General features: G+C 68.1%; 110 protein-coding genes, 1 tRNA gene and 6 pseudogenes (2 of these 117 running past the window's edge). 56 read left to right on the top strand and 61 right to left on the bottom strand.

Annotation, left to right across the window (positions count from 1 at the left end):
- Together C2R22_RS18905 and C2R22_RS18900 are read right to left on the bottom strand one after the other, a co-directional pair.
- Window positions 1–613 carry the 5' portion of an ABC transporter permease gene (locus tag C2R22_RS18905; protein WP_103427143.1) on the bottom strand. The gene continues 188 nt to the left of window position 1, outside the view, so only the first 613 of its 801 coding nucleotides appear in the window; the start codon lies at window positions 611–613; its stop codon lies beyond the left edge, outside the window.
- Window positions 614–1,563, bottom strand: a pseudogene (locus C2R22_RS18900) (ATP-binding cassette domain-containing protein).
- A 587-nt stretch (window positions 1,564–2,150) separates the two neighbouring features.
- On the opposite strand from C2R22_RS18900, the gene C2R22_RS18895 reads away from it, so the two are divergent.
- From C2R22_RS18895 to C2R22_RS18885, 3 genes are read left to right on the top strand one after another with little or no spacing between them, the layout of a single operon-like run.
- Window positions 2,151–2,342, top strand: a complete 192-nt coding sequence (locus C2R22_RS18895) for a hypothetical protein (RefSeq protein ID WP_103427142.1) — start codon at window positions 2,151–2,153, stop codon at window positions 2,340–2,342.
- Window positions 2,339–3,421 carry an isocitrate lyase gene (gene aceA / locus C2R22_RS18890; RefSeq protein ID WP_103427141.1) on the top strand — a complete coding sequence of 361 codons (1,083 nt, stop codon included), beginning with the start codon at window positions 2,339–2,341 and terminating at the stop codon, window positions 3,419–3,421. The genes C2R22_RS18895 and aceA overlap by 4 nt, the downstream gene beginning before the upstream one ends.
- A complete protein-coding gene (locus C2R22_RS18885) occupies window positions 3,414–4,349 on the top strand; it encodes an HpcH/HpaI aldolase/citrate lyase family protein (RefSeq protein ID WP_103427140.1) in 936 nt (311 codons plus the stop codon). The genes aceA and C2R22_RS18885 overlap by 8 nt, the downstream gene beginning before the upstream one ends.
- A gap of 290 nt (window positions 4,350–4,639) precedes the next feature.
- On the opposite strand, the gene C2R22_RS18880 is transcribed toward C2R22_RS18885, so the two are convergent.
- The 4 genes from C2R22_RS18880 to C2R22_RS18865 all read right to left on the bottom strand — a co-directional run bounded on the left by C2R22_RS18880 (window position 4,640) and on the right by C2R22_RS18865 (window position 9,580).
- The gene (locus C2R22_RS18880; RefSeq protein WP_103427139.1) at window positions 4,640–5,746 is read right to left on the bottom strand and encodes an agmatinase family protein; all 1,107 of its coding nucleotides are present in this window, start codon (window positions 5,744–5,746) and stop codon (window positions 4,640–4,642) included.
- 286 nt (window positions 5,747–6,032) lie between these two features.
- Window positions 6,033–7,055: an AbrB/MazE/SpoVT family DNA-binding domain-containing protein gene (locus C2R22_RS18875; protein ID WP_103427751.1), complete on the bottom strand. Its 1,023-nt coding sequence runs from the start codon at window positions 7,053–7,055 to the stop codon at window positions 6,033–6,035.
- Window positions 7,056–7,295: 240 nt separating this feature from the next.
- Window positions 7,296–8,852 carry a sodium:solute symporter family protein gene (locus tag C2R22_RS18870; RefSeq protein WP_103427138.1) on the bottom strand — a complete coding sequence of 519 codons (1,557 nt, stop codon included), beginning with the start codon at window positions 8,850–8,852 and terminating at the stop codon, window positions 7,296–7,298.
- Window positions 8,853–9,136: 284 nt separating this feature from the next.
- Window positions 9,137–9,580, bottom strand: coding sequence for a Mov34/MPN/PAD-1 family protein (locus tag C2R22_RS18865; RefSeq protein ID WP_103427137.1), 444 nt, complete (start codon window positions 9,578–9,580; stop codon window positions 9,137–9,139).
- Window positions 9,581–9,765: 185 nt separating this feature from the next.
- Here C2R22_RS18865 and C2R22_RS18860 point away from each other — a divergent pair, with 185 nt between their 5' ends.
- The gene (locus C2R22_RS18860) at window positions 9,766–11,610 is read left to right on the top strand and encodes an SLC13 family permease (RefSeq protein ID WP_103427136.1); all 1,845 of its coding nucleotides are present in this window, start codon (window positions 9,766–9,768) and stop codon (window positions 11,608–11,610) included.
- A gap of 313 nt (window positions 11,611–11,923) precedes the next feature.
- Here C2R22_RS18860 and C2R22_RS18855 read toward each other — a convergent pair.
- Window positions 11,924–11,996: transfer RNA gene (locus C2R22_RS18855), tRNA-Pro, on the bottom strand.
- A gap of 108 nt (window positions 11,997–12,104) precedes the next feature.
- On the opposite strand from C2R22_RS18855, the gene C2R22_RS18850 reads away from it, so the two are divergent.
- On the top strand, window positions 12,105–13,112 hold the full coding sequence (locus C2R22_RS18850) for a hypothetical protein (RefSeq protein ID WP_103427135.1): 1,008 nt from the start codon (window positions 12,105–12,107) through the stop codon (window positions 13,110–13,112).
- 50 nt (window positions 13,113–13,162) lie between these two features.
- On the opposite strand, the gene C2R22_RS18845 is transcribed toward C2R22_RS18850, so the two are convergent.
- Together C2R22_RS18845 and C2R22_RS18840 are read right to left on the bottom strand one after the other, a co-directional pair.
- Window positions 13,163–14,308 (bottom strand): Gfo/Idh/MocA family protein, encoded by a 1,146-nt coding sequence (locus C2R22_RS18845; protein WP_103427134.1) that lies wholly within the window; start codon window positions 14,306–14,308, stop codon window positions 13,163–13,165.
- Between the two features lie 87 nt (window positions 14,309–14,395).
- The gene (locus C2R22_RS18840; RefSeq protein WP_103427133.1) at window positions 14,396–15,211 is read right to left on the bottom strand and encodes a glycosyltransferase family 2 protein; all 816 of its coding nucleotides are present in this window, start codon (window positions 15,209–15,211) and stop codon (window positions 14,396–14,398) included.
- 205 nt (window positions 15,212–15,416) lie between these two features.
- On the opposite strand from C2R22_RS18840, the gene C2R22_RS18835 reads away from it, so the two are divergent.
- Complete coding sequence (locus C2R22_RS18835) at window positions 15,417–16,076, top strand: CRISPR-associated protein Cas4 (protein ID WP_103427132.1); 660 nt, start codon at window positions 15,417–15,419, stop codon at window positions 16,074–16,076.
- Between the two features lie 9 nt (window positions 16,077–16,085).
- Here the strand turns inward: C2R22_RS18835 and C2R22_RS18830 are convergent, their stop codons facing one another.
- From C2R22_RS18830 to C2R22_RS18820, 3 genes are read right to left on the bottom strand one after another with little or no spacing between them, the layout of a single operon-like run.
- Complete coding sequence (locus C2R22_RS18830) at window positions 16,086–16,724, bottom strand: L-threonylcarbamoyladenylate synthase (protein ID WP_103427131.1); 639 nt, start codon at window positions 16,722–16,724, stop codon at window positions 16,086–16,088.
- Between the two features lie 20 nt (window positions 16,725–16,744).
- The gene (locus C2R22_RS18825) at window positions 16,745–17,254 is read right to left on the bottom strand and encodes a redoxin domain-containing protein (protein WP_103427130.1); all 510 of its coding nucleotides are present in this window, start codon (window positions 17,252–17,254) and stop codon (window positions 16,745–16,747) included.
- Window positions 17,255–17,512 carry a glutathione S-transferase N-terminal domain-containing protein gene (locus C2R22_RS18820; protein WP_103427129.1) on the bottom strand — a complete coding sequence of 86 codons (258 nt, stop codon included), beginning with the start codon at window positions 17,510–17,512 and terminating at the stop codon, window positions 17,255–17,257.
- A 103-nt stretch (window positions 17,513–17,615) separates the two neighbouring features.
- Between C2R22_RS18820 and C2R22_RS18815 the strand changes: the two genes are divergently transcribed.
- Window positions 17,616–18,995: a hemolysin family protein gene (locus C2R22_RS18815; protein WP_103427128.1), complete on the top strand. Its 1,380-nt coding sequence runs from the start codon at window positions 17,616–17,618 to the stop codon at window positions 18,993–18,995.
- A gap of 100 nt (window positions 18,996–19,095) precedes the next feature.
- On the opposite strand, the gene C2R22_RS18810 is transcribed toward C2R22_RS18815, so the two are convergent.
- Window positions 19,096–19,713 carry an alpha/beta fold hydrolase gene (locus C2R22_RS18810; protein ID WP_343125779.1) on the bottom strand — a complete coding sequence of 206 codons (618 nt, stop codon included), beginning with the start codon at window positions 19,711–19,713 and terminating at the stop codon, window positions 19,096–19,098.
- Window positions 19,714–20,260: 547 nt separating this feature from the next.
- Here C2R22_RS18810 and C2R22_RS25940 point away from each other — a divergent pair.
- Window positions 20,261–20,608, top strand: a complete 348-nt coding sequence (locus C2R22_RS25940; protein WP_216824755.1) for a hypothetical protein — start codon at window positions 20,261–20,263, stop codon at window positions 20,606–20,608.
- Here the strand turns inward: C2R22_RS25940 and C2R22_RS18795 are convergent.
- Window positions 20,540–21,757, bottom strand: a complete 1,218-nt coding sequence (locus tag C2R22_RS18795) for an inorganic phosphate transporter (protein WP_103427125.1) — start codon at window positions 21,755–21,757, stop codon at window positions 20,540–20,542. The genes C2R22_RS25940 and C2R22_RS18795 overlap by 69 nt on opposite strands.
- 5 nt (window positions 21,758–21,762) lie before the next feature.
- On the bottom strand, window positions 21,763–21,933 hold the full coding sequence (locus tag C2R22_RS25690) for a DUF7859 family protein (RefSeq protein WP_173862818.1): 171 nt from the start codon (window positions 21,931–21,933) through the stop codon (window positions 21,763–21,765).
- A 111-nt stretch (window positions 21,934–22,044) separates the two neighbouring features.
- Here C2R22_RS25690 and C2R22_RS18790 point away from each other — a divergent pair, with 111 nt between their 5' ends.
- From C2R22_RS18790 to C2R22_RS18775, 4 genes are all read left to right on the top strand, one after another.
- The gene (locus C2R22_RS18790; RefSeq protein ID WP_103427124.1) at window positions 22,045–23,061 is read left to right on the top strand and encodes an ArsR/SmtB family transcription factor; all 1,017 of its coding nucleotides are present in this window, start codon (window positions 22,045–22,047) and stop codon (window positions 23,059–23,061) included.
- Window positions 23,062–23,315: 254 nt separating this feature from the next.
- Window positions 23,316–23,717, top strand: a complete 402-nt coding sequence (locus C2R22_RS18785) for a hypothetical protein (protein ID WP_103427123.1) — start codon at window positions 23,316–23,318, stop codon at window positions 23,715–23,717.
- Window positions 23,714–24,361 carry a hypothetical protein gene (locus C2R22_RS18780; RefSeq protein ID WP_103427122.1) on the top strand — a complete coding sequence of 216 codons (648 nt, stop codon included), beginning with the start codon at window positions 23,714–23,716 and terminating at the stop codon, window positions 24,359–24,361. Before C2R22_RS18785 ends, C2R22_RS18780 begins: the two co-directional genes overlap by 4 nt.
- A complete protein-coding gene (locus tag C2R22_RS18775; protein WP_245902821.1) occupies window positions 24,358–25,176 on the top strand; it encodes a mechanosensitive ion channel family protein in 819 nt (272 codons plus the stop codon). Before C2R22_RS18780 ends, C2R22_RS18775 begins: the two co-directional genes overlap by 4 nt.
- Window positions 25,177–25,182: 6 nt before the next feature.
- On the opposite strand, the gene C2R22_RS18770 is transcribed toward C2R22_RS18775, so the two are convergent.
- Window positions 25,183–25,698 carry a metallophosphoesterase gene (locus C2R22_RS18770; protein WP_103427121.1) on the bottom strand — a complete coding sequence of 172 codons (516 nt, stop codon included), beginning with the start codon at window positions 25,696–25,698 and terminating at the stop codon, window positions 25,183–25,185.
- A gap of 106 nt (window positions 25,699–25,804) precedes the next feature.
- Here C2R22_RS18770 and C2R22_RS18765 point away from each other — a divergent pair, with 106 nt between their 5' ends.
- On the top strand, window positions 25,805–26,749 hold the full coding sequence (locus C2R22_RS18765; protein ID WP_103427120.1) for a cation diffusion facilitator family transporter: 945 nt from the start codon (window positions 25,805–25,807) through the stop codon (window positions 26,747–26,749).
- Window positions 26,750–26,992: 243 nt separating this feature from the next.
- Window positions 26,993–29,323, top strand: coding sequence for a choice-of-anchor I family protein (locus tag C2R22_RS18760; RefSeq protein WP_216824754.1), 2,331 nt, complete (start codon window positions 26,993–26,995; stop codon window positions 29,321–29,323).
- A 47-nt stretch (window positions 29,324–29,370) separates the two neighbouring features.
- Here the strand turns inward: C2R22_RS18760 and C2R22_RS18755 are convergent, their stop codons facing one another.
- Window positions 29,371–30,399 (bottom strand): threonine aldolase family protein, encoded by a 1,029-nt coding sequence (locus tag C2R22_RS18755; RefSeq protein ID WP_103427119.1) that lies wholly within the window; start codon window positions 30,397–30,399, stop codon window positions 29,371–29,373.
- A 130-nt stretch (window positions 30,400–30,529) separates the two neighbouring features.
- Here C2R22_RS18755 and C2R22_RS18750 point away from each other — a divergent pair, with 130 nt between their 5' ends.
- Complete coding sequence (locus C2R22_RS18750; protein ID WP_245902820.1) at window positions 30,530–31,789, top strand: MFS transporter; 1,260 nt, start codon at window positions 30,530–30,532, stop codon at window positions 31,787–31,789.
- Window positions 31,790–31,866: 77 nt separating this feature from the next.
- Here the strand turns inward: C2R22_RS18750 and C2R22_RS18745 are convergent, their stop codons facing one another.
- Window positions 31,867–32,157: a GYD domain-containing protein gene (locus C2R22_RS18745; RefSeq protein ID WP_103427117.1), complete on the bottom strand. Its 291-nt coding sequence runs from the start codon at window positions 32,155–32,157 to the stop codon at window positions 31,867–31,869.
- Between the two features lie 183 nt (window positions 32,158–32,340).
- Between C2R22_RS18745 and C2R22_RS18740 the strand changes: the two genes are divergently transcribed.
- Window positions 32,341–33,447, top strand: a complete 1,107-nt coding sequence (locus C2R22_RS18740) for an aminopeptidase (protein WP_103427116.1) — start codon at window positions 32,341–32,343, stop codon at window positions 33,445–33,447.
- A gap of 424 nt (window positions 33,448–33,871) precedes the next feature.
- Window positions 33,872–34,561: a ribose-5-phosphate isomerase RpiA gene (gene rpiA, locus C2R22_RS18735; protein WP_103427115.1), complete on the top strand. Its 690-nt coding sequence runs from the start codon at window positions 33,872–33,874 to the stop codon at window positions 34,559–34,561.
- Window positions 34,562–34,670: 109 nt separating this feature from the next.
- Here the strand turns inward: rpiA and C2R22_RS18730 are convergent, their stop codons facing one another.
- On the bottom strand, window positions 34,671–34,838 hold the full coding sequence (locus C2R22_RS18730) for a DUF1931 family protein (protein ID WP_103427114.1): 168 nt from the start codon (window positions 34,836–34,838) through the stop codon (window positions 34,671–34,673).
- Between the two features lie 304 nt (window positions 34,839–35,142).
- On the opposite strand from C2R22_RS18730, the gene larB reads away from it, so the two are divergent.
- The 3 genes from larB (at window position 35,143) to C2R22_RS18720 (ending at window position 36,608) form a co-directional block, all read left to right on the top strand.
- Window positions 35,143–35,913, top strand: a complete 771-nt coding sequence (gene larB, locus C2R22_RS18725) for a nickel pincer cofactor biosynthesis protein LarB (protein ID WP_103427113.1) — start codon at window positions 35,143–35,145, stop codon at window positions 35,911–35,913.
- A gap of 175 nt (window positions 35,914–36,088) precedes the next feature.
- Window positions 36,089–36,238: a DUF7563 family protein gene (locus tag C2R22_RS27685; RefSeq protein ID WP_449329039.1), complete on the top strand. Its 150-nt coding sequence runs from the start codon at window positions 36,089–36,091 to the stop codon at window positions 36,236–36,238.
- Window positions 36,239–36,329: 91 nt separating this feature from the next.
- Complete coding sequence (locus tag C2R22_RS18720; protein WP_103427112.1) at window positions 36,330–36,608, top strand: GIY-YIG nuclease family protein; 279 nt, start codon at window positions 36,330–36,332, stop codon at window positions 36,606–36,608.
- Between the two features lie 6 nt (window positions 36,609–36,614).
- Here the strand turns inward: C2R22_RS18720 and C2R22_RS18715 are convergent, their stop codons facing one another.
- Together C2R22_RS18715 and C2R22_RS18710 are read right to left on the bottom strand one after the other, a co-directional pair.
- On the bottom strand, window positions 36,615–37,226 hold the full coding sequence (locus C2R22_RS18715; RefSeq protein WP_103427111.1) for a hypothetical protein: 612 nt from the start codon (window positions 37,224–37,226) through the stop codon (window positions 36,615–36,617).
- 80 nt (window positions 37,227–37,306) lie between these two features.
- Window positions 37,307–37,846 carry an NADPH-dependent FMN reductase gene (locus C2R22_RS18710; protein ID WP_103427110.1) on the bottom strand — a complete coding sequence of 180 codons (540 nt, stop codon included), beginning with the start codon at window positions 37,844–37,846 and terminating at the stop codon, window positions 37,307–37,309.
- 118 nt (window positions 37,847–37,964) lie between these two features.
- On the opposite strand from C2R22_RS18710, the gene C2R22_RS18705 reads away from it, so the two are divergent.
- A complete protein-coding gene (locus C2R22_RS18705) occupies window positions 37,965–39,338 on the top strand; it encodes a phosphoglucomutase/phosphomannomutase family protein (protein ID WP_103427109.1) in 1,374 nt (457 codons plus the stop codon).
- A gap of 210 nt (window positions 39,339–39,548) precedes the next feature.
- On the opposite strand, the gene C2R22_RS18700 is transcribed toward C2R22_RS18705, so the two are convergent.
- Together C2R22_RS18700 and C2R22_RS18695 are read right to left on the bottom strand one after the other, a co-directional pair.
- Window positions 39,549–39,959, bottom strand: a complete 411-nt coding sequence (locus tag C2R22_RS18700; RefSeq protein WP_103427108.1) for a GNAT family N-acetyltransferase — start codon at window positions 39,957–39,959, stop codon at window positions 39,549–39,551.
- A 107-nt stretch (window positions 39,960–40,066) separates the two neighbouring features.
- Window positions 40,067–41,070: pseudogene (locus C2R22_RS18695) on the bottom strand (alcohol dehydrogenase).
- Between the two features lie 172 nt (window positions 41,071–41,242).
- On the opposite strand from C2R22_RS18695, the gene C2R22_RS18690 reads away from it, so the two are divergent.
- Window positions 41,243–42,409 carry a hypothetical protein gene (locus tag C2R22_RS18690; protein WP_103427107.1) on the top strand — a complete coding sequence of 389 codons (1,167 nt, stop codon included), beginning with the start codon at window positions 41,243–41,245 and terminating at the stop codon, window positions 42,407–42,409.
- Window positions 42,410–42,421: 12 nt separating this feature from the next.
- Here C2R22_RS18690 and C2R22_RS27565 read toward each other — a convergent pair.
- A pseudogene (locus tag C2R22_RS27565) lies at window positions 42,422–42,798 on the bottom strand (CBS domain-containing protein).
- Window positions 42,799–43,019: 221 nt separating this feature from the next.
- Window positions 43,020–43,226: a ubiquitin-like small modifier protein SAMP2 gene (gene samp2 / locus C2R22_RS18680; protein WP_103427106.1), complete on the bottom strand. Its 207-nt coding sequence runs from the start codon at window positions 43,224–43,226 to the stop codon at window positions 43,020–43,022.
- A gap of 101 nt (window positions 43,227–43,327) precedes the next feature.
- On the opposite strand from samp2, the gene C2R22_RS18675 reads away from it, so the two are divergent.
- The gene (locus C2R22_RS18675; protein ID WP_103427105.1) at window positions 43,328–44,311 is read left to right on the top strand and encodes a replication factor C small subunit; all 984 of its coding nucleotides are present in this window, start codon (window positions 43,328–43,330) and stop codon (window positions 44,309–44,311) included.
- 92 nt (window positions 44,312–44,403) lie between these two features.
- Here C2R22_RS18675 and C2R22_RS18670 read toward each other — a convergent pair whose 3' ends face one another.
- The 3 genes from C2R22_RS18670 to C2R22_RS18660 form a co-directional block, all read right to left on the bottom strand.
- Complete coding sequence (locus C2R22_RS18670; protein ID WP_103427104.1) at window positions 44,404–44,964, bottom strand: diadenylate cyclase; 561 nt, start codon at window positions 44,962–44,964, stop codon at window positions 44,404–44,406.
- Window positions 44,965–45,018: 54 nt separating this feature from the next.
- Window positions 45,019–48,231, bottom strand: a complete 3,213-nt coding sequence (locus C2R22_RS18665) for a PAS domain-containing protein (RefSeq protein WP_103427103.1) — start codon at window positions 48,229–48,231, stop codon at window positions 45,019–45,021.
- 434 nt (window positions 48,232–48,665) lie between these two features.
- A complete protein-coding gene (locus C2R22_RS18660; protein WP_162562568.1) occupies window positions 48,666–51,497 on the bottom strand; it encodes a GAF domain-containing sensor histidine kinase in 2,832 nt (943 codons plus the stop codon).
- Between the two features lie 157 nt (window positions 51,498–51,654).
- On the opposite strand from C2R22_RS18660, the gene alaS reads away from it, so the two are divergent.
- The gene (alaS, locus tag C2R22_RS18655; protein WP_103427101.1) at window positions 51,655–54,423 is read left to right on the top strand and encodes an alanine--tRNA ligase; all 2,769 of its coding nucleotides are present in this window, start codon (window positions 51,655–51,657) and stop codon (window positions 54,421–54,423) included.
- 91 nt (window positions 54,424–54,514) lie between these two features.
- Here alaS and C2R22_RS18650 read toward each other — a convergent pair whose 3' ends face one another.
- Complete coding sequence (locus tag C2R22_RS18650) at window positions 54,515–54,868, bottom strand: SHOCT domain-containing protein (RefSeq protein WP_103427100.1); 354 nt, start codon at window positions 54,866–54,868, stop codon at window positions 54,515–54,517.
- Between the two features lie 173 nt (window positions 54,869–55,041).
- Here C2R22_RS18650 and C2R22_RS18645 point away from each other — a divergent pair, with 173 nt between their 5' ends.
- From C2R22_RS18645 to C2R22_RS18635, 3 genes are all read left to right on the top strand, one after another.
- The gene (locus tag C2R22_RS18645; protein WP_103427099.1) at window positions 55,042–55,824 is read left to right on the top strand and encodes an alpha/beta fold hydrolase; all 783 of its coding nucleotides are present in this window, start codon (window positions 55,042–55,044) and stop codon (window positions 55,822–55,824) included.
- Between the two features lie 73 nt (window positions 55,825–55,897).
- Complete coding sequence (locus C2R22_RS18640; protein ID WP_103427098.1) at window positions 55,898–56,605, top strand: type 1 glutamine amidotransferase; 708 nt, start codon at window positions 55,898–55,900, stop codon at window positions 56,603–56,605.
- Window positions 56,606–56,987: 382 nt separating this feature from the next.
- Entirely contained in the window at window positions 56,988–58,151 is a 1,164-nt protein-coding gene (locus C2R22_RS18635; RefSeq protein WP_103427097.1) for an acyl-CoA dehydrogenase family protein, read from the top strand.
- 442 nt (window positions 58,152–58,593) lie between these two features.
- Here C2R22_RS18635 and C2R22_RS18630 read toward each other — a convergent pair whose 3' ends face one another.
- Entirely contained in the window at window positions 58,594–59,118 is a 525-nt protein-coding gene (locus C2R22_RS18630) for a cupin domain-containing protein (protein WP_103427096.1), read from the bottom strand.
- A gap of 217 nt (window positions 59,119–59,335) precedes the next feature.
- Between C2R22_RS18630 and C2R22_RS18625 the strand changes: the two genes are divergently transcribed.
- Entirely contained in the window at window positions 59,336–59,788 is a 453-nt protein-coding gene (locus C2R22_RS18625; RefSeq protein ID WP_103427095.1) for a ferritin-like domain-containing protein, read from the top strand.
- A gap of 52 nt (window positions 59,789–59,840) precedes the next feature.
- Window positions 59,841–60,188, top strand: a pseudogene (locus C2R22_RS18620) (alcohol dehydrogenase); the annotation flags it as partial.
- A 21-nt stretch (window positions 60,189–60,209) separates the two neighbouring features.
- On the opposite strand, the gene C2R22_RS18615 reads toward C2R22_RS18620, so the two are convergent.
- The 10 genes and pseudogenes from C2R22_RS18615 to C2R22_RS18570 all read right to left on the bottom strand — a co-directional run bounded on the left by C2R22_RS18615 (window position 60,210) and on the right by C2R22_RS18570 (window position 68,044).
- On the bottom strand, window positions 60,210–60,905 hold the full coding sequence (locus tag C2R22_RS18615) for a hypothetical protein (RefSeq protein ID WP_103427094.1): 696 nt from the start codon (window positions 60,903–60,905) through the stop codon (window positions 60,210–60,212).
- Window positions 60,906–60,939: 34 nt separating this feature from the next.
- Window positions 60,940–61,482, bottom strand: coding sequence for a hypothetical protein (locus C2R22_RS18610; protein WP_103427093.1), 543 nt, complete (start codon window positions 61,480–61,482; stop codon window positions 60,940–60,942).
- Window positions 61,483–61,619: 137 nt separating this feature from the next.
- Window positions 61,620–61,937 carry a hypothetical protein gene (locus C2R22_RS18605; protein ID WP_103427092.1) on the bottom strand — a complete coding sequence of 106 codons (318 nt, stop codon included), beginning with the start codon at window positions 61,935–61,937 and terminating at the stop codon, window positions 61,620–61,622.
- Complete coding sequence (locus tag C2R22_RS18600) at window positions 61,937–62,779, bottom strand: PASTA domain-containing protein (protein ID WP_103427091.1); 843 nt, start codon at window positions 62,777–62,779, stop codon at window positions 61,937–61,939. The genes C2R22_RS18605 and C2R22_RS18600 overlap by 1 nt, the downstream gene beginning before the upstream one ends.
- Window positions 62,776–63,294 (bottom strand): hypothetical protein, encoded by a 519-nt coding sequence (locus C2R22_RS18595; RefSeq protein WP_103427090.1) that lies wholly within the window; start codon window positions 63,292–63,294, stop codon window positions 62,776–62,778. The genes C2R22_RS18600 and C2R22_RS18595 overlap by 4 nt, the downstream gene beginning before the upstream one ends.
- A gap of 57 nt (window positions 63,295–63,351) precedes the next feature.
- Window positions 63,352–63,756 (bottom strand): VOC family protein, encoded by a 405-nt coding sequence (locus C2R22_RS18590; RefSeq protein ID WP_103427089.1) that lies wholly within the window; start codon window positions 63,754–63,756, stop codon window positions 63,352–63,354.
- Window positions 63,757–63,806: 50 nt separating this feature from the next.
- The gene (locus C2R22_RS18585) at window positions 63,807–65,909 is read right to left on the bottom strand and encodes a (Fe-S)-binding protein (RefSeq protein ID WP_103427088.1); all 2,103 of its coding nucleotides are present in this window, start codon (window positions 65,907–65,909) and stop codon (window positions 63,807–63,809) included.
- A 127-nt stretch (window positions 65,910–66,036) separates the two neighbouring features.
- Complete coding sequence (locus C2R22_RS18580) at window positions 66,037–66,744, bottom strand: energy-coupling factor transporter transmembrane component T family protein (protein WP_103427087.1); 708 nt, start codon at window positions 66,742–66,744, stop codon at window positions 66,037–66,039.
- A gap of 16 nt (window positions 66,745–66,760) precedes the next feature.
- Window positions 66,761–67,455, bottom strand: a pseudogene (locus C2R22_RS18575) (energy-coupling factor ABC transporter ATP-binding protein).
- Between the two features lie 4 nt (window positions 67,456–67,459).
- Window positions 67,460–68,044, bottom strand: a complete 585-nt coding sequence (locus C2R22_RS18570; RefSeq protein WP_103427086.1) for a biotin transporter BioY — start codon at window positions 68,042–68,044, stop codon at window positions 67,460–67,462.
- A gap of 104 nt (window positions 68,045–68,148) precedes the next feature.
- Here C2R22_RS18570 and C2R22_RS18565 point away from each other — a divergent pair, with 104 nt between their 5' ends.
- Window positions 68,149–68,745 (top strand): conditioned medium-induced protein 4, encoded by a 597-nt coding sequence (locus tag C2R22_RS18565; RefSeq protein ID WP_103427085.1) that lies wholly within the window; start codon window positions 68,149–68,151, stop codon window positions 68,743–68,745.
- 16 nt (window positions 68,746–68,761) lie between these two features.
- Here C2R22_RS18565 and C2R22_RS27040 read toward each other — a convergent pair whose 3' ends face one another.
- Entirely contained in the window at window positions 68,762–68,893 is a 132-nt protein-coding gene (locus C2R22_RS27040) for a hypothetical protein (protein ID WP_281259247.1), read from the bottom strand.
- Window positions 68,894–69,246: 353 nt separating this feature from the next.
- Here C2R22_RS27040 and C2R22_RS18560 point away from each other — a divergent pair, with 353 nt between their 5' ends.
- Entirely contained in the window at window positions 69,247–70,437 is a 1,191-nt protein-coding gene (locus C2R22_RS18560; RefSeq protein WP_103427084.1) for an MBL fold metallo-hydrolase, read from the top strand.
- A gap of 24 nt (window positions 70,438–70,461) precedes the next feature.
- Here C2R22_RS18560 and C2R22_RS18555 read toward each other — a convergent pair whose 3' ends face one another.
- A complete protein-coding gene (locus tag C2R22_RS18555; protein ID WP_162562567.1) occupies window positions 70,462–71,754 on the bottom strand; it encodes a patatin-like phospholipase family protein in 1,293 nt (430 codons plus the stop codon).
- A 558-nt stretch (window positions 71,755–72,312) separates the two neighbouring features.
- On the opposite strand from C2R22_RS18555, the gene C2R22_RS25685 reads away from it, so the two are divergent.
- Window positions 72,313–72,462: a DUF7512 family protein gene (locus C2R22_RS25685; protein ID WP_173862817.1), complete on the top strand. Its 150-nt coding sequence runs from the start codon at window positions 72,313–72,315 to the stop codon at window positions 72,460–72,462.
- An 8-nt stretch (window positions 72,463–72,470) separates the two neighbouring features.
- Window positions 72,471–73,505 (top strand): sulfite exporter TauE/SafE family protein, encoded by a 1,035-nt coding sequence (locus C2R22_RS18550; protein WP_103427749.1) that lies wholly within the window; start codon window positions 72,471–72,473, stop codon window positions 73,503–73,505.
- A gap of 572 nt (window positions 73,506–74,077) precedes the next feature.
- On the opposite strand, the gene C2R22_RS18545 is transcribed toward C2R22_RS18550, so the two are convergent.
- Window positions 74,078–74,647, bottom strand: coding sequence for a LysE family translocator (locus C2R22_RS18545; protein WP_216824861.1), 570 nt, complete (start codon window positions 74,645–74,647; stop codon window positions 74,078–74,080).
- 240 nt (window positions 74,648–74,887) lie between these two features.
- Between C2R22_RS18545 and C2R22_RS18540 the strand changes: the two genes are divergently transcribed.
- Complete coding sequence (locus C2R22_RS18540; protein WP_103427081.1) at window positions 74,888–75,739, top strand: universal stress protein; 852 nt, start codon at window positions 74,888–74,890, stop codon at window positions 75,737–75,739.
- Window positions 75,740–75,799: 60 nt separating this feature from the next.
- Window positions 75,800–76,267 carry a pyridoxamine 5'-phosphate oxidase family protein gene (locus tag C2R22_RS18535; RefSeq protein ID WP_103427080.1) on the top strand — a complete coding sequence of 156 codons (468 nt, stop codon included), beginning with the start codon at window positions 75,800–75,802 and terminating at the stop codon, window positions 76,265–76,267.
- A 13-nt stretch (window positions 76,268–76,280) separates the two neighbouring features.
- On the opposite strand, the gene C2R22_RS18530 is transcribed toward C2R22_RS18535, so the two are convergent.
- Together C2R22_RS18530 and C2R22_RS18525 are read right to left on the bottom strand one after the other, a co-directional pair.
- Complete coding sequence (locus tag C2R22_RS18530) at window positions 76,281–76,895, bottom strand: DsrE/DsrF/DrsH-like family protein (protein ID WP_103427079.1); 615 nt, start codon at window positions 76,893–76,895, stop codon at window positions 76,281–76,283.
- A 4-nt stretch (window positions 76,896–76,899) separates the two neighbouring features.
- Window positions 76,900–77,145: a sulfurtransferase TusA family protein gene (locus C2R22_RS18525; RefSeq protein WP_103427078.1), complete on the bottom strand. Its 246-nt coding sequence runs from the start codon at window positions 77,143–77,145 to the stop codon at window positions 76,900–76,902.
- Between the two features lie 303 nt (window positions 77,146–77,448).
- Here C2R22_RS18525 and C2R22_RS18520 point away from each other — a divergent pair, with 303 nt between their 5' ends.
- The 4 genes and pseudogenes from C2R22_RS18520 to C2R22_RS18505 all read left to right on the top strand — a co-directional run bounded on the left by C2R22_RS18520 (window position 77,449) and on the right by C2R22_RS18505 (window position 79,849).
- Window positions 77,449–77,940: a YeeE/YedE family protein gene (locus C2R22_RS18520; RefSeq protein ID WP_103427077.1), complete on the top strand. Its 492-nt coding sequence runs from the start codon at window positions 77,449–77,451 to the stop codon at window positions 77,938–77,940.
- Window positions 77,937–78,409: pseudogene (locus tag C2R22_RS18515) on the top strand (DUF6691 family protein). The gene C2R22_RS18520 and the pseudogene C2R22_RS18515 overlap by 4 nt, the downstream one beginning before the upstream one ends.
- A gap of 75 nt (window positions 78,410–78,484) precedes the next feature.
- A complete protein-coding gene (locus C2R22_RS18510) occupies window positions 78,485–79,222 on the top strand; it encodes a DUF2270 domain-containing protein (RefSeq protein ID WP_394342371.1) in 738 nt (245 codons plus the stop codon).
- A 225-nt stretch (window positions 79,223–79,447) separates the two neighbouring features.
- Window positions 79,448–79,849: a helix-turn-helix domain-containing protein gene (locus C2R22_RS18505; protein ID WP_103427076.1), complete on the top strand. Its 402-nt coding sequence runs from the start codon at window positions 79,448–79,450 to the stop codon at window positions 79,847–79,849.
- A 70-nt stretch (window positions 79,850–79,919) separates the two neighbouring features.
- Here C2R22_RS18505 and C2R22_RS18500 read toward each other — a convergent pair whose 3' ends face one another.
- Together C2R22_RS18500 and C2R22_RS18495 are read right to left on the bottom strand one after the other, a co-directional pair.
- On the bottom strand, window positions 79,920–80,264 hold the full coding sequence (locus tag C2R22_RS18500; RefSeq protein WP_103427075.1) for a carboxymuconolactone decarboxylase family protein: 345 nt from the start codon (window positions 80,262–80,264) through the stop codon (window positions 79,920–79,922).
- Between the two features lie 84 nt (window positions 80,265–80,348).
- A complete protein-coding gene (locus C2R22_RS18495) occupies window positions 80,349–80,921 on the bottom strand; it encodes a DUF1684 domain-containing protein (RefSeq protein ID WP_103427074.1) in 573 nt (190 codons plus the stop codon).
- 103 nt (window positions 80,922–81,024) lie between these two features.
- Here C2R22_RS18495 and pdhA point away from each other — a divergent pair, with 103 nt between their 5' ends.
- Window positions 81,025–82,113, top strand: a complete 1,089-nt coding sequence (gene pdhA, locus C2R22_RS18490; protein ID WP_103427073.1) for a pyruvate dehydrogenase (acetyl-transferring) E1 component subunit alpha — start codon at window positions 81,025–81,027, stop codon at window positions 82,111–82,113.
- Complete coding sequence (locus C2R22_RS18485; protein ID WP_103427072.1) at window positions 82,103–83,071, top strand: alpha-ketoacid dehydrogenase subunit beta; 969 nt, start codon at window positions 82,103–82,105, stop codon at window positions 83,069–83,071. Before pdhA ends, C2R22_RS18485 begins: the two co-directional genes overlap by 11 nt.
- A 25-nt stretch (window positions 83,072–83,096) precedes the next feature.
- On the opposite strand, the gene C2R22_RS18480 is transcribed toward C2R22_RS18485, so the two are convergent.
- Entirely contained in the window at window positions 83,097–84,155 is a 1,059-nt protein-coding gene (locus tag C2R22_RS18480) for a calcium/sodium antiporter (RefSeq protein WP_103427071.1), read from the bottom strand.
- Between the two features lie 119 nt (window positions 84,156–84,274).
- Between C2R22_RS18480 and C2R22_RS18475 the strand changes: the two genes are divergently transcribed.
- Both C2R22_RS18475 and C2R22_RS18470 read left to right on the top strand, forming a co-directional pair.
- Window positions 84,275–84,685 (top strand): hypothetical protein, encoded by a 411-nt coding sequence (locus C2R22_RS18475; RefSeq protein WP_103427747.1) that lies wholly within the window; start codon window positions 84,275–84,277, stop codon window positions 84,683–84,685.
- Between the two features lies 1 nt (window position 84,686).
- On the top strand, window positions 84,687–85,121 hold the full coding sequence (locus tag C2R22_RS18470) for an SRPBCC domain-containing protein (protein WP_103427070.1): 435 nt from the start codon (window positions 84,687–84,689) through the stop codon (window positions 85,119–85,121).
- A gap of 1 nt (window position 85,122) precedes the next feature.
- Here the strand turns inward: C2R22_RS18470 and C2R22_RS18465 are convergent, their stop codons facing one another.
- Window positions 85,123–85,350 (bottom strand): hypothetical protein, encoded by a 228-nt coding sequence (locus tag C2R22_RS18465; RefSeq protein WP_103427069.1) that lies wholly within the window; start codon window positions 85,348–85,350, stop codon window positions 85,123–85,125.
- Window positions 85,351–85,400: 50 nt separating this feature from the next.
- Entirely contained in the window at window positions 85,401–86,816 is a 1,416-nt protein-coding gene (locus C2R22_RS18460; protein ID WP_103427068.1) for an FAD-binding oxidoreductase, read from the bottom strand.
- Window positions 86,817–86,976: 160 nt separating this feature from the next.
- Between C2R22_RS18460 and C2R22_RS18455 the strand changes: the two genes are divergently transcribed.
- Entirely contained in the window at window positions 86,977–87,627 is a 651-nt protein-coding gene (locus tag C2R22_RS18455) for a hypothetical protein (RefSeq protein ID WP_103427067.1), read from the top strand.
- Window positions 87,628–87,646: 19 nt separating this feature from the next.
- Here C2R22_RS18455 and C2R22_RS18450 read toward each other — a convergent pair whose 3' ends face one another.
- A complete protein-coding gene (locus tag C2R22_RS18450) occupies window positions 87,647–88,279 on the bottom strand; it encodes a hypothetical protein (protein ID WP_103427066.1) in 633 nt (210 codons plus the stop codon).
- Between the two features lie 120 nt (window positions 88,280–88,399).
- On the opposite strand from C2R22_RS18450, the gene C2R22_RS18445 reads away from it, so the two are divergent.
- Window positions 88,400–89,944 (top strand): SLC13 family permease, encoded by a 1,545-nt coding sequence (locus C2R22_RS18445; protein ID WP_103427746.1) that lies wholly within the window; start codon window positions 88,400–88,402, stop codon window positions 89,942–89,944.
- Window positions 89,945–89,949: 5 nt separating this feature from the next.
- Here the strand turns inward: C2R22_RS18445 and C2R22_RS18440 are convergent, their stop codons facing one another.
- From C2R22_RS18440 to C2R22_RS18430, 3 genes are all read right to left on the bottom strand, one after another.
- Window positions 89,950–91,296 carry an FAD-dependent oxidoreductase gene (locus C2R22_RS18440; RefSeq protein ID WP_103427065.1) on the bottom strand — a complete coding sequence of 449 codons (1,347 nt, stop codon included), beginning with the start codon at window positions 91,294–91,296 and terminating at the stop codon, window positions 89,950–89,952.
- A gap of 120 nt (window positions 91,297–91,416) precedes the next feature.
- Window positions 91,417–91,761, bottom strand: a complete 345-nt coding sequence (locus C2R22_RS18435; RefSeq protein ID WP_103427064.1) for a thioredoxin family protein — start codon at window positions 91,759–91,761, stop codon at window positions 91,417–91,419.
- 69 nt (window positions 91,762–91,830) lie between these two features.
- Window positions 91,831–92,559: a type 1 glutamine amidotransferase gene (locus C2R22_RS18430; RefSeq protein ID WP_103427063.1), complete on the bottom strand. Its 729-nt coding sequence runs from the start codon at window positions 92,557–92,559 to the stop codon at window positions 91,831–91,833.
- 123 nt (window positions 92,560–92,682) lie between these two features.
- Between C2R22_RS18430 and C2R22_RS18425 the strand changes: the two genes are divergently transcribed.
- From C2R22_RS18425 to C2R22_RS18415, 3 genes are all read left to right on the top strand, one after another.
- A complete protein-coding gene (locus C2R22_RS18425) occupies window positions 92,683–96,378 on the top strand; it encodes an LAGLIDADG family homing endonuclease (RefSeq protein WP_103427062.1) in 3,696 nt (1,231 codons plus the stop codon).
- Between the two features lie 37 nt (window positions 96,379–96,415).
- Window positions 96,416–97,285 (top strand): hypothetical protein, encoded by an 870-nt coding sequence (locus tag C2R22_RS18420; RefSeq protein ID WP_103427061.1) that lies wholly within the window; start codon window positions 96,416–96,418, stop codon window positions 97,283–97,285.
- Between the two features lie 86 nt (window positions 97,286–97,371).
- The gene (locus tag C2R22_RS18415; protein WP_103427745.1) at window positions 97,372–97,581 is read left to right on the top strand and encodes a TOBE domain-containing protein; all 210 of its coding nucleotides are present in this window, start codon (window positions 97,372–97,374) and stop codon (window positions 97,579–97,581) included.
- Between the two features lie 95 nt (window positions 97,582–97,676).
- On the opposite strand, the gene C2R22_RS18410 is transcribed toward C2R22_RS18415, so the two are convergent.
- The 3 genes from C2R22_RS18410 to C2R22_RS18400 are packed head-to-tail and all read right to left on the bottom strand — an operon-like array spanning window position 97,677 to window position 101,457.
- Complete coding sequence (locus C2R22_RS18410; RefSeq protein ID WP_103427060.1) at window positions 97,677–98,558, bottom strand: FAD binding domain-containing protein; 882 nt, start codon at window positions 98,556–98,558, stop codon at window positions 97,677–97,679.
- The gene (locus C2R22_RS18405) at window positions 98,558–100,948 is read right to left on the bottom strand and encodes a xanthine dehydrogenase family protein molybdopterin-binding subunit (RefSeq protein WP_103427059.1); all 2,391 of its coding nucleotides are present in this window, start codon (window positions 100,946–100,948) and stop codon (window positions 98,558–98,560) included. The genes C2R22_RS18410 and C2R22_RS18405 overlap by 1 nt, the downstream gene beginning before the upstream one ends.
- 2 nt (window positions 100,949–100,950) lie before the next feature.
- Window positions 100,951–101,457, bottom strand: coding sequence for a (2Fe-2S)-binding protein (locus tag C2R22_RS18400; protein WP_103427058.1), 507 nt, complete (start codon window positions 101,455–101,457; stop codon window positions 100,951–100,953).
- 448 nt (window positions 101,458–101,905) lie between these two features.
- Here C2R22_RS18400 and C2R22_RS18395 point away from each other — a divergent pair, with 448 nt between their 5' ends.
- The 5 genes from C2R22_RS18395 (at window position 101,906) to C2R22_RS18375 (ending at window position 105,243) form a co-directional block, all read left to right on the top strand.
- A complete protein-coding gene (locus C2R22_RS18395) occupies window positions 101,906–102,190 on the top strand; it encodes a DUF7854 family protein (protein WP_103427057.1) in 285 nt (94 codons plus the stop codon).
- A gap of 64 nt (window positions 102,191–102,254) precedes the next feature.
- Entirely contained in the window at window positions 102,255–102,593 is a 339-nt protein-coding gene (locus C2R22_RS18390; RefSeq protein ID WP_103427056.1) for a DUF7855 family protein, read from the top strand.
- Window positions 102,590–103,498, top strand: coding sequence for a DUF7856 family protein (locus C2R22_RS18385; protein WP_103427055.1), 909 nt, complete (start codon window positions 102,590–102,592; stop codon window positions 103,496–103,498). The genes C2R22_RS18390 and C2R22_RS18385 overlap by 4 nt, the downstream gene beginning before the upstream one ends.
- Window positions 103,499–103,552: 54 nt before the next feature.
- A complete protein-coding gene (locus tag C2R22_RS18380; protein WP_103427054.1) occupies window positions 103,553–104,548 on the top strand; it encodes a DUF7857 domain-containing protein in 996 nt (331 codons plus the stop codon).
- A complete protein-coding gene (locus tag C2R22_RS18375) occupies window positions 104,545–105,243 on the top strand; it encodes a MinD/ParA family ATP-binding protein (RefSeq protein ID WP_103427053.1) in 699 nt (232 codons plus the stop codon). The genes C2R22_RS18380 and C2R22_RS18375 overlap by 4 nt, the downstream gene beginning before the upstream one ends.
- A 75-nt stretch (window positions 105,244–105,318) precedes the next feature.
- Here the strand turns inward: C2R22_RS18375 and C2R22_RS18370 are convergent, their stop codons facing one another.
- Both C2R22_RS18370 and C2R22_RS18365 read right to left on the bottom strand, forming a co-directional pair.
- Window positions 105,319–106,071, bottom strand: a complete 753-nt coding sequence (locus C2R22_RS18370; RefSeq protein WP_103427052.1) for a CPBP family intramembrane glutamic endopeptidase — start codon at window positions 106,069–106,071, stop codon at window positions 105,319–105,321.
- 130 nt (window positions 106,072–106,201) lie between these two features.
- Complete coding sequence (locus C2R22_RS18365) at window positions 106,202–106,759, bottom strand: hypothetical protein (RefSeq protein ID WP_162562566.1); 558 nt, start codon at window positions 106,757–106,759, stop codon at window positions 106,202–106,204.
- A 100-nt stretch (window positions 106,760–106,859) separates the two neighbouring features.
- Here C2R22_RS18365 and C2R22_RS18360 point away from each other — a divergent pair, with 100 nt between their 5' ends.
- Both C2R22_RS18360 and C2R22_RS18355 read left to right on the top strand, forming a co-directional pair.
- Window positions 106,860–107,312 carry a hypothetical protein gene (locus C2R22_RS18360; protein ID WP_103427050.1) on the top strand — a complete coding sequence of 151 codons (453 nt, stop codon included), beginning with the start codon at window positions 106,860–106,862 and terminating at the stop codon, window positions 107,310–107,312.
- On the top strand, window positions 107,309–108,565 hold the full coding sequence (locus C2R22_RS18355; protein WP_103427049.1) for a hypothetical protein: 1,257 nt from the start codon (window positions 107,309–107,311) through the stop codon (window positions 108,563–108,565). The genes C2R22_RS18360 and C2R22_RS18355 overlap by 4 nt, the downstream gene beginning before the upstream one ends.
- Before the next feature lie 3 nt (window positions 108,566–108,568).
- Here C2R22_RS18355 and C2R22_RS18350 read toward each other — a convergent pair whose 3' ends face one another.
- On the bottom strand, window positions 108,569–109,183 hold the full coding sequence (locus tag C2R22_RS18350; protein WP_103427048.1) for an NUDIX hydrolase: 615 nt from the start codon (window positions 109,181–109,183) through the stop codon (window positions 108,569–108,571).
- Window positions 109,184–109,240: 57 nt separating this feature from the next.
- The gene (locus C2R22_RS18345) at window positions 109,241–110,575 is read right to left on the bottom strand and encodes an aryl-sulfate sulfotransferase (protein ID WP_103427047.1); all 1,335 of its coding nucleotides are present in this window, start codon (window positions 110,573–110,575) and stop codon (window positions 109,241–109,243) included.
- A 179-nt stretch (window positions 110,576–110,754) separates the two neighbouring features.
- Between C2R22_RS18345 and C2R22_RS18340 the strand changes: the two genes are divergently transcribed.
- A protein-coding gene (locus tag C2R22_RS18340; RefSeq protein ID WP_449329045.1) for a DUF7139 domain-containing protein crosses the window boundary here: on the top strand, window positions 110,755–111,299 show its 5' portion. Its footprint extends 373 nt past the window's final position; the window shows 545 of its 918 coding nt (coding positions 1–545); the start codon lies at window positions 110,755–110,757; its stop codon lies off the right edge, out of view.

Genomic DNA, 111,299 nt, shown 5'->3' with positions numbered 1-111,299 from the left:
GGAGTTCGGCCAGCGAGTAGAAGACGCCGCCGAAAAAGACCAGCGGGCGGACGATGAACTGGTTCATCATCGTCAGGTCGTCCCAGTCGTCGGCCCAGAGGCCGCCGACGATGCCGATGGAGGCGAAGAGGAACGTGATGACGAGACCGAACGCGACGAGGTAGAACGGTCGGGCGACGCCGACGCTGGTGAAGACTGCGCCGACCACGGCGATGAGGAACCCGACGAGCAGTCCCCGGACGACGCCGGCGACGGTGTAGCCGGCGACCATCGTCGAATACGAGAGCGGAGAGGTCAGCGCCTCCTCGATGTAGCGGTTCCACCGGCCGTGGAAGATGGAGAAGGAGGCGTTCTCGAACGCGTTCGAGATGGCCCCCAGGACGACCAGTCCGGGGAGGATGAAGAGGATGTACGGGATGTCGTTGACCGTGTTGATTCGCTGGCCGAGGATGACGCCGAACACCGAGAAGTAGAGGACGTTCGTGATGAGCGGCGGGGCGAAGGTGTTCTTCGGCCGGCGGAGGAACCGCTCTATCTCGCGGCGAGCCACGGTCCGGAAGCCCACCGACGACAGCTGTGAGACGAGCGCGAGAACGGTCGAGAGGACGGACATCTACTCGACGCCTCCCGCGGGAATCGTCTCCTGGGAGTGGGTCATCTCGACGAACACTTCCTCCAGGGAGGTCCGCGAGATGTCGAGGTCGATTATCTCGAACCCCTTGCGGTCGAGTTCGCGGAGGAGGTCGGGCGCGAGCAGGCCGCCCTGGCGGGCGGTGACGACGATGTCGGAGTCGACCAGTTCGACCGCCTCGACCTGACCGTTGCCGGCGGCGATGTCGGGCACCTCGCTCGGGGGTTACGCAGAGTGACCCGAACGCGGTCGGTGCCGCGGTTCATCAGTTCGTCCGGACTGGCGACCTCCACCACCCGTCCCTCGTCGAGGATGGCCACCTCGTCACAGAGGCGTTCGGCCTCCTCGATGTAGTGGGTGGTCAGCAGGATGGTGGTTCCGCGGTCGTTCAGTTCGGTGATGAGCTCCCAGAGGTCCCTCCGAAGCTGGACGTCGACGCCCGCGGTGGGCTCGTCGAGGATGAGCAGGTCGGGCTCGGTCACCAGCGCGCGGGCGAGGACGAACCGTCGCTTCATCCCGCCGGAGAGCCAGTTGAAGCGCGTGTCGCGTTTCTCCCAGATTCCGACCTGCTTCAGCGCCTCCTCGGCGCGTTCTCGGGCCTCGGCGCGGGGTATCCCGTGATAGCCCGCCTTGTGGGTGAGGATCTCTCGAATCGGGAAGAACTGGTCGACGTTGAACTCCTGTGGGGCGAGTCCGATGCAGTCGCGTGCGGCCTGGTAGTCGGTCTCGACGTCGTGGCCGAAGACGCTCGCCGTGCCACCGCTCTTGCGGACGAGGCCCACGAGGATGTTGATGAACGTCGTCTTCCCCGCGCCGTTCGGGCCCAGGAGACCGAAGAACGAGCCTTCGGGGACGGTCAGGTCGACGCCCTTCAGTGCCTTCACGTCGCCGTACTGCTTCTGAAGGTTCTCGACCTCGATGGCGGATGTCACTGCTTGTGAGAACGGTGCGAGGACGATTAAGGCCGACGACATCGACCGACGAGTGTGCCGAGTCAGCGTGTCTCGTGACTTTCCCCTCGCCTCGTCCGTCGGCGCGCATCGTGGCCGGGTCGATGTGCGGTTGTGTGGACTTATCACCGATCCATATCGGGCCAGCGGCCACCCTCGGCGGGAACGAGGTTCATCGGAGGACCGCACACTGTCGGCGAGCGGACAAAAGTCGGCTGTCCTCCGTCGTCTGAACCGACCAGAGGGCGCGACAGTGTCCGTGAGTAACGTGTCCGTTCGGTCGGTTCTCGACCCGACGTGCGGTCGTTTACTCGGAAACGAAGCACGAACTCGCCAACGAACCCTCGTTTCGTCCAGATCGTGATAGACAATGACAAACATTTATACACCTAAATTCAGTCTGCATAGTACAATATGACTAAAGAATATTATCATTATAAATCATAAACTTTATCTCCCGAACTCGAGTGTGCCTCACCTGCCGATGTCGACCGTACGCGTATCCAAAGCACGGACCCGCCCGCCGACCGAATCGACGTATCCACCGACACCACCCACGCGCCTCTAACATGAGCACGAACCCGGACACGACCCGACGCACCGCCGACCGAATCAACCGCGAAGAACTCGAAACCGAAGCGCCGCTCTGCCCGGACCTCGGGCGGAGCGGGACCGACTCTACCGTGAGACTCCAGCGCGAACTCCGCGCGATGCGCGAGCAACTCGACCGTATCGAACGCCGCCTGGAGGGCGAGCGATGAGCGACGCCCCGCTCGAACCGACGGCGATGGACTCGGACACGTTCACCCGCGACGTCGACAACCCGATGGCGCGCGAACTCCGGCGAAAGCTCGACGAGCAGACGTACGTCTTCGCTCCCGGACTCTACCACGCGCTCGACGCCCGACTCGCCGAGATGACGGGCCACGACGCCGCGTACATGTCCGGCTACTCCACCGTCTTGGGTCAGTTCGGTTTCCCCGACCTGGAGATGGTGACGATGACCGAGATGGTCGAGAACGCCAAGCGAATCGTCGAGGCGTGTAACATCCCCGTCGTCGCGGACTGCGACACCGGCTACGGCGGCGTCCACAACGTTCGACGCGCCGTCCGCGAGTACGAGAAGGCCGGCGTCGCCGCGGTCCACATCGAGGACCAGACGTCGCCCAAGCGCTGCGGCCACATCGCGGGCAAGCAGATCGTCTCCCGCGAGGAGGCCCGCTCGCGCTTCGACGCCGCCGTCGACGCGAAGCAAAGCGAGGACACCGTCATCATCGCCCGGACCGACGCCTACGGTTCGGCGAACGGTGACTGGGAGGAACACCTCGAGAGAGGACGGATATACGCCGACGCCGGGGTCGACCTCGTCTGGCCGGAGATGCCCGACCCCTCACGTGAAGACGCGATCAACTACGCCGAAACCATCCACGAGACGCACCCCGACCTCGACCTCGCGTTCAACTACTCGTCGTCGTTCGCGTGGTCGGAGGAGGAGGACCCGCTCACGTTCCAGGAACTGGGCGAGATGGGCTACAAGTACATCTTCATCACGCTCTTCGGGCTGCACTCGGGCGCGCACGCCGTCTACGAGGACTTCAGACGGCTGGCCGAAGACGCCGAAGAGGCGCAGTTCGACCTCGAAGGCCGCTACCTCGACCACCCGACCGAGTCCCACCACGAACTCTCGTTCGTCTCGCGGTACCAGGACATCGAGATGGAGTTCGACCCGCTCGCCCGAGAACGCATCGAGGGCTCCGAGGGCTTCTCCGAGGAGGAGAGCGACCCCCTGACCAGCGGCGACGAGGCCGACCCGGTGTCGAGCGAGAGCGACGATGACTGAAGCGGTCACGCTCCGCCGGTCGCAACTCGCCACCCCGGGGAGCGACCCGAAGATGATCTCGCGCGCCCCCGACTCGGGGGCGGACGAGGCGTTCCTCGACCTCGAAGACAGCGTCGCGCCCGCGAAGAAGGTGGGCGCGAGGGAGAACGTCATCGAGGGGCTCCGCGAGTACGACTGGTCGGAGACGAAGCCCTGCTTCCGGATGAACGGCGTCGAGACCGAGTGGTGGTACGACGACGTCATCGAGGTGGTGACCGAGGCGGGCGAGTATCTCGACACCATCATGGTGCCGATGTGCCACGACGCCTCCTACGTCCAGAGCGTCGACGACCTGCTCACCCAGGTCGAACACAACGCGGGGCTCGAAGTCGGCCGGATCGGCCTGCAGTGTCAGATCGAGTCGGCGACGGGGATGACGAACGTCGCGGAGGTCGCCCGCGCCTCGCCCAGAATCGAGTCGCTGGTGTTCGGTCCCGGCGACTACACCGCGAGCGTCGGCGCCGCCGGACTCACCATCGGTTCCGGCGAGGGCTACCCGGGCCACTACTGGCACTACCAACTCGCTCGCATCGCCCACGCCGCGAAGGCCGAGGGGTTGCAGGTCGTCGACGGTCCCTACGCGGACATCGAGGACACCGAGGGGTTCCGCGATTCCTGCCGGCACGCCTCGCTGCTCGGCTGTGACGGCAAGTGGGCCATCCACCCGAACCAGATCGAACCCGCGAACGAGGTGTTCGCCCCCTCTCGGGAAGAAGCAGAGCGCGCCGAGCGCATCGTCACCGAGTACGAGCGGGCGATGGAGGCGGGCAAGGGCGCGGTGAGCGTCGACGGCGAGATGGTCGACGAGGCGACGAACAAGATGGCACAGCGCATCGTCGCCCGCGCGCGGCAGGCGGACGTGCTCTCGGGAGGTGCGAGCGCGGACTGAGCGCGCGGTCGGCCGGGGACCGACTCACTCGCTCGAACACACCCGAACTCGGCTTGGTCTCCCGTCCGTCGTCCGCCGGTGAGGGCGGTTCGACGCCGACGCGGTGTCGAACGCGCTCACGAGGCGACGGCCGACGGGGCTTCCCCACGGCGCTGCCATCGTTTTTTCATCCGACGAACGACTGACGCAGACGGGTCGAGAGACGTCTCCGTCGGTCGGCCCGACCGGGTCAGTGCGAACAGCGCGGGCGGAACACGGAGAACAGTCGCAGACGGGCGCGAACGGGAAACTCAGTCGTCGGCGGGCGACTCGGCGGGCGCGGTCGGACCGAGCGGTTCCTTCGGCCGGATCGGGTCGCCGCTCTGTACGCCCTTCTCGGCCAGCGCCATGCTCCCCAGCACCTCGATGATGAGGCGGTTGGCGAGGCCGCTGGTGATGCCCCCGTTGTAGGAGTTCGTGTCGCTCGCGTCGTACGCCGGCGACACCTCCACGACGTCGAACCCGAAGTCGTCGGGGTCGAGCGCCTTGACGACTTCCCGGACCATGTAGATGGCCTCTCGGGGAATCAGGCCGCCGGGCTCGGGTTCACCGGTCCCGGGCGCGTACGCCGGTTCCATCACGTCCACGTCGAAGGAGACCCAGACGGCGTCGGTTCCGTCGGTCGCCCGCTGGACGGCGTCGGTGACGATGTCGTCGAGGTCCATCGCGCCGACGTCCATCGACGTGTACCACTTCATCCCGGCCTCGCGCATCTCCTCGTACGTGTCGGGTCCGGGCCAGAAGCCGCGCGGCCCGATGAGCGTGTAGTTCTCGCCGGCCATGAGGCCGTCGTCGTACACGCGCTTGACCCACGCGCCGTGGTCGTACTTGAAGCCCGTCAGGCCCTCGTCGCCGGTGTCGGCGTGGCAGTCGAAGTGGACGAGGCCGATGTCGTCGTAGCCGTTGGCCTCGGCCCAACCCTTGATGTCGGGGTAGCTGATGGAGTGGTCGCCGCCGATGACGATGGGCGTCGCCTGCTCGCTGACCTCGGCGACGGCCTCCTCGATGTTCAGTTGACTCTGTCGGGTGTCACCGGGAGAGACCGCGGCGTCGCCGGTGTCGGCCACGCTGTAGGTGTCGAAGGGGTCGACGCCCGTTTCGATGTTGAAGTGCTCGTACGGCGGCGACGGGACGGTCGACGCCGCGCGGACCGCTCTGGGCCCGTACCGGGTCCCCGGCCGAATCGTCGTCGCGGTGTCCAGCGGAGCCCCGAGGATACCCACGTCGACGTCCTCCTCGTCGAGTTCGTCCCGCTCGACCTCGGGCAGTTTGAGGAACGTCGGGACGCCGCTGAAGATGGGTTCGTTCGCTTCCTTGTGCTTGTCGCCGTAGATGTCTTCGCCAGTGCGTTCTGTCATGGGTACTCGTCGGCTCCGTTCGCGGTTTTACCCACGAAGTTCGCCTTTTTCTCGGCGATTGTGGATGTCTGAGCAATACTGAAAAGCGTTGCTTGGGATACGTAATACCCTCCTGCGGGACCATGGGTAGGCATGTACGGTTCGAGTCCCCTTTAGGTGTTTAAGGACGGCTCCATCCCCTCGAACGGCGGTGCGGTGAACGTCGCCGACGCTGTTCACACTCGCCGACCATCGAGAACAGCAGCGCGACGGAGGTGGACGACGTGGGGGAGCGCCGCGGACGGGGCTACTCTTCCTCGACGATTTCCGGCGACGACCGGAGCGCGAGGTGGGTCGCCACCGAGAGGCTGTCGCGCGCGTGCTGTGCGCTCCGTTCGAGCAGCACGACGGTTCGCTGCAGTTCCAACAGCGGCTCCGGACGCGCCGCCGCCAGGTGGTCGTTCATCGCCTCAACCCGGTCGTCGACGGTCGCGAACGCGTCACGGGCCGCCTCCGTGGCGGGGTACTCCGGCGTCGTCACGGCGGCGATAGTCGCCGTCACGGCCTCGTCGAGCGCGTCCGCGAGGTCGTCTAAGCGCGCCGCGGTCTCGTCGTCGGTCGCCTCCATCTCCCCGTCGGCCACGAGCGACGCGATCTCCCGGGCGATTCCGGTCATCAACGAGAGGTCCTGCGCGACGGACCGGTAGCCGATGAGCGGAAAGCCGGTGTCTAACCCGACCGCGTGGTTGAGCCGCGGGTTCCGGTAGGTGGCGAACACGAGCCTGAGAAAGAGATGGAACAGCTTCTGTGCCCGCTCGTACCGGCTTTCGACGGTCCGGGCCCGGTCGGGGTCGCCGTCGAGGACGGCCGCGACCGCCGCCGTCCGCATCGTGCGCTCCGTCCGACTGAGCCGACCGAGGAGCGTCGGGAGGTCGAAATCGCTCGGCGCGACGGTGCACCGGATCGTTATCTCGCACTCGGCCTGTTCGACGATTCCGAGGCCCATCAGCCGACGCTCGGCCCGCATCACCGCGTCGTGGTACGCGGGGTCGAGCGGTTCGTCCGCCTCGATACGGATCAGCTGACGGCCGAGGACGTACTGGGAGACCACCGCCCGTTCGAGGGCCTTGGGGTCGAGCGACCCGGCATCGATCGTCGATTCGACGTCCTCGATGGTCGGCTGGTCCGGGACGACGAGCAACGAACCGCCGCTCTCGTCCTGCTGGATGATCACCTCGTCACCCTTCTGGATGTCGTGGGTCCGCGCCCAGTCCGCGGGGACCGTCACCGCGAGCGTCGACGAACCCAGTTGCTGTACCTTCCGCTTCATGCGGATCGTTTCGTGTTTCATCCGAGAACGCTCCCGAGGTCGGTCGGTGTACGATCGTCCATCTGACGCTGGGAACAAGGACTGACTCCGACTGAATACGGCTTGTGGTCGCTACAATTCGTGCGATAATCACCGAATAACGACAGATATCATCCGATCGCAACCACGGCCACGCCGACCACGAGGAGCAAGCAGACGAGGCCGAGCCCCGCCAGGAAGAAGCGGTCGCCGGTCGAGAGGTCACCCATCGTCGTCACCCCCGGCGACGATGGTGCGCCGTCTCCCCGCGGTGACCGTGGGTGTCGGGTAGTCGTCCTTGGTGACGAAGGCGACGCCGAGGAAGACGCCCAGCCCCACAACCGGTGCGATGAACGTCACCAGCCCGTCCCAGCCCGCCGGCACGAGGCTGTTCTCGATGTACAGGAGGTTGTTCTGGATGGCGTACGTGGTCGGCAGCAGGACGAAAAAGGCCAGCCGGGTCAGAGAGCCCGCGAGCATCCCGGCCAGCGCGGCCGGTGCCGTGGCGATGTCCGGTTTGTAGATGCCGAACGCCAGCGGAACCAAGAGGCCCGCGAACGCCACGTCGAACGCCAGCACCAGCAACATCCCGGTGGCGCTCACCTGGATGGCGAAGAACGCGCCGAGAATCGTGATGGGGACGGCCATGACTCGGGTGGTGGCCAGGAGTTTGTCCGACCCCTCGCTGAGGAACCCGGACCCGTCGGCTTTCACGCCCTCGCCGGGCGAATCAGGGTCGCGGATACCCAGGACGTTCCGCGCCAGGGCCGCGGAGGTGCCGAGAATGGCTCCGTCGCCGGTCGAGAGCGACGCGGCGACGATGCCCGCCAGCACTAACACGGCGAGCCACGGCGGCACCGCCTCCTGCAGCAGGACGTACAGGACGGCCTGGTTGCCGGCCTCGACGCCGATGGAGTCGAGGATGCTGCCGGCCGACAGCGCGACGATGGAGAAGGGGATGCCGATGATGAGCGTCCCGGCCGACCCGGCGAAACACGCTTTCTGCGCCGTCTCGGGGCTGTCGGCGGCGAACACCCGCTCCATGAAGTCGATGGCGACGATGTCGCCCAGCGCCAGCGCGAAGATGGTCGCGAGGTTTATCCACGACCCGGCGGAGTTGTCCAGCGGGTTGATCTGGACGAGCGCCGTCGGCCCCATCCCGTCGGGAATCGTGATCCCGTAGTTGATGGCGACGTACGCGATGAGGGCGAGCGACCCGGTCAGCGCGACGACGGCCTGGATGACGTCCGTGTAGGCGACGGCGAACAGTCCGCCCGCGATGGTGTAGACGAACACCACGGCGGAGATGACGAGCACGCCCTGGACGAACGTCGTCCCCATGAACGTCTGAAAGAGGAAGCCACCGGCGACCAGGTTCCCGCCGAGGAGGAGCGAGAACGACAGCACCATGATGAGCGACGCGACGACCTCCGTCACCCGACCGTACTTGCGTCGGTAGAAGTCCGGGAGCGTCATGAGGTCCATGCGGTTCATCGGCTTCGCGAAGAACAGGCCGGTGAGGAACAGACAGCCAGCGAGGCCGATGGGGAGCGCCGCGCCGGCCCAGAACCCGAAGTTGGCGGTGAGGTCGGTGTTCCCCAGCGTCGCGTTCGCGTCCAGCGACTGCGCCATCAGCGTGGCCGCGGCCAGCGGGAGGACGAGTCCACGGCCCGCGACGATGTAGTTGACGCTGTCGCCCTCGATCTTCTTGGCGACGTACAGTCCGACGGCCATCGTCAGCAGTATCATCCCGACCAGACCGTAGAGGATGACGCTCACTCGCGCTCACCCACCTTCCAGAACCGGTAGTCCGACGGGCGATCAGTGGTCGATTCACCAGCGTTTTCGGCGAACTCGTGTACGGTCTGCCGCATCTGTGACACAGGAATGCCGAAATTTCCACGGTAAAAAGACCTTGCCCTGCTATTGTTTACTGTGTGGGTGTAAAATCCAATGCACAACCACTGTTGGAGTGTACTGGTGTTCGAACGAACACTTTAGATGCGTATCATGACTTCACGAGTCCCTAGGGAATATAAGGTCGAGGACGCGGGACGGGGCGGTCAGACGAGTCGCGGGAGGCGCGTCCGACCGCTCTCGGAGTCGACCACCACGGCGAACTCCCGCCAGTTGAACACGCCACGGTGAAAGAGCCGGTAGCTCCCCGGCTCACCGCCCGGTGCGAACACGACCAGCTGAAACCGTTCGGTGACCTTCCGGTCGGGTTTGGTGAGGCCGGAGGGCGACGCCGGGGTCGTGTGCGAGTGATAGAACACACGCGGCATCGCCGGCACGTCGTCGACCGTCGTCTCGAACTGCCACAGCGGGCGGTCGGACTCGTTGTCGAGTCGGACGGTGTCGACGGCCCGCAGCGAGGCGTCCGCCCACTCGCAGACGAGATACCCCCCTGCCTCGCTGGGGTGTTCCTCCGTGATGTGCGCCCGAAGCCGCGACAACAGGGGTGCAGGGAGGACGAGCCGCCGCGGGCGGAACTGCGAGAGGACCACGACGCACGTCCGTAGCGGGGCCGCGCATACCAGCGTTTCGAGTCGTCGGCGCCCCCCTCCGTCCACCGTCGACCGGTGAACGGTCGTCCGTTCGACCGGTCCGTCGACACGCGGACACCACAGAACTCGACCACCGTGGCGCCCTCATCCAGCACGTTTTTGCCCGCAGGTGGTAACGTCCGCCCGTGGTCGCGCTCACACCCGGCATCGTCGTCGTCTTCGCGCTCATCCTCGTGGCCCTCGTGCTGTTCGCCACCGAGCCGGTACCGGTGGACGTGACGGCCATCTCGGTGATGGTCACGCTGATGCTCGTCGAGCCGGTGTCGGGGCTGTTCGTCGACGTGGGCCTCCTCGGTTCGCCGATTCCGATGGTCTCACCCGAGGAGGGGCTGTCGGGCTTCGCCAACGCCGCGACGCTCACCGTACTGGCGATGTTCATCCTGAGCGAGGGCGTCCAGCGGACGGGCATCGTCCAGAAACTCGGGGCGTTCATCTCGCGGTACACCGTCGACAGCGAGAGCCGCCAACTCGGCGCGACCATCGGCGTCGTCGCCCCCATCTCGGGCTTCATCAACAACACCGCGGCCGTCGCTATCCTCCTCCCGATGGTGACCGATCTGGCGGAGCGCGGCGGTACCTCCCCCTCGAAGCTCCTCTTACCGCTCTCGTACGCGTCGATGTTCGGCGGGATGCTCACCCTCATCGGCACCTCGACGAACATCCTCGCCTCCGAACTGTCGGACAGGCTGCTGGGCCAGCCGTTCGGCATGTTCGAGTTCACCCAACTCGGACTGGTCGTGAGCCTCGTCGGCACCGTCTACCTCCTCACCCTGGGGCGCGTGCTGACGCCCGAGCGCATCAAACCGCGAATCGACCTCACCGAGGAGTTCGAGATGGCCGACTACCTCACCGAGGTAATGGTGCGCGAGGACTCGCCACTGGTGGGAATGCGGGTGTCCGAGGCGCTGGTCGAGACCGACTTCGACGTCGACCTCCTCCAGCTTATCCGCCACAACAAGGTGTTCCTCGAACCGCTCGGCCCGAAGGAGATACAGGTCGGCGACGTGTTCGCGCTGCGGACCGACCGCGACACCCTCGTGGGCTTTCTCGACGAGGAGGGGCTCGACCTCGTCCCGGTCACCGTCGACGAGGCCGAACTCGAAGCCGCCGGCGAGGGGCAGAACCTCGTCGAGGTGGTCATCGCGCCCGGGTCGTCGCTCGTCGGCGAGTCGCTCGTCAGTTCGCGGTTTCGCCAGCGCTACGACGCGACCGTTCTCGCGCTCCGCCGCGGCGGGGAACTCGTCCGCAAACGCCTCGACAGCGTCCAGTTCCGCGTCGGCGACACCCTGTTGGTGCAGGCCGCCACCGAGAGCATCGAGCGGATGGACCAGAACCGCGACTTCATCGTCGCCCAGGAGGTCGAGCGCCACGACTTCCGCGAGTCGAAGATTCCCGTCGCCGTCGGCATCGTCGCCGTCGTCGTCGCGCTCGCGGCGCTCGATTTCGTCCCCATCGTCGTGAGCGCACTCGCGGGCGCGATGGCGATGGTCGCCACGCGCTGTCTCCGCCCGACCGAGATTTACGACGCCGTCCAGTGGGACGTCATCTTCCTCCTCGCGGGCGTCATCCCGCTCGGCATCGCCATGGAACGGACGGGTGCGGCCGAACTCCTCGCGGAGTTCGTCGTCCTGAGTTCGGAACTCCTCCCCCTCGTGGGCGTCCTCGGACTCTTTTACGTCGTGACGGCGCTCCTGACGAACGTCATCTCGAACAACGCGAGCGTCGTGCTGATGGTTCCGGTCGCGGTGGAGGCCGCGACGACACTCGGTGCCAACGCCTTCTCGTTCGTTCTCGCCGTCACGTTCGCGGCGTCGACGGCGTTCATGACGCCCGTCGGCTACCAGACGAACCTCTTCGTCTACGGTCCCGGCGGCTACCGGTTCACCGACTACATGCGCGTCGGCGGCCCGATGCAACTCATCTTCGCCGTGGCGACGACGCTCGGTATCGTGTTCTTCTTCGGGTTGTGAGCGGGTCGAATCGCACACGGCTCGCAATGTCCGTGGGGGAGTTCAAGTACTGTCCCGCGACGAGCACCGCGAGTCGCGGGCTGACGACCGAACGGAGCGAAGCGAAGTGAGGAAGGAGCGCTTTTCCCCACGTTTTTGCGAGGGAGCGGAGCGACCGAGCAAAAAGTGGAATGGGACCGCCCGGATTCGAACCTGAGCAAGACTCGCTTCGCTCGTCTTGCAGGGCTCGAATCGCGGGGTCGTCCACACACCGCGGATTTCGGGCGTCGCTCGCACACGCTTCGCGGTGCTCGCTGGGAAATCCGCGGAGAAGTGGGACCGCCCGGATTCGAACCGGGGTCACGGGCACCCAAGGCCCGAAGTATACCAGGCTAACCCACGGTCCCGCACTCGACTGTGGACGAGCGGAGCGGTAAAACGTTTCGTTGCACGGTGCGACTCCCGCCGACTCCGCTTCCCAAAATATGTATGTCTCAAGACATGACTGGCCGGCCATGGAACGTCGACCGTTCCTGGTCCTCCTGACGACCGCACTCGCAGGGTGTGGCGCGACCAACCAGTCGACTCCGGAGCCGACGGCCCCACCGACCGACACCCCGACGGAGTCGCCCCCGACGGCTACCGAACCGACCGAGACCGCTACGGACACGCCGACAGAGTCCCCGACGGATACGCCGAGTCCCGAGGTGCGCGAGGCGCAACAGCGGCTCTCGGCCGTGACGTCGACGCTCGACGCGGCAGTCGAACAGTACGTCGGCGACGCGGGCGAGACCATCCTCGCGGCCGACGCGTCGTATCTCGAGTTCGACGGCGACGAGGTGGTTGCGGCCGTCGAGGAGGCGGAGCGGGAACTGGAGCGGGCCCGCGAGGCGGTGGTGACCGAGGAACAAGAAGAGACGCTCGCGAGCCTCGAAGAGATGACGCGGTTTCTCCGACTGGCGACCGAGACGCAGACCAGCCTCGTCGACGCGTACTACCACCTCACGGAGACCCGCGAGGCGCTCGCATCGGCCGACGACGGGGCCGCCGAGGACGCCATGAGCGAGATGGACGCGGCGAGTCGCATCGCGAGCAGCCCCTACCAGACCCTCGTCGAAGAGACGGCCGTGTCGGCCACCAGCGTCCTCTCGGAACTCGACACCGAACGGTACCGTCGGAAGCTCACACAGTTCGAAGCGGAGATACGCGCGTTCGGCGACCTGCGCGCCCCGCTCGACACGTTCGCCACCGCGGTCGGACGTCTCGGGACGGCGCGCGCGCTCGAACTGAACGGTTCGACGGACCAGGCCAGACAGATCGCACGGGACGCGGCGCGGGAACTCGACGAGGTCGCGGCGGCGTTCGCGACGTTCACCACCGACCTCGAAGAGCCGGCGGACTCGCTGGCCGAGATGGGCGAGTCGCTGGAGGGCCTCGCGACCGAGATGGCGACCGAGACGCGCGAACAGTTCGGTATCGACGACGAGGAGACGACGACGGCGACGACCACCACGGCGGCGTGAGCCGACCCGCCGGAATCGACTCACACCAGGTCGTCTCAGGCGCTCGACGACTAGACGAGGAGGTCACCCGCTTCGACCATCGATTCGAGCGGGTTGTCCTCGATGTCGAGCGGGAGGTCGACGCGGCCGCGGCGACGCGCGGACTCCCAACTGGCGAAGATGAGTTCCTCGGCCGCGAGCGCGTTGTCCGCCGAGAGCTCCGATTCGGTCCCCGCCTCCAACGCCGTGACGAGTTCCTCGATGGCGCGCTCCTCGTAGCTCGTCGTCGAGAGCCGGTCGGTGACCCTCGCGGAGAGTGTCGTGGGGAGCTTGCTCGCGACCGTCGACAGCCCCGAGCGCACGCGACCGGGCATGGGCTTGTGGACCGTGTCGAGACCCGTGTCGACGACGGTCCAGTCGGAGCCGTCGGCGCGGTAGCGGAGTTCGGCCTCGTCGGCGCCGAGTTCGATGACGCCCTCTGCGCCGACGACGCGGAGCTGACAGCCGACGAAGTCCGCCGCGCGTCCCGTCGACGCCAACCCACTCACGCCGTTCGCGTAGCGCCACTGCGCGATGGCCTGGTTCTCGTTGTGCGTCCCGAAGAGGACGTTCTCCTCGGTGTAGTCGATGTTGGCCAGCACCCACTCGACGGGCGAGCCGTCGTTGAGGTAGTTGCAGATGTCGAAGAAGTGCGTCCCCATGTCGTAGAGGGTCTCCGCGCTGAACTCGAGCCGTTCGACGTCGCCGACGGTGCCGCGGTCGATGAGGGTTTTCGCCTGTCGGACCGGGTTACCGAAGCGTTTCTGGTGGTTGATGGTGAGTTGGACGCCCTCCTCCTCGCAGACGCGGGCCATCTCCCGCGCGTCGCCCCAGGTGAGCGCCATGGGCTTCTCGCAGTGGATGGCCTGTACGACGCCGCTCCGGGCGGTGCCGATGACGAGGTCGGCGTGAATCGCGGGGGGCGTGCAGATGCTCACGATGTCGGGGCGGATTTCGGAGAGCATCTCCTCGTAGTCGGTGTAGACGTGTCCCGGCGGGATGTCGTGGATGCGGGCGAACGCCTGGGCGTTCTCGGGGACGACGTCGGCACAGGCGACGAGTTCGCAGTCGTCGAGGCGCTGGTAGCCGGGGGCGTGGCGGTACGCCATCGCGAAGCCGTCGGTGCTGGGGTTCTTCGGGTCGGGTCCGGTGCCGATGAACGCGACGGTGTAGGTCATGGTACCTCGTCGTACGAATGCGAGGTGGATAAACAAGCAGTCGTTAACGCGGGCGGAACCGAGTAACAGGGTCGGCCATCCGGGTCGTTAGTCCCGGCCTGACGAGAGGGGCGAGATGCCCTCGGAGGACTCGCGTCGGACCTGGGAGGCGTTGCCGTGTGCCTGTCGACGCTCGGGGATGTCGACGAGCCCCAGAAGCTGTGCGGTGAGCCGACGGACCCGGCCGAACTTGAGGACGAGCATCGCGACGGTTTCGACCGGCTGGCGGCGGAGCACGTTCCACGGGAGACACTTGCGGAGGCGCGTCGAGAGTGGAACCTCGTCGACGACCCACCAGTCGGCGTCGGCCTTCCCGTGCCGGTAGGACTTCTCCCAGTACTGCCGGACGGAGAAGGCGTAGTAGTGCTCGACGACCATGCTCGGTTCGTACCAGATGTCGAACTGCTGGCTGATGCGCCGGCCCAGTTCCGTCTCCTCGTGGCCGTGGAAGAACGTCTCGTTGAACCCACCGACGGCGTCGATGACCGACTTCCGCATCGCCATGTTGCAGCCGACGACGAGGTCGGTGTACTTCCCCTCGTCGCCCTGGTCGTACCACGGCAACTGCTTGTAGGTGATGACGGCGTCGTCCGGCTGGAACACCCGACCGGCGACGACGTCGTGTTCGTCGAGCGCATCACTCACCGCCTGCAGGTAGCCCGGACGCGGCATCGAGTCGTCGTCGAGGAACACGAGCTTCTCGCTGTTCGCCCGTTTGATCGCCTCGTTCCGGGCTTTGGAGGCACCAGGATCGGAGCGGATGATCACCTCGTAGTCGTCGAACTCCTGCGCGTCGAGATAGCGCAGGCAGTCGATCTCCGACTCCGGTCTGATGGTTGGAATGATGATACTTAGCTCGACCATGAGACAGATTTCTGTTAATTCTGGATACGCTGTTCGACGGGATATACCTTTCTCCGTTCGTGACGGTTCCACCGCGCTAGCACGGCCCAGTCGAGTCACGTCCGAGACGAGAGACTCGACGGCACAGCGACCGGGACGACCTGGGTTCGAGCGGCGCGATGTTGGCCGAGAGTTCAAGTACGAACGGGCGGCCACCCCACCGTGGATGCCCACCTTTACTGCCGTGTCGCAGGCGGCGTACTGCCCCCGGCAGCTGTACTACGCCCGCCGCGACGGCGACGACGGCCCCTCTCGGGAGGAACGACGCCGACAGCGGCTCGCGTTCCGGTACGACGAACTCCGGGACGCGGACGACGCACAACTGGACGCGGAACCGACCGCGCTCGCGCCGAGCGCGTACCGGGCGGCGCTGGAACGACTGGCCGAGCGCGACGACTGGGCAGCCCTCTGTGACCCGGCTGGAACCCACGTCTCGCTCGCCGGCAAAGACTGTCGCGGCCGCGTCCACAAACTCGTCGACACGGCCGACGGGAGGGTGCCGTCGTTCGTCTCGCCCGGCGCGCCGCCCGAGCGCGGCGTGTGGGAGCCCCAGCAGGTGCGGGCGGTCGCGGCAGCGAAGGCGCTGTCGTGGGAACGCGGGGAGGCGACGTCGCACGCGCTCGTCGAGTATCCGGCGTACGGTGCGGTCCGGACGGTCCGGCTCTCGACGCGGGCGAAGGCGGCGTACCGACGGGCACTCCGCGCCGTGCGGTCGCTCGACGGCCCGCCGCCGCGACTGCGAAACACGGCACGCTGTCGGGCGTGTTCGTTCCGGGACCGCTGCGGGGTCAAAACGCGGTCGATGCGGTCGCTCCTGCGGCGGTGAGGCTCCGGGCTACCCGTCGTGGCCGGCGTGGTCGTCGTCGGCGTGGTCGGCCAGCCACGCCTCCACCCGGTCGGCGTGGGCACCGCGGCGGTGGACGACGCCGCGGCCGGGGTCGACGACGGTGCTCTCCGTCCCCGGCGTCTCGCCGCCGTCGAGGACGACCGCGCAGGCGTCTCGAACAGCAGGCGCAAGGTCGTCGACGCGGCGGACGCTCCCGCTGCCCGAGCGGTTGGCGCTGGTCGCCGTGACGGGGAGCGGTTTCGCGGCCCGGTAGAGCGCGAGGGCGACCTCGTGGTCCGGGATGCGGAGGCCGACGCGGTCGCGGCCCGCGGTGAGCGCCTCGGGGAGCGACGGGTCGGTCTCGACGACGACCGTCACGGGACCAGGGAGGAACGCTCGGACGAAGCGTTCGTCGAGCGGCGTGAGCCGCGCGTAGCGCCGCGCGGTCTCCACGTCGGGGACGCCGAGCGAGAGCGGCTTGTCCCGACTGCGGCCCTTGGTCTCGAAGACGCGCTCGACCGCTTTCGAGTCAGAGGCGTCCGCGCCGAGGCCGTACACCGTCTCCGTCGGGTAGACCACCAGGTCGCCGTCGGCGATGGCGCTGGCCGCGGCCGCGACCCGGTCGTCGGTGGGGGCGTCGGGACTCACGCGTTCACCCGTTCACGTGTTCAGTCGAGCGCCTCGATGGCTGCTTCGACCGCGTCGTAGTCGGGGAAGTCGGGCCACTCGCTGGCGACCCACGCGTACTCGACGTTCCGGCTCGAATCGAGGAGGAACACGGCGGGCCGTGGCTCCTCGACGCCCGTCATGCCGTCCATCGGGTTGGGGATGCCGTACTCCCGCCCGACGGCGTTCGAAGGGTCCGAGAAGAGCCGATAGTCCATCCCCCGCTCGTGGATGAACGCCTTGTGCTCGTAGGGGGTGGAGATGGAGACGCCGACCACGGTCAGGGAGTCGCCCCACCCGCGGTCGCGAATCTCGTTCCACATGTACGTCGACGGGAAGGCGCCGTCCATCGGATGGAAGACGAGACAGACCGGACCCTCTGCGGTGAGGTCCGAGAGGGAGACGTCCTCCCAGTACTCGCCGTTCACCAGCGGGCGGGTAAAGTCGGGGGCGGTGTCGTCGACGTCGACGTGTTCGGCGTCGGGGAGTTCCACCACGTCGAAGTCGACCATCTACGAACTCCCCCCGTATGTCTTCTCGAGGTACTCGACGATGTTGGCGGACTCGGACATCGTCACGCCGGTGTTCTCGTCGACGATGGCGGGAACCGTTCGCTTGCCCGAGACGCGTTTGACGACGTCTCGGTCGCCGTGCATCGGCTCGACGAACCGCGAGGCGTAGTCGAGGTCGTACTCGTCGAGCGTCCGGACGACGCGCTCACAGTACGGACACGCCTGCAGTCGGTACAGGGTGATGGTCGAGTCGCTCATACCCGCCGGTTAGGAGGTGCGCGGCCTAAGCGTGTCGCAACCGGTCGAGTGGGCCGCGGATGGACAACTCTTAATTCGGCGCCCCGACAACGTCTGGTGTTATATGGGTTTGCCGCTGCACTCGATGGCCACGCTCACGCAGACCGCCGCCGGACAGGTGACTGACGTGCTCCCGGTGAACAACACGACGGTCACGGTCGGTGGGATCATCGCAATCGTCGTCCTCATCGCCCTCTCGGCGTTCTTTTCGTCCTCGGAGATCGCGATGTTCTCGCTCGCGAAACACCGGGTCGACAACATGGTCGAGGAGGGGGTTCCCGGCGCGGCGACGGTCAAGGAGCTGAAGGAGGACCCTCACCGGCTCCTCGTCACCATCCTCGTCGGGAACAACATCGCGAACATCGCGATGTCGTCGGTGGCGACGGGGCTGTTCGGCATCTACCTCTCGCAGGGGCAGGCGGTGCTGGCCGCGACGTTCGGTATCACGGCCCTGGTGCTCCTCTTCGGGGAGTCGGCGCCGAAGTCGTACGCCGTCGAGAACACCGAGTCGTGGGCCATCCGCATCGCGCGTCCGCTGAAGCTCTCGGAGTACCTGCTTTTTCCCCTGATCGTCGTCTTCGACTACCTCACCCGGGTCATCAACCGCGTGACCGGTGGGCGTTCCGCGATAGAGACGACGTACGTCACCCGCGACGAGATTCAGAACATGATCGAGACCGGGGAGCGAGAGGGCGTCATCGAGGAGGACGAACGCGAGATGCTCGACCGCATCTTCCGCTTCAACAACACCATCGCCAAGGAGGTGATGACGCCTCGATTAGACATGACCGCGGTCCCGAAGGACGCCACGCTGGACGAGGCCATCGAGACGTGCGTCCAGTCCGACCACGAGCGCGTTCCCGTGTACGACGGCAACCTCGACAACGTCATCGGCATCGTCAACATCCGTGACCTCGTCCGCGAGAAGAACTACGGCGAGGGCACAGCACGGCTCACCGACCTCGTCCAGCCGACGCTGCACGTCCCCGAGTCGAAGAACGTCGACGAACTCCTCCAGGAGATCCAAAAGGAGCGAATGCAGATGGTCGTCGTCATCGACGAGTTCGGCACCACCGAGGGCCTCATCACCATGGAGGACATGGTCGAGGAAATCGTCGGCGACATCCTCGAAGGCGACGAGGAGGAACCGTTCGAGTTCCTCCCTGACGGCGACTGCCTCGTCCGTGGGGAGGTGAACATCGACGAGGTCAACGACGTGCTCGAGATCGAACTCCCCGAGGGCGAGGAGTTCGAGACGCTCGCCGGCTTCATCTTCAACCGCGCCGGCCGCCTCGTCGAGGAGGGCGAGGAGATAACCTACGAGAACGTCGTCATCCGCATCGAGCAGGTGGACAACACCCGCATCATGAAGGCGCGTCTCTCCACGCTCCCCGAAGAGGACGTCGACGACGCGGACGAGCCAGAGGCGGAAGTCGAGAGCTGAGCCGCGCCGTCGCCCACCGAGGAGAACGTCGACCCCGCGCCGTCACTCGGTGGGGAGACGCCGGCCCTGCGTCTGCGGAGTACCGGACGCGTCGTGACAGTCAGCCGTGGCGGTCGAGGAACCCGGTGACCAACTCGCCGCACGTTTCGGGGTCGTCGAGCCACGGGAGGTGGCCGACGCCGACCTCGTGGAACGTCGCATCCGGGAAGAACGACGCGCCCCGTCGCCCCTGTTCGACGGTTCCGAACGGGTCGGCGCGTCCCCAGACGAGCAGAACCGGCGACTGGACGCGCCTGAGGTCGTCAGCCCTGAACGCTGCCTCGGGGCGAGCGCCCCGGAGTCGGATGGCCCGCCGGAGTAGTCCCACCCACGACCGGGTGGTGTGAGGGAGGTCGTCCATCCGGACCCACGCCTCGGCGAACGCGTCGGGGAGAGTCGCCGTCGTCTCTTCGGGGTGACCGAGGACGCGCCACGTCCGCCGCGCCCCGTCGACGTCACCCGCGGTCATTACCGTCGCGGCGAGGAGTGGCCCGAGCAGGGGAAGCGTGACGAGTCGCATCGGAACCGGCGCGCTCGTAGTCGGGTAGAGCGCGGGACAGCCAAGCAGAGCGAGCGCGGACACTCGTTCTGGCTGAGCGAGAGCGAATCGGAGCCCCCAGAGGCCGCCCATCGAGCTTCCAACGACGGGTGCTTCGTCGAGACCGAAGTGGTCGAACACGGCCGCCGTCGAGTGCGTTGCGATGGTCTCCAGCGACGCGGCACGGTAGTCGATGCCGTCGCTGAGCCCCCGCCCGGTCGGTCGACGACGAGCAGGCGGTAGCCGTCCAGTTCGGGCAGGAACGGTATCCAGACAGCCCCGTACCCCACACCGCCCGGGACGACGACGACCGGCGGACCCGTCCCGACCTCGACGACGCGAACGTGGAGGTCCAGGGCGGAAACGTCCACGAACTGTTCCGTGACCCCGAGGCCGTACGCCTCGTACGCCCGTCTTTCGGCCCGCCGGGCGGCCTCGACGCGCGGGTCGTCGTGGTCGAGCGGGTCGAACGAGGACGTTCGGTGCTGGCCGTCGGGGGGTCCGGTGGTCTGGCTCATGCTCGGTCAGGTGCGCGAGCGCACTCGTCCCTGTACGCAGTGACGTGTCATAACGACCCACCCGGGGCTGTCAGGGGTGGACGCCGACCGGGGTCGAAGGCAAACGGGCTCGAACGGGGGTGATGCTGCGACGCGAACGCTTTTGAGACGCGGTCGAGAGCCTCGAAGGGATGTCAACGCCCTCCACCGTGTTCGGCGTCGACCGCGACTCGCTTCTGATGGTCGTGGCCAGCGTGGCGCTCCTCGTCGTCTTCCTCTACAGCGTCCTCGTCGTCCAGCAGGTTCTCGCGCTCGTCGCCACCCTCCTGTGGCTGTTCGGCGTCTACCTCGTCTGGCGGTTCGTCCGCGCACACGAACGACTCGCCGAGGCCGCAGAGCGGATCGCAGCCGACGCGGGCGACTCGGTCGAAACCGGGAACGACCGAGGAGTGCCGGCCGACCCACTCGACTCAGCCGAGGAGGAGGCGGTCGACGAGCACGAAGACGCCGTAGGAGAGCCCGAAGGCGAGCGCGAGTGATCCGAGCCACGCCAGTACGGTGTAGCCCATCTTCGCCGCGCTGACGCCGCCGCCACCCTCCTCGCTCACGGCGGCGTAGCCCGACCCGATGATGGCGCTGACGATGATCTCGTTGAACGAGACGGGAATTCCGAAGGCGACCGCCGTCTGTGCGATGGCGAACGAGGGGATCATCGCCGCGATGGAGCGACGCGGCCCCAGCGAGGAGTAGTCCTGTGCGAGGGCCTTGATCATCCGGGGCGCACCCGTCCACGACCCGGCGAGGAGACCGAGGCCGCCGCCGGCCAGCACCGCCGGGAGGGGAACCGAGAAGTCGCCCAGAAGCGGAACGAGCGGGCCGATGGCGAGGCCGACCTGCGACCCCCCGGCGGAGAAGGCGACGAGCGCGCCGAGTACGAGGAGGAACCGCTGCTGACCGCGGGCCTCGTCGTCGGCCATCTCGTAAGCGAGAGCGACGACGACGAGCGCCGAGAGCACGAGCGTCGCGGCGAGTCGGATACCGAGCAAGACCGTCGGGTCGGGATCGACGCCGACCGTGAGACGCACGACAGTACCCGTGATCGACCCGCTGCCGGCGGGGCCCGGGAGGATCGCGAAGTTGATGTTGACGACGATGGCGCCGACCAGCCCCGCGAGGAACGGAACGGCGAGGCGCTCGGGGACGCGCTCGTCGCGGAGGAACTTCGCCGTGGAGAAGGCGATGCCGCCGCCGACGAACGGGGTGAGCACCCAGAGCGCACCGATCTCGCGGTACTTCGCCCACGCGGGGTCGCCGCCGAGCGCGAGGCCGGCCCCGACGACGGCCCCGGTGACCGTAAAGGCCGTCGCGATGGGGTAGCCCGCGAAGACGCCGAGCGCGACGAGCGTGGCGGCGACCAACAGCGCGACGATGACGGCGGGGGCGGTGAGCGTCGTGTTCGCGACGAGTTCGGTGCCGACGGCTTCGGTGACGTTCGCGCCCTGGAGCACGGCACCCAGGAAGCCGAGCAGGCCGACGACGAAGCCGGCCCGCATCACCGAGATGGCGTTCGCGCCGACGGCCGCCGCGAAGGGTGTCGACCCGGACGACCCCGCGCCGATGGCCCACGCCATGAACAGGGAGGCGATGGCGGCGACGAGGAACGTCGCGAGAGTCGCGGTAGTGACCATCCGGGCTACTTCCCGCGGTAGGCGTCCTCGTACCCGTCGCGGAGATTCATGAGCGTCCGCCGGATGTAGAGGTACGCGAAGAACACGATCAGGAGAAGGCCGACCACGAGCGCGACCAGGATGGGGTCGCTCGCGAGCGCGTCGACGACTCCAGTCGCGAGTGCGACAGGGAGCATGTACCGCGGTACCGACGGCGCGGGTAAAGCCGTTTCGGGGTCGTCGCCCCGGAGGCGGGGATTCAGAGAAGTGATAACACTCATACCCGCCGCGTCGGAAAAACACCGTCGATGGCCGGTCTCCTGCCCTCCAAACCCGACATCGACCCGAACGACGAGCCCCGGGTCGTCGGCCTCGACTCCGACGATGCGGACGAACTCATCGACGCCCTGTCGTCGTCGACGACGCGCGAAGTCCTCGCCGCCCTCCACGAGGACCCCGCCTCCGCGTCGGAACTCGCCACACGGGTCGATACCTCCCTCCAGAACGTCCAGTACCACCTCCGCAAACTCGAAGACGCCGGCCTCGTCGAGGTGGGCGACACGGTCTACTCCGAGAAGGGACGGGAGATGAACGTCTACGTCCCCGCCGACCGCGCGCTCGTCGTCGTCGCCGGCAGAGAAGAGGAGACAACGGGGCTGAAAGCCGCCCTCTCACGCCTCCTGGGTGGGGTGGGGGTGCTCGGTCTCGCCAGCGTCGTCGTCGACCGACTCGCGCGCGAGGGCCCTTCCGTCGGCTTCGGGACGAGTGCGGGCGGGGCCGGCGATGCAGAGGGTGGCGGTACGGGCGGCGGCGGTGCCGACGGCGGGGCCGCACCCCCCGAGACGCCGGCCGGTGACGCCGGTGCGAGCGGCGGCGCCACACCGACGCCCGAGCCGACGGCGACACGGACGACGACGGAGACGGCGACCGACGTCGCGACCGAGACCGAGACCGGCGGCGGATTCGAAATCGCGGAGGCGACGACGACCACCACTGCGCCGACGGAGGCAACGACGGTGACCGACGCGGCCGCGGGGACGGCGACGCCCGCGCCGACAGCGGTGCCCGAGGCGACGGGGACGGCGACCGAGGCCGCCACTCAGACCACGACGCCGCTGCCCGAGGCGACGCGGACAGCGACCGAGGCCGCCACCCAGACTCCGACGGTCGTCGTCGAGGCGACTCCCGAAGCGACCGCGGTCACCACGGCCGCGGCGCAGCCGGGCGTGCTCGACGGGCTCGCGGCCTCTCCCGGACTGCTGTTCTTCCTCGGTGGCACGACGGTGCTGCTCGGTGGGTTCGCACTCTGGTGGGTCCGACGCTAAGGCGCGTGATAACATACAGCAAGGTAAAATCGGCGTTTGACTCTTAGGTGGTCTCTTGACCCGGAGCCCCCTACAGGTGAATGCGCCCGGTTCGGTCCCCGCTGATGCCTGCCCTCCCAACGCCTCCACCGACCGGCCGGGTGCGAGCTCCTGTTCTTCACCCCCACGAGCGACGAGTCACGACCGGGGACAGATACAATATCACGGCGTGCCGACGCGAACGCGATGAGACGGACGGAGCGGAGCACGACGACATGACGGCGTCCGGCCCCGTCGACACCGGACCGACGGACGGTGGCGAAGGCCGTCCCACGACTGGCTCCGACATCCTCGCTCCCGCGCGCGTCGACGTGCTCGACCTCGTCGAGGACCCCGAGGCGTTCGAGGCGCTCGTCTCCGAGGGAACGAGCCCGCTCGCGGTGATCGGCGAGCCGTTCAGCGGACGCGACGCCGTCCTCGACGCCACGTCGGACCGCCTCGGAGCGACACGGCTCCGCCTCGGCCCGGGCGACGGCGTCGGGGTCGTACGGAAGGCGCTCGACGACGGACCGGTCGTCGTCGGGGGTGTCACCACCTCTTCGCCCGGCGAATCGGCGGCTTCGAACCGGTCGAGCAGTTCCTCCGGACGCTCGCACGGGCCGACGCGACGGTCGTGACGGGGTGGAACCGGTACGCGTGGTCGTACCTCTCGGCCGTCCTCGACGTCGACCGGGAGTTCCCCGCTCGTGTCGACGTCGGCGCGGCGACGGCCGCCGAACTCGCCGACCGTCTGCTCGCGGGGGACGAACGACGCCCGACGTTCGTCCGTGACGCGCCGAACTCCGGTGGTGCGCTGACGGTCCGTCGGTACACGGTCGGGTGGGGAAACCACAGCGTGTCGCTCCCGCTTCCCGTCCCGAACCGCCCCCGGGCGGCGAGCGGCGCGACGGGAGACGACCTCGGTCCGAGGGAAGCGGTCTTCGAGCGACTCGCGGCCGTCTCTAACGGGAACCGGGGCGTCGCGGCCGACATCTGGGAGCGCTGTGGCGGACGGCGCGACGAGGTGCGACCGGCTGACCTCGTCGCGGCCGGTGCCGACGCCGACCTCACCCACGAGGGCGCGTTCTGTCTCCGTCTCGTGCTGTCGAAGGGGGAGGTCGACCGCGAGGAACTGGCCGCGGTCGTCGGCGAGCGAACCGACCGCGTGCTCAGGCGACTCGCCCGCACGGAACTGGTCGCGGTCGACCAGGGGCGCGTGTCGCTCGTCCCGGCGGGCGTTCCGACCGCGGTCACCGCGACCGAGCGGTGGGGGATACCGTGACGCTCCTGCAGACTGGGGTCGAGGCCCTCAATCTGGACCCGCTCGTTCTCGCCAACGCCGCGGTCGTGCTGACGCTGGCGTATCTGGCGGCACGCGGCGTCACGGTCGTCCTCTCGGCGCTCGCCGAACGTGCCTCGCGCCGACGGATCACCGTCGCGATGTTCATCCCCGTGGCGAAGTTCCTCATCTACGGGACCGCGGTGTACCTCGTGGTTGGGCCGCTCTTCCAGCTGTCGACGACCCAACTGTTGGCCGTCTCGGGCCTCCTCGGGGCGGCGCTCGGGTTCGGGCTGAAGGACCTCTTCGCCGGCGTCATCGGCGGGCTCGTCATCATCCTCGAACGGCCGTACCAGGTCGGCGACAAGGTGGCCATCGGCGACCACTACGGGGAGGTGACCGACGTCGGCCTCCGGGCGACGACGCTGACGACGCCCGACGACACCGCGGTCAGGATACCGAACGCGATGCTGTTCACCGAGAGCGTGGCGAACGCCAACGCGGGCCGCCCGGAGATGATGGTCGTCGTCGAGGTCGCGGTCGCGCCGGAGGCGGACGTGGCCCGCGCCAGGGCGGTCGTCCGGGACGCGCTCGTCACCTCGCGGTACGCGTTCGTCGACGACGACCACCCGGTCGCGGTGTTCGTCGAGGACGAGACCTACTACCGGACGGTCCGCGGCAAGGCGTACGTGGCTGATCTGCGCGAGGAGTTCGCGTTCGCCTCCGACGTGACCGAACGGGCGCTCGCGGCCTTCGAGGCGGAGGGCATCGAGACGCCCGACCCTCGCGTCCTGGCGCACGGGGGAGCGCAGGGATAGCGGGAGTCAGCCGCTCGCGACGAGCGTCTCCTCGGCGAACACCTCGCCGTCGGGCGTCACCAGCCGACAGCGAAGCCCTCCCGCGACGGGTTCGAGTTCCGCGTGACCGGGTCGGTTTCCCCGAGGCTGGGCGTGGCTCCCGGGGTTGAGCAGCGCGACCGGCCCGGAGACGTCGAGCGTCGGGCGGTGTGAGTGGCCGAAGACGACCACGTCGGCGCCGCGCTCGCGGCCGAACAGCGACAGCGCCGTCGGTCCGCCCTCGCGGGTGTGGGTGACCGCGAAACGGAGCCCCTCGTACTCGAGGTTCCGCGCGACGGGGAGGCGCTCGCGGACGGCGGGGCTGTCGGTGTTGCCGTAGACGCCGTGGAGGTCGGTCGCGACGTCGCAGAACGCGTCGAGGGCGGGTTCGCGGTTGAAATCGCCCGCGTGAACGACCATCTCTGCCTCGCGGACGGCCTCCAGCGTCCGTCCGGTGAGCTTGTGACCCGAGCGGGCGTGCGTGTCGGAGACGGCGACGAGCATGGCGGGGGTAGGGGAGGGAGGATACAGGAAGCTACCGCTTGACCCTCCCGAACGATGCGACGGGCACAAGCCAAGGGTATAACGTGAGGGGGCGTCACCCGGGAGTATGGGCAGTAGCACCTCCGTCGTCCTCGCCGCGCTCGTCGCGAACGGCGCCATCGCGGTGATGAAGTTCGTCGGGTTCCTCCTCACCGGCAGTCCCTCGATGCTCTCGGAGACGTACCACTCCATCTCCGACACCGGCAATCAGGTCTTCCTCCTCATCGGTATCCGCTACAGCGGACGGGACGCCGACCGCGGCCACCCGTTCGGCTACGGCAAGGCGCAGTTCTTCTACGCGTTTCTGGTGTCGGTCCTCCTGTTCGGCATCGCCGGGTGGGAGTCGCTGAAACACGGCTACGACGCCGTCCTCCACCCGGCCCACGCCGGCGGCGGGTCGTCGTTCACGCTGTTCGGGGCGAGCATCGACCCCTTCTACGTGAACGTCGTCGTCCTCGTCGGCGCCATCGCCTTCGAGACGTACGCGCTCGTCAAGGCCAACGCCGAACTCCAGCGACAGATCACCGAGTACGAGTGGGCGGGCATCGTCGAGGCGTTCAAGAAAACGAGCGACGTCACCACGCTGACGGCGTTCACCGAGGACGCCATCGCGCTCGGCGGCGCCGCCATCGCCCTCGTCGGAATCGTCCTCACCCGGGTGACGGGTAACCCCATCTTCGACTCCGCCTCGGCCGTCATCATCGGCCTCCTCCTGATGGGCTTCGCGCTCGCGCTGGCGTGGGAGAACAAGCGGCTACTCATCGGCGAGTCGCTCCCGCGGGATGTCGAAGAACGGCTCCGCGAGACGATTCGGACCCACGAGGGCGTGGTCCACGTCGACCGCTTCCGGACGGTGTTCTTCGGTCCGGGGAACGTCCTCGTCACGGCCGACGTGAGCTTCGACGCCGACACCGACACCGAGAACATCGACGACGACATCACGGCCATCGAGGAGGAACTCAGGCGCGTCGACGGCCGGGTGGGGATGGTCTACATCGAACCCGAACTGTGAGCCCCCCTTTCGCATAACTCGGAGCGATAGCTCCCGCGCTCGGGACGGGTGTCCGTTTCGCGGACGGTGTCGGACTACGCACGAGACTGTACGTCACAGGGCACGACCGCAAATATCAGTTACTTGTTGTATGCTCTGACGTATCAGTCCGCGTCTGTTGGGTACGACGGTCTCGTAACTGTTTCGTACCTGAATATATAATATGATGGACAAGACTAACTCGGGAACCCGAGACCACCGCCTGTGAGAGATTCACAACAGGGCTCATGGTTCGGACGCCGGGCGTTCCTCGGCCTCTCCGGGAGTACCGCACTCGCACTGCTGGCCGCGCCGGCGGCCGCAAACAGCGACGCGACGACAGCGGACGGAGGGGCGCTCTCCCAGGCCGAGGGAGGGGCGATTCCACAGAGCGGGCTCGTCCACCTCGAATCGATCGGCCGGTACGAGTCGGGGCTGTTCGACGAGGGCGGGGCCGAAATCGTCGACTACCACCCGCCCACGCAGCGACTGTTCGTGATCAACGCCGACATCGGCGGCGTCGACGTGCTCGACGTCTCGGACCCGACAGCGCCGACGAAGGTCGCCGCGCTCGACGTGGCGGGCGAACTCGCCGGCGTGAGTAGCGCGAACAGCGTCTCGGTCGCCACGGAGACGGTCGCCGTCGCCATCGAGGCCGAGAACGCACAGGAACCGGGACAGGTCGGCTTCTACGACCCCGCTTCGCTCGACCTCCTCGGGACGGCGACGGTCGGGGCGCTCCCGGACAAGGTGACGTTCACCCCCGACGGGCAGCAGGCGCTCGTCGCCAACGAGGCGGAACCGAACGACGACTACACCGTCGACCCGCGGGGGTCGGTCAGCATCGTCGATATCTCGGCGGGCGCGGACGCGGCGACGGTCAGCACCGCGGGCTTCACCCAGTTCGACGGCCAGGAAGAGGAACTGCGGAGCCGAGGAATCAGGGTCTTCGGGCCGGGCGCGAGCGCCTCCCAGGACTTCGAGCCGGAGTACGTGGCCGTGAGCGACGACTCGACGACCGCGTGGGTCTCGCTGCAGGAGAACAACGCGATCGCCGAGATCGACATCGAGAGCGCCAGCGTCACGAAGCTCCTGCCGCTCGGGTTCAAAGACTACAGCCTCCCGGGGAACGAACTCGACGCCAGCAACGAGGACGGCGGCGTCAACATCCGGAACTGGCCCATCAAGGGCATCCTCCAGCCCGACGCCATCGGCGCGTACAGCGTCGGCGGCGAGACGTACCTCGTCACGGCCAACGAGGGCGACAGCCGCGACTACGACGGGTTCAGCGAGGAGAGCGAGGTCGCCGACCTCGACCTCGACCCCGACGCGTTCGACTTCGACGAGATAGAAGGGATCGACAGCGTCGAGGAGCTCCAGCGGCCCGAGAACCTCGGCGCGAAAGGCGTGACGACGACGCTCGGCGACACCGACGGCGACGGGCAGTACGAGGAGATATACGTCTTCGGCGGACGGTCGTTCAGCATCTTCAGCACCGACGGGGAGCGGGTGTTCGACAGCGGGAGCGACTTCGAGCGCATCACCGCCGAGCGGTTCCCCGAAGAGTTCAACAACGACAACGCCGAGAGCGACCCCGACGGCCGCAGCGACAACAAGGGTCCCGAACCCGAGGGGCTCACGCTCGGACGGATCGGCGACCGCCACTACGCGTTCATCGGGCTCGAACGCGTCGGCGGGGTGATGGTGTACGAGATCACCGACCCCGAGTCGCCGACGTTCGTCCAGTACATCAACGAGCGGGACTTCTCGGTCGATATCGAGGCGGAGATCGTCGAGGGCGACGCCCCGTCGTACGCCGCCGGCGACCTCGGCCCGGAAGGACTGGCCTTCGCGACCGCCGAGGAGAGCCCCATCGGCGACCCGCTCGTCTTCGTGGGTCACGAGATCAGCGGGACGACCACCATTTTCCGAGTGGCGACCACCGTCGTCGGCGTCGGTTCGGTCGCCCTCGGCAACGGCGCGGCGGGCAGCGTCGACCTCTCCTTGCTGTCGGCGATGGACGGCTTCTCCGGCGCTCGGATCACGGTCTCCGTCGCCCACCCGGACGTCGCCGAAATCGTGAGCGCGAGCTACCCCGAGGGGGTCGGCCTCACGCGGTCGCCGACGGTGACGGAGGGTGAGTCGGTCGAACTGGAACTCGTCGACGTCGAGAACAGCGTCACGCCGGGCGCGACGGACGTCCCGCTGGCGAGCATCAAACTCACCGGCGTCGGCGCGGGGACGACGGACCTCGTGGTCGAGGTGGAGGCGTTCGACGACGACGCCGGCGAGTCGGTCGACGTGGCGACGCGGAACGGGCTGGTCGTCACCGGTCCGCCGTCGGTGGGTGGCTCGGGCGACGAACCGACCGACCTCGACGGCGACGGCCGGTACGAGGACGTCAACGGGAACGGGAGGCTCGACTACGACGACGTCGTCCTGCTGTTCGACCAGTTCGAGTCCGACTCGGTTCGCCTGAACGCGAACGCCTACGACTTCAACGAGAACGGCGAACTCGACTACGACGACATCGTCGACCTCTACGAGGAGACCTGAGACGGCCGGGACACCGTCACGACACCCGCCCGAGCCTTACGGGTCGGTCAGGCGCGCAGGCTCCCGACCGCCGCCGCGACGCGGTCGACCGCCTCCCGTACTTCGGCCCGGGAGACGTCGAGGTGGGTACACAGTCGGGCCGACGAGGCGTCCCGCGCCCCGAAGGCGACGCCGTGTTCTTCGCACGCGGCGACGAGGTCGTCGGCGTGGACGTCCGCCTCGACGGAGAGCATCACGATGTTCGTGTCCGGTTCCCGGGTCGACAGCCCGGCGATGTCGTCGAGACCCGCAGCGAGCGTCCGGGCGTTCGCGTGGTCCTCCGCGAGTCGGTCGACGTTCTCCAGCGCCAAGAGCCCGGGAGCGGCGACGATACCGGCCTGTCGCATCCCCCCGCCGAACAGCTTTCTGACTCGCCGTGCCCGCTCGACGAACCCCTCGGGGCCGGCGAGAATCGACCCGACGGGCGCGCCGAGCCCCTTCGAGAGACAGAAGTTCACCGTGTCGGCGGGCCCGGTCAGCTCCTCGGGTGCGACGCCGAGCGCGACGCTCGCGTTGAACACGCGGGCCCCGTCGAGGTGGACGGGGACTCCGAGGTCGTGAGCCGCCTCGCAGGCCTCCGCGATTTCGTCGACGCCGACGGCGACGCCGCCGCGGCTGTTGTGGGTGTTCTCCACGCAGAGTAAGCCCGTGCCGGGCCGGTGCAGCGACTCCTCGACGTGGGCCGCTTCGACCTGTGCGGCCGTCGGAACCGCGCGCGGGCCGCAGTCGACCATCCGCGCCTGCACCCCCGAGAGGTCGGCGACGCCGCCGACTTCCCACTTGACGACGTGGGCCTGCTCGTCGACGACGAGTTCCTGCCCCCGCTCGGTGTGGGTGCGGATGGCGACCTGGTTGCCCATCGTCCCCGACGGCACGAACAGCGCCTTCTCTTTGCCGACGAGGTCGGCGGCGCGGCGTTCGAGTTCGTTGACCGAGGGGTCGTCGCCGTAGACGTCGTCGCCCACCTCGGCGTCGCGGGCGGCGTCGCGCATGGCCTGCGATGGCTTCGTGACGGTGTCCGAGCGGAGGTCTATCATGGCTCTCGGGAGTGCGGCGAGAGATAAAGCGGTGGTGGTCAGTCGACGACGGGGCACGCGTTCTCCCCCGAAACAGCACCACGGAACGGCGAACCTATATGGCCGACCCCTCACTCTCTCCGCGAGAGCCGTGGACCGACGACCCCCGTCCGAATCGTACGTGCTCCTCGGACTCGCCAGCGCGGGCTACTTCCTCTTCACCTTCACGTGGTTCTCGCTGGCAGCCTTCCTCCCTCCCGTCATCGAGGAACTGGGGCTAACCAGCACGCAGGCGGGAATCGTCAGCGGTGCGATCCAACTCAGCTACATCCCCCTGTCGCTGGTGTCGGGGCTCGTCATCGACCGACTGGGCTCGCGGAGCGCACTCGGTGCGGGGCTGTTCGTCATCGGGGCGGCCCACGTCGTGCGCGGACTCCCAACCGGATTCGTGACGATTCTCCTCCCGACCCTGCTCATCGGCGTCGGCGGGATGGCGGTCACGTTCGGCCTCCCGAAGCTCGTCTCCGAACTGTTTCCACCGGAGCGGTCGGGGACGATGTCCTCCGTCTACATGATCGGGGCCACGCTCGGAAGCGCGACCGTGTTCGCCGTCGCTCGCCCGCTCATCGGCCCGTTCGTGGGTGGCTGGCGACCGTTCTTCTGGTACACCGGGGCGGTCGTGGTCGGGTTCGCGGCGGTCTGGACGGTGGCCTCGTGGTACCTGTGGGGCCGCATCGACGAGTTCCCCGCGCAGGCCGACGATCAGACCTTCTCGCTGGCGTCGATGCGCGAGGACCTCGTCAGCGTCGTCACCCACTACGGGCTGTTCCTCGTGGTTATCGTCGCGACGTTGCGGCTGTTCATCACCCACGGCCTGTCGAGTTGGCTCCCGACGATACTCGAAGCGCGGGGCGTCACGCCCACCCTGGCGGGGACGCTCACGAGCCTGTTCATCCTCGTCCGCGTCCTCGGCATCGTCAGCGTTCCCGTCCTCTCGGACCGGTTCTCGACGCGCCGGCTGCCCATCGTTGCGTGTGGACTCGCGGGCACGCTCGGCCTCCTGGGACTGGTCGTCGCTGGTGGCGTCTGGACGCTGACGCTCTCGCTCGTGCTGATCGGGACGTTCGTCATCGGCGGGCTGTCGCCGCTCGTTCGTGCGCTTCCGATCGAGATGGCGGGGATCGGTCCCCGACTCACCGCGGTGGCGACGGGACTGATGTTCACGTTCGGTGAAGTCGGCGGGTTCGCGGGACCGTTCCTCATCGGCGCGCTCCGTGACCTGACGGGGGCGTTCGCGCCGTCGCTCGTCGTCCTGGCCGTCGCGAGCCTCGGGACCGCCGTCGCGGGGTACTTCATGGACGAGCCTGCCGAAGCCGAGTACGCCGAGTCGGCCGCCGAACCGACCGACTGACGGGGGTACGCCGACCCCATCGTCTCCACTGGCGGGCTTCGAGGCGGTCGAAAGAACCAGAGCGAGCGGCGAGCCGCTCAGAGCGCGTCGACGACGTCGCGGTACTCGTCCTCGGTGAACGCCTTCAGCGTCTCCGTCCGCACGGAGCCGCCGCGGGCGACCGTCAGCAACGCCTTCGCGTACGACTCGTCGTCCGGGAACTGCGAGACGACGACCATGTCGTGTTGCCCCATCGTCATGAAGAACTCCGTCATCTCGCCACCGTGTGTCGAGAAGACCTCCCGGGCCTGCTGGAGCCGTCGGGGGCTCTCCTTGACGTTCGCGATCCCCTCTCCCGTCCAGTCGACCAGCGTAATGTAGGTAGGCATCGTTTCACCACTCCCGCGTCTGCGGGCGGGGATAAGACGCGCCGGGACGGCATGTCAGTTTCTCTCACGCGCAGGGATATCAGGGGAAACAGGAGATACGACCTCGCACGGGCGCTCGACGACGCACTCCGCGCCCGATGCCGACGCCGAAAGACGCATGGGGCGGGGGCGGAACGATGAGACATGGACCCACGCATCCGCGAACACGCGGAGACCATCGCCGACCACTCGACGGGGATCGAGGCGGGCGAGAACGTCGTTATCGCCATGCCACGGGAGGCCGAGGACCTCGCCGTCGCCCTCCACGAGGTGGTCGGCGACAGGGGGGCGAACCCGGTCTACCTGAACAACTCCGAGCGCGCCTCGCGGGCGTTCTTGCGCGCGTGCGCCGACGGGAGCGACGAGGACGGCGGTGAGTTCGAGACGCCCGACCACCAGCTCGCGCTGTACGAGGAGACCGACGTCGTCGTCATCGCTCGCGGCGGCGCCAACGTGAGCGAGCAGTCCGACGTCGCGCCCGAGACGACCGCGGCCTACAGGCGAGCGATGCAGCCGGTGCTGAAAGAGCGGCTCTCGAAGCGCTGGTGTCTCACGCAGTTTCCCTCCTCCGGTCACGCCCAGCTAGCGGGAATGAGCACCGAAGCGTACGAGAACTTCGTCTGGGACGCCGTCAGCCTCGACTGGGACGCCCAGCGCGCCCACCAGGCGGAGATGGTCGAGATTCTCGACGACGCCGACGAAGTGCGGATCAGATCGGGCGAGGGGACGGACGTGACGATGTCCGTCGCCGGCAACACGACGCTGAACGACTACGGCGAGAAGAACCTCCCGGGAGGGGAGGTGTTCACCGCCCCCGTGAGGGAAAGCGTCGAGGGCGAGGTCCACTTCGACATGCCGCTGTACCGGCAGGGGAGAGAGATAGAGGGGGTCCGCGTCCGGTTCGAGGAGGGCCGCGTCGAGTCGTACTCGGCCGAGCGCAACGAGGAGGTCCTCGACGGCGTCTTCGACACCGACGAGGGCGCGCGCTACCTGGGCGAACTCGGCATCGGGATGAACCGGAACATCGACCGGTTCACCTACAACATGCTGTTCGACGAGAAGATGGGCGACACGGTCCACATGGCCGTCGGCGCGGCCTACGAGGAGTGCGTCGGCGAGGAGAACGAGGCGAACGAGTCGGCCGAGCACGTCGACATGATCGTCGACATGAGCACCGAGTCCGTCATCGAGGTGGACGGCGAAGTCGTCCAGCGAGACGGCACGTTCGTGTTCGAGGACGGGTTCGAGTAGTCGTCGTTTTGGTCCAGGTTTTGCCGAGCGACCGAGCGAAGCGAGGGAGCGAGGGAAAAGCTGGGACGTGGACGTTCGTGTTCGAGGACGGGTTCGAGTAGTCGTCGTTTTGGTCCAGGTTTTGCCGAGCGACCGAGCGAAGCGAGGGAGCGAGGGAAAAGCTGGGACGTGGACGTTCGTGTTCGAGGACGGGTTCGAGTAGTCGTCGTTTTGGTCCAGGTTTTGCCGAGCGACCGAGCGAAGCGAGGGAGCGAGGGAAAAGCTGGGACGTGGACGTTCGTGTTCGAGGACGGGTTCGAGTAGCTCGCGGAGGGGTTCGAGTAGTCGTCGTTTTGGTCCAGGGCTTGCCGAGCGAGCGAAGCGGTGGAGCGAGCGAGAGGCTGGGACGTGGACCTTTTTACCCGCTCAACACGGGCGAGGGTGTATGAAGACGACCGGCGGGAGCGACGGGGCGAAGCGACGGGCGGGCGAGTCGGCCGCCGCGCTCGTCGAACCGGGGATGACGGTCGGTCTCGGGACGGGGAGTACGGCCGCCCACGCGATTCGACGCCTCGGGGAGCGCGTCGCGGACGGCCTCGACATCGAGGGCGTCCCCACCTCGTTCGACTCGCGGCAACGCGCCCGCGACGCCGGCATACCGCTCCGCGCCCTCGAAGACGTAGATACAATCGACCTCGCCATCGACGGGGCCGACCAGGTCGCCGACTTCGCACTCGTCAAGGGCGGCGGGGCGGCCCACGCCCGCGAGAAACTCGTCGACACCGCCGCCGAGCGGTTCGTCGTCGTCGTCGACTCCTCGAAGCAGGCCGACGTGCTCTCGCATCCGGTCCCGGTCGAGGTGTTGCCGGTCGCCCACAGCGTGGTCGCGGGGACTGTCCGCGACGCGGGGGGTGAGCCGTCGCTCCGCCGCGCCGACCGCAAGGACGGGCCGGTCGTGACGGACAACGGGAACCTCGTTCTCGACTGCGAGTTCGGCGACATCGCTGAACCCACAGCACTCGCTCGCACGCTCTCGGAGATGCCGGGCGTCGTCGAACACGGACTGTTCGTCGGCAGCGCGGACGAGGTGCACGTCGGAACCGACTCCGGCGTTCGCGTCCTCGAACGCGAGTGAAGCGCGAGGGTCGCAGCGGCGGCCCGTCGGCGACGGACTTCTCCTCGGTCGAACGACGGACCTGTCGCTGGAGGACGAAAAATATCGGAGAAGGTGAGTCGACGCTGACTTACAGGTCGCGGGGCTGGACGGTCTTCCGGTCGTTTTCCTCGGCTCGACGAGCGGCGTCCTCGAGCAGCTCCTTCACTTCCGCGTCCAGCGCATCGTAGAAGTCGGAGGCTACGTTCTTGTCGCTGAGCGCTTCTTTGACGGCTGCCTTGACAATGAGGTCTGCCATACAGGGTACAGTACTAGCCCCTTATTAATAAGATTTCCCCAAACGACGGTCTCTGCCGGTGTGTCGGTCGAATTCCGCTTTTCGGGGGGCTGGATTTATATACTATGCCCGATAACGGGGGTGTCAGTCCTCGTTCGACCCCGAAATCGGCACGCTGTCGAGGCCGACCGAGTCGGTTAGTATCAACCAACATAAGGTTTGTGGGCGTTGTCGTCGCCGTTCCGGTGCGTCCCCGTCGGCGCAGGGCAGGGCGTCGGCGTGGCGGAACGACACCTATGTGACCGCCGAGCCTCGACGGTGCGGTATGCGAGACATCCTCGATGCGGTCGCGGCGGGCGACCTCTCGCCCGAGGCTGCAGAGGCACGGCTGCGCGGCTACGCGACGACGGAGGCGGGACGCTTCGACGCCGCCCGCGAGACCCGGCGGGGCGTCCCGGAGGCGATTCTGGCAGAGGGGAAGACGCCGACGGAGACCGCCGACCTGGCCGCGACGAGCGTCGAGACGACGCGACGCGCCGTCGTCACCCGCGTCGACAGCGAGACCGCACAGGCCGTCGAAGCCGGCCTCCCGGACCCGGTCGACATCGACTACGACGAGCGCGCGCGGACGCTCGTCGCCCACGCCCCCGACTTCGACGCGCCCGCGCTCGACGCGACGGTGGCCGTCGTCACCGCGGGGACCTCCGACGCCCCCGTCGCGGGCGAGGCGAGCGTCGTCGCCCGCGAGATGGGTGCGACCGTCGAGTGGCTCGAAGACGTCGGCGTCGCTCACCTGGGCCGAATTCTCGACGTGCTCGACCCCATCCGCGCCGCGGACGTCGTCGTCGTCGCGGCCGGCCGCGAGGGCGCGCTCCCGACAGTCGTCGCCGGACTCGTCGACACGCCGGTCGTCGGCCTCCCCGTCTCGACGGGCTACGGCTTCGGCGGCGACGGCGAGGCGGCGCTCGCGGGGATGCTCCAGTCCTGTACCGTCCTCTCGGTCGTCAACGTCGACGCCGGCTTCGTCGCGGGCGCACAGGCCGGCCTCGTCGCCCGCGCCGTCGACGCCGCCCGGTCGGGGGAGGGCTCGAACTGACCGGGGCTTCGTTCGTCCAGTCTCTCGCGTCTTCGCCCCCCGGTTCGATTCCAATCGTCGTGTCCCTCCGGGGACAATTGGACGAACGGGCACTCTTCGCGCGTGCGCGCGAAGCCCTATTACGGCGCAACCCGAACGAACGTCCACCGGCACAGGTGGTTGCCGGGCGCACACGATGCCAAGTTGCGACCACTGCGGGTCGCACATCTCCGAGCGCTTCGCGCGCGTGTTCGCCGACGAAATCGGGCGAGTCCTCGCCTGTCCAAACTGTTCGGCGAACGCTGGTATCGCGGAGGTTGCACGGAATCGGACCCGCAATGCATGACCGCTGAGTCGCGAACGACCACCACGCGAAGCCACTTTCCTGCGGCCGCACTCCCAGAAAGCTTGAGGAGCCTCCGGTCTCTCCTCCGAGTGTGCACTACGCGTACCTCCTCCGGTGTGCGGACGGGTCGTACTACGCGGGCTACACGACCGACCCGCGCCGTCGGGAGGCCGAACACGACGCGGGCGAGGGGGCGAAGTACACCCGGGGACGAACGCCCGTCGAACTGGTCCACGTCGAGGCGTTCGACTCCCGCTCGGCGGCGATGTCCCGCGAGTACGCGCTCAAGCGACTCTCTCACGACCGGAAGCGACGGCTCGCCGTCGAGACGGACGTCGAGCGCGTGCTCGCCGAGGAGCCGCCGGCGTGACCGCGTTCACTCACACCCCACGACGACGGTTCCCGCGCTGGCGCGGACAGGGTCGCTCCGGTCGTCCAGCGGCACGCGAACCAGCCGCGTCTCGGTGACGACGTAGCCGACGTCCGCCCAGTGGTCGCCGTGGATGCCCGAGGCGTAGTTCGTCGCCCCGAAGTCACTGAGTCGGACGGCGTACCCCTCGGGCGTTCGGTTCACCGCGCGGACCTCCGCGCTCGCGCTGACGCGCGTGAGGTTCTCCTCGTCCCCCGCCGCGTCGACCAGCATCGCGTTCCGGAAGTACGCGATTTCGAACGCCTGCACCCACCCCACCACGGCCTCCCGCGTCTGCTCTGCGGGCGGTTCGGGGTACGTCGATGGCTCGACGCCGTCGACAGCCCTCAGGCGTGGGACGGCGTCGGTGAGACAGCGAGCGGGGGAGGGGAGCGAATCGAGCGAGGTGGGCGTGGGCGTGGGCGTCGGTTTCGCCGTGGGTGTCGGTGTCGTCGCCGTCCCGGTAGGAGTCGCCTCGGCCGAGCCGTCCGGAACGGGTGTCCCGCTCGGCGCACCCAGACAGCCGGCGCACAGGAGCAGCGTCGCCAGTGCGAGCGCGGGGACTGCGCCTGTCTGCATACGCGATGGTGAATCACCGACGACAAAAGCCGCTGGGGAGACTCAGACGGTCGTTTTCGTCTTCCGACTCGCTCGACTGTTCACCGCCGAAGCCGTTCGGCGTAGTCGACGACCTGCTCCGCGAGCGCGTCGAGGCGCTCTTCGATTCCCTCGTCCGTCACCTCTCCCTCGGCGAACTTCGTCCGCGCCCGCCGGATGCCGACCTGTCGCGGGACCACGAGTCCGTGGACGCCGCGCACCGTCGACCGCATGTGTTCGAACGTGCTCCCGTACGACCCACCCCCGGCGACGGCGACCAGTCCCACCACCGTTCGGTCGTACTCGTCGAAGCCACAGTAGTCGTGGAAGTTCTTGAACGTCGAGGAGTACGAGTCGTGGTAGACCGGCGACCCGAGCAGGACGGCGTCGGCCTCCCGAACCAGCCGGAGCGCCTCCGCGGCGTCACCGCGCTCCGATGTCGAGAGGTCCGGGTGATAGAGGGGGAGGTCGACGGCTCCGAGGTCGAGCAGGGTCGTCTCGGCGCCGGCGTCGCGGGCCCGCCGGAGGACGTGTTCGAGCGCCTGCTTCGTGTAGCTGCCGTCGCGGCGGCTCCCGCTGATAGCGACGAGACGGATGGACATCGCCCTCCCTATGTGAGAGTCGGAGAAAAGCGCACCGTGTGCGCCGGAACGCGCTCCCCCGGAGACGCCGTGCTGTCGACTGGCATACTTTTTAGGTCGGTCCCGCGGAGTGGGTCGTATGGACGCGATTTCCTTCGGTACTGACGGGTGGCGCGCCACGCTGGACACGTTCACCGACGACCGGGTGCGGGTCGTCGGCCAGGCCGTCGCGGACTACCTCTCCGAGGAAGGGTTCGACGACCCGGTCCTCGTGGGGTACGACGCGCGCGAGTCCTCGCCGGGGTTCGCCGACTCGCTCGCTGAGGTGCTGTCGGGCAACGGGTTCGACGTCGTCCTCCCGGAGCGGGACTGTCCGACACCGGTCACGGCGTACAACATCGTCGACCGCGGCTGTTCCGGCGCGCTCATGCTGACCGCGTCGCACAACCCCCCGGAGTACAACGGCGTGAAGTTCATTCCGAGCGACGGCGCACCCGCGCTCCCCGAGGTGACGGAGAAGATAGAGGCGAACCTCCGCGAACCCGACCTCCTGCCCGAGGAAGAACACGGCGAAATCAGGCGGGAAGACCTCGTCGCCGTCCACGCCGAGCACGCCCGCTCGCTCGTCGACGCCGACCTCTCGGGAGTCACGGTCGTGTACGACGCGATTCATGGAAGTGGTCGCGGCGTCACGGACGCGCTGCTCGAATCGGCCGGGGCCGACGTCGTCAGACTGCGCTGTGAGGACGACCCGACGTTCGGCGGCGCACACCCCGAACCGAGCGCGGAGAACCTCGTCGGACTGGAGGAGGCGGTCGACGAGCACGACGCCGACCTCGGCGTGGCGAACGACGGCGACGCCGACCGGGTCGCGTTCGTCACGCCCGAGCGGGGGAAGTTAGACGAGAACCTCTTCTTCGCCGCGCTGTACGACTACCTGCTCGAGTCGGACTCCGGGCCGGCCATCAGGACCGTGTCGACGACGTTCCTCATCGACCGCATCGCCGAGGCCCACGGGCAGGAAGTGTTCGAGACGCCGGTCGGCTTCAAGTGGGTCGCACAGGGGATGAAAGAACACGACGCGCTCGTCGGCGGCGAGGAGTCGGGCGGCTTCTCGATCCGCGGCCACATCCGCGAGAAGGACGGCGTCCTCATGGGGCTTCTGGGCGCGGCCATCGCCAGCGAGGACCCGTTCGACGCCCGCGTCGACCGCCTCCTGGAGACGCACGGCGACATCGTCGCGGACAAGATATCGGTCGACTGTCCCGACTCGGAGAAAGAGCGCGTCCTCTCGGACCTCGAATCGGAACTGCCCGAGACGGTCGCCGGACGTGAAATCGCGAAGGTCGTCACCCTCGACGGGTTCAAACTCCTCTTAGACGACGGCTCGTGGCTCCTCGTGCGTCCCTCGGGGACCGAACCGGTGCTGCGAGTGTACGCCGAGGCGTCGAGCGAGGAACGGATCGAGGAACTGCTGGACGCCGGTCGCGACCTCGTCGAACCGCTGGTCTGAACGGTCGGCGCTGTCGTCGGTTTTCGTGACCTGTCCTGTGTATTCGGTGTGCGTATCGGCAGTCGCGAGTGGATTCGGTCGTGTGGTGGTGAGCGCGAGCGTGACCGCACGACACCACCGCGCCCGTGTCCCACAGTGGTCACCGTCCCCGCTCTCACTCGGCCAACACTTCCCCTGATACCCTCTCACCGACTCACACACCGAACACGCTCACCGCTCGCGTTCGCCCCACAGTCGCTTCTCCCCCGCTCGCTCCTCGATGTCGAACCCCAGCGACTCGTAGAAGGGCCGCACCTCCGCGCGGAACTCGGCCGTCACCCGACCCATCTCTTCGAGCACCCGTTCGATGAGTCGGCTGCCCACGCCCGACCCTCGCTGCTGTGGATGGACCGCGATGGCCTCGACGTGCTCGCCGTCACGGACGAGCGCGCCGACCACTCTTCCACCCCGCTCGGCGACGAGCACTCCTCCCGACTCGGTCCGCCGCCGCACCTGGTTCGCGCCCACTTCGAGCATCGCGCCCTCGACCACCCGGAGAACGGCGAGGATGTCGCCCTCGCGCGCCTGGCGGACCCGAACGTCCGGCCCGTCATCACCCAGTATCGGCTCGTTCCCGGTCATACGCGTGTTCTCCCGGTCGACGGCGTCCTCGCGGGGAACACCGTCGGCCTCTGTCGTCGGTCACTGCTCCGTGTTCGTCCGCGGATGGGAAATACGCGGGGCTCCGTTCAGGGTTCGAGGACGACCCGGAACCGCGCCTCGTTCGCCATCATCCGGTCGTACGCTTCCTCGGCGTCTTCGAGCGAGTAGGTCTCGATTTCGGGCGTCACGTCGCGGAGCGCGCTGAACTCCAGGGCGTCCTGTGAGTCCCGAGCGTGACCGGACGCCCACCCCTCGACGGCGCTCCGGCCCATGACGAGCTGCTGGACGTCGACGCCCACCTCCTCGTGGGGGATGCCGACCATCACGAGTTCGCCGTCGATGCCGAGGCCGCCGACGACGGACTCGACCGCGTCGGCGACGGGTGCCGTGCCGAGAACCACGCGCGCGCCGCCGAGTTCCTGAAGCGCCTCCGCGGGGTCCTCGGCGGAGCTGTCGACGAAGTGGTCCGCGCCGAGTTCGAGCGCCAGGTCCCGCTTGTCGGAACTGTGCGACAGCGCGACCGTCTCGAACCCCGCCGCGTGGGCGTACTGGACGCCGAGGTGGCCCAGGCCGCCGATACCCTGGACGGCGACGAGGTCGCCCGGTCGCGCGCCGGTGTTCCGCAGGGCGTTGAACGTCGTGACGCCCGCACAGAGCAGCGGGGCGGCGTCGACGCTCGCGAGGCTCTCGGGCATGCGCGCGAGCGCCTCCGCCGGGACCGTCGCGTACTCGGCGTAGCCGCCGTCGAAGCTGATGCCCGTGATCTGTCCCTCCTGACACTGGAGGAACTGCCCGCGTCGACACGGCTCGCAGGTGAAACAGTGCCCGCCGTGCCAGCCGACGCCGACCCGCTCCCCCTCGCTCCAGTCCGTGATGCGGTCGCCGACGCTGTCGACGCGGCCGGCGATTTCGTGACCCGGGACCCGCGGGTACTCGATGCCCGGGAACCCCCCTCCTTCACGTAGCTGTCGCTGTAGCAGATGCCGCAGGCGTCGACGGCGACGCGGACCTCGTCGGGTCCCGGTTCGGGGACCTCCTGCTCTCTGAGTTCGAAGTCCGCGCCCGGTTCGGGGACGACGACCGCTCGCATGGTGTCGGACATACGTTTCCTTCGAGTGACGCCGGAAACAAAACCGATTCGGCCACCGACCTCACGAGTCGTACCCTCTCGAAACGTCCCCACAGGACCAGTACAGAGCCCGATAGAGCGCTCCGAACCGGGCGGCGACACCTACATCCGTACCGACTCGAATACGGGAACGATGCGCCGTCGCTCGGCACTCCGCGCCCTCCTCGGGACGGTCGGCCTCGGCTCGCTCTCGGGGTGTAACGCGCTCGTCGGTTCGAACGCGACGACCCCCGCGGAGGCCGCCTCGTCCCCGGAGTCGGGAGGCCCACGGTCGTCACCCTCCTCGGTCGCGACGAGCGCCTCGACGACGGCCGAACCGTACCACACCGCCGACGCACCGCTCCTCGACCGCCCGCGCGGCGTCCATGTCCGCAACCTCGGGTCGACGGAGCGGTTCCTGACGGCGGTCGTGTCCGACGACGAGAGAGAGGTGTTCGCCGACAGCGCCCCGGTTCCGGCGGGCGAGACGGCCTCGTTCCCGGACCTCCTCGCGACGGCGGGAACGTACGACGTGCTCGTCGAGACGGCCGACGGCGACCGAGGCCGGTACGAGTGGGACGTCAGCGAAGAACTCGACGACCTCTGGGTCGACCTCACACCGGGCCTCTCGTTCCGGCGTCCCGTGCTCTGTCTCACCGACTGCGCGTTCGCGGTGACCGACGGCGATGACGACGGAGACGGCGATCAGGTCGTCGCGTACGACGTCCCCGCCGACCTCGACGTCGCCGCGGCGCTGGGGCGCGTCCCGGCGCTCGCGCTCGACAACGACGCCACCGAGTCCAGACGGGTGAGGCTCCACGTCTGGCAGGCCGGCACCCTCCACTTCGCGTCGACGTTCGTCCTCCCGGCCGACGTCCGCCTCCTCGTCCCGGTCTCCCCGGCAAACCGGCGGTACGACGTCGTCGTCCGCACCCCCGACGGGGAGGCCATCTACGACTGGCAGCCGAGCGTGCGGACCACGCTCTACGCCTCAGTCGCCGAAACCCCGACGTTCCGCTGTGGCTACGCCGACCACGACGTGCAGGTCCGAAACGAGACCGACCGCGCGCGCCGCGTCGTCGTCCGGGTGCTGACCGGCGACGAGACGCTGTTCGAGCGCGTCTTCGAACTCGACCCGCGCGAGGTCGAGACGGTCCCCTCGGCGGTCGACCCGGCCGGGCCGTTCCGGTTCGAGGTCGAAATCGGGAGCGAGACCGACCGGTACAACTGGGTCCGGTGTGCCCCGAACGGCCCCATCGTCGTCGCCGTGAGCGACGACGGGGTCTCCGTCTCCGTCCGACCGACGGCCGAGTCGTCCTGACTCTTACCCCATTCAGGCGAGTTCGGCAGTGACGTCCGTCGACGAGACCATCCCGACGTAGTCGTCCCCGAGACGACCGGGAGGTGCTTGATGCCGAGGCTCGTCATCATCGCGGCCACCTCCTCGATGAGGAGGTCCGGCGGGATGGACTCGACGCCGGCGGTCATGACCTCGCTGACGGCCGTCTCCGCCGGGTCGCGACCGTCGGCGACGACGCCGAGCACGTCGGTGCTGGTGACGATACCCGGCGGACTGCTCGTCACGACGAGGGCGCTGATCGCGTGGTCGCGCATCGCCTGTGCGGCCTCGGTGACGGACGCCGACGCCGAGATGGTCTCCAGCGGTGTCGACATCACCTCATCGACGCGGGTCCGGGTGTCGCGGTTCATACCACCCCAACGACGGCCCCCGGTATCGTCCTTTCCCTCTCCGGCAGCGCGAGCGCCACACACACCGCTCCCGACCCGACGTCTGTCGTTCGCGGCCCGACCGCACACTCACTGCGTGTTCGACATCCCTTCCGTCGACGACGACGGTGACACGTCCGATACGTATGTGGTGTGTTGTCACGGGGTTCGATAGCTCGCCGCGTGCCGGTCGGCGGTCCGAGCTAGCCACCCTTCACGAGTCTGAGAACTCGAACGTCCTCCCGCTCGGGGTCGACCGTGCGGTCCTCGGGGACGGGCCGACCGTCGACGAGGACGGTCACCTCGTGGACGCTGTACCCCACCGCGCGGACGAGGTCGGCGTACGTCGCCGTCTCGGAGAGGTCCACCTCCCGACTCCCCTCGCCGACGACGTCGCATGTGACGCGCATACCCACGGGTGGGGAGCGAGGGGCAAATCGGCTTCGACTCACCCGCCCCTCCCGGCGGTCGTCTCGGGGAGTTTATGAGGCGACACGCCCCTCCATTGCACATGAGCGAGGCCTCCCAGGATGCGAGTTCGCCGTCGGGCCGCGAGATCTGGATCGAGAAGTACCGGCCTCAAACCCTGCAAGACATCTACGGGCAGGAGGACACCATCGAGCGCCTCCAGTCGTACGTCGACCGCGACGACCTGCCGCACCTGATGTTCGCCGGGCCGGCCGGCGTCGGGAAAACCACCTCGGCGACGGCCATCGCCCGGGAACTGTACGGCGACGACTGGCGGGGCAACTTCCTCGAACTCAACGCGAGCGACGAGCGCGGTATCGACGTCGTCCGCGACCGCATCAAGAGCTTCGCGCGCTCGCAGATGAGCCGCGACCACGACTACCGGCTCATCTTCCTCGACGAGGCCGACTCGCTGACCGACGACGCCCAGTCCGCGCTCCGCCGGACGATGGAGCAGTTCTCCGACACGACGCGCTTCATCCTCTCGTGTAACTACTCCTCGAAGATCATCGACCCCATCCAGTCTCGCTGTGCGGTGTTCCGCTTCTCGCCCCTCTCCGAGGACGCCATCCGAAGACAGGTCGAGGACATCGCCACGGCGGAGGGAATCGAGACCACCGCCGAGGGCATCGACGCCCTCGTCTACTACGCCGACGGCGACATGCGCCGCGCAATCAACGCGCTGCAGGCCGCGGCGACGACGGGTGAGGTCGTCGACGAGGAGGGCGTCTTCACCGTCACCTCCACGGCCAGACCCGAGGACATCCGCGAGATGGTCGGCGCCGCCGTCGACGGCGACTTCCCGGCGGCGCGGGCGAAACTCGCCACGCTCCTCGACGACGTCGGCATGGCCGGCGGCGACATCATCGACCAACTGCATCGGTCGGTGTGGGACTTCGACCTCGCGGACAGAGAGGCGGCCCGCCTGATGGAGCGCATCGGCGAGGCCGACTACCGGATCGCAGAGGGCGCGAACGAGCGCGTCCAGCTAGAGGCGCTCTTGGCGTCGCTCGCGCTCGACGGCTGACTCGTCGGCCTTCGTCCCCTCCGCCTGTCGCCTGTCCCGTCACGTCACGCCGCGTTCCGCCGCCACTCGCCTCCGCTTCCGCCGCCACTCGCCTACGTCTCCGACGCCGGTCGCCACAGACCGCCGAGTTCTCTCCGCTCGAAGTCCATGTACTCGCCGTCCTCGAAGACGGTCACGCGGCCGTTCTCCTCGCTGAGCGTGATGGCCGCCAGCACCGCCTCGCGGACGGACGACTCGGCCGCGCTCAGGTGTTTGGTTCCCATCCAGTCGGCGTACTCGACCTCCGTCTCCGCGGCGACGGCTTCGCTCGGGCTCTTGATGCGCACCATCTGCTCTTGGATCGTCCCGTCGCCGCTCACGACGACGGCGCCGTCGCGCTCGAACGCGACCGACCCCGCCGCCTCGACGAACGCGTCGAGGTCGTCGGTGACGATTTTGCAGATTCCGACCGGCCACGTGTTCTCCCCCAGCGGGTCGGCGTACTCGCGGACGTGCGTCCCCGAGACCAGCACGAAGTAGAGGCTCGGCCCGCGGACGTACGGTTCGTCCCACCGGTCGAACCCGAGACTGATGCTCTCTGCGACGTACGTGATGAGTTCGATGAGCTTCGGAACCGTCGCGTAGTCGACGTGCAACGGGTCTGTGGGGGACATGTCTGCCCCTTCAGAGGAGCGGCCGTTACTAATGCTCGCCGGCCGATTCGGCGTTCACGCCCCCTCGCGTCCGGTCCCGCGGTCGTCTTGCGAGTCGACGTCGGTTCCGGTGAACTCGAACCGCGCCCCCCCGTCGGTTCCGTCGGTGACTGTGACCGACCAGCCGTGCTCGTCGGCGACGTCGGCGACGATGCGCAGCCCCAGCCCGTTCCCCCTGGCGCTCGTCGAGTAGCCCGCCTCGAACACCTCCCCGTGTCGGTCCGGCTCGATCCCCGGGCCGTCGTCCTCGACGAAGAAGCCGTCGTCGAGGTCGCCCACCGTCACGGTCACCGTGGTGTCCCCGACATCGTCTCCGGAACCCGTCGAACCGTGTTCGACCGAATTTCGAAAGAGGTTCTCGAAGAGTTGGCGGAGCCGGTTCTCGTCCGCGACCACGTCGCGGGTGGTCTCGACGACGAGCGTCGCCCCGGTGGTCTCGACGCTCTGCCACGCCGCGCGGGCAGCCGTCGCCAGGTCGAGACGGTCGGTTTCGACCCCCTCTCCGTCGATCGTTAGCTGTAACAGCCCCTCGATGAGCCGGTCCATCCGGTCGTGTGCCGTCTCGACCGAGTCGAGGTGTGTGTCGTCTCCGGTCGTGCGTGCCAGTTCCAGCCGCCCCTGTGCCACGCTCAACGGGCTTCGGAGGTCGTGTGAGACGATGCTCGCGAAGCGCGACAGTCGCTCGTTCTGCGCTTCGAGTCGTTTTTCGCGCGTCCGGAGCCGTTGCTCGCGCTCGACACGGTCCATCGCCGCGGTGAGCGACGCAGCCAGGATGTCGACGAGCATCCGGTCGGTCTCGTCGTACGCGTCCGTCTCGGGCGAGGAGACGACGAACACGCCGTGTTTTCCGATTGGATGCAACAGCACACAGCCGGCCGGTGACTGCTCCGCCACCGACCCGTCCGCCGCGATGTCGGGGATGTAGCGCGGCTCGCCCGACTTGAACACTTCCCAGGTGATGGCGGCGCGCGTCCTCGGGTCCGCGTCCCGTTTGAACTCGGGCGGCGTCTCGAACACGTCGTCGACCGACTCCGCCATTACGCCCGGTTCGAGCCGGTCGCCGTCCGTGTCCACCTCGTGGAAGCCGCTCAGCGACGCACCGACCACCTCACGGGCGGCGTCGACTGCGGCTCGGGCCGTCTCCGCCCTCGTCTGGGTGTGCATGAGTTCCCGCGAGCGCTCGCGGAGCTGTGCGAGCTTCCGCTCGCGCTCGACGCGTTCGGTGACGTTCTGCGTGACGGCGATTCCCTCCGTGACCCGGCCGTCGGCGTCCCGGACCGGAATCGTCTGAAGCTGGTAGTGGGTCCCGCTCGCCTCGTACTGGAAGGTCCGTGCCTCGCCGTCGAGCGCCGCCCGGTAGTGCGTGTCGAGGTACTCCGCGCCCTCCGGCGTGATGTTGTCCCGGAGCGGCTCTCCCGCGGCCGCTGTCGGGTCCCAGTCGGCCCGCTCGAACTCGGTCCCGCCGCCCGCGACGACCCGGAGGTCGCGGTCGTAGAGCACCACCCCGCCGGGGAAGTTGTCGACGAGCGTCCGGTAGCGCGCGCGGCTCTCCTCCAGTTCCCGCTCGCGTTCGACGCGCTCGGTGACGTTCTGTGCGACGGCCATCCCGGCGATGACGGTCCCGTCCGCGTCCCGGAGCGGGAGCGTCTGGACGTGGTAGTGTCGACCCTGGTAGCTGTCCTCGAACGACCGCTTCTCGCCCACCAACGCCGCACGGTAGCTCTCCTCTAGCCGTTCAGCGTTCTCCGAGGGGAACACCTCCGAGGGGGTCCGACCACGCATCGTCTCGGACGTCAATCCTCCCTCTGCCAGTTCGTCCCCACCGGCCATCGTGTAGCGGAGGTCCTCGTCGAAGAGGAAGACGCCCCCGTTGGGGAAGGCGTCGACGAGCGCCTGGAACCGCTCACGCGAGTGCTGGAGTTCCCGCTCGCGTTCTTTCGCCTCCGTCACGTCGCGGGCGAACCCCTGGACGAACTCGACCCGACCGTCGTGGCGGACGGGACTCGCGCTCACCTCTACCTCGAACGACTCACCGTCGGCGTCGACGAGCGTCAGCGCCAGTCCACGGACCACCTCACCGTCGAGGACCCGGTCGATGCCCTCGCGTGCCGCGTCGAGACTGCCGTCGGCGACGACCCGCTCGAACGGCGTCCCATCGAGGTCGTCGGACGACCGTCCGAGCAGCGTCTCGCTCGCGGGCGAGACGTACGTGAACCGTCCGTCGGTGTCCGTCCGGAAGATGCCGTCGGGACTGAGTTCGGCGATTTCGCGGAAGCGGGACTCGCTCTCGCGGAGGCGCTCTTCGGTTTGGTGGCGGTCGATTGCGGTCGCGAGGACGTTCGCGACGTTCTGGACGAACGTGACGTCCTGGGCGGTGAAGTCGCGGCGGTCGGTCGCGTGCGTCCCCAGGACGCCCCACGGGGCCGCCGTGGCTCCAATGACGACGCTGACGCCGCTCACCACGCCGTAGTCGGCGAGCGGACCCGGGCCGTCGAACCGCGTCTCCTCGTCGAGGTCGGAGACGACGACCGCTTCGCCGTTCGCGAGCGTGTATCCCGCCTGTGACTTGTCTCCCGCGGGGACGCTCGCCCCGCTGGGGACGTCGTCCCAGCCGACGCCCGCGCGGAGGTCGAGTTCGTCACGCGACGGTTGCCACTCGAGCACCCCCGCGTACTCACAGTCGAGACCGTCGGCGACCAGGCGGACCGCCTCGTCGAACAGCGACGCGAGGTCGTCGGACGCGAGCGCGTCCCGTCCGAGCGCTGCGAGCGCCTCCTGCTGTGTGATCCGCTGCTCCAGGGCCGTCTCGGTCCAGTACTTCTCCGTGGCGTTCACGACGCGGTTCGCCAACACGGTGTACTGGTCGATGCCCGACTCCTTCTGGAGGTAGTCCGTCACCCCGACCGACACCGCGTCGCTGGCGACTTCCTCGCTCCCTTTGCCGGTGAAGAGGATGAACGGGAGCCGAGGGTACTGTTCGCGGACGCGTTCGAGGAACTCGATGCCGTTCCCGCCGGGCATGTCGTAGTCGGAGACGACACAGTCGATGTCGCCGGCGGCGAGGCGGTCGAGTCCCGCAGCGGCACTCGTGACCGAGACGACGTCGAGTCGCGACTCGACCGACTCGAGCAGTTCGGCGGTCACGGTACCGAACATCTCGTCGTCGTCGACGTGGAGCGTCCGAATCGTGGCCCGACTCGGACGCGTCTCGGTCGCACTCCTCCCCATCAGGGCGTCCTCGGCAGCGGTGTCTCACGCACGCCGGCCGTCCAGCGTGTGACCCCCGACGCCCTCGTCGGTCGGTCGGCGTTTTCGCGTCCCCTCCCCCACCCGGATGTGTGTCTCTGCGTGACTCTCATACGTTCGAGCACCGCCCGCGGTGGTGTCCCGTCGACCTCCTGCGATACCATCGAATCCGATACAACTAGCCACCTCCCGTCTCGACGGTCGGCGGACACGGCGCGGAACCAGTGTGTTCTCCTTCAGTTGCAGGGCGTTTCGATGTAAATAACTGTCGCAGGATCGGGCCTTCTGGCCCCTCGTCCTCCCTGTTGCCCGCCGAGAGCCGCGTGGCGTCTCGCTCGGACGGTCCGTTGTCACTGGGTGCCGGTCGTCGCCGTCCCCGGGGTCCGACAGCCGGGACTGACTGATAACACCCCGTCTCAGAATCGGACCTCGAACCGCGCCCCGCCCTCGCTCCCCTCGGTGACCGAAAGCGACCAGCCGTGTGCCTCGACGATCCGCTGGACGATGGCGAGCCCGTAGCCGATTCCCTCGGTGCTGGTCGTTTCTCCGGGGTCACAGACCTGGTCGCGCTTCTCGGGCGGAATGCCGGGCCCGTCGTCCTCGACGGCGAACCCGCGGACCTCGTCCGCCGTGTCGTCGAGCGCCTCGACGCGGACGGTCACCGAGTCGCCGGCGTGTTCGATGGCGTTGCGGAACAGGTTCTCGAACAGTTCGACCAACCGACTCTCGTCGCCCTCCACGGGGAGTGACTCGGGCCGTTCGAGCGTCGCGTCGATAGTCCGGACGCCGCCCCACGCCTGCGTCGCGACCGTCGCCAGGTCGAGCGGGACCGGTTCGCCGACGACCTGACCCTTCCGCGCCAGCGAGAGGAGGTCTTCGACGAGGCGGTCCATGCGGTCGAGCGACGTCTCGACCCGCTCGAACGCCGACGGGTCGCCCGTCTCCGCGGCGAGGTCGAGGTAGCCCGACGCGACCGCCAGCGGGTTGCGGAGGTCGTGCGAGATGATGTTGGCGAACTCCTCGAGCCGTTCGTTCTGCCGGCGGAGTTCGCGCTCGCGCTCCTGTCGGTCCGTGATGTCGGTGTAGATGGCGAACCCGGCGACGTTCTCCTGCCCGAGTTCGAGCGGGACGACCTGCAGGATGAACGTCCGGAGCCCCTCGTTCGTCTGGCGCTGACACTCCGTGCGGACGCTCTCGCCGGCTTTGAGCCGCGCGTTCATCCGCCGGGCCTCGGCGAGCTGTTCGGGGTCGTCGGCGATGACGTACTCGTCGAGGTTCTCGCCGACCAGTTCCTCGTTCGTGAAGCCGAAGACGCGTTCGAACGCCGGGTTCACGGCCTGTACGTGGGGGTCGCCGTCGACCAGTCGGTAGGAGACCGCCGCGTCGGGGATGTTCTCGAACAGCGCGCTGAGGCGGTCGCGCTGGCTCCGTAGCTCGGTCTCGGCGCGGAGCCGCTCGCGGTTCGCCGTCACGTGCGACGCGAGGAGTTCGGCGAGTTCGAGGTCGGACTCGTCGAACGTCTCGGGGTCGCGCGACACCGCCTGGAAGACGCCGTCGTCGCCGAGCGGGACGCTGATCCCCCCGCCGGCGACCGTCTGAAGCGGCTCCGCGCCCTCTGCGGTCGAGACGTCGCGGACGAGCCGCGACCGTCCGGTCCGGTGGGTCTCGCTCGCGACGCCGTGGTCCAGCGACACCGTCCCCACCGGGTCGTGGTCCTCGTGAATCGCCTGGGCGACCGGGACGAACTGGTCGTTCTCGACGACGAAGATGTATGCGGTGTCGAAACCCAGCACCGACCGGGCCGTCTCGATGGCCCGCTCGTACAGGTCGACGACGTCGTGACAGCTCACCAGTTCGACGGTGGCCGCGTGCAGTTGCGCCACCCGTCTGCGCTGCTGGCCGAGGTCCGCCTCCGCGCGGACCCGCGAGAACGTCCCGGTGAGGTGGTCGCCCAGCAGTTCGGCGAGTTCGAGGTCGTTGGCGTCGAACGCCGCTTCCTCGGTCGAGACGGCCTGAAAGACGCCCTCCTTGCCCAGAGGGACGCTGATCCCCGACCGGTACGTGTCGCTCGTTGGGTCGGCGTTCGACTCCTCGATGCGGTCGACGAGTTGTGACTCTCCCGTCCGGATGGTCTCGCCGACGAGCCCCTGGGTGGTCTTCATCGGCCGGGCCGCGTCGGGCGGTGCACCCGACGAGACGGCGTACGGCACGACGACGTCCCCCTCTCGAACCCCGACGTAACAGGTGTCGAACGAGAGGATTCGCTCGGCGAGTTCGACGGCGACGACCGCCGCGTCTTCGAGCGTCGTCACCGCGGCGAGCGCCGCCGTTCCGTCGTGGAGCGTCTCGATGAGGTCGCGTCGCTCCTGGATGGCCTCCGCCGACCGGATGCGCGCGAGCGTCCCCTCCGTGTACCGGACGAGCAACTCGGCGAGCCCCCGGTCGATCACCGTGAAGGCGTTCGGCTCGTCCGCGATGACGACGAAGACGCCGTCGTCGCCGAGCGGAACGGCGATTCCCGACCGGTGTGACGCGCGCGCCGGCTTCGCGTCGGGGTGGGCGTACGTGTCGCCCACCAGGTGCGTCTTCCCGGTCTGGTAGCTGTCGCCGACGAGTCCGTAGTCGATGGGGAGTGACTCCTCGGTCACGTCGCCGACGCCCGCCTGCTTGACGAGGACGCCGTCCTCGGCGATGGCGATGTAACAGCTGTCGAACTCCAGCAGGTGGCTCGCGATGTCGACCGTCCGTTCGAACAGGTCGGTCGGCGTCGTCGCCCCGATGAGGCTCACCGTCCCCTCGTGGAGGGCCTCCAGCCGCGCGTCGCTCCGCGCCGCGGACGTTCGCGCACCGTCCTGTCCCTCACGCGTTTCGCACGTCCCGCGCTGTGTCTCCCCTCGTGCGACGACCCAGCGGAGCTGGTCGCACAGCGCGTCGACGTCACCCGTCCGGGCGTACCCCGAAAACCGAGACAGGTCGTCGACGGCCGTCGGCTCCGGCGCGTAGAGGACGACCGGCCGGTCCGCTCGTCGCTCGACGTCCCCGTCTTCCGCGACGTCGACGCCGACGACGATGCAGTCGATATCGGCAGTGTCCCCGGTTCCGACGTCGGCGTCGGATCCCTCCGCGATGACGAAGCCGCGGCTGGCGAGTACTGCGGCCGTCCGGTCACCCACGTCGCCGCACAGTCGGACGCCGAGCGCGCTCCCCTCCGAACCCTCGACTGACTGCGGCTCTGGTTCGTTTGACACTGCTCTTGGTGCTCCATGGTGCGCCGGCCAGACGCACACCGTGTTCGGCCTGGGTTTGTGACGGGGCGATAAAGGCGTATCGCCAGAAAACTCGGAGTTGATACCCTCGACCGCCTTCCCGGAACTGTTTTACCCGGTCCTCAGCCAACAAGAGACAATGAGTGAACTCGAAGAGGAGTACCGCCTCGAGTACTTCGAGGAGGAGGGGTTCTACCGGAAACAGTGTCCGGTGACGGACGTGTGGTTCTGGACGCGAGACCCCGAGCGCGAGACCTGTGGTGAGCCGCCGGCCGACGACTACTCGTTCATCGACAACCCCGGGTTCGACCGCGAGTACACCCTAGAGGAGATGCGCGAGGAGTTCCTCTCGTTCTTCGAAGAGCGCGGCCACGAACGCATCGAGCCGTACCCGGTGGCGGCGAACCGCTGGCGCGACGACGTTCTCCTCACGCAGGCTTCTATCTACGACTTTCAGCCGCTCGTCACCTCGGGACAGACGCCCCCGCCGGCGAACCCCCTCACCATCTCCCAGCCCTGTATCCGGATGCAGGACATCGACAACGTCGGCAGGACGGGTCGGCACACGATGGCGTTCGAGATGATGGCCCACCACGCGTTCAACACGCGCGAGGACGCCGAAGACAAGTACGCCTACGAGGGCGAGGTGTACTGGAAGGACGAGACGGTGCGGTACTGCGACGAGTTCTTCGCCTCGATGGGCGCGAACCTGGACGAGATAACCTACATCGAGGACCCGTGGGTCGGCGGCGGCAACGCCGGACCCGCCATCGAAGTCCTCTACCGGGGCGCGGAACTCGCCACGCTCGTCTTCATGTCGATGGAGCAGGACCCCGAGGGCGACTACGAGATGAAAGACGGCAACCGATACTCGAAGATGGACACCTACATCGTCGACACCGGGTACGGCCTCGAACGGTGGACGTGGGTGTCGCAGGGCACTCCCACCGTGTACGAGGCGGTCTACCCCGAGATGATCGAGTTCCTCAAGGAGAACGCCGGCATCTCACTCACTGACGAGGAGGAGGAACTCGTCCACCGCGCCGCCAAACTCTCCGGCTACCTCGACATCGACGAAATCGACGACCTCCGGGGGGCGCGCGCCGACGTCGCAGACGAACTCGGCGTCGACGCCGAGGAACTCACGGACCTCCTCCGTCCGCTGGAGGACATCTACGCCATCGCGGACCACTGCCGCGCGCTCGCGTACATGTTCGGTGACGGCATCGTCCCCTCGAACGTCGGCACGGGCTACCTCGCCCGGATGGTTCTTCGAAGAACGAAGCGACTCGTCGACTCGGTCGGCGTCGACGCCCCGCTCGACGAACTCGTCGACATGCAGGCCGCCCGTCTCCAGTACCAGAACCGCGATACGATTCGGGACATCGTCCGCACCGAGGAGCGAAAATACCGAGAAACGCTCGAACGCGGCTCGCGGAAGGTCGAACAACTCGCCCACGAGTACGCCGACCGCGGCGAACCGATTCCCACCGACACGCTCATCGAGTTGTACGATTCGCACGGAATCCAGCCCGACATGGTCCGCGAAATCGCCGCCGGTCAGGGGGCGGAGGTCGAGGTTCCGGACGACTTCTACTCGCTCGTCGCCGAGCGCCACGAGGACGCCGGCGAGGCCGACACCGCCACGAGGCGTGACGAACGGCTCGCGAACCTCCCCGAGACGGAGAAACTCTACTACGAGGACCAAGAGCGGACGGAGTTCGAGGCGGTCGTCCTCGACGTGTTCGAGCGCGAGTCGGGCTACGACGTCGTGCTCGACCAGACGATGTTCTACCCCGAGGGCGGTGGACAGCCCGCGGACCACGGGACGCTCTCTTCCGACGACATCACCGTCGAAGTCGAGGACGTTCAGGTCCACGACGGCGTCGTCCTCCATCGGACCGACGAGGACCCGGGCAAGGGCGAGTTCGTCCGCGGGCAACTCGACGTCGACCGTCGCCGCCGGCTGATGCGACACCACACCGCGACGCACATCGTCGGATTCGCCGCCCGACAGGTCCTGGGAGAACACGTCCGCCAGGCCGGTGCCCAGAAGGGCACCCGTCGTGCCCGCCTCGACGTCCGCCACTACGAGCGCATCACGCGCGACGAGGTGAGGGAAATCGAGCGCGTGGCGAACGACCTCGTCACGCGGAACGTGAAGGTGAAACAGGAGTGGCCCAACCGACACGAGGCCGAGGAGAAACACGGCTTCGACCTCTACCAGGGTGGCATCCCGCCGGGGAAGAACATCCGGCTCATCCACGTCGCCGACGACGTGCAGGCGTGCGGCGGGACGCACGTCACGCGGACGGGCGACATCGGCGCGATCAAGATACTCTCGACCGAACCCGTCCAAGACGGCGTCGAACGCATCTCCTTCGCGGCCGGTGAGGCCGCCATCGAGGCGACCCAGCGTACCGAGGATGCGCTCTACGCGGCCGCTGACGTTCTCGACGTCTCGCCCCCCGACGTCCCCGACACGGCCGAGCGGTTCTTCGAGGAGTGGAAAGCTCGGGGCAAGACCATCGACCGTCTGAAGCGCGAACTCGCGGAGGCGCGCGCGGCGGCCGAGAGCGAGGAGGTCGACATCGGCGGCACGCCGGCCGTCGTCCGACGTCTCGACGGCGACGCCGACGAACTCCGGGCCACGGCGAACGCGCTCGTCGACAGTGGTAAGGTCGCCGTCCTCGGGTCTTCGGCGGGAGGAAGCGCCCAGTTCGTCGTCGGCGTCCCCGACGGTGTGGGGCTGAACGCCGGCGAGGTCGTCGGCGAACTCGCCGCGAAGGTCGGCGGGGGCGGCGGCGGCCCACCGGACTTCGCGCAGGGTGGCGGCCCCGACGTGGAACGACTCGACGAGGTCCTCGACGAGGCACCGGACGTCCTCAGGAACGTCCTCGACGCCTGAACCGACCGCGCGACAGCGCGGATTCTTTCCCTCTCAAAAGTCGGCCTCTCTCGTCTCCGGTGTCCTCCGATTCGGTCTCACGGCGTCCCGCTCAGACGGTTCCGCCGTCGAGTCGTCCTCGGCGCCGCTCGAACTCCTCGTCGTCGATCTCGCCGCGTGCGTAGCGTCGCTTGAGGACGGCGAGCGCGTCGGTGTCTCCGTCGCTCTCCGTCTCCCGGCGAGCGGTCGACAGCAGGTAGACCGCTCCGACCACGAGGATGGCGAGCAGGAGCAGGGCCACGAGTCCCGCGAAGAGGCCACCGCCCATCCCCCAGGCGCCGGCACCCCACGGCATCCCAGCCCCGGCACCGGCACCGGCACCGCCGGTCGGCCCCATCGGAGCGTGTGGTCCAGGGTGTGGTCCTCGGTGTGGGCCCCACTGCAGGAGGACAGCGAACGTGTTCATGAGTGTGTCACCTCTGTATTCAGCTTCGGCGGCTACCGACGTAAGCCTCCGAGTCGATTCCAACGGACTGAGAATCGACCGCTCCACGCGTCGGCGTCGGAACCGCTCCCGTGGGCCGTGTGGCTTCCGGCGGAGACCGGAACGTAGAGACGCCTTCGGTTCGTCCTCCCGCCGTGCCCTTCGCAACCAACGACGACGTCTCGCTGTACTACGAGTCCGCGGACGATGGTGAGGAAACCGTCGTCTTCGTCGGCGACGTCGGCTTCGGCTCCTGGCAGTGGGGCTGGCAGCACCAGGCTGTCACTGGTCCACTCGAATCAGTGGTCTTCGACCATCGCGGCATCGGTCGGTCCGACACCCCTCCGGGGCCGTACTCGGTCACCGACCTCGCGGACGACCTCGCGGCAGTACTCGCCGCCGCCGGTGTCTCCCGGGCGCACCTCGTCGGTGCCGGACTGGGCGGTGTGGTCGCGCTCGACCTCGCACACGACTCGGGGCGGGTTCGGAGCCTGACGCTCGTCGGTTCGGGTTTCGAGGGAGACGCGATGGACGCGTTCGCCCCTCCGGACGACGAAGCGGCGCTCCGGGCGTCGACCGAGCGATTCCTCTCCGACGCGTTCTGCGCCGAACAGTCCGAGGTCGTCGACCAAATCGTCGCGTGGCGGGCGCAGGAGGACGCGCCCGAGCGCGTGTGGCGGGCGCAGGCGGCCGCACTGGAGGGGTACGAACCACCCTCTCTCTACGAGGTGACGACACCGACGCTCGTCGTCCACGGGGAAGCGGACGCTCAGTGGCCCGCCCAGGGCGCCCGGGGCCTCGCGGACGACCTCCCCCGTGGGGAGTGGGTTTCCTACGAAGACGCGGGCCACCTCGTTGGCGTCGAACGCTCACGGCTCGTCAACGACCGACTCGTCGGACACGTCGAGTCGCACTCGGACGCCCGTTCGAACGCCTGACGACCGAGAGCGCGGCAAACGTCGGTTCGAGCGCAACCTCTTTCCGATGCGCTCACATTGAAACTAACGACTGATGGATCGACCGCGCTTCGCACTGCTGGACGCCTCGCACGGCGAGTCACACACCCGCCGGAACTTCCGACGCGAACTCGACGCGACGCTCGCAGAGTTCGACGTCACACAGTGCGAACTGCCGGAGACGTTCGCGTACGACGGCGTCGTCATCACGGGCTCACGGGCCTCCGTCTACTGGGACGAGCAGTGGATCGGGTCGCTCCTCGACTGGACGGCCGAAGCGGCGAGTCGCGACCTCCCGATCCTCGGCGTCTGTTACGGCCACCAGATCCTCGCCGAGGCGCTCGGCGGTCGCGTCGCCGACATGGGCGAGTACGAAATCGGCTACCGCGAGATACAACTCGTCGACGAGGACGAACTGTTCGGCGGCGTTCCCGACTCGTTCACGGCCTTTACGACCCACTCGGACACCGTCACCGAACTCCCGCCGGGGGCGGCGCTGCTCGCGGAGAACGAGTACGGCGTCCACGCCTTCCGGAAAGGGCACGCCTTCGGCGTCCAGTTCCACCCCGAGTACGACCCCCAGACGGCCGAGTCGGTGACCCGCGGGAAGGAGGGCGAACTCTCCGACGACCGTATCGAATCCGTCGTCGACGGCATCACGGACGAGCGGTACGCCGCAGCCTGTGAGACCAAACGGCTCTTCGAGAACTTCGTCGCCTACGCTCACGGCGTCCGCGACGGCCCGACCCCCGCCGCGGACTGAACGGGTCGCGACGCACACGGCACGCTCGGTCGCTCTCCTCGACTGTTTCTCCCCGTCCAGTGAGACCGCTGGCGAACTGGTGGTGTCGGTCCGGACGCAGGGCGGCGCACCACGCTCCCGCGAGTCGCCCTGCGGTACCTCTCAGCGCACGTTCGGGTGTGGCCGCGTTCTCATACGTAAATGGTTGGCTGTGACGTGGTACGCTGTCGGCGGATAGACCGAGCGGCGACGACTTCGTGTTCTGTCGAGCCACCCCAACCCGGCAGCTCCCGGTGCTGACCGCGACCCCGTGTCCGTCTCGCGCCGTCGCCAGCGACGGCACAGACTCCTCGACTGACACGACCCTGCGAAAGCTTTTGCCGTGAGGCTTCCGACACCCAGTATGCTTGATTACGTCGACTTGGAGGCAGACCTCGACGAAGAAGAGCGGATGATCCGCGACACCGCCCGTCGCTTCGTCGACGAGCAGGTGCGTCCGGACATCGGCGAGCACTTCGAGAAGGGAACCTTTCCGACCGAACTCATCACCGAGATGGGCGAACTCGGGTTCTTCGCGCCGAATCTGGAGGGGTACGGCCTCCCGAGAGTGAGCGAGACGGCGTACGGTCTCCTGATGCAGGAACTGGAGGCCGGCGACTCCGGCGTCCGGTCGGCCGCGAGCGTTCAGGGCGCGCTCGTGATGTACCCCATCCACGCGTACGGCTCCGACGAGCAGAAGGAGCGGTGGCTCCCCGACCTCGGCACGGGCGAGGCCGTCGGCTGCTTCGGTCTCACGGAGCCCGAGCACGGCTCGGACCCCGCGAGCATGGAGACGAGAGCGGAGAGGGACGGCGACGGCTACCGACTCCAGGGGTCGAAGACGTGGATCACGAACTCGCCCATCGCCGACGTCGCGGTCGTCTGGGCGCGCGACACCTCCGCGGAGGGGAAGCCCGTCCGAGGGTTCCTCGTCGAGACCGACCGCGACGGCGTCACGACGAACAAAATCGAGGAGAAGCTCTCGATGCGCGCCTCGATCACGGGCGAAATCGGCCTCTCGAACGTCTGGATTCCCGAAGAGGACGTGCTCCCAGGGGTCGAGGGGATGAAGGGCCCGCTGTCGTGTCTGACGCAGGCGCGGTACGGCATCGCCTGGGGCGCTGTCGGTGTCGCGCGCGACTGCTTCGAGACCGCCCGCGAGTACGCCCTGGACAGAGAGCAGTTCGGCGGCCCTATCGCACGGTTCCAGCTCCAACAGGAGAAACTCGCCGACATGGCCACCGACATTACGACCGCTCAGCTCTTGGCGTACCGCCTCGCCGAACTGAAAGAGCGCGGTGACCTCACCCCCGCGCAGGTGTCGATGGCCAAGCGGAACAACGTCGCGATGGCTCGCGACGCCTCCCGAACCGCCCGTGAGATGCTCGGCGGCAACGGAATTACGCGCGACTACTCGCCGATGCGTCACCTGGCGAACATCGAGACGGTCTACACCTACGAGGGAACCCACGACATCCACTCGCTCATCGTCGGGCACGAACTCACCGGGATTCCGGCCTTCGAGTGAGTCCGGTCACGGGGTCGGTGGAATCGCGGTGAGAGTCCGGGATTCCGGCCTTCGAGTGAGTCCGGTCACGGGATCGGTGGAATCGCGGTGAGAGTCCGGGATTCCGGCCTTCGAGTGAGTTCGGTCGTGTATCCGGTAGAAACGCGCTGAGGAACCGGAATTCCACCGTTCGAGCGAATGCGTCCGGACGCGCGGACTGCTTCTCGGTGATACTAATGTTTATGCAGATACACATTGTTTCTATCTTGGACACTCGACCAGGTAAGACTCCGCCTGTGGGGGTCAGAATACGTAACAGCTAGCCGATACCGAAAATTAATTGACCCTCACTCACAATCGTCGAAACGAGGAACTGCGTGGGACTCCCCCCCCTCTCCCCCCACATGCCAGTTCCTCCTTTTCACTCGTCTCGATTCCGCAGCGGCCGCCTCGTGCGTCGCCGTCATTCCTCGCCTTCCCAGTACTCGACGTCCGCGTCGTGCGGGTAGTAGCCGTCGACGACCCGCGCTTCCGAGTCGCCGCCGGGTGCGGCCCCGGCGTACAGGCCGAGTTTTCCCGAATCGGGATAGACGGTGATGTCGGGGTCGTTCATCGTCGAGAACACGAGATATCTGAGCGGTTCCCGCTCGTCCGTCCCTCCGTCCCCGTTCTCGTCGGCGTTCGACACGCGGTGGGCGCTCTCTGGACCGACCGGGAGCGCCACGTAGTCGCCCGCCCGCAACGGGTACTGGCTCGACTCGTCCTCGTCGCCGACGCGGAGCGTGCCTTCACCGGAGAGGACGTAGAGTGCCTCCTCGTTGCCCGTGTGGTAGTGATACGGCCACGACCGCTTCCCCGGCGGGAGTTCGTAGAGGCTAGCACCGAGGCGCTCGCTGCCGGCTGCGCGCCCCAGTTGCTTGCGGCGGAAGGCGGTCGTCCCGCGGTCGGTTTCGCTCCACGGCAGTGTCTCCTCGTTGACTGGTTCCATGGGGCGAACGTCGGCGACAGTGGATAAAGGTCCGTCGGGAGTGTCGCGGTTGCGATGAGCGCGTGCACGACCGCGTGTGCGGCTTTCCGGACACGCATCCATCGCTCAGCACACCGGCACACCGAACCGCCGTTCAGAGAGACTGTCTCGCGTTCCCGAACGCTCCCAACGCTGCCGCCGTCCGTACATTCTTGTCGACAGAGCGTGACGTTTGAGTATGTCCGAAGAGGTCACCCGACTCCTCCGGAAGGCGTACCTGGACGAGCACGAGACTGTACTCAACTACATGACCAACGCCATCGTCCTCGACGGTGTCCGCGCTGAGGAGGTCAAAGAGTCTCTCCAGACCGACATCCAGGAGGAACTCAACCACGCCGAGCAGCTGGGTCAGCGGCTGAAACAGCTCGACGAGCGCCCGCCCGCGTCGGGCGAGTTCAAGGCGAACCAGCACTCGCTGCAGCCCCCCGAGGACTCGATGGACGTCCTCTCGGTCATCGAGGGTGTCCTCGACGCCGAAGAGGACGCTATCGAGACTTACCGCGCGCTCATCAAGGCGGCTGAGGAGGCGGACGACCCCGTCACTGAGGACATCGCCGTCACTATCCTCGCCGACGAGGAGGCCCACCGCACGGAGTTCCGCGGCTACCGGAAAGAGTACCAGCGCGACTGAGCCCCGTTCCCGAACGACGTCCGCGTCCCCTCGTTTTTAGCCTCGGCGTCGCGACGTCTCCGCGGACGCGCTCGGTATCGCGGTGACGTGTCAGAACGCGGTGAACAGTTTACCGAAGAGCGGCACGCACGTCCAGATCGGGCTGACGACGAGCGACGAGCAGGGAACGGTGTCGTTCCCGACGGACGAGTTCGTCGCCAAGGAGATCGACTTCAAGGGTTCGCTCGGACTCCAGCCGTCGCGGTACAGCGAGGTACCCGACATGATCGAATCGAGCAAGCTCGACCCGACGGCGCTCGTCGAGGACACCATCGACATCCACCAGGTACCCGACGAACTCGCGGCCATGAGCGACTACGACACCATCGGCATCCCGGTCTGCACCGACTTCACCGCCTGACCGTCGAACCGTTCCGTTCGGTCAGGCGTCGCCGACGGACTCGTCGGCCGTGCGGTCGGGCGTCCCCTCCTCGTCGTTCGTCTCGTCTCCGCCCCGAGCGTCGCCAGCACGACGTTCACCGGCCGTCTCGGTCTCTCTCTCGTCGCTCGTCTCGCCGTTCGCGTCGGCGTCCGCCTCGCTGTCGCCGTCTCCCGTGGTCGACTCCGGAGTCGGTTCGACCGTCGCGGGAGTGAGCGCCGCGGGTGTCGGAACCGGGACGAGTCGCGCGGAGACCTTCGCCGTCGTGTTGGCCTCGCCGTGGTACCGGCGACGGTGATGGGCCTCGCTCGTGTCGACGCGGAACCGCGCCTTCCGCGTCTCGTTTCCCTTCTCGGTCTCGTCGACGACGAAGGAGAGGTCGAACTCCACGTCGACGGTCGCCTCGCTGAACTGGTAGCGCGTCGGCGTGAGGCCGAGGTCGAGCAGTGACCGTTTCTCGGTCGGGCTGGGGGTGTGCGTGACTCTCCCCTCGGCGTCGATGGTCCGCGTCACCCGCGGTACGACGTCGACCGTCGTCCCCGCGAACTCGACCATCGTCACCGCCAGGTTCCGGTCGAGTTCGACCTGCGCCTCGGAGACGCTCTCGGCCATCCCGTAGATGAGGTCGCGGAAGTCGATCCCGTCCTGCCAGCGGACGAGTTCCCCACGGTCGCTCCGGTCGGGGTCGTCGGCCGACATCACTCACCTCTCGACGGCTGTCGGCTCGGCCGGGTCACTCGTCGTCCTCGCCCTCTCCCTCGGGCGTGCGGAGGTCGATAGTCACCGTCTCCGGTTCGATCCGCTCCGGCGGTGGCACCGGGACGAGTTTGGTCACGAGGTGGCTGGTCCCGTTGACCTCCTTTCCGAACTTGCGGTTGTGTTCGACGTCGGTCTTGATGCTGGCGCTGTACAGCCCCCACCCGGCCTTCGCTTCGGCGCCGACCGTGACGCTGGTGTCGGTCTGTGTCGTCGTCTTGATGTCCATCTTCACGTCGATGGTCGCCTCGCTGAACTGGTAGAACGCGGGCATCAGGCCGAGTTGGAACGGGGTCAACTCCGATTTGACGACCCCGTCATCTTTGAATTCGACCCCCTCGTCGGTGATGGTCCTCGTCAGGCTCGTGACGACTTCGATCCTGTTGTCGTCCGCGTTCAACTCCCCGAGCGTCTTGAGCGAGTTCTGATCGAGCGCGGCCTGCGCGTCCGCGATTCCGATTCCGAGCTTGGCGACCATCGACGGCAACGGCACGTCGAGAAGTTCGTCCCCTACTGACATTTACAAATACCTCACCCTTCAGATGCAATGGATAGAGATAGCAATTGTCACTATATATCGGACAGTGTCCCGTTCCGTCATTTCGCCGCCGTCCGCGCTGACTGCCGACTGACGCCGGTTCCCCGTCTCCCGTCGACTCACGACTCGTGACCGGCGGCGGTCCGGTGCTCTCCCGTCGAGGTCAGCAGTCGGTTCGAGTCGAGCGTCACGCCCCCTACGTGGTCGACCATCGGGTGCGCCCGGAGCGCCTGTGCGGTCACGTACGCCGTCGCGACGACCACGAACCCGTTCGGGTTGTCGAGGTGGATGTACTCGGCGCCGCCGACGGCGCTCGCCACGCCCCCTCGGAACTGTGCGTGGTCGGCCGACGGGCGACGACAGACCAGGAAGTACCCGACGGCGGCGGTCGTGGTCGAGACGTCAACCCTCGCGCCGAACCGTTCTACGAGGTCCACTACTTCCTCTCCTCGCCACCGACGAAGACGACCACGTTCGACCCCTGCGGGGCGACGGCGAACGCCCGCGGCCACTGTTCGACGACGGTGCCGACGGGCGTCGCGTCCGGCCGGTACTCGCGGTGGGTGCCGAACCCCTCCGCACGGAGTTCCGTCTCGGCCCTCCCGACTGGCAAGCCCGTCACGTCCGGCACTTCGGCGGGAGGGCCGGTCGGTTCACTCGCCGTCTCGTCGGGCGCTGTGACCCCGAACCCACCGGTCCAACCCTCACTCCCCCCGGCGGCGCTGCCGCCCTCAGCGCCTGTGTCGCCGCGCTCGGTCCCTGCCTGGCCGAAGCGTCTGAGCCGTCCACGACCGCCGACGGTGAACGAGAGGGTGCTCAACCGGTCGGCGTCGATCCCCTCTTCGGGGTCGACGAGGCGTAACGAGAGGCTGTCTCGGCTCCCACCCCCGGAGACGTCCGCCCGGAGGGTGACGTCGAGGTCACCGACGGCGACGTTCCGCTTCGCGAGTTCCCGGTTCGCGTCGCGGAACGACTCCCCGACGCTCTCGAGTAACGCGTCGAGGGCGAACTCCCGCTGCTCGTACGCTCCCTTCACCGACGCCAGTTCTTCCTTCTCCTCCTCCAGTTCCGTGACGCGCCCGCGGAGCCTCTCCACCTCCTCGTTCAACGCCGCCTCGTCGCGCTCTGCCTGCCGGAGCTGTCGTCTGAGCGAACGGATGCGCTCGTCCCGACCGGGGAACAGCCGAGAGAACCACCCGCCGCGCCGTTCGTCGGTAGCGTCGTCCCCGCCGTCGGTTCGCCGCTCCGTGTGCCCCGCGGACGGGTCGTGGTCCGTCATTCGGTTTCCCGCTCCTCACCGTTCTCGTCGTCCCCGCCGTCCTCGTCGCCCTCACCGTTCGCGCCGTTAGCCTCGTTCGTCCCGCTCGTTTCGGCCCGAGAGAGGGGTGGCGGCGTGACGGGGATGATGCGGAACCGGATTCGGCTGGCTCCGCTCCGTTCGTGCTCGGCGAACCCCGGGTCGGACGGCGTGGCGACGGAGGCGGCGACTTCGTACCGCGGCGTGGCCGCGGCGACGCCGCCTTTCCCCTCGACGGCTCTCGCGACGTGCCCCGGGGGCCGTTCGACCAGTTCGTGGGTGTGAAAGTGTAACTGCAGGTCGACCTCGACCTCCGCGAAGCGGTACCACGGCGTCTCCAGGTCCACGGGCCCGTCGTCGGGGGCCGAGAGGTACTGCGTGCGCAGCTTTCTGTCGAGTTCCTGCTGTCCCTCCGCGACTGCCAGCCCCACGTCGCGGATGACCGTCCCCAGCGGTCGCGTGATTCGCTCGACGTCGTCACCGTCGCCGTTTGGCATGTCAGTTGAATACAACGTATCCGGACATAACCCTGCCGTCGGCTCCTCGACTCGGTATCACACGTCTGTGAGGTCCGCGTGGGGGTTCCACGCGACCTCCCACAGGTGACCGTCGGGGTCGGCGACGTACCCCGAGTAGCCGCCCCAGTCGGTCTCCCGCGCGGGCCGGGTCATCGTCCCGCCGGCGGCGACGAGTTCCTCTAGCACCCTGTCGACTTCCTCGGAAGAACCGACGTTGTGCGCGAGGGTGACGCCGTCGAACTCTCCCCTCACGCCCCCGGCGTCGACGCCGGCGTCCGCGGCGAGCGCCTCCCGGGGGTACACGGAGAGCCAGGCGCCGTCGAGTTCGAAAAACGCGGCGTCTCCCCACCGCTCGACCGGGAACCCGAGTTCGCGGTAGAAGTCGACGGAGCGGTCGACGTCGGCGACGCCGAGGGTGACGAGGCTGATGCGGGGGTCCATGTCTCCCTCTCGCGCGGTCGTGTCAAAGCGGTATCTGTCCCCTCCTCGGCTCAGTCCGCGGCCGCGGGCGTCGTCTCCCCCGAACTCGCTCCCGTTCGCGCGTCGAGCGCCTCGACGACGAGTTCGCTCACGTCGACGATCTCCAACTCCTCCTCGAAGCCCCCCGTCTTCCGGCCGTCCTCGTACATCGTCGCACACATCGGACAGGCGACGACGAACTGCTCGGGCCTTCGAACCGTGTCCTCGGTCGCCTCTCTCAGTCGCTCCTCGCTCGGTTTCACGTCCTCCTCCTGGTCGAGCCACAGGCCGCCGCCGCCGCCCCCACAGCAGAACGAATCCTTCCTGTTGCGCGGCATCTCGACGAGGTCCGCGCCCGTCGCGCGCACGACGTCGCGCGGCGTCTCGAAGACGCCGTTGTACCGCCCGAGGTGACAGGGGTCGTGGTAGGTGACCGTCCTCTCTATCGACCCGAGGTCCAGCCGACCCGCTTCGACGAGGGTCTGCAACACCTGCGTGTAGTGGAAGACGGGGTAGTCGAACTCGACGTCGAGTTCCGCGGCCATCTCGGGGTACTCGTGCTCGAACGTGTTGTACGAGTGGGGGTCGGTGCAGACGATCTTCTCGAAGTCGCAGTCGGCCATCGCGCTCGCGTTGTCCTCGACGAGCATCTCGTACAGCCCTTCCTCGCCGACCCGCCGGACGTCGTTGCCGTCGTTCGCCTCGTCCTCGTAGAGGATGCCGTAGGAGACGCCGGCCTCGTGGAAGACGCGCGCGAGCGCCCGCGCGACGCGCTGGTTGCGCTCGTCGTACGACGGGTAGTCGCCGACGTACCAGAGGAACTCCACCGACTCGTCGCGCGCGTCGGGCACCTCGAAGTCCAACTCTTCCACCCAGTCGGGGCGTTTCCGCGCGGGGTCGCCGAACGCGTTGCCGTTCTGGAAGACGTTCATCATCGCCTCCTGGACCTGCTCGGGCTGTTGGCCCGTCTCGGTGAGGCGGCGGTTCATCTCCGTGAAGTGCGTCAGGTGTTCGATGTCGACGGGGCAGGCGTCCATGCAGGCCATACAGGCCATACACGACCGCATCGACTCGGAGTCGATGACCGAGGTGCCGCCGTCGGCGATGATGTCGACCTCCTCGCCGCCGGCGTCGACCGACTCACGGTACGCTTTCAGGTCGAGGATGACGTCGCGCGGGTCGAGGTTCCGCCCCGACGCCTTCGCGGGGCACGCCGAGGAACACCGCCCGCACTTGGTGCAGGCGTCCATGTCGAGCAGTTGTCGCCACGAGAGGTCCCCTATCTCGGTGTACCCGATCTCGTCGGGCGCGAGGTGTTCCGGCACCCGCGGGAGGCGCAGTCCCGCCTTCTCGTCGCGGGTGACGACGTTGGCCAGGGACGAAAGCATGTGGAACGGCTTCGCGTAGGGGATGGCGGCGACGAACGCGAGCGCCAAGAGCGCGTGTGACCACCACGCCCAGGTGTAGAGCGTCTCCGCTGCTCCGGCGGACATCCCGCCGGCCGAAAAGAGGGTGGCGACGAAGTAGCCGACGAACGAGACGGTCTCGAACGGCGGAAAACCGGTGCCGACGATGCGCAGGGCTTCGGTGACGTAGCCGCCGACGCCGAGTACGAAGAGCGTCCAGACGAACGCGTCGTCCTCGAAGCCGGTGTGTTTCCCCCAGAGTCGCTCTTCTCTCACCTCGTACCGCCGATACAGCGCCATGCCGACGCCGACGACGAACAGCAGTCCCAGCGCGTCCATCACCAGCGAGTAGGAGAGGTAGAAGTCGCCGACGAAGAACGACTCTCCCGCCAGACGACGGTAGATGTCGATGTCGATGGCGAGGATGGTCGTGCCGATGAGGAGCGTGAGAAAGCCCCAGACGATGAACGCGTGCATGACGCCGGCGTACAGGTCGCGGTCGAACTGCGCCTCGTTCGAGACGAGCATCCGCGCCGCGCGCCGTACTCGACCGGAGAGGTCGTCGAGTCGCTCGAACGGGTCGGCCGTCCCTTTCGTGTACCGGGCGAACCGCTCGTACACGCCGTACGAGAAGACGAGCACCGCGACGGCCGCGAGGAAGTAGAAGACGGCCTCGCCGACCGGGCCGATAGTCCAGAACGTCTCACGGGTCACCGCCTGGAGTAGCATACACGATTCCGGGTCCGGAGGCGTGTTAACCGTTGTGCTGGATGGGTGCTGGACGGGGTGTTCGTTCGCGGCCAGATGGCGGCCGGGGCGCGGCGGCGCTTTTTCGCCGTGGACGCCCCCGGTGTCACTACACCAGCGCGGTCAGCGCCAGCAGTATCGAGAGCGCCAGCACGGGGTAATCGCGCCGCGCGAACGAGAGCGGCGGGAGCGTCGGGTTCCACGCGAAACAGCGCGCGCGGAGCGCCAGTGAGAGGCGGTCCGCCCGCAGGAACACCCGCCCGAGGCCGGTCACGCCGACGAGTCGGATCCGGTCGTAGAGGGAGCGTTGGTCGCCGAGGCGGGCGGCCATCGCGCTCCGGATGGTCGCCAGGTCGTGACGCATCAGCGGGAGGAAGCGGAGCACGAGGCCGACGCCGGCACCGAGGAGGACTCCCACGCGACCGGGCAGGAGATGCTGGATGGCCGCGCGGGACGCTCGGACCGGCGTCGTGCGGATGTACGCCGTCGACACCAGGAGGAGCAAGAGGACGCGACAGGAGGCCAGCGCCGGCCGCACGGCGTCTCCTACCACCAGCCACGGCGCGCCGAGCGTCAGCGCCTCCACGACCGGGGCCGCGACCAGGAAGGGGAGGAACGCGCGGTACGAGCGGAGGCTCGCGACGACGGGTGTGGACGCGAGCCTGAGAAAGACGAGCGTCACGGCCGTGAGGACGAGCAGACCCGTCGGCGTGGTGTGAGCGACCGCGGCCACGGCGAAGCCCGCCTGGAGCGCGAGCTTCGTCCGAGGGTCGAGTCGGTGTGCGAGCGAGTCGCCCGCGACGTACGAGAGGCTCATTCGCGCTCACCTCCGCTCAGGGCGGGCGGACCCCCAGTTCGACCAGACGCTCCGGGTCGGGCTCTGTGGCGTCGAGCGCGACTCGCCCCTCGGAGAGGACGACGACCCGGTCCGCGAGCGCCGCGACGTCGCGGAGGTCGTGAGTGACGACGACGACGCTCCGTCCCGACTCGTGGAGCGCGTCGAGGCGTTCCAGCACGGCCTGTCGCGCGGGCCAGTCCAAGCCAGTAAACGGCTCGTCGAGGACGAGGTGGTCGGGGTCCATCGCCAGCGCCCCGGCGATGGCGACCCGTTCGCGCTCGCCCCCGAGAGCTCCTCGATGCGAGCCTCGTGTCGGTCTCCCATCCGAACGGCGTCGAGCGCGTCGTCCACTCGCCTCCGTATCTCTGCCCGGTCGATTCCGAGGTTCTCGGGGCCGAACGCCACGTCCGCGCCGACCGTGGCGGCGACGAAGCCGTCGCGGGGGTCCTGAAACACCATCCCCACCGCGGTTCGGGCGGCGACGACGTCGTCTTCGACCCGGCGGCCGTTCACCTCGACCGCCCCCGCGTGGGGGTCGAGGAGACCGTTGAAGTGGCGGACGAGCGTGGTCTTACCGGAGCCGTTCGGCCCCGCGAGCAGGAGGAACTCGCCGTCGTCGATGGTGAGCGAGACGCCGTCGACGGCCGCCTCCTCACCGTAGGAGTGAGAGAGGTTCCGAACCCGTATCACGCGATCACCGCGCGACGATGGCGTCGCTCCGGACGATGGCGACCGTCGCGGCCATCTTCAGCGCCGCGACGGGCAGGAACGGGACGACGACGGCCGAGACGCTCGCGAGGAGCGAGATGCTCTGGACGAGCGAGAAGCCGACCGCGCCGGCGGCGTAGACGACGGCGCTCCCGGCGACGAGCGCGACGACCATCCGGGGGAGCGGAACCTCCGAGAGGGGGTCGATACCGTCCGTGCCGTGGGTGACGAAGCCGATGGTCACCGCGGCGAGCGGGAACCCGACGAGGAAGCCGCCCGTCGGGCCGAGTAAGACTCCCAATCCGGCGTTCGCTCCGGCGAACACGGGCAGCCCGATGAGACCCGCCAGCAGGTAGAGCACGAACGCGAACCCGGCCCAAATCGGCCCGAGGACGATGCCGGAGAGGTAGACCCACAGCGTCTGGAGGGTGATCGGAACGTTCGGTGCGAGGGGGTGTACGAGGTCGACGGGGGCGGTCGCCGCAGTCGCGGCGGCGAAGAGCACCGCCCGCGCGACGTTGCCGACGACCTCGTCGCCGACGAGTTCGACCGACTCTGTGTTCGTCGCCATTGTGCCCGACGATGCTTCGTAAACCGTCTTGAATAGTTCGGTTGACGAACGGTCGGCGCGAAACGACAGCAGGCTTTTGGCCGCGCCGACTGTATCCCATCCCCATGGACGAGAAGACCGAGGAACTCCGCGACATCTTCCTCGAGACGACCGGCTCCGACACCGTCACCGAGCGCCAGGAGGCGGGTCGCGGGTCGATCAAGGGGGAGGGGGGCGAGGTCACCGACGAGCGACTCGCCGACCTGATCGGGACGATGCGCGAGCGCTTTCCCTTCCGGTCGTCGCTCGGAACAGACGCGCTCGTGACGGTCCTCCGCGGGTTCTTCGACGAGCGGACCGACGCCGACCTGGCCGACGAACTCGACGTCGAGGAGGAGACGGTGTTCGAGGCGCGCATGGACCTCCATCTCGTGACCGACGCGGACCGCACGCCGGTCGACGACGCGGTCCGTCCGCTCGTCGTCGACGGCGCCTCGCTCGACGAGTGCGTCGAGGCGGTCGATGCCGACTCCGAGGCCGTCCGCCGCGCGTTTCTCGTGACGACGAGCGAGGCCGCCGCGGCCCGCGCGAGTCACCGCTTCCGCGACGAGTTCGCCGAACTCCTGAGCGACGAGGACCTCTCTGCCCGGTTCGCCTCCGACGCCCGACGCGACGGACTCGAAGAGGCGACCGAGGACCTCGAAACGGACGTCTCCTTCTAGTTCCCGTTCGCACTCTCTATTTCTGCCGCCGTGCCCGGACGGCGTCGACGACGCCCTCGCGGAAGTACAGCGCGACGACGCCGGCGACAGTCGCGACGACTCCAGCCAACTGACCGAACGTGAGCACGGCCACCGTCGTGTGACCCATACTCCGCCGTCGGGATGTCACGTAATAACCCTTCTCACACGAACTCGGTCGTCCGTTCGGACGTCCGACGGTGAGCGTCTCACACAGTATATTGTATGATAGTAACCATACAACTCCGCGAATCCCCCACGACTGGACGGCTCTTGCGACGAGTCGACGTGGCGTCGGGCAGCCGATTCGAGGTGACAAAACGCCCATGAACCGAGGGAATAACCAATGAAACTGTCGAAGCGGACATCAGTGCCGTGTGATTCGGTTCGTTCGTGACGGACTTCGGAGAACCCTCCTCTCGGAATTGTATTGCTCTAAGTACGCAATATTTATTGGTGCGCACAATATACGTCTATCCGACGATGGATGCAGACGACTTCCCGATGCCGGACGTCACGGTGGACAGTATCGCTCCTGCCGAACTCAAGCGGCGGGTCGACGCAAGCGAGGACGTGACGATCCTCGACGCGCGGATGGAGAGCGACTTCGCGGAGTGGCGTATCGACGGCGACTCGGTCGAAATCGTGAACGTGCCGTACTACGAGTTCCTCGACGAGGTCGACGACGACCTCCTCGGCCGGGTCCCAGCGGGCGACCCGCTGGTCGTGCTCTGTGCGAAGGGTGGCGCCAGCGAGTACGTCGCCGGCGTCCTGAAGCAGGCGGGCCGCGACGTCGTCCACCTCGACGCGGGGATGAACGGCTGGGCGCGGCTGTACGACCGGATCGAAGTCGAGCGCTACGACGGCCCCGGCGCCGTCTACCAGTACCAGCGCCCCTCCTCGGGCTGTCTGGCCTACCTGATCGTCTCCGACGGCGAGGCGGCCGTCATCGACCCGCTCCGCGCGTTCACCGACCGGTATCTCGCCGACGCCGAGGAACTGGGGGCGGAACTGAAGTACGCGGTCGACACCCACGTCCACGCGGACCACGTCAGCGGCGTTCGCGACCTGGACGACGCGGGCGTCAGAGGCATCATCCCCGCGGCCGCCGTGGGGCGCGGTGTGACCTACGCCGACGTCATCGAGACGGTCGAGGACGGCCACGTGCTCTCGGTGGGCGACGTCGACATCGAGGTCGTCGCCACGCCGGGACACACGACCGGGATGACCTCCTACCTCGTCGGCGGGAGCCTGCTGGCCACCGGCGACGGCCTCTTCACCGAGAGCGTCGCCCGGCCCGACCTCGAAGAGGGCGACGAGGGCGCGCCCGACGCGGCCCGGACCCTGTACGAGTCGCTCCAAGAGCGCGTGCTCTCCCTCCCCGACGAGACGCTCGTCGCCGGCGCGCACTTCAGCGACGCCGCGACGCCCGCATCCGACGGGACGTACACCGCGCCGCTCGGCGCCCTGGCCGAGAAGATGGACGCGCTGACGATGGACGAAGCGGCGTTCGTCGACCTCGTCCTCTCCGATATGCCGCCCCGCCCCGGCAACTACGAGGAGATCATCGCGACCAACCTCGGCCTCGAATCCGTCGACGACGACGAGGCGTTCGAACTCGAACTCGGCCCGAACAACTGCGCCGCAAGCCAGGAGTCACTCGCGGGCGACTGAGCGGAGTCGACGGACACGACCACCTCACGACGCACGCAGCCCGACGACCGCTTCGAGTGACGACTCCGGGTCCCCGTCGACCTCGAAGTAGTCGAAGACCGCGTTCGCGGACGCGACGCCGGCCGTCCGAACGCTCTCCTCGCTCGGCGCGAACTCGAAGAGGCCGAGCGTCCCGTCCGGAATCGGGAGCGAGACCGTCTGGCGTCCCTCCCGTTCGGTTCGGATCTCGCGCGTCTCCGAGGCGTCGAGGTACGTCTTCCCGAGCGCCTTCACGTAGCTCACCAGGCTCGTTATCTCGTTGTTCCCGTCAACTTCCAGACGCAACCCGAGCACGGCCTCGTTGAACGCGCCGTCAGCGTGGTCGAACGCGTGAATCGGGTTGTTGTTGAGGACGCCCCCGTCGACCCAGAGCCCGGCGTAGCGCGGGTCCGCCTCCTGGGAAATCCGGACCGGTTTGAACACGAACGGGAGTCCCATCGAGATCCGAACGCCGTCGGCGACGGTCATCCCGCCGAGCCCGTGCCGAGCGGAGAGGTACGCCGCGCGCCCCGTTCGCAGGTTCGTCCCCGTCAGGACCAGGTCGATACCGCTGCGCCGCCTGTGCTCGCTGAACGTGACGTCCTGCTCCCCGCCCTCGGAGCGCGCCGCGCGAGGGTCGTCCCCTCGGTCGACGAACCGCCCGTTCCGAACACTGGTTTCGAGGAAGGACCGTCCGGAACAGCCCGAAAACAGCCCGTAGTCGACCCAGAGGTTCTGCAGATGCCTCATCGGATCGGTGAAGAACTGACGAACGGCCGGGTTCGGTGTGAGACGCCCGACCAGCTTTCCGAGCGGAGCGTCGACCGCCGCCCCCGCCGAACGCGTGCCGAGCCGCCGCACGAACTCACCCCGGTTCTCGACGAGACAGTTCGCGGGCTGCGACGACTCACCACGCCGCGGAGGCGACTCTCGTCCGGCATCCAGCGCGACGGGCACCTTGCGGTGTGTGGGTTCGGCGGCGTCGAAGAAGCCCGCGAGCGCCGTTCGATCCGAGACGACGTTCTCGTACAGCGCACGGACACCCCACCCGCTCGCGAGCAACGCGGCGGTGATGGCGCCGACGGACGCGCCGGCCACCCCTCTGATACCGAACTCGTCCGCGTCGGTCCAGCGTCGTAGGTGGTAGTCGTCCGTCGCTGCCTCGTGCTGGAGGAGCCCGATGTCGGGGTGGGCGAGCGCCGTCAGCGCACCGAGATAGGCCGCTCCCTTCCCTCCGCCCCCCTCGAAGGAGAGGTAGTGGACGTCGTCCGGCGAGAGTTTCTGTGGGTTCGTATTCATGGGGATTGTCGGCGACCGGTCGTTCTCCGACGGCGAGAGCGGACCGGAGACGCGCGCTCGTGAAGCCGATGCGGCCCGAACGACGGGCGTTCGACCGGCTGATCGGCGCAGGTACCACGCACAGCGAGTTAAGTCGTGTCCTCGTAGCGCCCTCGTCCGACCCCGTCGACGGGCGTCTCGTGTCGGCGAGTGCGCCGTGTCGACGGTCCTCCGCCTCCGTTCGAGCCCACGTGTCGGTCTGGGACACGACCACCACGACACGCCTGACGCCGACCGCTCCTCGAACTCCCTCGGAGTCACGGGGCTGTCGTGTACGTCGTCGTTCGGTCTCGGTGACCTCCGCGTGAACCGCCCTGCCTTTCGGTCTCGGGGCGGACGTGGGACTCGGTCCGCGGTGGTTCGCGTCGAAAACGTATCCATAACCTATCTATCACCACCAGTCGGTTAGCGGAATATAGTATTGCATAGTAATCCCAAAACTGTTATCTCCGCCTACAGTGTAGTGTGGTCTGTGCAAGAATCCGAAATGAGTGCAAGACTACAACGAGGTGAGCGGTGATGTTCGGTATCGAATCCCTTCCGGGGAACACACAGGCGGCCGCGCTGGTCGGCCTCGTCCTCGTCGAGGCGGCCATCCTCTACGTCGGCTACGGCGCGCTCGAACAGTTGGTCGGAAAGCACGTCGTCAGGCTGCTGCGGGGCGAGTGACGATGGCGATGGAACTCATGGGTGTGAGCGTCGCCCTGCTCGCGATGTTCGCCGGCTTCGGCCTCCTCATCGGGGTCCTGTTCGGCTTCTTCGGGATGGGCGGGTCGTTCCTGGTCACGCCCGCGCTCTTGGTGATGGGCTACGAACCGAACGTCGCCGTCGGGTCCGGGCTGGCGTTCGTCTTCGGCACCTCGGTGATCGCGACGCTGAAACACCGCGACCTGGGGCAGGTGGACTACAAACTCGGCGTCTCGATGATCGTCGGGACCACCCTGGGCATCGAAGTCGGAAGGCTCGGACTGGAGTACCTCCAGCACATCGGCCTCGCCGACAGCGTCGTCAGCGTCGCCTACGTCGTCCTCCTGGGTGGCATCGGCGCGTTCGTCACCCGCGAGGCGCTCCGAGGCGGCGGCGGTGGTCTCAGTCACGACGTCGACGAGTCTGAGGGGGACGACGAGCACGACATCCCCGACATCGCGAAGAAGATACAGTCGTACCACGTCCCGCCGATGATCTCTCTCAGAGGGGGAATCACCGTCTCACTGTGGATGGTTCTCATCGTGGCGTTCTTCACGGGACTGCTGTCGGGCTTTCTGGGCGTGGGTGGCGGGTTCATCCGCATGCCCGCGCTCTTCTACGCCATCGGCGTTCCGGTCCCCGTCGCGGTCGGGACCGACCTCTTCGAAATCGTCTTCTCGGGCGGCATCGGGTCGTTCCTCTACGCGCAGTCGGGTGCGGTCGACCTCTCCATCGTGGCGCCCCTCCTCGCGGGGAGCGCCCTCGGCGCCCGTCTCGGCGCGGCCGCGACGAGCCTCGTCGACGAGGAGGGCATCAAGGTCTACTTCGGCGTGATGCTCCTCCTGGGCGCGTTCGCCGTCGCCATCCGCCAGGTCGGCAACTTCCTCGGCATCGACGTGCTCAACACGGTCAGTCTGGTCGTCATCGTCGGTGCGGCGCTGCTCGTGGCCGGTGCGGTCGTCCTCAGCAGCGTCCGCGAACTCCGCACCGCGTCGGAGGAGACGGTCCACTCGACGGCGGACTGACTGATACTGTTTTGCGGCGACTCCCCGAGCCTCGAAGACGGTGTTCGGTTCGGTTCGGTTGGTCGTACTGATTCGTATCGGTGAGGGGCGTAGCGAGCGATGGATATCGATGCGACGTCAGCGAGGTCAGTGTGGACGGGACGGCCGCGCGGGACACGGACGCGGTGGACCGCAGCCTCACACCTCCCCACCCGGTGGCTCGCGCACGGAGGCGCGAGCCGACCCTCGCGCGTTCGCTCGTTCGTTTCACTCACTCGCTCTCGCGCGCCGACCGCCACGAGACGATGCGGTGGCGCGTGACGGTCGCGGCTCCGTCCCGCGTTCCCGTGAGTGCAACGAGCGGGAAGCGGCGAGACCGCAGGTCTCGCCAGCCCTCACGCGCGAGGGATGAGCACCGGAGCCGCGAACGGACGTGAGCGGCCGAGTACCGCAGTCGGCTGGGGAGGCTGTGGCCTCACCGCGCCCGTGTGTCGTGCGGTCTCCGTGCTGTCCACCCGCTGCCCACCCCGTCGTCGTCCCTCACCATACCGCCCCCAGCAGCTAACGCGCGTTCCGACGGCGCACCTCCGATCTCACAGCACGCTCCAGAGCGCGAGCAGTCCGAACCCGACGACGACCCCGCCGGCGAGTTGGTTCACGCGACGCATGACGCGCGGGGTGACGTGCGCCCGGAGGGAGTCCACCCCCACGCTCAGACAGAGCCACCAGAGCGCGGAGCCGGCGAAGACGCCGAGCACGAGCACGCTCGCGTCGAGATAGTCGCCGGTGAGCCCGACGCCCAGTCCGGCGAACACGCCGACGAACGCCAGTATCGTCACCGGGTTCGTGATGGTGAGCAGGAACGTCGAGCCGTAGTCTTCGAGCAGTCCCCCTGACGTCTCCGTCCCGTCGGCCATCTCGGCCGGTTCGGCTCGGAACGCGCGCACGCCGACGAGGAGCAGGAGGACACCACCGACGACGCGGATTTCCGTCTCGGCGTCGAGCAGGAACGCCGAGAGCGTCGTGATCCCGAACCCGGCGACCGCACCGTAGACGGCGTCAGCGGAGGCGGCACCGAGACCGCTGACGAAGCCCGACCGTCGGCCGTTCGAGAGCGTTCGCTGGATACACAGCACGCCGATGGGGCCGACGGGGGCCGCGATGGAGACGCCGAGGACGATGCCGCGGACGAGGATGTCTGTTGTCGAGAGCGTTAATACGCATCACCTCACGAGTAAATCGACGGACAGCGTCGATAAAACTGCTCGCTTTCCCGGTCAGGCTGGCCATGCCGGGCGTGGCGGTTCCGTTGGGAAGTCGCCGCCGGGTTCCGTGTCGAGAGACGGTTTGCTCTATATTGGGGTAAAAGCACAATATTAGTAGCTGCAGCGCCAAGAGACGGTATGAGAATCGTCTTCGCCACGGACCTCTCGGACGCGAACGAGGCGGCCATGCGGTCGCGGACGTGTCTGGAGTGCCTCGAACGGATCGGCGTCACGGAGGTCCACCTGGTCACCGTCGTCCCCGACAACGTTTCGAGCGGTCTCCCCGGGATGGACGTCGCCTCGAACCGCCACGAGGCGCTCCGGTCACAGCGGGAGTTTTTCGAGGCGGCGGGCTTCACCGTCGAGACGCACGTCGCCCGCGGGACGCCGCACCGACGCATCAACGGCTTCGCCGAGCGGCTCCACGCCGACATGATCGTCGTCGGCTCCCGCGGGCAGAGCCCGTTGGAGAACCGAGTCATCGGCAGCACGGCGCGGAACGTCGCGCGGACGGCCGTGCGGCCGCTTCTGGTCGAGCGCATCACGAAAGAGGGGGAGACTCACGCCGTCGCCAAGGAGCACCTGTTCCAGCACGTGCTGTTCGCGACGGACTTCTCGGCGAACGCCGACCGCGCGTTCGAGTTCGTCCCCCGACTGACGGGCGCCACGAAGCGCGTGACTCTCCTGCACGTCCGCGGGCACGAACAGCGGGACGCCGACGCGGAACACGCGGCCCGCGAGCGCCTGGCCGAACTCGCGGACGAACTCGAAACGCGGATGGGCGTCGAGACGGAGGTCTCCGTCCGCGAGGGCGGTGTCGTCGACGAGATCCTGGCCGAGGAGACGCGGGTGGGAGCGACGGTGACGGTGCTCGGTGCGCGGGGACAGAGTCGTCTCCGTCGACTCCTCCTCGGGAGTACCTCCGAGTCGGTCGTCGCACAGGGGCACAACAACGTCCTGTTGGTCCCGCCGGAGTCGACCGCGCGGTGAACTGCACCCGCAGATCCGTCCGCTCGGTGTGTTTACTTCGTCCTGGCGCCATGTAGGCGCATGATACGTTCGACGGCACGCGCGCTCGACCAGGCGGGGATCGATTCCTTCCTCGAGAGCCAGTCGACCGGCACCCTCTCGCTCGCGAAGGAGAACGACTCGTACGCCATCCCGGTCGCGTACACCTACGCGCCCGAGACCAGGGACCTCTACTTCCGACTCGGCTACGCCCCCGGGAGCCGCAAGCGCGAGTACATCGAGACGACCGACGTCGCGACGTTCGTCGTCGCCGCCCCGACGGACGCGGGCTGGAAGAGCGTCGTCGCGCGGGGGCGACTCGAACACCGGAACACGGTCGAGGACCTGTCCCGACACCGCCTCCCGGGCGAAGCAGTCAGCCAGGCCGACCGCGAGCTACGGATTCCGTTCTACCACGTCTTCGAGGCGCCGTCGGAGACGGTGTTCGCGCTCGTCCGCCTCGACGTGACGGAGCTCACGGGCGTCGTCGAGGCCGGCACGGACGACTGAGTCCGGGTGACACTCAGACCAGCAGCTGGATGTCGGCGTCGACCATCTCCTGGAAGGCGGTGGCCGCGCCGACGCCGACCGTGACGCCGGAGAAGAAGTCCTCCTCGTCGTAGCCGAGGAGGTCGATGGTCATCTGACACGCCTGGAGGTCGACGCCGCTGTCGAGGGCCGTCTGGACGAGTTCTTCCACCGAGGCGACGTCGTTGTCGGCGATACGCTTGCGCATCATCCGACTGCTCAGTTCGTCCATCCCCGGGAGGGCCGCGACGGCGTTCGGCATCGGCATGTTCGGGTTGCCGACCGAACTGAGCTTCAGCTTCGAGGCGTGCTCCTCGTGGAGGATTTCGAGCCCCCAGAACGTGTGGAAGACGGTGACGTCGTAGCCGAAGGCGGCCGCCGTCGACGCGAGGATGAGCGGGGGGTACGCCATGTCGAGCGTCCCTTTCGTCGCGATGATGACCATCTTCTTCGGGCGGTCTTCGACCGCGGAGCGGAGGTCGGCGAGTTCCGCTTCGAGTTCGTCGATACGGGCGTGGACCTCCGCGTCCCCCCGCTCGTCGATGTCGACGTCGACGTCGCCGTCGGCCTGCTGGGTGTCGTCCGCCCGCTGTGGGGTGTCCGTGCTCATCGGCTCACTCCGTCTTGCGGACGTAGTGGGTGTAGACGCCGTCGCCCTCGACCTGATCGACGAGTTCGACTCCCTCCGTGGAGTCGGCCCACCCCTTGATGTCGCTCATGCTCCCGCTGTCGGTCGCGACGACCTCCAGCACATCGCCCGCGGCGAGGCCGTCCATCGCCCCCTTCGTCTTGATGACGGGCATCGGGCAGTTCTGTCCTTTCACGTCCAGCGTCTCGGTCACGTCGATGTTCGAGCTCATCTTGTGGTTTCCTCACCCTCCCGTACCGGTGGCGAACGCAAAAGTCTATCGATTGTTGTGCTCAATACTAACACAACCAAACTCTCGAACGTTGTCGAAAAGACCGCTCGAACTCACATCAGTGAATGGCTTCTATGCGGCTCATTGGGTCTGGAGGCCGGAAATAGCCGATATATCTAAACGCGTCTCGCTCGCACTGTATCCGAATCTTTATTGCATTTCGTGTGCAAGATACGGTCGAATGACGGACATCGTATCAACGCGCACCGCCGGATGGCGCGCACCGAACGAGGGTGAGACGCGATGACTGGACTCGCGCTCCAGGTCGCGGCCGAACTGTTTCCCCGTGGCGTGACGCAGTACGTGGTCGGCGGTGTCATGGTCGCCGCCGGCATCGCCGTCATCTACCTCGGGACCGCGATCATCCCCGGCAACAGCACGTTCCTCGAGACGACGCTCTCGTACGTCTCGAACCTCTCCCGGCTGAACCAGCCGAAGTACCTCGCCTCCCGTGACTGGCGGGTGGTCTTCGCGCTCAGCATCGTCGCGGGCGCGGCCGTCTGGGGGCTCCTGCTCGACCCCGGCACCTTCACGACCGAGGTCCAGCCCTGGCGGCTGTTCGGCGGCGGCGTCCTCGTCGGCATCGGCACGCGCATCGGGAAGGGATGTACCGCCGGACACGGCGTCTGTGGGCTCGGCTCCGCCTCTCGAACGTCGCTCGTGAACGTCGTCCTCTTCGTGGGTGTCGCCATCCTCACCGCGGCGGTTGTCGCCGCTTTGGGGGTGACGCCATGAGTTCGGGGTCGACCGGCAGACACCCCCTGTTCATGCCGCTCGTCGTCCTCGGGGGCTCGTTCAGGGGTTCGGCCTCGCGTACAGCGGGATGGCCCGACCCGAGGTGGTTCTGGACTTCCTGCAGTTCGACGACCTCGGGTTGGTGTTCGTCATGGGCGGTGCCGCCGTCGTCTCGGGGCTCACGTTCTTCGCCGCCACCCGCTACCTCGACCGCGCACCCCTCACGGGCGACGCGTACGGCCGACGCGTGAAGTCGATGGACCGCAACGTCGTCACCGGCGGCGTGGTCTTCGGCGTCGGGTGGGGCCTCTCGGGCATCTGCCCCGGGGCCGCCTACGCCAGCGTCGGGATCGGCAACCTCCCCATCCTCTGGGGCATCGCCGGCATGTTCCTCGGCGCGTACGCGCAGGCGTACTGGCGCTCCCGCAGCGAGTCTCCCGTTACCGAGGCGGTCACCGCGGGCGACTGACGCCGCCGGATATCTATATTGTTAGTATTGCACATTATCAAAACACTTTTCGACCAGCCACCGCTACTAGTCGATGTGAGTGCTGACACCGACGCGGACGAGACCCAGCAGTCGTCCCCGCGCCTCGACGAAGGTCCGGACCCGTGGGTCGGCACGGGACTCCTCGACGCCGACATGGGACCGAGTTCGGCGCTCGCACACCTGTACCGGGGCGAACTCCACCGAACGAAACTGTGGCGCGAACGACTCGACCGGACGACGAACTGGGCCGTCCTGGTGCTGGCGGGGCTTCTGACCTGGGCGTTCTCGAACGAGGCGAACCCTCACTACGTCCTGCTCGTCGGCAACCTCGCCGTCGGCCTCTTCTTGCGCATCGAAGCCCGCCGGTACCGCGCGTACGACAGTTGGCGGAGCCGCGTCCGCTCGCTCCAGCGGAACGTCTGGGCGCCCGGCCTCGACCCGACGCGTGACCTCGCGAACGAACGCTGGCGCGAGGCGCTCGCCGAGGACTACGCCCGTCCGACGCTCAAGATTACGACCGAGGAGGCGGTCGCCCACCGGCTTCGCCGGGTGTACCTCCCGTTGTTCGCGCTCCTGAACGGGGCGTGGGTGCTCCGCATCACCGCGTTCACGGGCGTCGCCTGGCCCGCGAGCGCCAGTATCGGGGGGATTCCCGGCGTCGTCGTCACCGTCGTCGTCGCCCTCCTCATGCTCGGTGCCGTCGTCGTCAGCGTCCGGCCACGGACGTGGCACGCGAGCGACGAACTCAGAGAAGAGAACCTCCGTCGGGACCGCGAGACGGAGTGGCCGTGAGTCCCATCGGTGGAGTGAGAATAGCACACGACACTGTGGCGCGGAGAGCCGGACCCGTCTCGGGTTAGATTCTGACAGTTCACCTCCTCACCACTCATCGACGGTACGAGCGTCGTACTGATTTTCATATGTTGATTTTGATATATTCTGGTATCGACTGCCTTGGGATGGTTGTTCGTATATTGCACAACACTTTTCGATATCGGTCTCGTATCTACGGACACGATGCCGGATTCGATGCGCGACCAACTGGCGCAGGACATGACGTGTGAGAGCCTCCTCGAGTGTTTCCACGGACTCAAAGCGCTCGACCGTACGGTGTTCGGTGTGCTCACCCGACGCGACGAACCGCTCACCGTCGACGAGATCGCCGAGGCGGTCGACCGCGAACGGTCGACGGCGTACCGGTCGGTGCAGCGTCTCTGCGACGCCGGTCTCGTCGACAAAGAACAGGTGAACTACCGGGACGGCGGCTACTACCACGTCTTCGAACCGACCGACGCCGACGTGATCGCCGACCGGATGCAGCGGATGCTCAACGACTGGTACGCCCGGATGGGCGGCCTCATCGGCGAGTACCGTGAGACGTACGAGGACGGCCCCGTTCGCGTGACCGCCGAGCGGTGACGCCTCCGGGCGGTACGTGACGACGGCTCCGACATCCGGCACGACCGAACGGCACGCGCCGTGCGAGCGTCTACTCCGCCCGCTCCGCTTCGAGTGCGCACAGCACCTCGTAGGCGTCGACCGCGTACGTCATCGCCGGACCCCCACCCATGACGACGGCGACCTTCAGCGCGTCGATGACCTCCTCGTGACTCGCGCCCGCCTCCAGCGCCGCGTCGGTGTGCCAGAGGATGCAGTGATCACATCTGACGACGACCCCGATGGCCAGGGAGATGAGCTCTTTCGTCTTGTTGTCGATGGCGTTGGTCGCTTCGGCCAAGTGGATGAAGCCCGCGAACTGCTCTAGCTCGGGCGCCTCCCCGATGAGGTCGCCCATCGTCTCTTTGAACTCGCTCAGTTGGTTCGTGTACGACATCGAGAACTAGTTGTCGGGTGAACACGAAGAAGACGTGCGCTCGTCCCCAGTTCGTAAGAACCGTCGGCCGTGACTATCTCCGGCTCACTCGGCCACGTCGTGGCCGGGGAAGTCGCGCTCGCCCGCTTCGATCCGGACGTCGAGCCAGTTCTCCATCGGAACCAGCGGGCACTCGTAGGCGGGGTTGTACGCGCACGTCGGGTTGTACGCCCGGTTGAAGTCGAGCACCCACCGACCGCCGACGCGGTGGTGGTCGGGTTCGAGGTCGAGATACCGCCCCGCACCGTACGTCTCCTCGCCGCTGGTCTCGTCTCTGAACGGCACCCAGAGCCGGTCGCTCCCGTCCGCCGGCCGGTACGCCTGGAGGGTCACCGCCTCGCCGTCGACCTCGAACCGGAACTCGCCCCAGCGGAGATAGGTCCGCTCGCCCTCGGCCGAGGTCCCGACCGTCACCTCCTCGACGTCGTCGTGTTCGTATAAGTCGAGTTCGTACCGGTACGACGGGTCGGGGTCGTAGTAGTCCAACCCCGGAAAGTCCTCGCCCGTGAGTTCGGGAGGGAGCGGCGACCGCGGCCCGTCGCGGAAGAACCGCTCCTTCTTCGCTCGCTCCCCTTCGACCGCGTCTCGCCAGTCCGCCGGTGGATCCGTCGTGCTCATCGTCGTGTCTCCTCCAGTTGTATTGCGTCTTCAGCACACAATAGTCTTCGCCCTCGCGGCGCCGACACGGGGATTCAACACGCCGCCCTGTGTCGTCGTTGACATGCCACGGACGACCGTCGCCGAATTCACCGTCGAGTCGCTCGGAATCCTCGCCCCCGACGGGGAGGTCGACGAGGAACTGGTGCCCGACCTCTCCGAGGAGACGCTCCGCGGGATGTACCGGACGATGCGTCGTGCTCGCCGGCTGGACGAGCGCGCCATCGCGCTCCAGCGCCGCGGCGAACTGGGGACGTACGCGCCCGGTATCGGGCAAGAGGCGGCCCAGGTCGCGAGCGCGACTGCGCTCGCCGACGGGGATTGGGTGGTTCCGGCGTTCCGCGAACAGGCCGCACTCCTCACCCGGGGGACGCCGATGCACGCGATACTGGCGTACGCGATGGGTCTCGAAGAGGGCGCGGCGGTCGGCCCCGACGACCGGACGCTCCCGCCGTCGATTCCGGTCGGGTCGCAGGCGCTGCACGCGGTCGGTATCGGCTGGGCGTACGCGATGCGAAACGAAGACCCCGTGGCGCTGGCGTACTTCGGCGACGGCGCGACGTCGACCGGCGACGTCATGGAGGCGTTCAACTCCGCCGGCGCGTACGGCGCACAGACCGTCTTCCTGTGTCAGAACAACCAGTACGCCATCTCGACGCCGCGGTCCAAGCAGTCGCGGGCGGAGACGCTCGCTCAGAAGGCCATCGGGGCCGGGATTCGCGGGATTCAGGTCGACGGCAACGACGCGCTCGCGGTGTACGAGGCGACCCGAGAGGCGCTCGACCACGCCCGCGACGGCGACCCCGTCCTCGTCGAGGCGCTCACCTACCGCCGGTCGATGCACACGACCTCCGACGACCCGCGGAAGTACCGTCAGGAGGACGAGGAGGTCGACTGGGACCGCCGCGACCCGATTCTCCGACTGGAATCGTACCTCCGCGAGCGCGGGATACTCACGGACGACGACGTCGCCGCGCTCGAGGCGGAACTCGAAACGGAGGTCGCCGACGCCATCGAGCGGGCGAAGGGGATGGCGGCCGACGTCGACCCGGCGGACATGTTCGAACACGCGTACGGCGAGATGCCGCCGTGGCTCGAACGCCAGTTGACGGCGTTCTCGGGCGCACAGGGGGGTGCGGTCGATGGCGAATGAGCTTCGCATCGTCGAGGCGGTCCAGCAGGCGCTCGACGAGGAACTCGCCCGCGACGACTCGGTCGTCCTGTTCGGCGAGGACGTCGGGGTGACGGGCGGCGTCTTCCGCGCGACGGACGGCCTCGTCGACGCGTACCCCGAGAGAGTGTACGACTCGACGCTCGGGGAGTCGGGTATCGTCGGCGTCGGCATCGGTCTCGCCGCCGCGGGGATGACGCCCGTCGCGGAGATTCAGTTCCAGTCGTTCCTCTACCAGGGGTTCGCCCAACTCGTCCAGCACGCCGCCCGTCTCCGGAGCCGTTCTCGCGGCGGGTTCACCTGCCCGATGACGATTCGGACGCCGTACGGCGGCGGGATTCGCGCGCTCGAACACCACTCAGAGAGCTTCGAGGCCGGCTTCGCGCACGTCCCCGGACTGAAGGTGGTGGTTCCCTCCTCCCCGACGGAGACGAAGGGGCTGCTCACCGCCTCGATTCGCGACCCCGACCCCGTCGTCTTCATGGAACCGACGCGACTCTACCGGGCGATGCGCGAGCCAGTGCCCGAGGGAGACTACACCCTCCCGCTGGGCGAGGCGACGGTCGTCGAGGCGGGCGAGGACGTGACGGTGGTCGCGTGGGGATCGATGCTCCGGACGACCCTGAGCGCCGTCGACGGCGTCGACGCCGACGTCGAGGTGGTCAACCCCCGGACGATCTATCCGCTCGACACCGAGACGATAACCGAGTCGGTGAAGAAGACCGGCCGGTGCGTCGTCGTCCACGAGGCGCCGATGACGGCCGGACTCGGGGCCGAAATCGTCTCCCGACTCACGGAGACCGCCTTCTACCACCTGGAGTCGCCCCCCGAGCGCGTCACCGGCTACGACGTCCCGTTCCCGATGTTCGCCCGGGAGGAGGCGTACCTCCCCAGCGAGGAGCGCGTCCGAGCGGGCGTCGAGCGCGCGCTCTCCGAGTGAGTCTGCCCGCGAACACGGACCGCGTTCAGCCGAACAGTCCCAGGAGGCCGAGCACCCACCGTCCGACCTCGGAGGCGGCGAACAGCGCTCCCTCGGGCCGTGAGAGCTGTCGGCCAGTCCACAGCGCCGCGACCATCACCACCACTATCACGACCAGCCACGAGACGCTCTCGAGGACGACCGACGGGAACGAGAGCGGCCGGAGCACGCTCGCCACACCCATGATGCCGAGCAGGTTGAACACGTTGCTCCCGACGACGTTGCCGACGGAGACGCCGAGGCGACCCTGGCCGATAGCCACCAACGAGACGGCGAACTCCGGCGTCGACGTCCCCGCCGCGACGATGGTGCCGCCGATGACCGACTCGGAGACGCCCGCTCCCCGTGCCAGCGCCGACGCCGCCGACACCATGAGGTCCCCGCTGACGAGGACCACCGCGAGTCCGACCACCAGGAAGACCGCGTCGCGGCCCCGGAACGACACGCGCTCCGTCAGTCCCGTCGGGATTGCCGCCTCCGGTCGCTCGGTGTCCGCACCCGTCCCCGTCCCCGTGTTCGTGTCCGTGCCCCCTGATACCGACGCCGCCGGGGCGACCGTCTCCGACCCACCGTCGTTGAGCGGCTCGGAGCCAGTCCGCAGCAGATAGGCCGTGTAGGCCACGAACAGGACGACGAGAAGGGCACCTTCCACCCGCGAGACGGTCAGGTCGAACAGCACCCCCGCGCCGACGAGCGTGCTCGCGACGAGGACGACGCCGTCTCTGTGGACGAGCGACCGCTCGATGGGGACGACCCGGACCAGCGAGACGACGCCCAGGATGAACGCGAGGTTGTAGATGTTCGACCCGACGATGTTGCCGACGGCGATGGCGCCGAACCCCTTCAGCGCCGCGTCCGCGGAGACAACTAGCTCCGGTGTGGAGGTTCCGGCGGCGACGATGGTGAGGCCGATGACGAGTTCGGACAGGCCGAACCGGCGAGCGAGCCGAACGACCGAGTCGACGAGCAGTCGTGCCCCGAGCCAGAGTCCGCCGATCGTTGCGACGAGAACGCCGACCTGGACTGCCGTTCCACCTGCGATCATAACTCGTGTATCACTCTGTGAACAGCCACAAAAAATCCGGTCACCACGGTGACCGCGACGTCCACACCGGGGACGACGAACAGGCACAGAGCTATCCCGCTGGATGTCGGTGTACGGACATGACCGTTCGGAACGGAGCAGTCGCCGTCGGGCTGTTGGTCCTCCTCGCCGGTTGTCTCGGCGGCCTTGTCGGCGGCGACACCGTCGTGGAACGAGAGTACCCCGACCGTCCGCCCGAACTGACCGAGGAGACGGTCGGGCCGTACGTCGCCGAGTACGAGGAGGTGTACCGATACAACGCTATCGTCGAGGAAGAGACCGAACGGATACAGGAGATCGTCGTCGGAGCGGGCGTCGTGTCGGTCACGCCGCGCGACGACGGCTACGAGGTGGTCGTCTCGGTCGGCTTCTACTGGACCTTCGGCGACGACGGCTCCGGCCAACCCGCGGGTATCGCCGACGGCCGGCCGTACGAGGCGACGTACTTCGTGAACGCGACGGCGACCGAGCGAGTGGGGGACACGCTCTGAGATGTTCATCAGGGCGATACACACCGAACGAGTCGTCGACGCTCCACCCGAGGCCGTCTGGGCGGTACTCACGGACCTCCCCTCGTACGGAGCGTGGAACCCCCAGGTCACGGCCGCGACGGGCGCTCTCGAAGCGGGGGCTTCCGTCGACCTCACGCTCAGCTATCGCGGTCGGGAGCGGTCGCTCACGGCGCGGGTCACCGACGTGGTCCCCGAACGCCGACTCCAGTGGGTCGGCACCGTCGCGGACGGGTGGCTGTTCGAGGGGTGGCACACGTTCGAACTCCACCCGCTCGACGACGGCCGGACGCGGTTCGTCAACCGCGAGCGCGTCTCGGGTCTGCTCGCTCCGCTCGTCGTTCGAGGCGACGCCGCGGCGGGGTACGAGGCGATGAACCGGGCGCTCGCCGAGCGCGTCGAACGGGCGGACGGCTGAACTAGTGGCCGTGTCGTCCGTCGCGTCGTCCCGTCTGTTCGACCCCCGCGCATCCGCCGTTCCGTCTCTCCTCGCGTTCCTCGCTGGACTGGGGCTGTTCCTTGCGGACGCGGTGTCCAATCCCCGTCCCGGTCCGGTGGCGTAACGCGAGAACCGAAAGCGGGACTGCCGCTACCGCCGCGACGAGAAAGCCGACCACCAGAATCAGGCCGGCACCGCTGTTCGTCACGCCTCGTTCGTCACTCCCACGTGGATAGTCCCGTCGTCGACCGCACGAACTCAGCGCGCGGGCGTGACGTTCAGATTGCTGCGGAGCAGGTTCTCCGGGTCGTACTCGGCCTTGAGGTCGGCGAGGCGCGCGACGTTGTCGCCGTACGCCATCCGGGCGCGCTCCTCGCCGGTCACGAAGCCGGGGAAGCCGGGGTAAAAGCCCTCACGCGTGGCCGGCGACTCGCGGAGTGTCCCCCACGACGACTCGGCCCAGGAGAGGTGTGCCTCGTCGTCGGCGGGGTCCACCCACGTCGCACCCACGTTGACGAGGAACTCCGCGTCCCGGTGTGCGTACGCGGTTTCGTCGGGAGCGACGTCGCTCACCGCGCCACCGAGGTGCCAGATTTCGACCGACGCCTCGCCCTCGGGACGCGCCGCGGCGGTGGTGGTCACGCGGTCGAGCAGGTCATCGGACAGCTCGTCGGCGTACAGCGAGTGCCACGAGTAGCGGTTGCCGACGGGGAACAGTTCGTTGGCGATTTCGTGAATCGCGAGGAACGGCATCCGGCTGCTCATGTCCATGGCGGGCTCACCGAACTCGCGGAGGGGTCGCATGACCTCCTCGCCCTCGGCGGAGTCACCGGCGTACGTCGCGTAGAACATCACGACGGGCGCGCCGTGGGCTTCCTGGGGGATGAACGGGAGCGGCGGGATGGACGTCACGATGGCCATCGACGTTACTTCCCGGGGAGCGTCGGCGACGAAGACGCGGTACTGGCCGAGGAGGTCACGGACCGTCTCGTCGTCCGGTGCCGGATAGATGGGCTGCGCGACGGCGACTTCGGGCCCGAGTTCGAAGCAGTCGAACTCGAAGCTCGTGACGACGCCGAAGTTGGCGCCGCCGCCTCTGAGGCCCCAGAACAGCTCCGGATTCTCGTCGGCGCTCGCGGTCAGCACCTCGCCGTCGACGGTGACGACCTCCGCCGACCGGAGGCCGTCGACGCCGAGGCCGTGCGCGCGGCGGACCCAGCCGATGGCACCGCCGAGCGTCGACCCGGCGACGCCGTTGTGGGCGGCGCTACCGCAGACGACCGCGAGGCCGTGCTCCTGTGTCGCCGAGAGGACGTCGCTGACGCGACAGCCCGCGCCGACCCGCACGGTTCGAGCGTCGACGTCGAGGTCGATGCCCGTCAGTCCGGAGAGGTCGACGACGAGGCCGCCGTCGACGAGCGCGCTCCCGGTGACGTGGTGGCCGCCGCCGCGGACCGCCAGTTGGCGGTCGTGCTCGCGGGCGAACCTGATGGCCGCGGCCACGTCGTCGGTCGAGACGACCCGAACGATGACGGCCGGGACGCGGTCGATGCGGCCGTTCCAGAGGGCACGGGCGTCGTCGTATCCGTCGTCGTCGGGCGTGAGAACGTCACCCGTGACGGCGGTTCGGAGGTCACCGAGCGTTGCACTGTCGAGCGGTGTGGTAACGGACATGGGTATCAGAGCCCCGGCGAGCCGGAGAATCAGTACGTTGTCACGTCGGCCGAGATATTAAACAATAGAGTGCGCAGGCGTGGCAGGCGCTGTCTCCCCCACGCCGCCGACGGTCACCGGACGCGACAGTCCCTTCCGTCGGGGGTGAGACGGTGGTCACATGGACACGCCGGTCGACGCTCGGAGCGCTGACGCCGGGCGGTGGGTCACGTGGACCGGGGCCGGTGCCGTCGTCGGGACCGTCCTCTGGTTCGCGATGCCGTGGTTCGCGCTCGTCAGGTTCGGCACCCGGCCCTACGTGGCCACCGGGTTCGACGTCGGTTCGTTCGTCGGTTGGCTCCTGATGGCTGGCGGCCTCGTCGGGGCGTGGTTCCGTTTCGGCGGCCGACTCGGCCGCGCCGGGAGGTTCGGGTTCGGGCTGACGGCCGTCGGGATGGTTCTGGTCGCCGGACTCCTCGGACGGCGCGTCGTCGTCTTCGTCGGTGCGGGATTTCGGGCCGTTCCCGCGACGGGCGAAGACCCCGCTGGCCTCCTGCTCACCTGGGCGTTCCTGCTCGGTTTCGGTCTCGTGTTCGTCGGCGTCGGACTGCTCGGCGTCGGCCTCCGACGACTCGCTGCTTCGCCTCCGCTCACCGCGAGCGTCCTCGCCGTAACACCGCTTTTGACCACGCTCCTCGTCGGTCTCCGGTTCCTCTCGGCCCTCCCGCTCTCGTTCGGGACGGCTCTCGTCCGGACGAACCTCGCGTTCCTCCCGCTGACTGTCGGGTGGGTACTGCTCGGGCGACTGGTCGCTACGCGCGGGAGTGGATGAGACGCCGTTCGCCGTTTGCTCACCGCGGACGCAGCGCGACCGAGAGGTCGTCGACGAAGTGGGTCGCGTCGCCCTCCCAGATGACGCTCGTGCCGAGCGCGACGTGGAGCGTGTCGGTCGAGAGGCGCGGGGTCGTCCACTCGAACCGGTACTCGCGCCAGCCTGCCGCGAGCCACAGCGGTTCGCGAAGCCCGCCGTAGGGCGTCTCCCCGAGCGCCGTGGTGTTCACGCCCGGATTCGGGAAGTCCGCTTCCGATTCGGGCGGTTCGGGACCGAGTCGCATCACGGCGTCCCTGAGCGTGTTGAACGACTCGGACTCGCTCCAGTACCGGGCGGTCACCGTGGCGGTGTACGCTCGCCCCGGTTCGACAGGGAGCGAGCGACCGGCCCACGTCGTTCCGTCGTCGTACGAGCCCTCGTTCCGGATTCGGAGGCTCCGCTCCCCCTCGAACGCCTCCTCGGTCGAGACGTCGACCTCCCACTCGAAGTCGGCGACGTTCACCTCGGGCCCGATGGCCGCGTCGCTCGTCCAGTCGTCGATGCCGTCCTCGAACCCGTCTCGAAACGCCGTACCGCTCGACGGGGCCGCACAACCCACCACCCCACCAACTCCGACCGCGGCACCCGCTTCGAGGAACGTTCGGCGGTCCATGCCCGACACCGTTCTCGGAGTGACAAAAGCGCTCGGTGTCACCCGGCGTGCGTGGCCAGCCGACGGTCGGGGAAACGGTATGTACTGTCACTCCGAGGGGTGAACACGAGTGAGTTCAAGGTGTCTCCCTCACCCCGCTTTCGACTGGTCACGCTCGCCGTCGCCGTCGTCGTCGTGGCCGCCGTCGTGGCCGCGCCGACGCCCCCCTCTTTGACCGCCACGGGTCAGTTCGCGCTCGCGACGATGGCGTTCGCGGCCATCCTCTGGATCACCGGGGCGCTCCCGCTCGCGCTCACGGCGCTCTGTATTCCCCTCCTGCTCGTCGCCTTCGGCGTCTACCCCTCGTTCGGCGACGCCGTCGCGGGCTTCGCCGACCCCGTCATCTTCCTGCTCTTCTCGGGCTTCGTCCTCGCCGAGGCGCTGAGTCACCACGACGTCGACCGCCGGCTGGCGCTGGTGCTCATCGTCCGCTTCGGGACCTCGGCCCGGGGGCTCGTTCTCGGTGCGATGGTGGCGACGGCGCTCCTCTCGATGGTCGTCTCGAACACCGCCACGGTGGCGATGATGGTCCCCGTCGTCGTCGGCGTGGTCGCGAGCGTCACCCCCGTCGTCGAGGCCGACGAGGGAGCGAGTGAGGCGTCGAACTTCCAGATAGCGATGCTCCTCGGCGTGGCGTACGCGGCGAGCCTGGGCGGCGTCGGCACGCTCGTCGGGACGCCCCCGAACGCCATCGTCGTCGGTCAGTTGCGCGAGTTGCTGGGGGTGGAGATCACGTTCGTCGAGTGGCTCGCCGTCGGCCTCCCGCTCGTCGTCGTCACGCTCCCCGTCGCGTGGGTGCTCCTCACCTACGTCGTCTACCCGCCCGCCGCGTACGACGTCCGTGAGGCGCGAACGCGCGCCGCCGACCAGCTCCGGGCGATGGGTCCGCTCTCGCCGCGGGCGCGACGGACCGTCGCCATCTTCGCCGCCACCGCCGCCCTGTGGCTGCTCGGCGGTTTCGAGTTCCTCCTCGTCGAGTACCTTCCACCCGTCTGGCGCGTCACGCTCTTCGGCGGCGCGGGCACGAGCGCCTTCGGGACGACCGGCCACCAGGGGCTGTTGTTCTACGTGGTCGTCGGCTTGCTCGCCGTCCCGACGCTCGTCGTCACCGACGCCGTCGCGTGGGACGACGTCGTCGACATCGACTGGGGGACGCTGCTTCTCCTCGGCGGCGGCATCTCGCTGGCGAACGCGCTCGCCGACACGGAGGCGACGACGTGGCTCGCCGAGGTGACGCTCGGCGCGCTCGTCGGTGCGCCGCTCGTCGTCGTCCTCCTCGTCGTCGTCGCCGGGACCGTCGTGGTCGGTGAACTCGCCTCGAACACGGCGATGGCGGCCATCCTCGCGCCGCTGCTCGTCAACGTCGGACCCGCCTACGCCGACGCGCTGGGCACCTCGGCCACGTCGGCGTCGGTGATGCTCGCGGTGACGGGTGCGGTCGCCGCCAGCTACGGCTTCGCCCTCCCGGTGGCGACCCCGCCGAACGCCATCGTCTTCGGCGCGGGCTACCTCGACCGCGAACACATGCTCCGCGCGGGCGGCCTCCTCGACGGCGTCGTCATCCTCCTGACGACCCTGCTCGCGCTGGTGCTCGTCCGGTTCGTCTGGCCGGTCGTCCTCGGGTGAGCGCGTCAGACGAGTTTCCCGTCGAGCACCTTCGCCGCCGTGAGCACGGGGTCCCACACCGGGCTGTACGGCGGTGCGTACGCGAGGTCGTAGTACGAGAGCGCCTCCACCGTCGCGTGCTCGTGCAGCGCGACGGCGACGGTGTCGATGCGCTTTGCGACCCCCTCACGACCGACCATCGTCGCACCCAGCACCCGCCCCGACTCGCGGTCGCCGAGCATCGTGACGGTGATTTCCTCGGCCCCGGGGTAGTAGTGCGCCCGCGAGGAGTCGGTGATGGTGACCGATACGGGGTCGAAGCCCGCCTCGCGAGCGCGCCCCTCGTCGATTATCCCGGTTCGGGCCGCCGTGAGGTCGAACGCCTTCACCACCGCGGTCCCCGCAATCTCGCCGACGGGCGTCTCGTCGCCGGCCATCGTCTGCCCGATAGCCCGTCCCGCCCGGTTGGCGGTCAGCGCGAGCGGGACGTGGTCCGGTTCGCCCGTGACGACGTGCCGCGCCTCGGCGCAGTCGCCCGCGGCGAACGCTCCCTCGACACTGGTCCGCCCGTACTCGTCGGTCGCGATGGCGCCGGTCTCGCCGAGTTCGATTCCTGCCGCTTCGGCGAGGTCGGTGTTCGGCGCGACGCCCACGCCGACCAGCGCCAGGTCGACGGCGACCACCTCGTCGCCCGTCTCGACTCCCGTTACTCCCTCGTCGCCGACGAACCGCTCGACGGCGGTGTCGAGGTGGAGGCGAACGCCCTCCTCTCGGAGGTGTTCTTCGACGCGCTCGGCGACCGTCTCGCCGAACGGGGCCATGACGTGCGGCAGCATCTCGAAGAGGTGAACCTCGACGCCGTGGGCGTCGAACGCCTCGGCCATCTCGATGCCGACGTAGCCGCCGCCGACGACGGCGACGGCGTCGGGTTCCTCGGCGAGGAGGAAGTCGCGGACGGCCTCGGCCTCGGGGAGCGAGTGCATCGTGAACACCCCCGTCAGGTCCATCCCCTCGAACGGCGGGACCACCGCTCGGGCGCCCGTCGCGACGAGCAACCGGTCGTACGGCTGGCTGAACCGGCCGTCGGGTCCCTCCACGACGACCTCCCGTCTCTCGGCGCCGATGTCGACCACCTCGTGGTGGAGACGGAGGTCGATATCGCGTTCCTCGACGAACTCCTCCGGCGTCACGGTGAGCAGGTCGTCGAGCGATTCGACCTCCCCTTTCACGTAGTACGGCATCCCGCAGGCGGCGTAGGAGACGTACCGACCCTTCTCGAAGACGACCACCCTCCGCTCGGGACGCTCGCGCTTGAACTTGCTCGCCGCGCTCATCCCGGCCGCGTCGCCGCCGACGATGACGATGGGGTCCATGCCCGAAACTACTCGCTTGGAACGCAAATAGATTGTGAAAATTATACAATACTAAGAACAGAGACAGCGTCGCCGGTCACCGACTGTCGGTCAGCGAGCGACTACGGCGTCGGCGACGGCCTACCGAGTCAGCGACGCGACCACGGCGGTCAGCGCCTCCTTGCTCTGAACGCCGACGGCCCGTTTCTGTGGCTCCCCGTCCCGGAAGAAGACGAGGTTCGGTACGCCCTGGACGCCGAACTGCGCGGCGAGTCCGCCGTGGCTGTCGACGTCGACCGTCGCGACGACCGCGTCCGTCTCCGCCGCGACCGCCTCGACGGTCGGTTCGAGCATCTTACACGGGCCACACCACTCCGCGTGGAAGTCGACGAGAACGACCCCGTCTCGGTCGACCACCTCCTCGAAGTGGTCGGCCGATTCGATCCGTATCGGTTCGTCTCTCGCGTCGGTCGCTGCGTTCGTCATGCACACGTCGTAGACGGTGTGTGGTCTTAACAGTTGTGTGTAGAACACACATTATAATCTGCCGCGGTCTCACTCGACACGCGAGCGTCGGCGCCGGGCGAACGCGAGGAAGGTGTCGAACACCCGCGTCGCCTGCGCTGTCTCCGCGTGGCGCTCGGGAGTGATGGTGGCGAGGACTCCGTCGACCGTCTCGTCCGTGAGCCAGCCACGCTTGTGCTCGGTGACCCACCGGGCGGTGTCGCGGTCGTACTCCGGGTGGAACTGGACGCCCCACGCGTTCTCGACGCGGAACCCCTGCAGCGCCCGGTCGGTCTCGGCGAGGGGTGTCGCCGCGGACGGGAGCGCGGTCACTTCGTCGGTGTGCGTCTCGAACGCGACGAACGACGGGCCGATACCGTCGAACAGCGGGTCGTCCTCGTCCGTTCGACGGACGGTCTCGTACCCGAGTTCGCCCCTCCCACCCATCGGGTCGACCTCCCCCCCGACCGCCTGCGCCAGCAGTTGGTGCCCCCAGCAGACGCCGAGAAGCGGCACCCCCGCGTCGACTGCCTCGCGGACCCACGCCTCCGTCCGCTCGATCCACGGTTCGTCGTCGTACACCGACGTCTGCGACCCGGAGACGACGACGGCGTCGAATCCGAACCCCGTGTCGACCCGGGGTGGAAACTCCCCCTCGCTCACCTTGTACGCCCGGACGTCGGCGTCGAGTTCACGCCTGAAATTCCGCTCGGCGGGCGTCTCACCCACCGACGCGTCGAGCAGCACGATGGTCGGGGCTGTCGCATTAGTCTTGTTCATATTGTGTACTACTCACAATAACAATAAAAGTCCAGCGGTCGTCCCGTCGGCTACCGGGAGAACTCGTTCACTTTCGGCCCGGTAGCCAAGACTCTTTAGCCGAGTACGAACAATGAGTGTGCGATGGCGCAGGCCCCGCAGAACCAGGAACTCACGGAGCGGTTCATCCAGTTCTACCGCAACTACTACCGCGACGAGATCGGTCGGCTCGCCCAGCGGTACCCCAACGAGCAGCGCTCGCTGTACGTCGACTACGACGACCTCTACACCTTCGACCCCGACCTCGCCGAGGACTACCTCGCCAAGCCCGACCAACTGCAGAAGTACGCCGAGGAGGCCCTCCGCCTCTACGACCTCCCGGTCGACGTGAGCCTCGGCCAGGCGCACGTCCGCCTCCAGAACATCCCCGAGTCGATCGACATCCGGAACATCCGGGTCCACGACGACCACATCGGGAAGCTGGTGTCCGTCCAGGGTATCGTCCGCAAGGCAACGGACGTCCGCCCCAAGATAACGGAAGCCGCCTTCGAGTGCCAGCGCTGTGGGACGATGACCTACATCCCCCAGCAGGACAGCGGCTTCCAGGAGCCTCACGAGTGTCAGGGCTGTGAACGACAGGGGCCGTTCCGGGTGAACTTCGACCAGTCGGAGTTCGTCGACTCACAGAAGATCCGTATCCAGGAGTCGCCCGAGGACCTGAGAGGCGGTGAGACGCCACAGAGCATCGACATCAACATCGAGGACGACATCACCGGGAAGGTGACGGCGGGCGACCACGTCACGCTCAACGGCGTGCTCCACATCGAACAGCAGACCTCGAACAACGAGAAGACGCCCATCTTCGACCTCTACATGGACGGCGTCTCCATCACCATCGAGGACGAGGAGTTCGAGGACATGGAGATCACCGACGAGGACAAGACGGAGATCATCGAGCTCTCGAACCACGACGACATCTACGACGAGATGGTCGCCTCCGTCGCCCCCTCCATCTACGGCTACGACCAGGAGAAGCTCTCGATGATCCTCCAGCTCTTCTCGGGCGTCACCAAACACCTCCCCGACGGCTCTCGTATCAGAGGTGACCTGCACATGCTCTTGATCGGGGACCCCGGGACCGGGAAGTGTGTCGGCGGGGACACTCGTGTAACGCTCGCGGATGGAACCGAGCGTCCGATCCGTGAACTCGTCGAGTCGAACCTCGACGACCCGAAACCGGTCGACGACGGTGTCTGGGACGAGGTCGACATCGCCGTCCCATCGATGCGACCGGACGGGACGTTCACCGAGCAACGCGCGACGAAGGTCTGGAAACGCGAAGCACCGGACGAGATGTACCGCATACGCACGGCCAGTGGAAACGAGATCGAGGTCACGCCGTCGCATCCACTCTTCACTCAAGCCGACGGTACACCTGTCGCTCGAACGGCTGACACGCTGACCGAAGGCGAGTTCATCGCGACACCTCGAACGGTCGCAGTGAAGGGGAACGATACGCTTGACGTCGATTATCGCCGCTCCCGGTCATACAACGCTGTCCACGTCGATCTCCCGGACGCGTGGACTCCGTCACTCGCACGGCTCGTCGGATACGTCATCGCGGAAGGGCACGTCGTCCTTCGAGACGACAACACTGGCGACGTCAGAGTCACGAACAACGACGAAGAGATACTCGAAGACGTGGCTGACGCGCTCGGTTCGCTCGGCCTCTCGTACACGGTCGAAGGACCACGAGCGGGTACGTCTGCGAAGCGGGTTCGATGTAACGCGGGCGAACTCGCCAGTTTCCTCGCAAACCTCGACCCGGCAATCCTCAAACGCTCTGTTGACCAGCGCGTTCCGGATTCGATTCGAAGCGCGACACTCAGGACGAAGCGCGAGTTCCTTCGGGCGTACGTCGACTCCGAGTGCCACGTGTCCACGACACAGCGTGAGGTCACTGTCGCATCGATGAGCCGTGAACTCCTCGAAGGGGTCAGGTCACTCCTCCTCTCGTTCGGTATCGTTTCGAGCCTCCAACCGCGGAAGAACGGCAGCTACCGCCTTCGAATCGGTGGCGAGGACTTCCAGCGGTACGTGGAGCACATCGGATTTGTCACCGAGCGAAAAAACCTCGCCTCGCGTTCGTTCGACGGACGGCCGTCGAACACGAACGTTGATGTCGTCCCCAACATCGGTGACCGATTACGTTCGATTCGAGAGACGCTTCACCTCTCACAGTCCCAGTGTGGCCTCTCCCGCTCGACGTACCAGCACTACGAGCGAGGCGACCGAAATCCGAGTCGAAATTCTCTCCAGGCAGTCGTCGATGCCTTCGAAGAGCGACTTCGGTGGCTTCGTGAGACGAAACTCCGAATCGAATCCGGAAACTGGAGCGACGTCAGCGCGGTTCGCGACGAACTGAACGTCTCACAGGCGGCCCTTTCGGAAGTGATGGGAGTCGAACAGACCGCTGTGAGCTACTACGAGCGCAACGATGTCGTCCCGGATGGAGGTCGCGTCGTAGCCGCTCGAGACAGGCTGCTCGAACGAATCGAGGACGCGCTCGCCGCAGGAGAACACGTCGAGCGACTTCGAACACTCGCCGAGAACGACCTCGCGTGGGACCGAATCGAGTCGATCGACGCTATCGCTCCAAGCGAGAAGTGGGTGTACGACCTCGAAGTCGCGGAGACACACACGTATCTCTCGAATAATATCGTCTCGCACAACTCTCAGATGCTCTCGTACGTCCGACACATCGCCCCACGCTCCGTCTACACCTCGGGGAAGGGTTCCAGCGCGGCCGGGCTGACGGCGGCGGCCGTGAGAGACGACTTCGGCGACGGCCAGCAGTGGACCCTGGAGGCGGGCGCGCTCGTCCTCGCGGACAAGGGCATCGCGGCGGTGGACGAACTCGACAAGATGCGCTCGGAGGACCGCTCGGCGATGCACGAAGCGCTGGAGCAGCAGTCGATCTCCATCTCGAAGGCCGGCATCAACGCCACGCTGAAATCCAGATGTTCGTTGCTCGGCGCAGCCAACCCGAAATACGGCAGGTTCGACCAGTACGAACCCATCGGCGAACAGATCGACCTCGAACCCGCGCTCATCTCGCGGTTCGACCTCATCTTCACGGTCACGGACCAGCCCGACCCCGAGAAGGACGGCGACCTCGCCGATCACATCCTGCAGACGAACTACGCGGGCGAACTGAACACCCAGCGGACGCGGATGACGAACTCGAACTTCACCCAGGAGGAGGTCGACGCCGCCACCGAGAAGGTAGAACCCGTCATCGACCCCGAACTCCTGCGGAAGTACATCGCCCACGCGAAGCGCAACTGCTTCCCGACGATGACCGACGAGGCACGGGCGGCCATCCGCGAGTTCTACGTCGACCTCCGGGCGAAGGGCGCCGACGAGGACGCCCCGGTCCCCGTCACGGCCCGGAAACTCGAAGCGCTCGTCCGCCTCGCCGAGGCCTCCGCCCGCGTCCGCCTCTCCGACACCGTCGAGGCCGAGGACGCCGAGCGCGTCATCCGCATCGTCCGCTCCTGCCTGGAGGCCATCGGGGTCGACCCCGAGACCGGGGAGTTCGACGCCGACGTCATCGAGACCGGGAGGTCGAAGACCCAGCGCGACCGCATCAAGAACCTCAAGGGGCTCATCTCGGAACTCGAAAGCGAGTACGAGGAGGGCGCGCCGCTCGACGAGGTGCTCGACCGCGCAGAGACCGACCTCGGTCTCGACCGCTCGAAGGCCGAGGACGAAATCGAGAAGCTCCGTCGCAAGGGCGAGGTGTACGAGCCGCAACAGAACCACTTGCGGACGACCTGACGACGGCTTTACAGCCACCGGCGGTGACGAAAGTGGCATGACCGCGTCGCCCTCCCGCCGACACGCGTTCGTCGCCGCCCTCCAGTGGGGACTGGTTCAGGCGTTCCTGCTCGACAGCCTCGGTCGCTTCCTCCGGAACTACTACCGGGCGACGACCGAGGCGTTCTTCGCTCCCGGGTGGGTGACCTCGATTCAGTTCGCCGCGCCGCTCGGCCTCCTCGTCGGCGGCTACGGCGGCTACCGGTGGATGACGAGCGGTCGCGGCTCGATTTCGCACGCGGCCCATCGGCGACGCGTCGTGTTCGTCGGCGCGCTCCTCGCTGGCTGGGCGCTCGCCATCGTCCCGACGCTCGCGTTCGACGTGGCGCTCGGCGACCGCCTCTTCACCGTCCCGTACTTCGCGCTCCCCAGTCTCGTCTCCGTGCTCGTGCTGGGGGGCGCGTACGCGCTCGCGTACCGTGTCGACCCCGGCTGGTACGCCCGACGGCGCAACCGGCTGCTCGGTGCCGTCCAGGGCGCGCTGTGTGGGCTCCTGGTCGGTCTCGCTGGTTTCGTCCTCTACGGGCAGTACCTCGCGGCGACGCGCGACACGTACGCCCTCGACGGCTCGCTCGGCACCGTGGTGAGCGTCGTCCTCGGTGCGGCCGCGGGAGTGGCCCTGGTCGACACCGACGAGCGCGGGGAACGCGCGGCGGAGTTCGTCACGGTCCTGTTGCTGAGCGGGCTCACCCTCCCGCTCCTCGCCGCGCTCGTCCTCGCCGCGCTGAACGCGGTGGGGCTCCTCGCGGGGTTCGGCACGCCGTACCTCTACCCGCTCTTGCCGCTCGTAGCGTCGTTCGGACTCTCCGTCTACGCGACGTACGGCGCCCGGACGCACCTGTCTCGTCGGCTCGTCGCCCGCGACTGACCTCGACCGAGCCGTCACCCTGTCACTCGTGACGTTCCACGGCGTGTCAGGGTACCGTTATGTCCGCGCGCGACCTCCTCTCCGGCATGAGTCTCAGTGCTCGCAACCGGCTGTCCGGAACCGTCCAGCGCGTCGAAACGAGCGGGTTGATGGCCGAAGTCGTCGTCGAACTCGACGGCGGGCAGACCGTGACGGCCATCATCACGAGCGGGTCCGCCGACCGCCTGGGCCTCGAAGCCGGCAGCGAGGTCGACGCGGTGGTCAAGGCGACCGAAGTGATGATCGACGCCCACTAAGTGGGGTGCATCCGTCCGCGGGTCACCCCGTCCGCGTCGTCCGCGTCGGACTCCGTCTCCTCCCGTTCAGCCACGGCGACGTCGCCGTCTCGTCCTCACGCCGAGACGACGACCGTCCCCGCTCGCTCGGCCACCTCGGTCAGCGCCCGTTCGGTGTACACCCTGAGGAGCTGTTCGCGGAACTCCGCCGACGCCTGGAGGTCCTCCATCGGGAGCCATTCGTCGTCGACACTCGCTCGCTGTGCGGCGTTCTCGACGGTGTCGGCGTCGAGTTCCTCCCCTTCGAGCGCCTCCTCGACCGGTTCGAGACGGACGCCGTGGTCGATGACGCCGTTCGCTCCGACCCGAGCGTCGCCGACGACGCCCCCGTCGTGAGAGAGCGCGACGGCGACGCCGACCATCGCGTACCCCGAGGACGGACTCGGCTTCTTCGCGTAGGCGCTGACGACGTCCGGCTGCGACGGGAGTTCGACGCCCGTGAGCAGTTCGTCCTCCGCGAGTGCGGTCTCGTACATCCCCAGGAAGAAGTCGTCGACGGGAATCGTTCGGGACCCGTCGGGTCCGTGAGCGACCATCGTCGCGTCGGCGGCGAGCATCGCACCGGGGAGGTCCGAGGCGGGGTCGGCGTGGGCGACGTTGCCGCCGACGGTCCCCCTGTTTCGGACCTGAACGTCGCCGATTTCGTGGACCGTCTCGGCGACGATGCTCGCGTGCTCCCGTACCACGTCGGAGTCGGCGACGTCGGCGTACGTCGTGAGCGCGCCGACCGAGACGGTGTCGCCGTCGGCGTCGATGCCGCGCATCGAGTCGATGTGGCCGATGTCGACGAGGTGGTCCGGGCTGGCGAGGCCGGACTTCATCGTCGGGAGCAGGCTGTGGCCGCCGGCGAGAATCTCGGCAGCGGGGTACTCGTCGAGCAGGTCCAGCGCCTCCTCGACCGTCGAGGCGCGGTGGTACTCGAACTCGTCGGGGTACATCACTCCTCACCCCCGTCGGTCGCCACCGTCGTCTCACTGGTCGCGCGCCACACCGTCTCCGCCTTCAGCGGCATGTCGATGTGGTCCACGTCGAACGGCTCCAGCGCGTCACAGACGGCGTTGACGACCGCCTGCGGCGCGGCGATGGTCCCCGCCTCCCCGACGCCTTTCACCCCGAGCGGGTTCACCGGGCTCGGCGTGACGGTCGAGTCGGTCTCCATCGACGGGATCTGGACGGCCTTGGGGACGGTGTAGTCCTGCATCGACCCCGTGAGCAACTGGCCGTTCGACTCGTACTCGGCGCCCTCGTAGAGCGCCTGCCCGACGCCCTGGGCGACGCCGCCGTGAATCTGGCCTTCCACGATCTTCGGGTTGATCTGGTTGCCGACGTCGTCGACCGCGACGTACCTCTCGAAGTCGATTTCGCCCGACGCGGGGTCGACCTCGACGACGGCCGCGTGGACGCCGAACGGGAAGACGAAGTTCTCCGGGTCGTAGAAGGAGGTGGCTTCGAGCCCGGGCTCCATCCCCTCGGGGAGGTCGTGCGCCAGGTACGACTGCTGGGCGACCGCCTGGATGTGGATGGAGCGGTCGGGCGCGCCCGTCACGCTGAACTCGCCGCGCTCGAACTCGACGTCCTCCGACGCGACTTCGAGTTGGTGGGCGGCGATCTCGCGGGACTTCTCGACGAGCTTCTCGGAGCTCTTGACGAGGGCACTCCCGCCGACAGCGGCGCTCCGACTGCCGTAGGTTCCCATCCCCTGCGGGATCTCGTCCGTGTCGCCCTCGACGACCTCGACGTCGTCGTAGTCGATGCCGAGTTCGTTGGCGACGATCTGGGCGAACGTCGTCTGGTGGCCCTGGCCGTGGCCGGACGTGCCGACGTACGCCGTCACCGTCCCCGAGGGGTGGAAGCGGACGAGCGAACTCTCCCAGAGGCCGGCCTGTGCACCGAGTTGTCCCGCGAGTTCGGAGGGGGCGAGGCCGCAGGCCTCGATGTACGCCGAGAAGCCGACGCCCAGATAGCGACCCTCTTCGCGGGCTTCGGCCTGGCGCTCGCGGAACTCCTCGTAGTCGAGCATCTCCAGCGCCCTGTCCAGGGGTTTCTCGTAATCGCCGCTGTCGTAGACGACGGCGACGGGCGTCTCGTGGGGGAACTCCCGGACGAAGTTCTGTCGCCTGAACTCGGCGGGGTCCTCCCCGAGTTCCCTCGCGGCGAGGGTGACGAGCCGCTCGACGACGAACGACGCCTCCGGGCGACCCGCGCCGCGGTAGGCGTCCACGGGCGGGACGTTCGTGAACGCCCCCTCGACGGCGCAGTGGATGGTCGGGATGTCGTACTGTCCCGACAGCAGTGTGCCGTAGAGGTAGGTCGGGACCGACGGCGCGAACGTCGAGAGGTACGCCCCGAGGTTCGCCTTCGTGTCCACGCGGAGCCCCTGGATGGTGCCGTCGTCGTCGACGGCGATTTCGGCGTGCGTCTGGTGACCCCGGCCCTGCGCGTCGGTGAGGTACGTCTCCGTCCGGGTCGCCTGCCACTTGACCGGCCGCTCGACTCGTTTGGCGGCGATGGCGACGAGCGCCTCGTCGGCGTAGTGGTGGATCTTCGATCCGAAGCCGCCCCCGACGTCCGGCGCGCGCACCCGAAGCTTGTGCTCGGGGTGGTCGATGACGCCCGACATGAGCAGGCGGTGGAGGTGGGGGTTCTGGGTGGTCATGTGGACCGCCAACTCGTTCTCGGAGGGGTTGTACTCCGCGACGGCCGCCCGCGGCTCCATCGCGTTCGGGATGAGGAGCTGGTTCTCCAGGTCCAGTCCGACGACGTGGTCGGCGTCCTCGAAGGCGGCGTCGGTCGCTTCCCGGTCTCCGATCTCCCAGTCGAACGCGACGTTACCCGCGGCGTCGTCGTGGAGGGCCGGCGCGTCGTCAGCGAGGGCGTCGGCGGGGTCGGTCACCGCGTCGAGGATGTCGTAGTCGACTTCGATCCGTCCCACCGCGTCGTGGGCGAGATACCGCTCCTCGGCGACGACGACGGCGAGCGCGTCACCTTGGTAGCGGACGCGCTCCGAGGCGAGAATCGGGTGGTCGACCTGCTTCAGCGTGTCGAGGAGCCACCCGACGGGGAGCTTTCCGGGAACGTCGAGGTCCTCGGCGGTGAAGACGTCGACGACGCCGTCCATCTCCTCGGCGGCGCTCGTGTCGATTCCCTCGATGGCGGCGTGGGCGTGTCGGCTCCGCTTGATGGCCACGTGGCACATCCGCGGGAGTTGGATGTCGTCGGTGTACTCCGCGTCGCCCGTCAGGAGCGCGGGGTCCTCGCGGCGCTCGATTGCCGACCCGAGGATGTCCGCGGCGTCGACTTCCGCCGCGTCTTTCGACTCGACGCCCATCGTCAGTCACCTCCCCCGTCCGCGGCGAGTTCCTGCTTCTGCGAGCGCATCGTCTCGGCCGCGTTCTCGACGGCGCGGACGATGTTCTGATAGCCCGTACACCGACAGAGGTTGCCTTCGAGGGCCTCGCGAATCTCCGCTTCGGAGGGGTCGGGGTTCTCTTCCAGCAACTGGAGTGACGTCATCATCATCCCGGGCGTGCAGTAGCCGCACTGCAGGCCGTGTTCCTCCTGAAAGCCCTGCTGGATGGGGTGAAACTCCCCGTCGTCGGCCAGCCCTTCGACGGTCGTGACCTCCGCGCCGTCGACTTGCACCGCCAAGAGCGTACAGGACTTGACCGCGTCGCCGTCGAGGTGGACCGTACAGGCACCGCACATGCTGCTCTCACAGCCGACGTTCGGTCCCGTGTACCCCATCTCGTCGCGCAGCGCGTGGATGAGAAGCGTCCGCGGTTCGACGCTCAGTTCGTGTTCGGTGCCGTTTACCGTGAGTGTGATGTCGTGTGTCATTCGAGCGGGTTCCGTCGTGTACCGCGTTCGTGGTCTCCGTCCCGGCCGCGTGTCCCCCGGTGCGATCCGTCCGTGACTGGCGCTCGACGGCGACGACCGCCTCGCTCCCGAGACGCGTCGACGACGACTGTCTCGGGTCGGTCGCACTGCCGAGGAACTGACGGCGAAGAGGGGAGTCGTCGGCGTCGACCGTCCCGGCTACGCGCATCGTCACGCCACCGCCGACACCGTGCCAGGCCGTCTCGTGGTCATCGTGCTCTCCCTCCACGAGCAATAATTAATTGTTACATAATAACTCTTTCCCGCACGTATGTAATCTAATTCGGTTATCGACCTCGGCGAACGTGCCCGCTCGTGCACTCTCGTGTGCGTCCGTCGCGCCCCGCTCGTGGACGAGACGTGGTCTCGAAGCTGAGCGCTTTAGTGGGCGCCCGCCGACGTACGGCGCATGGACCGCATCTCCGCGCTTCGCAACATCGAGGACGCGCTCCGGACGTTCGAGCGCGGCGAGGTCGACCTCGCCACGACGGAGCGACAGGTGGTGAACGTCCTGCGCACCTACGCGACCGACTTCGAGGGTGAGGACGAACTGGCCGCGTACCGCGCCGACGGCGACGAGCGGGCGGAGGGGCTGGTCGTCGTCGCCACGTCCCCCGAGGAGGCTGAGGCGCGCGTCAGGGACTTACTCGACGCGGACGACGACCTCCACGTCACCGTCGACCGCCTCGGCTGAACCGTTATCCGTCGTGATACTCACACCCCGAACGTTTTGACCCGCTCCCCACATTCGGCGTGCTGTGCTGCTCGTGGTGACCTACTCGCGCGCGGCCCGGACGTCGCTCCGCAACGTGTGTCGTACTCACGACGAGACCGTCGTCCGTCGGTTCGGTCGTGCGGCGCTCCTCGACGACACCCACCACGGCGCGTTCCTCGCGCTCCGACTCGTCGAGAAACACGGCGCGGACGTCCACGTCGAACTGACCCGCCCGCTGAACGAGTTCGCCGACGTGCCCGACGAGGTGCGCGCGGCCGCCCGAGCGTACGAGGATCGCGACTCGCCGAGCACGCCGTACCACGCGTTCGTCCGCGACACCGACCACCCGTCGCCGTCGACGCTCCGCGGGCGCCACCTGTGAGCTTCGTCCCGACGCGGATTCCCGCACCGCGCCGCCGACCGGGGGAAGTCGTCGTCTCGATCGATGGTGTCTCGTTCCGCGGCCGCGCGCTCGACCTCCGCGGCGCCGACCTCTCGCCCGAGGCGGTCGCGACTGCGGTCGAGGCGGCGGCGACGCCGGGAGCGTCCGTCCGTCGACGACCGCGGGTGCAGGTCGACTGTGAGCCTGCCCGCCCGGTCCACGCGCACGTGACCCGGATTCCGCCACCGCCCTCGTTCGACCTCTACGACGCGCTCGTCGCCGCTGCGCGCTCGAACGGCCACGTTCCGCCTTCGGTCCGCTCCCTGGAACGCGCCCGCACTGACCTCGCCGACCTCGCCGGTCCCGACTCGGTCGACCTGTCGTCGGCGAAGCGCCGTGTCGCCGACGCCGGCACCAGAGAGCGCCGACTCGACGAGCGCGTCGCGACCCTTCGGGGGCGGTTGGAGGCGCTCAGGGAGGTCGGCGCCGACACGACGGCGGTCGAGACGGAACTCGCTGACGCGGTCGGATCGCTCACCGAGGTCGAGACCGAGCGCATCGCCGCCGAACAGCGGCTTCGACAGGTCGAGCGCGTCGCGCGGTCCGCACGCGACCGGAGACAGCGACGCCTCCGTCTCACAGACCGCGTCGACAACCTCCGGCGTCGGGCCCGCCACGAACTCGTCTCAGAAGCGTTCGACGCGTTCGCCGATGCGCTCGGGTCGATTCCCGGCGACGTCGAGGTCGGACGCGACCCGGCCTCGTACGAGGGGGACCCGACGACCGCTGCGCTCGCCGTGGCCCACGTCGCCCGCGTCGACGCGCCGCTCGTCCTGTCGGTCGACCGCTTCGGGTCGCCCGGGGAGGCCGCCACCCGCCTCGACGTCCCCGTCATCCGGACGTGAGCACTCGCCGCGAGCGTCCACTGATTCATATACCGGGAGGCGGCCAGACGGCGTATGACGCATCCGTCGGACTCGGGGCACCCACGAGAACGTGCCCGCCCGACCCACCCAATCCGCCGGAACGACTACGACCACGACCACGACCGCGCTGTCGACAGCGAAGACGACTGTGCGCACGCGTCCGGTTCGACCCGGGCCGGTCCGCTCGTGGCCGAGTGGGAGTTCACACGCACGGACGACGCGACGCTCGTGACGGTCCACGTGACGAACACGCACGCCGCTCCCCGAACGGTCCGCCTCGAAAACCGTCTCGACGGACCGGCCCTCCCGCCGCGGCGTCGCGGCGTCGTCGAGGCGGGCTGGGACGAGGACGGGATGACGCGGCGCGTTCCCGGCGAGGAGCGAGTGTCGGTCGGTTACGCGTGTCACGCGCCGCCGAAGACCCCGCCGGTCGAGATACACGACGGGCCGGACGACGCGACGACCGACGAGACGCCGATGGCTCGGGCGCTCCGGTCGCTCGGCGACCACGCCCCGCCTCGATGCGTCGTCTCGCCCGACGTATCCACCGGTTCCGACCCCGCTCTCGCCCCCGGGTCACCCCGTGAATCCGCGTCGACACCTCCGGCCGAGCCAGCACCCGAGGACGACCAGTCGACCGAATCGGTGGGCGAGGACGACGACCACGCGACCGAGCCAGCGGACGACGACGGCGGCCACGCTGTCGCGGAAACGACGTTCGACACGGGCGGGGAGGAGTGTGGCCTCGTCCCTCCGACCGCTGGTCCGTCGTCGGAGGCCGTCCCCGTGACCGTCGCGGCGTGGTTCCGCGCCGTGGAGGCGCGACTCGCCGCCGCCGACCGACTCGCAGGCGACGTCGAGGAGGCGACGCCCGTCATCGCGTCGCTCGGTGGCCGTGCCGGCGTCGAGGTACTCGGGACGACGCTCGAAGCCGACGCGGCCGCGCTCGCTCGCGTCGCGGCCCGCGCGAGCGAACTCGCGGGCCGCGTCGACGGAGCGGACGTTCCCGACCTGGAGGGGCCGCGGTGATTCTCGCCGTCGCGGGCGGCAAAGGCGGCGTGGGCAAGTCGACCGTCGCCTACAACCTCGGCGCCGCACTCACCGACTCGGGTTCGTCTTCGGCGTCGTCGGCGCACCGAGCCGTCGTCGTCGACGCCGACCTGAGTATGGCGAACCTCCCCGTCGGACGCGGTCCGGACCTCCACGACGTCCTCGCCGGCCGCGCGTGCCCGCTCGAAGCGGTCCGCCACGGCGTCGTGTCGGTTCTCCCGTGCGGTCGCTCGCTCGCCGGCGCGCGGGCGGCCGACCTGCGGCGTCTCGCCGACACCGTCCGGGCGGTCGAGCGGGAGTACGGCGACGTCGTCGTCGACTGCCCCGCGGGCATGCGCTCCGACGCCGGCGTCCCGCTCGCCGTCGCCGACGCCTGTCTCCTCGTCTCCACTCCCGACCCGTTCGCGGTGGCCGACGTGGTCCGGACGCGCGAACTCGCGCGCGAACTCGACTGTGGCCTCGTCGGCGTGGTGCTCAACCGTGCCGACGACGTCCCCAAGCGGACCATCGAGACGTTCGAGCGACTCCTCGGCGCGCCGGTCACGTGCCTCCCGACGGACGCGGCGCTCGCGCGCTCGCTGGAGACGGGCCGTCCGCTCGGCGCAGACGACGCAGACCCCGCGACCGGTCGGCTCTCGCGACTCGCCGATACGGTCGACGCGGCGCGCCACTGAACCGAACGGGTCAGACGGTGCGTGAAACGACAACTGGAGCGTCGTCGGTTCCCTGCCGGTTCCCTCCGTCTCGTCTCACATCGGCTGGGACCCGCCGAACTGGATGGCGACGTACAGCAGGGTAAACAGCGTCGCGTTGTAGATGCCGTGGACCAGCGCCGGCACGACGAGGTTCTTCGAGTACTCGTAGACGGCGCCGAACACCAGGCTCGGGAAGAAGAGGACGACGATGGAGACGAGGCGGGCGCCGGCACCGCCCGAGAGCGCGACGAAGTGGATGGCGGCGAAGATGGCGCTGGCGATGACGATGCCCGGGACGGCGTCGAACGTCTCCCGCAGGCGGTTCTGGACCACCCCTCTGAACAGGAGTTCCTCGCCCGGACCGATGATGAGAAGCGAGGCGGGGATGAGGAGCAAGAGCACCTCGGGGTTCTCCGCGCCGAGTTCGGCGGCCTGGTTCGACCCGGCCTGGATACCCGCGGCGGTGACGACGATGGCGCCGGTGATGGCGACGCCGATGGCGGTGACGTAGCCGACGACGACCGCGCCGACCTCGGGCAGGGAGGGGACCCGAACGCCGAGGTAGTCGGCCGTGAGGCCGCGATACCGGAGATAGCCGAGGGCGACTCCGCCGAAGGCGACGCCCTGCAGGAGGACGAGCGAGGCGACGATGAACCCGAGCGGCGTGATCCGGACGCCGCTGGCCCGCACTGCCGTGATAGAGCCGAACACCAGCGCGGTCCCGGCGACGATTCCGACGATAGCGACGGCCACCGCAACGGCGACGGAACGCAACGGGGACGACGCCTCACCGAGGGAGACGGACATACCTCCCGTCCGGGCTCTGTGAACAAAACACGACTGGTCGCCGAACCACTCCGCCCCCGACCGAGTGCGAAACAGTCATACTGTCGACATCGAATGGGACGAACGAACCACTGGATGCCCCGCCAGCGAGTCACGTGCGCGCCTGAGCCCCGCTCTCTCCTCCGCAGTCACCGCCTTCTCGCTCGGCTCGACGGCCCCGGCCGGCCCGCCGCACGCGGCAAGCGGAGCGACCGGTCTCGCACGGTTTCGGGTCGCGGGAGGGTCGGTGGATGACCCGGACGCCGACGTTCGCCGTCCTCGCGTGCGTGCTGGTCGTTCTCGGGAGCTTCGGGGTCGGAGTCGGGGGTGTCAGCGGGGCGAACAACGCGACAGCGACGACGACCCGGACCGCGACAGCGACGCCGACTCGCTCGTCGACACCGACCGCGACCGCAACGTCGATGCCGACGCGGACTGAATCCCCGTCGTCGACTGCGACTCCGTCCCCGACTTCAGCCCCGACCCCGTCCTCGACGCCCACCTCGACGGCGACACCGACGCTGACGCCGACCGTATCGCCCACACCGACTGCATTACCGACGTCAGCGACGACACCCTCGACCGAGACGCCGACGCTCACCACGTCGTCGACGCCCACCACGTCGCCCTCGACCGAGACGCTACCGTCGAAACCGACCGCAACACCCACACGCACGTCTCCGGCTACGGCCACGCCCACACCGACCGCACCCGACGACGTCGTCACCGAGAACGGGGTCCTCACCTTCCGGGAGAACCGAACCGGCGTCGTGGCGCCCGGAGTCGAGGTCCGTGCGCCTGCGGTCACCGTCGACGGCGACGGGCGGCGGCTCTCGGGGTCGTGGGTGAGCGTCGGAACCGGCGTCGAGGCGACGAACGACTCGGTCGAGTCGCTCGCCGTCTCCGACCTCGCGCTCTCGCAGTGGCAGACCGGTATCGTCGTCGCCGACGCGAGCACGCTCCGCGTCGAGAACGCCACGGTCGGTGCGACGGCCCACAGCGTCGTGGCCGAGAACCTCTCGACGGCCACGGTCGAGGACGCGCGACTGTCCGCGTCGACCGGCGGCGCGTTCCACGACGTCGGGACCGTCCGGCTCCGGAACGTCGCGGGGGAAAACTCGTCTTCGACGAGGGAACGCGCGTCGCGGCGTCGAACGTCTCCTTCTCCCGAAAGGGGCCCGTCGACTTCACCGGACGGAACGTCACGCTCGACGGGGCCGTGAACGTCCCGCGGCCGCCGACGGACCACACGCGCGTCGGTCCGGCGCTCGTCGTCTCGAACGCGGGTACGAACGCGACTGTGACCGTCGAACTCCCCGCCAGAGCGCCACCGGGGACGCCGAACGAGACGCTCTCGGTCTGGCGGTACGACGGGAACTGGTCCGAACTCCCGACGACGCGACCCGACGGCCGTCTCGCCGTGACGCTCTCGCCCGACGACGCGGTGACCGTCGTCGCGCTCGGTGCGACCGAACCGCGACTCGTGACCGCCCGGTCGGCGGACGCGCTGTCGTCGACCGTCGGGAACGAGACGACCCTGAACGTCACGGTCCGCAACACCGGCACCGAGGCGTTCCCCCTCGCGAACGTGACCGTCCGCGGGCCGAACGCGAGTCAGTTCTCGGTCGTCGACGGCGGCCTCGGGTCGTCGACGCCGGAGCAGACCGCGACAGCGACGCCACAGCCCACGCCCACGTCGACCGCGACGGCGTCGAAGCGAGCGTCCGGGTCGGCCGCGTCGAAGGAGACGTCACAGCCGTCGGGAGCCACTCGTCCGACACGAATCGCGCCGGGAGCGTCACGCCGCGCCACCGTCGCGTTCGCCCCCGAATCGCCGGGTATCGCGCACGCGACGCTGGTGTTCGACCGGGCGAACCACACCGACGCCGTGACCGTCGACCTCGTCGGCACCGCGGCGACTCCCGGCACGTCCGTTCACGTCGTCGACGGGACCGACACCGACACCGACGACGCCTGCGAGGTCGACGACGGCGACGACGTCGTCATCGACGAGTACGGCCGACGCGTCCTCCGCGTCTCGGACAACCTCTCCTGCGTGCTGGACCCGCGAGAGCGAGACTCGGACGAGTCGCGGGAGGAGCCGTCGAAGCCGCCCACGACGGCGGCCCCACCGGCTGTCGGCGTCCCGACCGTGACGACCCCCGCGAACGAGACGACGACACCCACGCCGACGGCGGTCACACCCACGCGGACGACGTCAACACCCGCGTCGACCACGACGCCTCCCGAACGCTCCCCCGCCGGGGAGTCGGGAACCCCAGCGTCGACACCATCGACTCCCGGGGCGAGTCCCCGACCGCTCACCGACGCGCGTCCGCCGACCGTGACTGCGGACGGGTCGAAGAGTCCGGCCACGACACCGGTCACGACGCCTGGGTTCGGCGCCCTTTCGGCGGTCGCCGCGGTCGCAGCGTTGACGCTGGCCGCGCGTCGAGCGCGCCGTCGTCTGCCGTGACCGTCACTCGCCGCGACCGTGGAGTTCGTACGCGAACACGCCCAGCAGCGTCCGGCCGTCTCTAACACTCCCGTCGAGCGCCTGCGCGAGGAGGTCGTCGTAGGGTGCCGTCGAGACGCGGATGCTCTCGTTGAAATCGAGCTCTTGCTCGCCCGTCGGCGTGCAGTCGCGGGCGACGAAGTAGTGGTGGACGGCGTTGGCGACGCCGTTTATCGGCTCGGAACTGAGGAGCGGTTCGACCGTGCCGGCCTCGTACCCGGTCTCTTCGGTCAGTTCGCGGCGGGCCGCGTCGGCGAGGTCGTCGTCGTCCGGTTCCGTGGTTCCGGCGGGGAGGCCACGACTCACCCGTCCGACCGCCTGCCGCCACTCCTCGATGACGACGAGTTCCTCACCCTCCTCGCGCTCTTTTTCTCTCCCTGCGACGAACGGGAGGACGACCACCGCGGGCGGTTCGTCGACGTAGTGGTAGTCCGTCTCGGTGCCGTCAGGGAGGCGGACGTCGTCGCGGCGAACGTCGAAGCCCGGACAGGAGTAGTCGATGGCCGAGTCCAGAAGCTCCCACGCGAGGCCGTCAGTGTCGGGCGTCCCCGTCCCGCCGTCCTTGCTCTCGCGGTCCATACTCGGTGGGGGGAAGGCGTCGGCAAAGGCGTGTTCATCCGGGGTCGCGTGGGAGCGTCAGCCCCGACTCCATCGACCCGCGGCCCACGTCCGCAGGTGAACGCCGCCGCCGGCCAGACCGAGGAGGAGGGCGAGGAGCGTCGTCGCGACGTGGAGTTCGGAGATCCAGAACGGGATGGGGACGCTCGTCCGGATGATCTGGAGGAGGGAGGTGAGCACCGGTATCTCGCCCTCCGTGGAGGTGTCGCCGGGAGTCCCGTACAGCCGGGCACCGACGGTCTCGCCCTCGGGGAGGCGCTCGGCCTCGTAGGGGATGAGCGGCGTCCGGTAGCTCCACACCGTCTCGCCCGACTCGTTCACCTCGACGATCCGCTGGTTCGCGGAGTCGGTGACGAGCGTGTTGCCGTTGGGGAGGCGGTCGGCGTCGCGCGGCCACGAGAACGTCACGCCCTCGGCCTGTCGGAGGACCCACGCCTCCTCCCACTCGCCCGACTCGGTACGGTGAAGTTCGACGATCCGGTTGTTCTCCGAGTCCGCGACGAGGACGGCGCCCTCGCCGAGCCACTGCGGGTTGTGCTGGTGGTCTAAGAGGTCGGGGTCGCCACAGCGGACGTCGTCGTCGCCGTCGGTGTCCTGAAGCTGGTCGAACTGGGTGCAGTCGTCGTCGTCACTTCGCTCTCTGTCCTCGTTGATTACTTCCACCACGCCAGCGCCGCGCTCGACGACGACGAGTTGGTTCGCGTTGCGGACCGATACCAGAAACCGGTCGTCTCCCAGGTAATCGACGTCGTTGATGTGGAGCCAGTCGCGCCGGGTGGGGTCGTCGGGCGCGTCGTAGAAGCCGCTCGCGCGCCACTCCCACGTCTCCTCGCCGGCCTCGTTGACGGTGAATATCCGCTCGTGCTCCATGTCGCTCATGACGAGTTCGCCCGAGGGGAGCGGCTCGACGTCGTGAACCTCGCTGTTCACCCTCGTTCGGACGGGGAAGGAGTACTCCGATTCGACCGTCGGTTCGGCACCCGAGGGGTCGATGACGCGGTAGCCGGTGTGGGTACACGGCGACTCGTAGGGGCCGCAGTCGGTGTAGCCCGAGTGCATGAACCCCGCGAGGACGCGCTCCTCGGAGACGTACGTCACGTCGAAGTACGAGTCGGCCGACCCCTCCCGCCACACTATCTCTGATCCCGAGAGCAAGTAGACGCTGCCGTCCTCGTGGAGGCCGGGGCCGCCGCCCTGTGAGCCGACGAGCGTCCGCGACGGGCCGTCGCTTTCCGAGGCGGTGTCGGTGGCCCCGATGGTCGGGGCCGTCACGGCGCTCGCGCCCAGTGGGACGACGAGGACGACGCAGGCCGCGAGAAGGAGGAGGTTGGCCGTTCGGGTCGAGCGGGTCATCTCGTATCACGCCCTCTGTGTATCGAGTTGTAAGCCTTCTCATCCCACGCGAGGGGTTGCTCCGCTCGGAACTGACGCGCCGTACCATCCGTGATTCTCTAGTCTCGAACGCAGCCTTCGTGTTCTCGTTCCCATTACGAGCTATGATAGTCGAAGGCTAACAGTATTGTGGGAGGAGTCTGTACCGGGCCCATGGACGCGAACCAGGCCGACGAAAACCTCCTCCTCGGGTTGTACCGACGGTACGTCGGGCCGCCGGAGGCCGAACGAACCGTCTACGGGGGTTCGGACTGTTCTTCGGTGGCATCGCCCTGGCGCTCATCGGGATCGTGGTCTTTCTCGCGAGCGCGACGGTGCCGCCGGACGACCTCTTCCGGTACACGCTGCGCGAACTCGCCGGTGCCGCCGGCGCCGTCGGGTTGCCGGCGCTGTTGCTCGGTGTGACCGTACTCCTCCCGGTCGACCGCAAGGCGCTCTACGCCGCGGCGGCCGGCACCGCGGTCTGTCTCGTCGGCGTCGGCCTCTTCTCGGCCTCGTACCCGTACGCCTGGAACGTCGTCGGCTCCGACCGGAGCGGACAGGTCGTCGCCGTCTACGCGCTCGGCATCGTCGTCGTCATCGGCGCGACGGGCGCCGCGCTGGTCGGCCACCACGTCCACCGAGCCTCGAAGACGGAACGCATCGTCGAGCGCGAGGTCGTCGAGTCCGGCGGTGAGAGCGTGGC

The organism is Salinigranum rubrum, from assembly GCF_002906575.1.
In the GTDB taxonomy this organism is placed as follows: Archaea; Halobacteriota; Halobacteria; order Halobacteriales; family Haloferacaceae; genus Salinigranum; species Salinigranum rubrum.
Note: the sequence above shows the minus strand (reverse complement) of the source record. Positions and strands in the feature narration are given on the sequence as shown.

Coding starts and splice junctions, on each gene's coding strand:
- C2R22_RS27685 (WP_449329039.1), top strand. CDS start 36,089: ATGCCAAGTTGCGACCACTGCGGGTCGCACATCTCCGAGCGCTTCGCG.
- C2R22_RS18615 (WP_103427094.1), bottom strand. CDS start 60,905: ATGTCGGCCGACGACCCCGACCGGAGCGACCGTGGGGAACTCGTCCGC.
- C2R22_RS18520 (WP_103427077.1), top strand. CDS start 77,449: ATGACTGGACTCGCGCTCCAGGTCGCGGCCGAACTGTTTCCCCGTGGC.
- rpiA (WP_103427115.1), top strand. CDS start 33,872: ATGAAGACGACCGGCGGGAGCGACGGGGCGAAGCGACGGGCGGGCGAG.
- C2R22_RS25940 (WP_216824755.1), top strand. CDS start 20,261: ATGTCAACGCCCTCCACCGTGTTCGGCGTCGACCGCGACTCGCTTCTG.
- C2R22_RS18670 (WP_103427104.1), bottom strand. CDS start 44,964: ATGTCCCCCACAGACCCGTTGCACGTCGACTACGCGACGGTTCCGAAG.
- C2R22_RS18485 (WP_103427072.1), top strand. CDS start 82,103: ATGGCGAATGAGCTTCGCATCGTCGAGGCGGTCCAGCAGGCGCTCGAC.
- C2R22_RS18630 (WP_103427096.1), bottom strand. CDS start 59,118: ATGGAACCAGTCAACGAGGAGACACTGCCGTGGAGCGAAACCGACCGC.
- C2R22_RS18845 (WP_103427134.1), bottom strand. CDS start 14,308: ATGACCTACACCGTCGCGTTCATCGGCACCGGACCCGACCCGAAGAAC.
- C2R22_RS18525 (WP_103427078.1), bottom strand. CDS start 77,145: ATGAGCTCGAACATCGACGTGACCGAGACGCTGGACGTGAAAGGACAG.
- C2R22_RS18745 (WP_103427117.1), bottom strand. CDS start 32,157: ATGCCTACCTACATTACGCTGGTCGACTGGACGGGAGAGGGGATCGCG.
- C2R22_RS18785 (WP_103427123.1), top strand. CDS start 23,316: ATGACGGCGTCCGGCCCCGTCGACACCGGACCGACGGACGGTGGCGAA.
- C2R22_RS18380 (WP_103427054.1), top strand. CDS start 103,553: ATGACGCATCCGTCGGACTCGGGGCACCCACGAGAACGTGCCCGCCCG.
- C2R22_RS25690 (WP_173862818.1), bottom strand. CDS start 21,933: ATGCTCCCTGTCGCACTCGCGACTGGAGTCGTCGACGCGCTCGCGAGC.
- C2R22_RS18425 (WP_103427062.1), top strand. CDS start 92,683: ATGGCGCAGGCCCCGCAGAACCAGGAACTCACGGAGCGGTTCATCCAG.
- C2R22_RS18705 (WP_103427109.1), top strand. CDS start 37,965: ATGGACGCGATTTCCTTCGGTACTGACGGGTGGCGCGCCACGCTGGAC.
- C2R22_RS18350 (WP_103427048.1), bottom strand. CDS start 109,183: ATGGACCGCGAGAGCAAGGACGGCGGGACGGGGACGCCCGACACTGAC.
- C2R22_RS18600 (WP_103427091.1), bottom strand. CDS start 62,779: ATGACGGACCACGACCCGTCCGCGGGGCACACGGAGCGGCGAACCGAC.
- C2R22_RS18665 (WP_103427103.1), bottom strand. CDS start 48,231: ATGGGGAGGAGTGCGACCGAGACGCGTCCGAGTCGGGCCACGATTCGG.
- C2R22_RS18880 (WP_103427139.1), bottom strand. CDS start 5,746: ATGACAGAACGCACTGGCGAAGACATCTACGGCGACAAGCACAAGGAA.
- C2R22_RS18500 (WP_103427075.1), bottom strand. CDS start 80,264: ATGTCGTACACGAACCAACTGAGCGAGTTCAAAGAGACGATGGGCGAC.
- C2R22_RS27040 (WP_281259247.1), bottom strand. CDS start 68,893: ATGGGTCACACGACGGTGGCCGTGCTCACGTTCGGTCAGTTGGCTGGA.
- C2R22_RS18730 (WP_103427114.1), bottom strand. CDS start 34,838: ATGGCAGACCTCATTGTCAAGGCAGCCGTCAAAGAAGCGCTCAGCGAC.
- C2R22_RS18875 (WP_103427751.1), bottom strand. CDS start 7,055: ATGAAGCGGAAGGTACAGCAACTGGGTTCGTCGACGCTCGCGGTGACG.
- C2R22_RS18715 (WP_103427111.1), bottom strand. CDS start 37,226: ATGCAGACAGGCGCAGTCCCCGCGCTCGCACTGGCGACGCTGCTCCTG.
- C2R22_RS18505 (WP_103427076.1), top strand. CDS start 79,448: ATGCCGGATTCGATGCGCGACCAACTGGCGCAGGACATGACGTGTGAG.
- C2R22_RS18595 (WP_103427090.1), bottom strand. CDS start 63,294: ATGCCAAACGGCGACGGTGACGACGTCGAGCGAATCACGCGACCGCTG.
- C2R22_RS18650 (WP_103427100.1), bottom strand. CDS start 54,868: ATGAACACGTTCGCTGTCCTCCTGCAGTGGGGCCCACACCGAGGACCA.
- C2R22_RS18690 (WP_103427107.1), top strand. CDS start 41,243: ATGCGCCGTCGCTCGGCACTCCGCGCCCTCCTCGGGACGGTCGGCCTC.
- C2R22_RS18580 (WP_103427087.1), bottom strand. CDS start 66,744: ATGAGCCTCTCGTACGTCGCGGGCGACTCGCTCGCACACCGACTCGAC.
- C2R22_RS18430 (WP_103427063.1), bottom strand. CDS start 92,559: ATGAACAAGACTAATGCGACAGCCCCGACCATCGTGCTGCTCGACGCG.
- C2R22_RS18395 (WP_103427057.1), top strand. CDS start 101,906: ATGGACCGCATCTCCGCGCTTCGCAACATCGAGGACGCGCTCCGGACG.
- C2R22_RS18530 (WP_103427079.1), bottom strand. CDS start 76,895: ATGAGCACGGACACCCCACAGCGGGCGGACGACACCCAGCAGGCCGAC.
- C2R22_RS18585 (WP_103427088.1), bottom strand. CDS start 65,909: ATGCTACTCCAGGCGGTGACCCGTGAGACGTTCTGGACTATCGGCCCG.
- C2R22_RS18540 (WP_103427081.1), top strand. CDS start 74,888: ATGAGAATCGTCTTCGCCACGGACCTCTCGGACGCGAACGAGGCGGCC.
- C2R22_RS18535 (WP_103427080.1), top strand. CDS start 75,800: ATGATACGTTCGACGGCACGCGCGCTCGACCAGGCGGGGATCGATTCC.
- C2R22_RS18885 (WP_103427140.1), top strand. CDS start 3,414: ATGACTGAAGCGGTCACGCTCCGCCGGTCGCAACTCGCCACCCCGGGG.
- C2R22_RS18455 (WP_103427067.1), top strand. CDS start 86,977: ATGGACACGCCGGTCGACGCTCGGAGCGCTGACGCCGGGCGGTGGGTC.
- C2R22_RS18610 (WP_103427093.1), bottom strand. CDS start 61,482: ATGTCAGTAGGGGACGAACTTCTCGACGTGCCGTTGCCGTCGATGGTC.
- C2R22_RS18835 (WP_103427132.1), top strand. CDS start 15,417: ATGCCCACCTTTACTGCCGTGTCGCAGGCGGCGTACTGCCCCCGGCAG.
- C2R22_RS18790 (WP_103427124.1), top strand. CDS start 22,045: ATGGCCGGTCTCCTGCCCTCCAAACCCGACATCGACCCGAACGACGAG.
- C2R22_RS18470 (WP_103427070.1), top strand. CDS start 84,687: ATGTTCATCAGGGCGATACACACCGAACGAGTCGTCGACGCTCCACCC.
- larB (WP_103427113.1), top strand. CDS start 35,143: ATGCGAGACATCCTCGATGCGGTCGCGGCGGGCGACCTCTCGCCCGAG.
- C2R22_RS25685 (WP_173862817.1), top strand. CDS start 72,313: ATGTTCGGTATCGAATCCCTTCCGGGGAACACACAGGCGGCCGCGCTG.
- C2R22_RS18625 (WP_103427095.1), top strand. CDS start 59,336: ATGTCCGAAGAGGTCACCCGACTCCTCCGGAAGGCGTACCTGGACGAG.
- C2R22_RS18460 (WP_103427068.1), bottom strand. CDS start 86,816: ATGTCCGTTACCACACCGCTCGACAGTGCAACGCTCGGTGACCTCCGA.
- aceA (WP_103427141.1), top strand. CDS start 2,339: ATGAGCGACGCCCCGCTCGAACCGACGGCGATGGACTCGGACACGTTC.
- C2R22_RS18400 (WP_103427058.1), bottom strand. CDS start 101,457: ATGACACACGACATCACACTCACGGTAAACGGCACCGAACACGAACTG.
- C2R22_RS18345 (WP_103427047.1), bottom strand. CDS start 110,575: ATGACCCGCTCGACCCGAACGGCCAACCTCCTCCTTCTCGCGGCCTGC.
- C2R22_RS18555 (WP_162562567.1), bottom strand. CDS start 71,754: ATGAATACGAACCCACAGAAACTCTCGCCGGACGACGTCCACTACCTC.
- C2R22_RS18795 (WP_103427125.1), bottom strand. CDS start 21,757: ATGGTCACTACCGCGACTCTCGCGACGTTCCTCGTCGCCGCCATCGCC.
- C2R22_RS18495 (WP_103427074.1), bottom strand. CDS start 80,921: ATGAGCACGACGGATCCACCGGCGGACTGGCGAGACGCGGTCGAAGGG.
- C2R22_RS18710 (WP_103427110.1), bottom strand. CDS start 37,846: ATGTCCATCCGTCTCGTCGCTATCAGCGGGAGCCGCCGCGACGGCAGC.
- C2R22_RS18565 (WP_103427085.1), top strand. CDS start 68,149: ATGGACGAGAAGACCGAGGAACTCCGCGACATCTTCCTCGAGACGACC.
- C2R22_RS18480 (WP_103427071.1), bottom strand. CDS start 84,155: ATGATCGCAGGTGGAACGGCAGTCCAGGTCGGCGTTCTCGTCGCAACG.
- C2R22_RS18640 (WP_103427098.1), top strand. CDS start 55,898: ATGGATCGACCGCGCTTCGCACTGCTGGACGCCTCGCACGGCGAGTCA.
- C2R22_RS18415 (WP_103427745.1), top strand. CDS start 97,372: ATGAGTCTCAGTGCTCGCAACCGGCTGTCCGGAACCGTCCAGCGCGTC.
- C2R22_RS18840 (WP_103427133.1), bottom strand. CDS start 15,211: ATGGTCGAGCTAAGTATCATCATTCCAACCATCAGACCGGAGTCGGAG.
- C2R22_RS18770 (WP_103427121.1), bottom strand. CDS start 25,698: ATGCTCGTCGCCGTCTCCGACACGCACGCCCGCTCGGGTCACAAGCTC.
- C2R22_RS18635 (WP_103427097.1), top strand. CDS start 56,988: ATGCTTGATTACGTCGACTTGGAGGCAGACCTCGACGAAGAAGAGCGG.
- samp2 (WP_103427106.1), bottom strand. CDS start 43,226: ATGCGCGTCACATGCGACGTCGTCGGCGAGGGGAGTCGGGAGGTGGAC.
- C2R22_RS18755 (WP_103427119.1), bottom strand. CDS start 30,399: ATGATAGACCTCCGCTCGGACACCGTCACGAAGCCATCGCAGGCCATG.
- pdhA (WP_103427073.1), top strand. CDS start 81,025: ATGCCACGGACGACCGTCGCCGAATTCACCGTCGAGTCGCTCGGAATC.
- C2R22_RS18475 (WP_103427747.1), top strand. CDS start 84,275: ATGACCGTTCGGAACGGAGCAGTCGCCGTCGGGCTGTTGGTCCTCCTC.
- C2R22_RS18700 (WP_103427108.1), bottom strand. CDS start 39,959: ATGACCGGGAACGAGCCGATACTGGGTGATGACGGGCCGGACGTTCGG.
- C2R22_RS18405 (WP_103427059.1), bottom strand. CDS start 100,948: ATGGGCGTCGAGTCGAAAGACGCGGCGGAAGTCGACGCCGCGGACATC.
- C2R22_RS18765 (WP_103427120.1), top strand. CDS start 25,805: ATGGGCAGTAGCACCTCCGTCGTCCTCGCCGCGCTCGTCGCGAACGGC.
- C2R22_RS18825 (WP_103427130.1), bottom strand. CDS start 17,254: ATGGTCGACTTCGACGTGGTGGAACTCCCCGACGCCGAACACGTCGAC.
- C2R22_RS18450 (WP_103427066.1), bottom strand. CDS start 88,279: ATGGACCGCCGAACGTTCCTCGAAGCGGGTGCCGCGGTCGGAGTTGGT.
- C2R22_RS18740 (WP_103427116.1), top strand. CDS start 32,341: ATGGACCCACGCATCCGCGAACACGCGGAGACCATCGCCGACCACTCG.
- C2R22_RS18435 (WP_103427064.1), bottom strand. CDS start 91,761: ATGACGAACGCAGCGACCGACGCGAGAGACGAACCGATACGGATCGAA.
- C2R22_RS18370 (WP_103427052.1), bottom strand. CDS start 106,071: ATGTCCGTCTCCCTCGGTGAGGCGTCGTCCCCGTTGCGTTCCGTCGCC.
- C2R22_RS18550 (WP_103427749.1), top strand. CDS start 72,471: ATGGAACTCATGGGTGTGAGCGTCGCCCTGCTCGCGATGTTCGCCGGC.
- C2R22_RS18410 (WP_103427060.1), bottom strand. CDS start 98,558: ATGTACCCCGACGAGTTCGAGTACCACCGCGCCTCGACGGTCGAGGAG.
- C2R22_RS18850 (WP_103427135.1), top strand. CDS start 12,105: ATGGAACGTCGACCGTTCCTGGTCCTCCTGACGACCGCACTCGCAGGG.
- C2R22_RS18815 (WP_103427128.1), top strand. CDS start 17,616: ATGGGTTTGCCGCTGCACTCGATGGCCACGCTCACGCAGACCGCCGCC.
- C2R22_RS18590 (WP_103427089.1), bottom strand. CDS start 63,756: ATGGACCCCCGCATCAGCCTCGTCACCCTCGGCGTCGCCGACGTCGAC.
- C2R22_RS18820 (WP_103427129.1), bottom strand. CDS start 17,512: ATGAGCGACTCGACCATCACCCTGTACCGACTGCAGGCGTGTCCGTAC.
- C2R22_RS18675 (WP_103427105.1), top strand. CDS start 43,328: ATGAGCGAGGCCTCCCAGGATGCGAGTTCGCCGTCGGGCCGCGAGATC.
- C2R22_RS18895 (WP_103427142.1), top strand. CDS start 2,151: ATGAGCACGAACCCGGACACGACCCGACGCACCGCCGACCGAATCAAC.
- C2R22_RS18440 (WP_103427065.1), bottom strand. CDS start 91,296: ATGGACCCCATCGTCATCGTCGGCGGCGACGCGGCCGGGATGAGCGCG.
- C2R22_RS18420 (WP_103427061.1), top strand. CDS start 96,416: ATGACCGCGTCGCCCTCCCGCCGACACGCGTTCGTCGCCGCCCTCCAG.
- alaS (WP_103427101.1), top strand. CDS start 51,655: ATGAGTGAACTCGAAGAGGAGTACCGCCTCGAGTACTTCGAGGAGGAG.
- C2R22_RS18560 (WP_103427084.1), top strand. CDS start 69,247: ATGGATGCAGACGACTTCCCGATGCCGGACGTCACGGTGGACAGTATC.
- C2R22_RS18570 (WP_103427086.1), bottom strand. CDS start 68,044: ATGGCGACGAACACAGAGTCGGTCGAACTCGTCGGCGACGAGGTCGTC.